This window comes from Halorubrum rutilum, from assembly GCF_024494565.1.
In genome coordinates this window covers 1-111,963 of sequence record NZ_JANHDN010000004.1, presented here as the reverse complement: position 1 = coordinate 111,963, position 111,963 = coordinate 1, and the positions used below count along the sequence as shown (strand labels likewise).

Genomic DNA, 111,963 nt, shown 5'->3' with positions numbered 1-111,963 from the left:
CTCGGCGACCCGACCGCCGCCGTCGACGACGCCTACCGCGAGGCGATCGGGCTCGCGCTCCGGTCCGGCGTGAACCACGTCGACACCGCGGTCAACTACCGCTGCGGGCGGGCCGAGCGCGTCGTCGGCGAGGCGGTCCGCGACTCGCCGGTCGACCGCGACGCCGTCGTGGTGGCGACGAAGGGGGGGTTCCTCCCGTTCGACGGCGAGCGCCCCGGCGACCCCGCGGCGTACGTCCGCGACCGCTTCCTCGCGACCGGGATCGTCGACGCCGAGGAGCTCGCGAACGGCGCCCACGCGATCGCGCCCGGCTACCTGGAGTGGTCGCTCGACCGTTCGCTCGACCGGCTCGGGCTCGACGCGGTCGACTGCTTCTACGTGCACAACCCGGAGACCCAGCTCGCGGCCCGCTCCCGCGAGGCGGTGTACGACCGGTTGGAAGCCGCCTTCGAGGCGCTGGAGCGCCGACGCGTCGCCGGCGACCTCGGGGCCTACGGCGTCGCCACGTGGGACGCCTTCCGCGTCCCCGAGGGCGGCGACCGGTACCTCTCGCTCGCCGAGGTCCTCGCGCGGGCCGAGGCCGCGGGCGAGGCGGTCGCCCCCGACGACGGCCACGGGTTCGAGGCGATACAGCTCCCGTTCAACGTCGCGATGGCGGACGCGTTCACGCGGCGGAACCACCGCCCGCCGGACGCCGACCCGGGGGCCGACGCCGACCCGATCTCGGCCCTCGAATTCGCCCACGAGGCCGGGCTCTCCGCGGTGACGAGCGCGAGCATCGGTCAGGGCGAACTCGCGCGAGAGGGCGCGATCCCCGCCGATATCGACGCGACCCTCGCGGGCGAGACGCCGGCCCAGCGCGCGCTCAACTTCGCGCGGAGCGCGCCGGGCGTCACCGCCTCGCTCGTCGGGGCGAGCGACCCGGACCACGTCCGCGAGAACGTCGCCGCCGGCACCTTCGACCCGCTCGGCGCGTCGGCGTTCGACGCCGTCTTCGAGTGAGCGCGCCGCTCCGCGGACGCGAACGAGGAGGGGGAAAACGAGTCGGAGGAGGACGGGCGGGGACGCGTCGGGACCGAGACGGTGCTCGTCGGGCGCCGGCGACGGCGGCGCGTCGGCCTAGCGAAGCTCCTTGTAGGTCGCCTCGCACTCGGGACACACCCGGACCGAGAACACCTCGTCGGGGTCGTTCTGCTTTTTCAACACCTGCTCGCACTCGGCGCAGTTCAGGCGCTCGTACGTGTCTTTAAACAGGTCGCCGTCGCGGAGCCCCTTGCGCGTCGATTTCATGTGTTCGGCTTGATCGCGTGTGGGTATAAAAACCTCGTACGACGCGAGTCGGACGAGAGGGGGATCCCCGCCTCGCGGTGAAGCGCGCCGGGCGTCGGCGGTGTGATGCGCCGGATGTCGGCGGTGCGACGGGCCGGACGTCGGCGGTGCGACGAGCCGGGCGCCCCGGGGCGCCTCGCTTTCGCAACGCTTGTCTCCGGGCGCCGTGAAGCCCGCCCGTGTCACGGACCCGGCTGTTCGGCTCGCTGTGTGCCCTCGTCTTCCTCGTCAACTTCGCGCGCGTCGTGTTCGCGCCGCTCGTGGGCGAGTTCATCGCCGAGTTCGCGATCGGCGAGGGGACCGCGGGGCTCATCGTCACGCTCGCCTGGCTCGGCTCAGCCGCCCCGCGGCTCCCGGCCGGGTGGGCGCTCACCCGGTTCCCCCGGCGGCTCGTGATCGCGGTCTCCGGGGGAATGTTGACGCTCGGCGCGCTCGGCGTCGCGCTCGCGCCGGGCGTGCCGACGCTGACGGCGGCCGCGTTCGCGATCGGCCTGGCCTCCGGCGTCTACTTCGTCGCCGCCAACCCGTTCGTCTCCGAGCTGTTCCCGGAGCGGGTCGGGCGCGCGATGGGGATCCACGGGACCGCGAGTCAGCTGGCCGCGGTCGCCGCCGCGCCGGTCGTCACGGTCGCGCTGTGGTACGACTGGCGGCTCGCCTTCCACGGGCTCGCGGTCGTCGCGGCCGCGACCACGGTCGCCTTCGTCGCGCTCGCCTCGCGGACCGACCTCCCCGACGCCGGGGCGGGCGACACCGACTTCCTCGGCGGCGCGCGCTCCGAGTGGAAGCTCATCCTGACGGCCGTCGTCCTGATGGGGCTCACCGGGTTCGTCTGGCAGGGCCTGTTCAATTTCTACGAGCTGTACATGGTCGACAAGGCGCTCGCGCCGGCGACCGCGCGGAACCTCCTGACGGTGATCTTCGCCGCGGGCGTCCCCGCCTTCCTCGTCTCCGGCTACCTCGCCGACCGGCTCCCGCACGTCCCGTACCTGCTCGGGATCGTCTCCGCGTTCGTCGGGGGCGTCGTCCTCGTCGTCGTCTCGGGGGGGCTCGCGACCGTCGTCGCCGCCAGCGTCGCCGTCGGCTTCGCGATCCACATGCTGTTTCCCGCGATGGACACCTACCTGCTCGCGTCGCTGCCGGACGAGTCCCGCGCGTCGGCGTACGCCGTCTACTCCGCCGGGATGATGTCGACGCAGGCGGCCGGCTCGTGGGCCGTCGGCGAGGCGGTCGAGGCCGGGGTCGCCTACGACGCCGTCTTCCTCGCGCTCGCCGGGGGGCTCGGGGCCGTCGTCGTCGCCTACGCCGTCCTGGAGCGCGCGGGTCGCGTCCCGGGCGGCGCGGCGGGCGCGGAGCCGACGGCGTGAGCGCCGCGGTCGGCGACGAGGGCGCGTCCGCGGCCGACGGGTCCCCGCGGTCGACGGCCTCGCGCCCGCCGTCCCCCGTCGGCACGGACCGCGGGTATCGCACCTATTTAGGTCGTCCCGCCCGTGTACGGTGATAATGGAGTACGTCCAAGAGCGCGTGACGACGCTGCACGCGTTGACCGACCACCGGCCGGCCGCCCCCACCGGCCGGGCGGCGGTCGTGGTGCCGATGACCGAGCGGGAGTACGGCACGCTCGCGGCCGAGCGCGTCCTCTCGGCGCTGGAAACGGTTGACCCCGCCCGCGTGATCGTCCCCCTGCGAGCCTCGGCGGAGCGGGCCGGTCCCTTCGCCCGGTGGCTGGCCGGCTTCGACGTCGACGTGGAGACGCTCTGGTGCGGCGGCCCGCGGCTCGCCGAGCTGCTCGCCGACCGCGGCCTCGACGGCGACCGGGGCAAGGGACGGGACGTGTGGCTCGGCCTCGGCCGCGCCCTGGACGAGGAGTACGTCGTCGTCCACGACGCCGACACGAAGACGTACTCGCCCGCGTTCGTCGAGCGCCTGCTGTTCCCGGTCGCGAACGGGCACGCGTTCTCGAAGGGGTACTACGCCCGCGTCGAGGACGGCGCGCTGTACGGCCGGCTGTTCCGGCTGTTCTTCCGGCCGCTCGTCCGCGCGCTCGCCGACGCGACCGAGCGCCGCGAGGCGGGCGTGATCGAGTACCTCGACGCGTTCCGGTACGCGCTCGCCGGCGAGTTCGCGGCGACGACCGAGCTCGTCTCGAAGCTTCGCGTCCAGCGCGGCTGGGGGCTTGAGGTCGGCACGCTCGGCGAGGCGTTCGCGCACGCCGGCTTCGAGGGGAGCGCGCAGGTCGACCTCGGCCGCTACGAGCACGACCACCGCTCCGTCGACGGCCCGACCGGCCTCGCGGACATGAGCCGGGCGGTCGGCGAGGCGACCCTCCGCGCGGTCGAGGACGGCGGCGTCGCCGTCGACTACGACGGGCTCGCCGACCGCTACCGCGAGGCGGCCGAGCGGCTGATCGACGGCTACGAGACCGACGCCGCGTTCAACGGGCTCGACTACGACCGCGAGGACGAGCGCTCGCAGGTCGCGACGTACGCCGGCGCCCTGGGCGAGCCGGGCCCGGACGCCCGCCTCCCGGCGTGGCGCGACGCGCCGGTCACGCCCGCCGAGGTCGCGGCCGCGGCCCGGGCGGACCTCGCGGACGCGGCCGGCGAAGCGACGGACGCGGGGGGCGACGAAACGACCCGGACCGGCGCCGCGCTCGGCGACGCCGACGTCCGCGGGAACGGCCACCGGGCGCCGGCCGATCCGCCCTCCGACCCCGCGCCGGGGGAGGAGTGACCGATGGCGGAGGGCGACGGACCGGACGGTTCCGCGGGGGACATCGCCGACGCGCCCGGCGTCGCCGCGCGCGACGACCTCGCGGGCGTCGTCGACCTGTTCGGCTGGCTCACCCGCGCGGAGCTCGCGCGGGCGCTCTCGGAGCTCGCGTTCAAGCGGCGGACCGAGGTCGACGACGCCGCCGTCGCCGCCGCGATCGACGTCGCCGTCGCGGAGTACGCGCTGGTGCCCGCCCCGCCGGAGGCGATCGACGAGGCCGGCGACGGGTCGACCGACGTCGCCGACCCGGAGGACGGGCCCGACGCCGACGAGGTCGCGCTCGCGGTCGGGCCCGCCGCGTTCCCGTCGCTGCCCGAGGGGGCGTCGGACCTCCCGCACATCCTTGACGTGCCCGAGCGCGGCGTGGACCGCGAGGCGCTCTCGGCGGCGGTCCTCGCGCGGCTCTCCGAGGACGCGGTCGCGGCGATCCGCGACGGCGACGCCGACCGGCTGGAGGTCCTCGCCGACGTGACGTACGACGTCGAGGCGTGGGCGCCCGTCGACGCCGGGGACGTCCGGGAGCGGATCGTCGCCGAGCTGGAGTCGTAGAGGGGGACCGCCCGGGCCGGGCTCAGGCGCTCGCCTCGGCCTCGCTGAGCTCCCGCGCGAGGAACTCGGCGATCGAGACGTCCGCCTCCTCGACGAAGCGGGCGAGCTCCTCGCCGTCGGCGTCCTCGACGACGACGGTCGGGATCAGCTCGATCCCGTACGCCTCGACCCCCTCGCCCTCCTTGCCGTCCGGCCCCTTCGTGACCGGGAAGTCCTCGATCCGATCCCCGGGGACCCCGGCCGCGTCGAGGGCGGCCGCGAACGCCGGGAGCTGGCGCTGACAGTCCCCGCACCAGTCGCCGCCCCACACCTTGAAGCGGTAGTCGCCGGCCCCGAGCGCCGCCAGGACCTCGTCGTCGAGCGCGTCGCCGTCGGTCGCGCCGGCCGCGTCGGGCGCGAGCGTTTCGAGCGTCATACCCCCGAATACGTCGGGCGGGCTTGTAAACCGCGCGTCGGTGGCAACGGGCGGCGGGAGGGGACGGAGCGAGAAACGGCGCGGGGCTCGGCGCGCCGCGGGGGGGTCCCGCCGCTCCGCGGACGCGTCTTGCCGCGGTCCGTCGGGCATTTGAGTCCCGGCCCCGTTCGTTCGCGTAATGGACGACGACGTGCTGGAGGGGCTCGGCTCGCCGCTGGTGCGGGTCGACTCCCCGCCGGCGACGACGGTGGCCGCGAAGGTCGAGTCGCGCAACCCCGGCGGCTCCGCCAAGGACCGCCCGGCGCGGTACATGGTCGAGGCCGCCGAGGAGTCCGGCGAGCTGGAGCCCGGCGATGGGATCGTCGAGCCCACGTCGGGCAACACCGGCATCGGGCTGGCGATGGTGGGCGCCGTGAAGGGGTACGACGTGACGCTCGTGATGCCGGACGGGAAGTCGATGGAGCGCCGCCGGGTCATGCGCGCGTACGGCGCCGACCTCGAAGTCGTCGACGGCGACATCTCCGCGGCCAAGGAGCGCGCCGACGAGCTGGAGGCCGAGGCGGGGATGGTCCAGCTCCGCCAGTTCGAGAACCCCGCGAACCCGCGGGCGCACTACGAGACGACCGGCCCCGAGGTCGTCGAGCAGGTCGGCGACCGGACGGTCGACGCGCTCGTCGCCGGCGTCGGGACCGGCGGCACCCTCTCCGGGATCGGTCGGCGCCTCCGCGAGTCCTTCCCCGACGTGCGGATCGACGCGGTCGAGCCCAGCGACAACGCCGTCCTCTCCGGCGGCGAGCCCGGGAACGACGCGTTCCAGGGGATGGGACCGGGGTTCGTCGCCCCGAACCTCGACGTCGACCTGATCGACGAGGTCCACGCCGTCGGCATCGACGAGGCCGAGGCCGAGTGCCGCCGGCTCGCCCGCGAGGAGGGGATCCTCGCCGGGCAGTCCTCCGGCGCCTCGAACCTCGCGGCGAAGGCGGTCGCCGCGGAGCTCCGCGAGTCGGGCGCGTACGCGGGCGACGAGCCCCTCGTCGTCACCGTGTTCTGGGACAGCGGCGAGCGGTACCTCTCGGCCGGCACCTTCGACGAGTAGGCGTCGGGCGGTGGGGCGGGTCGCGCTCGACCCGAACGTTGAGTAGCGTCGGGGCCTCAGCGAAGCCATGAGCACGCACGCCGCGGCCCCCGCCGACGACCCGGACGGACCGGCCGCCGAGCCGGCGGACCGCCGGTTCGACGGCCCGTGGCTCCTCGTCCTCGCCGTCGCCGCCGGCGGGTGGACCGTCCTCTACGCGCTCGACTGGGCGCTCCTCTCGGCCGGCACCCCGGTCGGCGCCGCCGTCGCGTTCGCCCACGGCTACCTCCTCGCGCCGCTCGCGACCGCCGCGGTGCTCCTCGACGCGCTGTCGCTGGACGAGCGCGGCGTCGCGGACCTCGGACTCTTCAAGTGGCTCTACGCGCTGGCCTCGCTGGTCGCGCCCCCGATCGGCGCCGTCTACTACGCCCACCGCGAGTGGCTGAAACCGGGCGACCCGGACCTCCTCGGGGGCGCCCCGTGACGGGCGAGGAGGGAGTGAGCGGCGTCGTCCGGGGCCTCGTCACGGCGCCCGAGGCCGGCGCGCCGCCCGAGCGCCGGGAGGCGGTCGCGATCCGGTCCGGGGGCGTCGAGGGAGACCGGTATCGCCGCGGCGACGGGCACTTCGAGCTCGACGGCTGCGCCGTCACTCTCGTCGCCGCCGAGGCGCTCGACGCGGTCCGCGCGGCGACCGGGACCGACGTCTCCGACGGCCGCCACCGCCGGAACGTCGTCGTCGAGGGGTTCGGGGCCGGAATGGACGACCTGCTGGAGGCGACCGTCGCGGTCGGCGACGCGCGCCTGCGACCGACCCGGCGACGGCCGCCCTGCGCGCGCCTCGAATCGCTGGCCGGCGAGGCGGGGCTCGCGTCGGCGCTCCGGAACCGCGGCGGGCTCTGCTGTGACGTCGTCGAGCCGGGTCGCGTCGCCGTCGGCGACGCGGTGACCGTCGCGGAGCCGGACCCGCGGACGGCGGGCGACGCCATCGCGGCGCGGCTGCGGGAGCGCTCGGAGAGCGAGTCCGACCCCTCCGGCGACGCGAGCGGCGCGACCGACTGACTCGTTCGGGTGTGTGTGGAAATCACACCCGCGCTTCGATCTTTAGACGGTCGAACCCGGAGCGTGGCGCATGAAACGCTCTCGTCGGTCCGCGCTGGCCGGTCTCGCGGCGGTCGGCGGCGCCGGGGTCGCCGGCTGTCTCGGCGGGGTCGTCCGCGACTCGTTCGGCGACGGCGCCGGTTCGCGCGGCGAGGAGGAGGCGGGCGACGGCTCGAACGGGGACGGAAGCGACGGCGACGGCCGAAGCGACGGCGACGGCGGACGCGACGACTCGAACGCCGGCGGCCGCCCGCCGACCGTCGAGGCCGACTACCACCTCGCGTACGAGGCCGACGAGCTGCGCTCGGAGGCGCTCAGCGGCGGGGTCGGGAAGGACGGGATCCCCTCGATCGACGAGCCCTCGTTCCGGCCGATCGAGGAGGCGAACTACGCCGAGGGGATCCCGGTGTTCGGCGTCGCGCGCGGCGGGGAGGCGAAGGCGTACCCGCGACACGTGCTCTCGCGTCACGAGATCGTCAACGACGCGATCGGCGGCGAGCCGATCGCGGTCACCTACTGCCCGCTCACCGGCACGGCGCAGGGGTTCCGCCGCGGCGACACGACGTTCGGCGTGTCCGGTCGGCTCGTCAACTCGAACCTGATCATGTACGACCGGGCCACCGACAGCCGGTGGCCGCAGATGCTGGCCACGGGGATCGACGGGCCGATGGCCGGGGAGACGCTCGACGAGTTCCGGGTGGTCTGGACGACGGCGAACGCGTGGGCCGAGCGCCACCCTGAGTCGCTCGTCATGACCGACGAGACCGGGTATATCCGGCGCTACGAGACCGACCCGTACGGGAGCTACGCCCCGCTCGGCGGCTACTACGCGAAGGAACCGACCCTGTTCCCGCCGCTCTCGTCGCCCGACGAGGGCCACCCGAAGTCGGTCGTCATCGGCGCGCGGACCGAGGCGGGCGCGGTCGCGTTCGACAAGGAGACGCTGCTCGCGGAGCGGGTCCTGACCGGCGGCGTCCCCGACGGCGACGGCGGCGAGGAGCCCGTCGTCGCCGTCGCGGACCCGGGGCTCTTCACGGGGTACGTCTACCGCAACCCCGACGGTCTGACGGTCGAGCCGGACGGCGACGCGTACCGCGTCGGCTCCGAGGGCGGCGGGTTCGCGGCGGCCGACCTCCCGCTGGAGCCGGTGCTCGCGCTCGACGCGATGTGGTTCGCGTGGGCCGGCTTCTACCCCGACACCGCCTTCGTCGGCGAGCACACGGGGGCGGGGTATGGCCGCTGAGACCGGCGGGTCGCCGGGGTCGACGACGGCGCGGGCGATCGGGGTCGTCCGCCGGACCGCGTTCGTCGTCCGCGCGGCGCTCGGTCGGCGCGAGGGTCGGGTCACGGCGGGGGTCGTCGCGGTCGCGTACGCCCTCGCGTACGGCGTCGGCGTCGGGCACCTCGGGCTCCGGGGCGCCGCGAGGGGCGGCGCGACCGGTCCGGGGCCCGTCGTCGACGTCGCCGTCGCGAGCGACCCGCTCGCGCTCCTGACGCGGCGGGTCGGGCCCTTCCAGTACGAGCCCGTCGCGCTGGTGACGGTCGGGCCCGTCGAGTACCTGTTCGCGCCGGTCAACGCCGCCATCGGGCTCGGTCTCGCCGCGCTCGTCGGCGCGACACTCGCGGTGTCCGTGGTCGCGCGGCGCGGGCCAGCGGCCTGCCGGCTCGAGGCCGGGGCGGGCGCCGCCGCCGGGGTCCCCGGGATCCTCTCCGGGTTCGCCTGCTGCGGCCCGACGCTGCTGCTCGCGATCGGAGTCCAGGCCTCCGCGGGACTGCTCGCGGTGATGGGGTGGTTCCTCCCGCTGTCGGCGGCCGGCCTCGTCGCCACCCTGCTGTGGGTCGGGAGCCGCGTCGATCCGGCCGCGGTCGGGTGAGTCGCGGGGCGTCCCGAGGACGCCGGAGGCGGGCGAGAGCGCGCGAGACCGAAGCCGGAGCCGGCGGCCGCGTCCGGAACCGAAAGCGTTGACCGCCGACCGGACCGACGACGTGCCAATGAGCGTCGGATGAGCTGGGGGTACCGCCACACGGTGCTGTCGCTGTGCATGCTCGCGTTCCTCGTGACGTACTTCGCCAGGCTGGCGATCAGCCCCGTCGTCCCCCTGATCGTCGACGACTTCGGGGCGTCGAACACCGCCATCGGGGTCGCGCTCTCCGGCATGTGGCTGGCGTACGGCGCCGCCCAGTTCCCGAGCGGCGTGCTCGCGGACCGGTACGGCGAGCGGCTCGTGATCCTCGTCGCCGTCGGCGGCACCGCGGCGATGAGCGTCGTGTTGGGGCTCGCGCCCGTCTTCCCCGCGTTCGTGCTGGCGGCGGTGCTCTTGGGGCTCGTCGCCGGGCTCCACTACGCGGTGGCGACGACGCTGCTCTCGCGGACCTTCGACGACCTCGGGACCGCGATCGGGCTCCACTCGGTCGGCGGTCCCCTGGCCGGGCTCGTCGCGCCCGTCGCCGCGGCGTGGGTGGGGGTCCGGTACGGCTGGCGCCCCGCGGTCGCGCTGGCCGCGCTCGTCGGCGCGCCGGTGTTCCTGCTGTTCGCGTGGCGCGTCCGACCGACCGAGCCGCGGCGCCCCGACCAGCCGATGCGGGAGCGGTTCGCGCTCACGCCGCTCGTCGAGGTCCTCTCGCGGCCGAGCGTCCTCCTCCCTCTGTTCGTCGCGATGACCGGCACCTACGTCGTGCAGGGAGTGATGTCGTTCCTCCCGACGTTCCTCGTCGAGTTCCGGGAGTACTCGCCGTCGGCCGCCGCCGGGGTGTTCTCGGCGTTCTTCGTCGTCCGCGCCGTCGCGCAGGTGGGGCTCGGCCGGCTCTCCGACCTGGCGGGCCGCGACACGGCCATCGGCGGGGCGATGCTCGCGGGCGCGGTCGGCACCGCCGCGTTCGTCTTCGGTCCCGGGCTCGCCGGTGTCGCGGTCGGCGTGTTGTTGGCCGGCTCCGGCGCGAGCTTCTTCTCGGCGATCGACCCGCGGTTCATGGACGCGCTGAGCGACGCGGAGCGCGGCGCCGGCTTCGGGCTCGTCCGGACGGTGTACACCGTGGTCGGCTCCGCGGGCTCCGTCGGCGTCGGGCTCGCGGCCGACCTGTTCGGGTGGGGCGTCTCCTTCGCGATCCTGGCGGCCCTGTTCGGCGTCACGTTCGCCGTGCTCGCGGCGAACTGGGCGCTCGGGACTGGGTACTGAGCCTCGCCGAGGGACGGGGAGTCCCCTCGCCGAGCGGCCCCGCGGACCCGAAGCTACGAGTCGACGCGCGACGTACGGACCCGCGTGTACGACCTCCACGCTCACACGAACTACTCGGACGGGGCGTTCCTGCGGTGGATGGTCGAGGCCGCGGCCGACGCGGGCCTCGACGGGATCGGGTTCGCCGACCACTGCAACGTCTCGCCCGAGGCCGGCGCGAGGCGGTACCGGCGCGCGCTCGGGTTCAACCTCGACCTGACGTACGAGCGGCGCCGGACGGCGATCGAGGAGGTCCGCGCGGACGCCGATATCGACGTGTTCGACGCCGTGGAGATGGACTACGACCCCGCGCACGAGGCGGCGATCGCCGACTTCCTCGACGAGGCCGGCTTCGACTACGCGGTCGGCAGCGTCCACGAGCTCGACGGCGCGAACGTCCACGCGCGGTCGCACTTCGCCGACAAGCCGGCGGCGGAGCGGCGCACGCTCGTCGACCGGTACTTCGAGGAGCTCGTCTCGCTGATCGACTCGGAGCTGTTCGCGGTCGCCGCGCACCCGGACCTGATCGAGCGCAACCCGCACCTCCGCGGGTTCGCGACCGAGGACCACTACGCCGCCGTCGCCGACGCCTTCCGCGACTCGCGGACGGTCCCGGAGATCAACGCCGGGCGCCTGCTCGACGACTACGGCGAGTTCCACCCGGCGCCGGCGTTCCTCAACCGCCTCGTCGACGCCGGCGTCCCGGTGACCGTGGGTACCGACAGCCACGAGCCCGACGAGATCGCGCCGCGGGCCCGCGAGATCGAGGCGGAGCTGGACCGACGGGGGCTCGACCCGGTCGGGATCGACGGGCTGGCCGACGGCGACTGACCTCAGCCGTACACCCGTCGCGTGCTCGGCTCGCCGTCGGGCGCGAGGAGCGTCACGACGTCGCCCTCGTCGTTGAGCGCGGCGGCCCCCCGGTCGAGGTAGACGTCGCCCGCGCCGTCGCTCCCGCTCCCGACGTGGACCGTGAGGGTCGCGCCGGGCGCGACCGTCGTCGCCGGGAGGGGGTCGCGCTGGCCGCCCAGGTCGAGGACGTAGCCGTCGAGGTCGGCCGGCTCGGCCGCGTCGTTCCGGAGGGTCACCGACTCGTCGGTCGGGGCGTCGGCGGGGGCGGCGCCGGGGTCGACGGACTCGATCACCAGCCCGTCAGGGTTCGGCTCGTCGGCGAACGCGGTCAGGTCCGCGAGCGTGTACCCGTCGGTCGGGGTGAGCCGCGGCAGCGACGGTTCCCAGCCGTCGGGCGCGGCGTTCGGGTAGGCGGTCTCGTCGAGCTCCATGAGGCCGATCAGCGTCTCGGCGACGATCCGGCTGCCGACCGCGCCGAGCCGCTCGCCGTCCTCCTGATAGCGCGCCTCGTCGAGGACGTAGTACCACAGCGGGGCGTCAGGGTCGGCGCCGCGCTCGTGTCGCCGGAGCGCCTCGACGATGGGCGAGTTGTCGCCGAACTCCCGGTTACCGATCGGGTCGATCCCCATCCGACGCGCCACGTCCTGCCCGGAGGCCAGCCCGAGCGCCTCCCCGCGGAGCAGGTTCCGCAGCGCGAGCGAGTCCTCGCCCGGCATCGGGAGGTCGAACAGCGCCGGCGCGAGCAGCGGGTCGATCTTGCGCGCGTGCTGGTAGTCGCCGTCCCCGGTGTCGAGCAGGCGCGTCCAGTCGACGACGAGGTCGCTCTCCACGGGGCCGAAACCGCGGAGCGTCGGCGCGTCGCTCGCGTCGGACGGGAACAGCGGGACGTTCCCGGACGCCTCGTTCACGTCGTACTCGTGGCGGATCATGCTGTGGCCGAACCGGTAGGCGGCCCCCGCGAACTCGACCGCGATGGCGGGGTCGGACCCCTCTGGGAGGAAGAACTCCCGACCGTTCCGCTCGACGTCGTCGAGCACGTACCGGTCGCAGATCCGCGGGAGCAGATCCCGGCGCACGAGCCACTGGTAGTGCCACCTGACGAGCCGCTGTGCGGCCTCCAGCACGCCCTCGCCCTCCTCGATCAGCGACGCGCCCGGGCCGCGGAGGTGGTCGACGACCCGGTTGTGGAAGTTCACGAACGCGAGCTAGAGCTGGGAGACGACGACGTTCTCGTCGTTCCGGGGGTCGCCGATCAGCGCCCGCCCCTGCCCGTTCCGCTGGAGGTCGGTACCGGGCAGCCCGTCGGGGCGGTCGCCGATCCCCTCGGCCTCCCCGGTGATCAGGTGGGCCTCGTCGCCCTCGTGATCGTAGAGGTACGGCGCCGTCTCGCTCCCGTGGCGGTAGACGGAGTCGAGGTCGAGCGCGGGGGTCCGGAAGTTCCGGAGCGCCGCGGGGTCGTTCCGCCGGTCGATGTCGGAGGTCGGGTCGAAGGTGATGTCGTGGTCGACGAACTGGGCGAATATCCCGTACGCCGCCGGCGTCTCGGCGTCCCCGACCGGGTCGTCCGCGGGCTCTATCATCGGCGCGTCGGTCCCGTCGTCTCCCGCGCCGCCGAGCGTCCGCAACAGCGCCTCGTCGCGCTCGTACACGTCGAGCCGGGGGAACTGGGTGTAGAAGCGGTGGCTCCTGATCGGACCCATCTCGGTGCACGCCGCGTCGTTCATCCCGCGGTGTTCGCTCGCGCCGTGCATCGCGACGGACGGGGCGGCGACGACGAGCCGGAGGCCGAGGCCGTCCCCGCGGTCGACCCGCTCCCGCCGCCGGACGCGCTCCTTGGCGCCGCCCCGCATCGGGTTCCGCACCGTGAACGTCACCTCGTCGGGGTCGAGCGCTCCCCCGTCGACGCCCCCGTCGGACTCGATCACGAACGCGCCGTCGCCGTCGGTGGTCCAGTGGCCGACCGGCGCGTCGGTCCCCCGTCGCTCTCCCACGACGATACGACCCGACAGCGGCTCCTCGTCCCCGTCGACGACCCGTCCCCTGAGCTGTGTTCCCGCTGACATACCGGCACCCGTCAACGGGAAAATATAACAATTTTTCTGAATAAATTGTGAACGCGTTGTGTACCGGAATATATTGCTGGTTGCGCTCGGATCGTCGCGTTCGGCGCCGGGAACGGTGAAGTAGCGACGCGTTTCGGACGCCGGTTCCCGCGACGGGTGCGGGTCGCCGGGACGAATATCAGTCGTAGAAAATGTCGGCGCCGACGGACGGGTCCGCCGCGAGGTCGGTTCGCGTCACGCGGGCGACTCGTCCATCCGGCTCGACTTCGCTCCGCTCAGTCGAACACCGATAAACTCGCTGCGCTCGTCAATCCGGCTCGACTTCGCTCCGCTCAGTCGAACACCGATAAACTCGCTGCGCTCGTCAATCCGGCTCGACTTCGCTCCGCTCAGTCGAACAACGTCTCACCTTCGACCATGTGCGCCTCGACGGTGTCCATGTCGAGCGTGACGCCGAGGCCCGGCTCCTCCGGCACCTCGATGTAGCCGTCCTCGATGACGTCCTCCTCGACGAGGTCCTCCCACCAGCCGAGCTCGTAGGAGTGGTACTCGATCGCGAGCGAGTTCGGGATCGCGGCGCCGACGTGCGTCGCCGCCATCGTCGCGATCGGGGACGCGACGTTGTGCATCGCGACCGGGACGTAGTACTGGTTCGCCACGTCGGCGATCTTGCGGGTCTCGCGCATCCCGCCGACCTTCGGCAGGTCGGGCGCGACGATGTCGACCGCCTGGTTCTCGATGAGCCGGCGCAGCTCCGTGACGCGGTAGCGGTTCTCGCCGACCGCGATCGGCGTGGTCGTGCCCTTGGTGACCTCCTCCTGCACCTCCAGGTTCTCCGGCGGGACGGGGTCTTCGAGCCACCACACGTCGTGGTCGTTGATGGCCTCCGCGAGGCGCTTCGCGGAGCCGCCCGAGAACGTCCAGTGGCAGTCGAAGGCGACGTCCGCCTCGTCCTTCACGCGCTCGGTGACCTTCTCGACGATCTCCGCCTTGTGGCGGATCTCGCCCGGGCGGAGGTGGCGGTTCGCGCGGTCCTTCTCCAGGCCCGAGGGGACGTCGAGGTCGAACTTCAGCGCGTCGTAGCCGAGCTCGTCGACGACGCGCTCGGCCTCGTCGGCGCAGGCGTCCGGGTCGGCCTCCGCCTCGGTGTGGCAGTCGCAGTAGACGCGCAGCCGGTCGCGGTACTTCCCGCCGAGCAGCTGGTAGGCCGGCACGTCGAGGATCTTCCCGGCGAGGTCGTGGAGCGCGACCTCGATGCCGGAGATCGCGGTGACGGTGACGCCCTCGACCGAGCCCTCACCGGACATCTTCTGGATGAGGTGCTCGTAGAGGCGGTCGATGTCGAGCGGGTTCTCGCCGACGACGAACGGCTTCATGCGCTCGATGAGTTCCGGAACGCCCGCGCCCCAGTACGCCTCGCCGGTGCCGACGACGCCCGCGTCGGTGTAGACGCGGACGAGCGTCCACGGGAAGTTCCCGTCGACCATCGTCGTCTGGACGTCCGTGATCTCGACGTCGCGGCCCCCGCCCCGCGAGCCCGTGACCTCCATCGTCTCCGCGGAGAGCTCCCGCATCGTGTACTCCGCGTTCGGGTCGTGGAGCGACTCGTAGTTTCGGCTCACGGCCCGCGATTCATTCGGAACGGGGTAAACGTTTGCGTTCGGGCGCGTTCGGCCCGCTCGCGCCCCGGGGATCCGCGCGGGGGAAGCCCGTGCGCCGGAGCGCGAATAGGGAGCTTTTCATTACCGTGTTCGCAACGTGGCCCATGGTCGAGATCACCGATTCGCTCGCGTGTCTGTTCACCGGAGAGGTCGAGGAGCGGGACGGCGACCACGTCGTCGCCGTCCCCGCTTCGGAAATCGAGCACGGGACGGTCGAGCCCGGCGGGACCTACCGCGTCGCGCTGATAGCCCGAGGCGGGGGCGACGAGGCCGCCGCCTCGACCGGCTCCGCGGCCGACGCATCGTCGACGGACCGCGGCGTCACCGGTAACGGGACGGGGAGTTCCGCGGCGCGCTCCCCCGGCGACGCGGCCGCCGGACCGCCGGTCTCCGAGGGCGACGTCCGCGAGGTCACGATCGAGACGCTCGGCGACAAGGGCGACGGGATCGCGAAGATCGAGCGCGGCTACGTCGTCATCGTCCCCGACTCCGAGCCGGGCGACGAGCCGACCGTCGAGATCACGAGCGTCCGCGAGAACGTCTCCTTCGCCGAGGTCGTCGGGGAGTAACGGTCGCGTCCGGGCGCCGTCTTAAACGCCGTTTCGGTTAATTGGAAGACCGTCCCGGTCACTCCGGCGGGTCGCTCCGCGAGAACAGCCGCCGGAGGTGCGTCGCCGAGAAAAAGGAACTCGGGCGGTCCATGTGGACGCCGATCTCGCCCGACAGCGCCCGCAGGCCGAGCCGCTGTACGGGTTCCGGCAGCGAGTAGCACCGACGGATCCCCTTTCCGAGGAGGATCTCGCGGCCGATCTCGTCCCGCCAGCCGGACTCGTAGTCGGCGAGGGTGGCGGGGTCCCCGGGATCGATCGCGTCCGCGGCCACGTCGGCCGCGGTCATCCCGTACAGTATCCCGCCGCCGGTGAACGGCTTCGTCTGCGCGGCCGCGTCGCCGATCAGGAACGCGCGGTCGGTCGTGACCCGGTCCGGGGGGCCGACCGGGATCGCTCCGGAGCAGAAGCGCTCGGTCGTCGCGCCGTACGCGTCGGTGAGCCGGTCGAACATCGCCGTGACGTCGTCGCTGGGGGGCGCCGCGAGCCCGTACTCGACGCCCGCGTCGCCCCGCGGGATCCGCCACGCGAAGAACGTCGGCGCGGTGAGGTGGACGTCGACGAGGTCGCCGTCGTCCGGGGCGTCGTCGAAGGCGAGCACGCCGTGGAGCAGCTCGTCCGGTTCGGGGAGGTCGAGCGACCGGCGCACGCGGGAGGTGGGGCCGTCGCAGCCGGCGACCATCCGCGCCTCGACTGTCTCCACGTCGCCGTCGGGGGTCCGGACCTCGACGGCGACGCGGTCCGGCCGCTCGTCCACGTCGAGGACGGTGTGGCCCTCGCGCACGTCGGCGCCCGCCTCGCGCGCGCAGTCGGCGAGCGTCCGGTCGAGCCCGACGCGGTCGATCACGTTCGAGACGGGTCGATCCTTGTAGAACGGGTACGCCGTCGAGCCGGGACCGCCGACGTGGAACCGCGCGCCGTACACCCGGTTCTGCCGGAGCCGGTCGCGGGCCGCGTCGGGGACGTATCCCCAGACGTCGTCGGAGACGTGCCCCGAGCACGCCAGCGGCTCGCCGACCGTCCCCTTCTCGAAGACGACGACGTCGCGGCCGGCCTCGGCCGCGCGCCTGGCGAACCGGGAGCCCGGCGGGCCGGCGCCGACGACGACGAAATCGCGCATGTCAGTGGCGTCGAGTCGGACGCATATAACTGCGACGCGACTCACTCCGGCTCGCGCCGCTCCGCCAGCCACGTCAGCGCCGCGTCGAGGTCGGTCTCCGGCGGCGAGCAGGTCCGCCCCTCGCAGACGTAGGCCGTCGGCTCGCCGTCGACGGCGTCGCGGCCGGCCCAGATCGGCGGCGCCTCGCCCATGCCGAGCCGGTCGAGCCACGCGTCCAGCCCCGCCTCGGTCGGCGGTCGGGGCGCGACGAGCGCGCCCGGGAGGTACCGCTCGCCGAGCGTCTCGCGCCACGCGTCCGGCACCGCGTCGGCGGCGATCGTCGCCTCGATCCCGCCCGTCTCGAAGCGCTCGGCCGCCCGCACCAGCGAGACGTGCTCCAGCGGGCTCGCGCGGACCCGGTCCGCGTGGGTCGTCACGACCGCCTCCGCGACCGCCGCGAACTCGCGGTCGGTCCGGAAGCCGTCGAGCAGCGCCAGCGTCTCGGCCGCCACGCCGAGGCTCGACGGCGTCGAGCGGTCGGTGAACTCCTGCGGGCGGGCGAACAGGGCGCCGTCGCCCGCGGGGGCCTCCCCGTCGTCCGCCGCTTCCGGGTCCCGCGTGAAGTAGATCGTCCCGTCGTCGGCGTCGTGGAACTCGTCGACGATCGTCTCGGCCAGCTCCAGCGCGAACCCGAGCGGCTCCGGGTCGCCGGTGGCGGCGTACACGTCGAGCGCGCCGCGCGCGAGGAACGCGTGGTCGTCGAGGTACCCCGGCCCGCGGACGTCGCCATCGAGCCAGCGGCGGGCGAGTTCCCCCGTGTCGGCTTCGTAGAGCCGATCGCGGCAGAAGTCGAGCGCCTCGCGGGCGATCGCGGCGTACCCCTCGCCGAGGACGCCCCCCGCCCTCGCGAACGCGGAGATCGCCCGGCCGTTCCACGCGGCGAGCACCTTCTCGTCGCGGGCGGGCCGCGGGCGCGACTCCCGCGCCTCGAACAGCGCGACGCGGGCCTCGGTCAGGCGCTCGCGGACCTCGTCGACCGCGAGGTCGTGCTCCTCGGCCAGCTCCGCGACCGACGCCGCGATCGTCGGCACGGTCGTGCCGCGCTCGAAGTTCCCGCCCGGCTCGATCCCGTACCGCGCCTTCGCCAGCGACGCGGCCGGCTCGTCGAGGACCGCGTCGACCTCGGCGGGCGTCCAGACGTAGAAGGCGCCCTCGACGTCGGCGTGCCCGCTTCCGTCACCGTCGCTCGCATCTCCCCGCCGGCCCTCCGGCGGTGCGCTCCGAGCGTCGAGCGTGCTGAAGAAGCCGCCGCCCTCGTGGCGGAGCTCTCGATCGAGGAAGCCGAGCGTCTCGCTCGCGATCCGGGCGTAGGCGGGGTCGCCGGTCAGGCGGTAGCCGTCGAGGTACACCATGGGGAGTTCCGCGTTGTCGTACAGCATCTTCTCGAAGTGCGGCACCGTCCACCGCCGGTCGGTCGCGTACCGGTGGAAGCCGCCGCCGATCTGATCGTACATCCCGCCGCGGGCCATCCCGTCGAGAGTGCCGGTCGCGGCCGTCAGCGCGGCGTCACGGCCGCTTCGAGCGTACGCGCGCATGAGGAGATCGATCCGGCCCGGCATCGGGAACTTCGCGCCGCCGCTGCCGAACCCGCCGTACTCGTCGTCGTACCCGCGGATCGCGGCCGCGGCGGCCTCGTCGAGGAGGTCGGCGCCGGAAGGGTGGGCGTCGTCCTCGTCGGGCCCGGTTCCCGCGTCGGGGACGGACTCCAGCTCGTCGCGGGCGCTCGTCGTCCACTGCTCGGCCCGGCGCTTCATCTCCTCGCGCTGTTCCGGGTCGGCCCACGAGTCGGCGATGCGCTCGCAGAGGTCGCGGAACCCGGGCTGATTGCGGCGCGGCTCGGGTGGGAAGTAGGTCCCGACGTAGAACGGCTTCCCGTCGGGCGTGCACCACGCGGACAGCGGCCAGCCGCCGCCGCCCGTGACGAGCTGGGAGACGGTCATGAACGTGCTGTCCACGTCGGGACGCTCCTCGCGGTCGACCTTGATCGGCACGAACCCGTCGTTGAGCACCTCTGCGACTCCCTCGTCCTCGAAGCTCTCCTCGGCCATCACATGACACCAGTGACAGGAAGAGTAGCCGATCGAGACAAACACCGGGACGTCGTGCTCACGGGCGCGCTCGAAGGCCCCGTCGCCCCACGGCTGCCAGTTGACCGGGTTGTCCGCGTGCTGCCGGAGGTACGGGCTCGCCTCCTCGTCGAGGCGGTTCCGCGACGTCGGCTGTGTCATACGCCCGGTTCGCCCCGCCGAGGCAAAAAGCCGTCACACGAGCCGCGTCTTCGGGATCCGTTCCCGCGGTTGATCCACGTCCCTGCGTATCTCGCCGCCCTGAGAGAGTAACGCTTACACTACCGTGCACTCACCCGTCCCGTATGACCGACACCGTACTGCTGGTGGGGGGCGGCGGCCGCGAGCACGCGATCGCCCGCGCGGTCGCCGACGACTGCGCGCTGTACGCCTGCGCGAGCAATCGCAATCCGGGTATCCGCCGGCTGGCGGAGGGGTTCGAGGCGATCGACGAGACCGACGCCGAGGCCGTCGCGGAGTACGCGACCGACGTGGGTGCCGACCTCGCGGTGATCGGCCCCGAGTCGTCGCTGGCGGCGGGCGTCGCCGACGCGCTCGACGACGCCGGCGTCTACGCGTTCGGCCCGCGGGCCGAGGAGGCGCGGCTGGAGACGGACAAGGCGTACCAGCGCGAGTTCATGGAGGAGGCGTCGATCCCCGGCTGTCCGGACTACGCGGTGTTCGACGACACCGAGGCGGCCTGCGACTACATCGACGACTACGACGGCGACCTCGCGGTGAAGCCGGCCGGCCTCACGGGCGGCAAGGGCGTGAAGGTGATCGGCGATCAGGTGACGAGCGAGGAGGCCAAGGCGTACCTCCGCGACGCCGGCTACGACCGCGTCGTGCTGGAGGAGCGCCTCGTCGGCGAGGAGTTCACGGTGCAGGCGTTCGTCGCGAACGGCGACCTGCGGACGACGCCGGCGGTCCAGGACCACAAGCGCGCCTACGAGGGCGACGAGGGACCGAACACCGGCGGGATGGGGTCGTACTCGGACACGGGCCCGTCGCTGCCGTTCATGGCCGAGGGCGACTACGCGGCCGCCGTCGACGTGCTGGAAGCGGTCGTCGACGCGCTTCCCGACTACAAGGGCGTCCTCTACGGCCAGTTCATGCTCACCGACGCGGGGCCGAAGGTCGTCGAGTTCAACGCGCGCTTCGGCGACCCGGAGGCGATGAACACGCTGCCGGTCCTGGAGACGCCGTTCATCGACGTGCTGACGGCCGCTCGCGACGGCGACAGCGAGGCGCAACGCGCCTCTGGCAGCCGGACGCAGTCCGGCGACGCGCTCCCCGAACTGACCTTCTCCGGCGAGGCGACCGTCTGCAAGTACGCCGTGCCGGACGGGTACCCGGTCGACCCCGACGCGGGCGCGGAAATCGCCGTCGACGAGGAGAGCGTGGGTGACGCGCTGCTCTACTACGCCAGCGTCGACGAGCGCGACGACGGGCTGTACACGACCACCTCGCGGTCGTTCGCTGTCGTGGGGCGGGGCGACTCGATCGCCGCCGCGGAGCGACAGGCCGAGGCGGGGCTCTCGGCCGCCGGCGACGGGCTCCGGATCCGCCACGACGTCGGGAAGGCCGACCTCGTCGAGCGGCGGATCGAACACATGGACGAGCTGCGGGAGTAGGCGGGCGACCGAGCGGGCCGCCGGACGAGCGGGACCCTGTGCGGCGTGGCGAACAGGCGGTCGTCGGTCGCGTCCGCACGGCGGTCGACCGCGCACCCGTCTCGGCCGGCCGTGGGCCCTCGTCAGGTCGTACGGGTGCTGGTCGCGGCATCCGACTTGAACCGTCGCGTCGGCGATCCTTTTAACCACGCCGTCCGAACGGTCCCTCGTGACTCACGAGGACGGCGGCGCGGCGGTGGAGGACGGCTCTCGGACCGACCAGCTAGACCGCCACCCGACGCCCGGACCGCGCAACTCGCTGTGGTCGTGGCCGGACGCGAAGTCGCCCCTCGTCGTCGTCCGCAACTACGTCGCGATCGTGCTCGCCCGGATCTGCCCGAGCCTGCGGCTGAAGAACTGGCTGCTGCGGCGGATCGGCGTCGCGGTCGGAACCGGCGTCGCGTGGGGGTTGGAGTCGACGCCGGACGTGTTCTGGCCGGAGCGGATCGCCGTCGGTGACGACGCGATAATCGGCTACGACGCGACGCTGCTGTGCCACGAGTTCCTCCGCGACGAGTACCGCCTCGGCGACGTCGTCGTCGAGGAGGGCGCGATGATCGGGGCCGGCGCGGTCGTCCTGCCGGGCGTCACGGTCGGCGAGGGTGCGCGCGTCGCCGCCAACTCGCTCGTCGCCGACGACGTGCCGCCCGAGACGACGGTCGCGGGGGTGCCGGCCGAGGTCGTCTCGCGGGCCGGTGAGGAGGCCGGCGAGGAGGCGGCCGGGGTCGACTGAGGCGTCGGTTACGCCGCGTCGTCGTCGTCGGTCGGTTCCCCGCCGTCGCTCTCGGCGGAGGCGGCGTCGTCGGTCGCGTCCTCGGGCGCACCCTCCGCGGCAGCGCGCTCGGCCTCGGCGATGTGCGCCTCGGTGCTGACGCTCTCCAAGTCGACGCCGACCTCGCGCGCGACCGCGTCGAGGACGGCCCGCTGCTCGGCCATCTCGTTTTCCAGCCGCTGGACGCGCTCGGAGGTGTCGAGCACGGTCGTCTGCGTCTCCTCGACCTCGCTGCGGAGCTCGTTGATCTTCTGGTACGTGCGCTCGGCCTTGTCGGCGAGCGTCTGGATCTTCTTCGCCGTGTCCCCGAATCCCATATCGGGTTGTGGGGGCCCGGGACACGTGGGCTTTTCCGTTCGCGGTGGTCGGGACGGAGCGGCCCCGCTCGAACCGACCCCCGCCGACGGTGGGCTTTTGTCCGAACCGCCCGACGTGGCGGTATGAGCGTCGAGCGGATCCTGTTGACGAACGACGACGGCGTCGACGCCGCCGGGCTCCGCGCCCTGTACGACGCGCTCGCGCCCGACTACGACGTGGTTGCGGTCGCGCCGACGGGCGACCGCTCCTCGATCGGCCGCGCCATCTCCGCCGACGTCGACGTCGCGGAGCACGAGCTGGGGTACGCCGTCGACGGGACGCCCGTCGACTGCGTCGTCGCCGGCCTCGACGAGCTCGTCCCCGACGCCGACCTCGTGGTCGCCGGCTGCAACGAGGGCGCCAACCTCGGCGCGTACACGCTCGGGCGGTCCGGGACCGTCTCGGCGGTCGTCGAGGGGGCGTTCTTCGGCGTCCCCGGGATCGCGGCGTCGATGTACGTGCCCGGCGGCGACGACTGGTGGAAGCGGGAGCTGCCCCCCGAGTCGTTCGCGCACGCCGTCCGCGCCACGCGGTTCCTCGTCGACGAGGCCCCGGAGGCCGGCGCCTTCGAGCGCGCCGACTACCTGAACGTGAACGCGCCGATGGCGGAGCCGGCCGCGGGCGACGGGGGGGAGGCGTCGGCCGCGGACGAATCCGCCCCGAGCGACGCCGCGGTCGACCCCGCGCCGATGCGCGTCACCGCCCCCTCGGAGTGGTACGGCATGGAGGCGACCGCCGACGGCGACGGCGGCGTCGCCATCTCCGACCCGATCTGGGGGCGGATGACGCCGGCGGACGTGCCGGACCCGGTCGGCACCGACCGCCGCGCGGTCGTCGACGGCGAGGTGTCGGTCTCGCCGCTGTCGGTGCCCCACGCCGCCGAGCGGGACGCGGGGCTCGACGAGCTCGCGGACCGGTACGGGGCGGACGACGCCGACGGGGAGTGAGTCGGACGCGGACTACGACTCGTCGGCGCTGACGGTGACCTTCGCCTCGCTGACGACGCGGTCGCCCATCTCGTAGCCGGGCTCGTACACCTCGTGGACGGTGTCCTCGGGCTGATCGCTCTCGACGCGAAGCATCACCTGGTGGCGGGACGGGTCGACCTCGTCGCCCGGGTCGGGGTCGATCGGCTCGACGCCCTCCTCGGCGAGCACCTCGTCGAACTTCTCCAGCGTCGACTCGACGCCGGGGCGGAGGTCGCTCCCCTCCTCCTGGTCGAGCGCGCGCAGGAGGTCGTTCCGGACCGGGGCGATGCGCTCGACGAGCTTCTCGGAGGCGCGCTCGCGGATCTCCTCCTGCTTGCGCTTGGCGCGCTGCTTGTAGTTGCTGAAGTCCGCCTTCACGCGGGCGAGCTTGCTCGTCAGCTCCTCGACCTCCGCCTCGGCGTCCAGCAGCTCCTCGCGCGTCTCGGCGAGCTCCGCCTCCAGCGCCGCGACCTCCCGCGCGAGCGCCTCGTCGTGCTCGGCGACTTCGGCGGCCAGCGCCTCGCGGCCCTCGCCGCTCCGGGCGTCGCCGCCCGCGTCGGCGTCGCCCGCCGACTCGCCGTTCGCCTCCTCGGCGGTCGCCTCCGCCGTGCCGTTCGCGCTCGCCGCGTCGCCCGCGGCGTCGTCGGGGGACTCGACCTCGACGTCGACGGCGTCGTCGTCGCTCATACCCGATCGAAGTCGGTCGGCGGGCATAAGCGTTGCAGAACGCGGCCGGGGCGGCGGACCGGCCGGCGGGACCCGTCGCCACCGGCCCCCCTCGGCGGCCGCGACCGGATTTATGAGGGCGGCCGCCCATCCGCCATCCACATGCCACCTCGTCCCTCGACGTTCTCGATCGCCGCCCGCGACCCGGGGACCGGCGCCGTCGGCGTCGCCGTTCAGTCGAAGTTCATCGGTGTCGGCGCGCTCGTCCCGTTCGTGAGCGCGGACGCCGGCGCGGTCGCCACGCAGAGCTTCGCGAACGTCGCCTACGGCCCCGACGGGCTCGACCGCCTCCGCGAGGGTCGCGACGCCGCCGACGCGATCGACGAGCTCACCGCCCCCGACGACGAGGCGCCCTCCCGGCAGGTCGGGATCGTCGGCCTCGACGGCGAGCCGGCCGCGTTCACCGGCGACGAGTGCCACGACTACGCGGGCGATCTGCAGGGCGACGACTACACCGTACAGGGGAACATCTTGGAGAACGAAGAGACCCTCACGGCGATGGCTGACGCGTTCGAGGAGACCGACGGCGGGTTCCCGGAGCGGCTGATCGCCGCGCTCCACGCCGGCAACGAGGCGGGCGGCGACAGGCGGGGCGAGCAGTCGGCCGCGCTGTACGTCGCCAAGCCAGAGGGCGGGTACGACGGCCGCAACGACCGGTGGATCGACGTGCGCGTCGACGACCACGACAGCCCGATCGACGAGTTGGAGCGCGTCTTCAAGCTGTACGACGTCACCCTCTTGGAGCGCGAGGCGCCCGACGAGACCCGGGAGCTGACGGGCGACCCCGCCGCGGCGGTCGCGGCGACGCTCGCCGACCTCGGCTTCCTCGACGAGGGCGACGCGACCGGCGTCGACGCCTTCGGCGCGCCCCAGCGCGAGGCGCTGGAGACGTTCCGCGGGATGAACAACTTCGAGAACCACCCCCTCCCGGTGCTGGAGGACGCGATCGCCCGCGGCTGGGCCGACGCCGAGGGCGAGGGCGAGGACCGCCTCGTCGACGCCGTCTGGCACGGGATCTCGCGGCTCGACCGAGTTTGAAACGGAGCGGCGGCCGGTGTCGCCGCCGACCCGCGGGAGTATTTAAATATCGACCCCCAAGCGGTGGCAATGACCGCGCCGAACCGGAACGCGTTGTGGGGGCGAGCGCTCGTCGACGAGCTCGTCGCCGCGGGCGTCGACAGCGTCGTCGTCTCGCCGGGCAGCCGCTCCACGCCCCTGACGATGGCCGCCGTCCGCCACGACGACCTCCGCGTCTTCTCCCAGCTGGACGAGCGCTCCGCCGCCTACTTCGCGCTGGGCCGCGCCCGGCGGACGGGGAGCGTCGCGCCGCTGATCTGCACCTCCGGCACCGCCGCCGCCAACTACCACCCGGCCGTGATGGAGGCGAGCGAGGGCCGCGTCCCCCTGCTCGCGCTCACGGCCGACCGCCCGCCGGAGCTCCGCGACTCGGGGGCCAACCAGACCGCCGACCAGGAGAAGCTGTACGGCGACGCCGTCCGCTTCTACAAGGACCTCCCCGAGCCGGCGCCGAACGACCGCGCGCTCCGGTCGCTGCGGACCACCGTGGGTCGGGCCGTGGCGACCGCCGAGGGCGCCGACCCCGGCCCGGTCCACCTCAACGTCCCGTTCGAGAAGCCGCTGGAGCCGACGCGGGTGCCGGGCGACGTGCCCGCGGACCTCGATCCGGTCGCCGAGGCCGGTCGCGACGGCCCCTACGTCGACGTGACGCCCGGGTCGCCCGAGCCGGGCGACGACGGGCTCCGGACGCTCGCGAACGAGCTCGGGGCGACCGACCGCGGGCTGATCGTCGCCGGCCCCGCGGACCCGCCCGGGATCGACGCCGAGTCGGTGACGGCGCTGTCGCACGCGACCGGCTTCCCGATCGTCGCCGACCCGCTCTCGAACGTCCGGTACGGCGGCCACACCCGCGTCGCCCCCGTGATCGGCGCGTACGACGCGTACCTCTCGGCGGACGTCGCGGGCGAGGGCGACGCCGGCGACGGCGAGAGCGACGGCGGCGGGGGCGTGGGCGACGGCCCCGCGACCGGGTGGACCGACCCCGAGGTCGTCCTCCGGCTCGGCGCGTCGCCCACCTCGAAGAACCTCCGGAAGTACCTCGCCGGGACCGGCGCCGACCAGTACCAAGTCGACCCCGCGGGCCGGTGGCGCGAGGCCGAGTTCGCCGCGACCGACCTCGTCGTCGCCGAGCCGAGCCGCCTCTGCGCCCGCCTCTCCCGGCTCGTCGGCGGAGGCGGCGGCGACCCGGACTGGCGCGCGCAGTGGGAGGAGGCCGACCGCGTCGCCCGGGAGATACACGGCCGGGAGCGGGAGGCGACCGGGAGCGAGGGCGGAGACGCGCTCCCCGACTCGTCCGGTCCGGTCGGCTTCCACGAGGGCGACGCGCTCCGCGCGGTCGCCGACGCGCTCCCGGACCCGGCGACGCTGTTCGTCTCGAACTCGATGCCCGTCCGCGACCTCGACCGGTTCGTCGGCCCGACCACGGCGAGCGTCACCGCCCTCGGCAACCGCGGCGTCTCGGGCATCGACGGGATCGTCTCCAGCGCGCTCGGGGCGGGCTCGGCGACGACGGACCACCTCACCCTCGTCGTCGGCGACCTCGCGCTGTACCACGACGCGAACGGTCTGCTCGCGATCGACCGGTGCGACGTCGACGCGACGGTCGTGCTGATCAACAACGACGGCGGCGGGATCTTCCACGCGCTCCCGGTCGAGTCGTTCGAGCCCGAGTTCACGGAGTCGTTCAAGACGCCTCACGGCGTCGAGTTCGAGCCGCTGGCCGACCTCCACGGGCTGGCGTACGCCCGGATCGACGCGCGGCCGGAAGCGGTCGGGGACCCGGTCGACGCCGCCGCGGAGCTCGAAGCGGCGTGCGCGAGAGCGCGGGACGCCGACGGCTCCCACCTGATCGAGGTCCGGACCGACGCCGAGTCGAGCCACCGGACGCGCGAGCGCCTCGCGGCGGCGGTCGAGGCGGCGGTCCACGGCGACGGCCCGGACTGAACTCGGTCGCGGCCGCCCGCCCACGGCCCGGGCGGGCCTCGCGGCGTCGGACCGGTCAGCCGGTCTCCTCCGGGTGGAACTCGTGGACCGGGACGTACCGCGCCACGTCGGTCGTGGTCACGATCCCGACGAGCCCGGCGGTCTCCGGCTCGACCACCGGGAGCTTCTTCACGTTGCGGTCGGCCATCGTCCGGGCCGCCGCCCCGATCGAGTCGGACGGGCTCACCGTGATCACGGGGGAGCTCATCCACTCCTCGACCGTCGTCGTCGTGGGGTCCCGCCCCTCGGCGGCGAGAGCGACGAAGTCGGACTCGGTGAGGATGCCGTCGGGCGGTAGCGACTCGGCGCCCGCTAAGATCGAGCCGATGTCCGACTCGACCAGTCGCCGCGCCGCCGTCGCCGCCGAGGCCCCGGGGTCGATCGTCTCGACCGGTTCGGTCATGACGTTCGCGACGAAGACGTCCGCGAGCGGGTCGTCGGAGTCCATCATCAAAGATCACCTAGGAGGCTCGAACGGTGTTGACTCTTGCGCCGGTGTCCCCCGAGTCGCGGCGATAGCCTCGGGTCGCGTCCGTCGCGGGTCGCGTTCGCCCCGGGCTCTCCGACGACGCTCATAAGTCGCGGCTCCCCGTACGGGAGCGCGTGCAGGTCGTGGGCTACGAGTCGGGCGAAGGGCTCTACGTCGCCAGCGGCGGCGCGGTGGAGTTCGTCGAGGCCGACGCCGGAACGGAACTCGCGTACGGCCTCGACGACCGCCGCTGCGCGGGCACCGTCCACGACGGCGAGCACGTCGCCTGCGACGCCCCGGAGGCCCCCTACTGCGACGCCCACGGGAGCGTCTGGGTGTGCGCGCGGTGCACGGGGACGTGCCTGAAAGACGAGATGGACTGCCACGAGGAGCACGCGCTCTACCTCGCCGCGTTCGCCCCCGACGTGCTGAAGGTCGGCGTGACGCGGCTGTGGCGGCTGGAGACGCGGCTCCGCGAGCAGGGCGCGGACCGGGCCGCCCACGTCCGGACGTTTCCCGACGGGCGCGTCGCTCGACGGGTGGAGGCCGAGCTGGCGGAGGGCGACGACCTCGTCGACCGGGTCCGGGTGCCGACGAAGCTCGCCGGGTTCGGGCGCGCGGTCGACGAGTCGGCGTGGGAGGCGCTCCTCGATCGGTTCGACCCGATCGAGCGCTTCGACTTCGACTACGGGCTCGACCTCGACGAGCGCCCCGTGGCGGAGACGATGGCGGCCGGCACGGTGCGCGGCTGGAAGGGCCGGGTACTCGTGCTCGACCGCGGCGGCTCGACGTACGCGGTCGACGCCCGCGAGCTGGTCGGCCGCGAGCTGGCCGACGAGGTGCCGGACCGCGAACTGCAGTCGAGCCTGGGGGCGTTCGGGGAGTGACGGGCGGGCTCGCGGCGACCCTGTTCGGCGACCCGTTCGCCGCGATGAACACGATCGGCCTGGTCGCGTTCGCGCTTGTCGGCTCGACGAAGGCGATCCGGGAGGAGTTCGACCTGTTCGGCGTCGCGGTCGTCGGGCTGGCGATGGCGTTCGCCGGGGGCGTGACCCGCGATCTCCTCGTGAACCGGGTCCCGCTCGCCCTCCGGTCGCCCGCGGAGATCGCCCTCGGCCTCGTCGGCGTCGGCCTGGCCGTCGCCCTCAGCGTCGCGCTCGCCGACCCCGACACGCACCCGGTCACCCTCGTCGCGGACGCCGTCGGGCTCGCCGCCTTCGCGACGACCGGCGCGATCGTGGCGACCGACGCGGGCGTCTCCGCGTTCGGCGTCGTCGCCATCGCGACGATCAACGCGGTCGGCGGCGGCGCGTTCGCGGACATCCTCCTCGACCGCGCGCCGTTCATCCTCTTCGACGACTTCTACGCGAGCCCCGCGGTGCTCGGCGGGACCGCGTACTGGGCCGTCGGCGCGCTGGGCGCGCTGGGCGGGCTCGCGCCTGGTCGCGGTCGCGTACGGCTGGCGGCTCCCGACCGCCGGGTGGGTCGAACGGTTCGTGGAGCGCGTCACCGGCGAGTGGTGAGCCCCGCCCTCGGAGCGTTCAGCCCTCGAACCCGTTCTCCGCGACGAGGCCCCGCACGCCGACGTACGCGACCGCCGCGATGCCGACGTAGGCGACGACGAGGGCGGTCGTCGCCGCGTCAGCGCTGTCGATCGCGAGCCGCGCGACCGCGTTGGCCGGGCCGCCCGCCATCGCCGTGGCGCCGCCGAACAGGACCAAGACGCCGATCGAGTAGAGGAACTGCGCGGCCCGCCGGTCGGGCGCGAGCGCCGAGACGGCGACGGCGAGCGCGACGACGAGCGTCGTCAGCGCGGTCATCAACGCGAGGATCCGCGGGACGTTGGCGACGGACGTCCCGTTCGCGCGGAGCAGGAGCAGCCACAGCAGCGCCTGTCCGGGGGCGATCGCGACCGCCGCGAGCGCCTTCCCGTCGACGATCTCCCCCAGCGTGACCGGGGCGACCCGGAGCAGCTCCAGCGTCCCCTCGTCGATCTCCTCGGTGATCGAATCGACGGCGAGCGACCCGGAGATGAAGACGGGGAGGAAGACGAGGACGGGGATCAACACCGTGTACGTGAACGTGAAGTACGGGCTGGAGCCGGTCCGGTCCGGCAGGGGGAGCGGCGACTGGCTCAGGGAGGCGGCCCGGTCGGCGCGCTCCTGTCGCTCGTAGGTCCGCAGCAGCGCCCGGAGCTGGACGACGATCACGGTCGTCTCGACCGTCGCGTCCGGCGCCGTGACGCTCGCGACGACCCGCCCGTCGTCGCTCCGGTCCGCGACCACCACCGCGTCGGCGGCGTTGCGCTCGAAGGCGACGCGCGCGGCGGCGGCGTCCTCGTAGCGCGTCACCGAGGCCCCGTCGACCTCGCTCGCGGCGCGTTCGAGGTCGCTCACGGCGTCGCCCGCGCCGGCCACCTCGACCTCCGCGCCGCCGAGCGCGCCGGGGTCGTACATCGAGACGAGCCCGACGACGAGGAACGAGGAGAACGCGGCGATGAACAGCTGGATCGCGATCGCCAGCAGGATCGTCTTCTCGGCGCGCAGGCCCGCGAGCTCCCGGCCCGCGATCGTGAGGCGGCCGCTCCGCCCGGCGGTCGCGTCGCCTCGTTCCGCCCCGTCGCGTTCCGCCCGGTCGGCGTCACCCATGGAGGCTCACCACCCCGAAGTTGTACGCGGCGTGGATAAGCGTCGCCAGCGCCAGCGTCAGCGCGTAGCGCGTCCGGTCCCGGCTCGCCCCGACCGCGGCGACGGTCGTGGCGAGGCCGTGGAGGACGAGGGGCGCGAACAGCAGCGCTGCGAGGACGACCGGCGGGAGCCCCTCCACGCCGGCGACGCTCCCGAACGCGGCCCGGCCGACGTACAGCTCGGTGAGCCCGACCGCCTGCACGACCGCCGTGGCCTTCTCGGCGAGGAAGAAGCCGACCGCGGAGGCGAGCCCGACCGCGACGGCGACCCGGTCGGTCCGGGCGAAGACGCCGCGCTCGAAGCCGGCGTAGAGGTGGACGCTCTTGGCGACCTCCTCGACGAAGGCGATCGTCACGAGGAGCACCGGGATCGAGACCGTCACGGGGAGCGCGAACAGCGTCGCGACCGCCAGCAGCTCCGCGACGAAGACGAAGGGGATCGCGCAGGCGGTGAGGAACGCCACCGAGCCGAGCGCGCGGAGCCGCCGGCGGTCGGCGAGGTCACCGAGTCCGGCGTCCTCGACCGCCGAGAGCCGCACCGCGAGCGCGTCGAGGAGCTTCCGCGCCACCGGCTTCTGGGTGAACATGTCCTCTTCCCGGTAGACGCCGAGCCCGAGCCCGAACAGGAGCGCGGCGCCCAGCGACATCGGCGCGGTCGAAAAGAGCGCCTCGCCGGCCGAGACGGCCTCGCCCTGCAGGTCGAAGACGACGAGCGTCAGCGGCGACACCAGCGCGACGGGCGTCACGTTGGTGAAGACGGCGGGGACGAACGCGTACGTCGTGAGGAGCACGCTGACGCCGACCGTGACGAAGGTGAGCTCCTTGAACGACCGCGCGAACATCGCGCCGACGAACGTGGCCCCGAGGAACGCTAGGGCGACGGGGAGCACGGCGACCACCGAGAGGGCGCCGCCGCCCACGGCGACCGCGATGAGGGTCGTGACGAGGAGCGCGGCCGCGACGTACGGGAGGGTCTTCCCCGCGACGATGTCGACCGGGGAGAGCGGCGTGACGAGCAGGGGCTCCCCCCGCCGGTTCGTGCGCTCGTCGAGCACCGAGGAGCCGTACGCCTGGATGATGAAGTTCATCGGGACGAGGAAGACGAACGCCAGGAGCAGCGAGACGAAGGGGAACGGCGGCGAGATCGACCCCGGCGAGCCGACCGTGTCGGCGCCGAACGTCCCGCCGCCGACCGAGGGGACGGCGAGGCCGCCGCCCCCGCTTCCGGCGTTGCTCGCGGCGTCGTCGGTCGCGGTGTCGCCGGTCGCGGCGTCGGTCCCGTCGCCGTCGCCGCTTCCCGAACCGCCCCCGCTCCCGTCGCCCGAACCGCCATCGTCGCTGTCACCCCCCTCCCCGAGCGTCGGGCCGTCGTCGAGCGCGCTCGTCCGCCCGACGTACCGGAGGGTGACGGTGACCGGGAAGGCGGCGGTCGCGTTCTCCTCGGCCGCCATCAGCCGCTCGTTGTGCGCCTCGACGGCCTCGCGGAACTCGGCGGCCGCGGCCTCGCCCTTCCGCGTGTCGCCGGCGCGGACGGCGACGGTCTCGACGCCGCCGGACCCGCTCCGCCGGTCGAGGACGACGAGGTCCGCCGTGTCGCCGAGCGCGGCGCCGTCGACGGGCACGTGCGTCAGCGCGGGCGCCGCCTCGACCGCGTCCGCGTACGGGGAGTCGCCGTCGACGGCGACGCGGTACACGTCGCGGTCGACGTCGAGCCCGACCGCGCCGACCGCGAGCCCCCCGCCGAGGACGGCGCCGGCGACGAGTACGAGCGCGAGCGCCGCGGCCAGCGTGCGGCGGTCGACCCCGCCGCCGGCGCGGGCGACCTCCCAGCGCGCGACCCGGAGGACCCTCCGGAGCCGGTCGATCACTCGGCCCCCTCCTCGACCCCCTCGATCGCCCCGCTCCCGGCGGCGTACCGCCCGGGCATCGGCCGCCCGACGATGTCGAGGAACACGTCCTCCAGGCTCGGCTCGCGGGTCCGGATGTCGACGACCTCCCCGCCCGCCTCCGCGGCGGCCGCCCGGACGGCCTCGACCGCGTCCATGTCGGGCACGGCGGTTCGGAACCGGTCGCCGACCGCCTCGGTCGCGCCCTCGGGGTCGTCGAGGGTCTCGCCCAGCCGGTCGGTGGCGGCGGGCGCGACGTCGGTGAACACGTGGTACGTCGTCTCGCCGTGTCGCTCGCGGATCCCGTCGACACTCCCGCGGGCGACGATCCGGCCCTCGTTCATCACCACGACGCGGTCGCAGACGGACTCGACGTGGTAGAGGTTGTGCGCGGAGAAGACGACGGTCTTGCCGGCCGCGCGCAGCTCCCGAGTGAACTCCAGCACGGAGTTCGTCGTCACCGGGTCGAGCCCGGAGGCCGGCTCGTCGTACACGAGCACGTCCGGGTCGTTGACGAGCGACCTTGCGATCGCGACCTTGCGTTTCATCCCCTTCGACATGTCGCCGAGCCGGCGCTCGCGGTGGTCCAGTTCGAGCCGGTCGAGCGCGGCCGCGATGCGCTCGTCGGCGACGTCGCTCGGCACGTCGTACAGGTCGGCGAAGAACTCCAGGTACGACAGCGGGGTCATCTCCTCGTATAAGGGCGACTCCTCGGGGAGGAAGCCGAGCCGCCGTCGCATCTCCGGGTCGTCGGAGGGGAAGCCGGCGACCTCGACCTCGCCCTCGGTTGGCTCGACGAGCCCGGCGAGCACCTTCAGCGTCGTCGTCTTCCCGGCGCCGTTCGGGCCGACGATGCCGAACACCTCGCCCTCCGCGACGGAGAAGTCGCTGTCGACGACCGCCGCGAAGTCGCCGTACGCCTTCCGCAGCCCCGCCACCTCGATCATGGATCGCGGTCGGCCGCGGCCCGGGTTAAACCCACCTCCGCGGCTATCAGCCGCGAGAACGGCGGTCGGGGACGCGGGTGTCGCGCCGCTGGCCGGGACGTCGCGCCTCGTGACACACGTGGAGACGGGCCAGCGTCCCGCGGGGGTCGGTCGGGTCGCGTCACCGGGACACGGCCCCACGGCCGCCGGTAGCCTTACGGCGCCCCTGCGAGAACCCCGTCGCATGACCGACCGAGGGGACGCGACCGACCGTCAGCGCCGCCCCGCCGACGGCGACGCCCCCGACGCGGGCGACGCGGCCGACGGGGGGTCGGCCGTCGCTCCCCCCGACGCGGGGGCCCCGGAGCCCGCCGTCGACCCCGCGGTCGCGGGGACGACTCGCGAGGAGCTCCAGCGGACGTTCGACTACCAGGTCGAGCGGCTCCGCGAGATCGACAACAAGGCGATCGAGATCCTGAAGGCGAACCTGCTGCTCATCGGGATCGTCGTCACCGGCGGCTCCATCGTCGTCCAGACGACGGTCGACCTGGCCGTCTTCCTGAACCCCTTCACCGTCGTCGGCGGGCTCCTCCTGCTCGCGTCGACCGGACTGGCCGCCGTCACCTACACCGCCTCCGACCTCCGCGGCGGGCTGTCGATAGACGCCGTCGACGCCGTGGTCGCCCGCGAGCGCTCCGGCGTGGAACCGGGGCCGGACGGTCCCGGAGGGGACGCCGGGTTCGACGAGCGGCTCCTCCGGAGCTACGCCGAGTGGATCGACTACAACGCCCGCGTCACCGCGGTCAACGACCTGTTGGCGACGGTGACGGTCCTCCTGATCTTCGTCGCCTTCGTCTACGTCATCGCCGGCGTCGCGGTCGGGGCGGCGGGCCTCTCCCCGGTCGAATCCTGGGTCTCGTTCGCCGTGCTCACGGCGTTGTCCGTCGTGTTCACGTGGGTCTCCGCGCACATGGACCACCTCGGGCCGGAGACGACGCACCCGGCGGCGTCGTTCGTCGGAATCCCGCTCTCGAAGGGCGGCGACAGGCGACAGGCGTGGTCGTCGCTGCGGGCCATGCTCGGCCGAGCGCCGACGGAAGCGGAGGAGCTCGGCGTCCCGGAGACGGACTCGGAGGTCGGGGAGAGGGGCTCGGAGGTCGGGGAGCGTCGCGAGACGGACCGCCCGGAGCGGTGAGGAGCGAGACGGCGGAGAACGGGACGACGGGAGACAGGGCGGGACGAGGAGTGCGGACGGCGAACCGACCGGTACCCGCGTCGGGGAAATCGGGAAACCGCGGGGTGCGACGGGGTTACTCCTCCTCTTCTTCCTCTTCCTCGACGGGACCTCGGCCCCGTCGCCAGACTCCCTTCGCCGAGGTGTCGTGCGGTGCCGTGTGCGAGACGTCTTTCATGGTGTCGCGGTCGTCGGCCATCTTGACGCTCGATAGCGCGGATCCCCGTATTAACCCTTCGTGGAAAGAGATAATGAGACCTGATACCATTTAAGGAATTAATATGCGTCGGCTTAACTGCGACGGGAGCGTTTAACGAACCGTGAATTACCGGTCTCGTTCGGGCGAGGAATCGGACGAACGTTTCGATTCCGACGGGGCCGTCGACGTCGGCGGGCGTTCCGGTTCGGACCGGTGCGGCGGCGGCTCGGCGTCGACGGTCGTCCGCGAGGGGGCGACGCTCGCCGTGGGTCGCGACGTCGGGGTCGGGCCGGCGGTCGCCGCCGAGGCGCTCCGCGACACCCGCGCCTGGCCCGACTGGGGGCCGGCGATCGAGGCGGTCGAGAGCGACGACCGGTACGTGACTCGGGGGACGACCGGGCGGGTCCGGGTCGGCGGCACGTGGCTCCCGTTTCGCGTGACCGCGTGCAACGGCCGACGCTGGGACTGGCGGGTCGCGGGGGTGCCGGCGACGGGTCACCGCGTCGACGGCTACGCCGGGGAGTCGGGCCGGAGTCGCGTCGTCATCGAGGTGCCGGTTGTCGCGGCGTGGTACGTCCCCCTCTGCCGGCGCGCGCTCGATCGGTTCGCGACGCTCGTGGAGTCCTGACTGGGCCGTTCGGTCTCGTGTCCCCGCTCAGTTCTCGTACCCCTCCGCGAACGGGTCGATCTCCGCGCTGCCGGGGTCCTCCTCGTCGCGGGCGAACCCCGGCCCCTCGGTCGCCAGCTCGAAGACGAGCCCGTCGGGGTCGCTGAAGTAGATGCTCTTGAAGTAGGTGCGGTCCTTCACCTCGGAGACCCGAACCCCCTGCTCGCGGAGGTGCGCCTGCCACTCGCGGAGCGTCTCCTCGTCTTCGACGCCGAACGCGAAGTGGTGGCTCGCGCCCGGGCCGGGCGCGCCCTGCGAGTTCGGGTACTCGAAGTAGGTGACGTTCGTCCCCGGCTCCCCCTCCGGCGTGGAGGAGAAGTAGTAGTGGGGCGTCCCCGGGTCGTCGTAGTTCTGGGTCCGCTTGACCGTGTACCAGCCGAGCGCGTCCTCGTAGAACGCGACCGTCTCGTCCATGTCGGTGCAGATGTTCGTCACGTGGTGCAGTCCGGTGGTGGGCGGGGCGTCGGTCATGGTCGTGTGTCGGGTGGTCGCGGAGTCAGTTAGTGGTACTGGCGGGTCGAAAGAACGGTCAGAAGGCGTCGCGTCCGGTTAGAACGGTCGCGTTCGATCAGAACGGTCGCGTTCGGTTCGGAACGGTCGCATCCGGTCAGAACAGGCCGAGGCCGAGCGCGTAGGGCCACGCGGTGCCGCCGACGGCGAGCAGCGCGACCGCGGCGCCGGCGCCGTAGACGTTCTTCAGGAAGCTCGTCATCTCGCTCTGCTTCTCCTCGGGGTCGTCGATCGACCAGAAGTCGTGCATCGTCACGGCGGAGACGAGCAGGAAGGCGGCGAGCGCGCCGGCCGCGACCACGGGGAACGCGCCGACCACGATCCCGAGCCCGCCGAGCACCAGGACGAGCCCGGAGGCGACCACGGAGAAGCGCGGCGCCGGCAGCCCCTTGAACTCGGCGTAGCCGGCCATCGTGTCGAGGTCCATGAAGTGGTTCAGGCCCATGAACGCGAGCGTGGCGCCGAACAGGATCCGACCGATCAGGAACAGTTCGCCCGCGAGGGGGGCGTCGAGCTGCAGCGGTAGCGTCGTGAATTCAGCTAACATCGTGTAACTACGTATACGGACGTAACCTATTTATCGCTTCCCGGACAAAAGGGTAAGTAGGTAACACCGATGTCATCGCAGGAACTCGCCGGCTCCGACCCGGCGGAAACGACCGATACGGAGGCTGAGACGGACACGTCCTCGGCCCCGGCCTCCGCGTGTCCCGTCGTCGACTCGCTCGAACAGATCGGCTCGCGCTGGCGGCTCGTCGTCCTCCACGAGCTGTTGAACGGCGAGTCGCGCTTCAACGAGCTCAAGCGCGAGACGGACGCGAACGCCCGCACGCTCTCGCGCGTGCTCGACGACCTCCAGGAGACGGGGTTCGTCGACCGGCGGCTGGAGGAGGAGTCGCCGGTGGCGACGTACTACAGCCTCACTCCAAAGGGGGAGTCGCTCGCGCCCGTCTTCGAGGAGATCGACGAGTGGGCGCACGAGTGGCTCGCCGAATGTAGCGGATAGTAGGAGCTCAGTTGCGGGAACGTCGGTTGTTTGTAACTGAGAGTCGATTCTGTGACCCTCTGTTCATGAACGGTCGGAATCGCGGTGAACACCTCTAAAATCACAGCCGCTCGGCTATACGTGACTGGTGCTGGATCGACGCTGACCACTTCCAAAGCCCCAGCCGTGAGGCGGGCACACGCTCGCTGCGCTCCTCAGTCGCTCGTTTTACTCGCTCCCTGCGGTGCTTACGTTCCCTGCGCCCGCCTCACGGCTGCCCCTTTGAGTCCCGTCCCGGACAGCACCGCAGCCTCACGCCTCCCCAGCCTCGTCGGTGGTCCTCCGCTTCGCTCCGGACCACCGACTCCCTCGCGCGTGCGGTTCACGGCCTGTCGGCCGCTCACCGGCACGCGCCGCCGCACCGCCTCCCATGCATCAGAGCCGACGCGGCCGTTCGTTCCTGTACAGTGGCTCTGTTGAAATCCTCAGTAGGTGATATGTTTTCGGAGCCGTGCTGAATAGAGGGCGCGTGTCGGGCACCCGAAAAATGAGGTGCCGGCTATTGCTCCGTATCAATAAAGTATGTGCGGTGTAGCCTCAATACTCGCCAAAGTATACAAAAACCGATTGTAATAACCCTGAGCGTACATACCCGACACGAGTCCTACTACAAGTGATACACTACTCCGACGAGAGGGCCTGTTTACTCTCGAAGGAGATGGGTAGTTCCAATTCGACCGTCGTTCCACCGTGTGTGTTTTCGGCTACGGACACTGCTCCTCCGATACGTCGGGTGAGCCACTGCATCGTCCACAGTCCGATGCCTGTGCTGTGAGCCGTTGGTGTCTCTTGAGCATTTTCTAACGAGCGCTTCTCTAACTCGGGGATTCCAGGTCCGTCGTCTTTGATGCTGACAACAACCCGGTCCGATCTTGACGACGGCGCGGTCACTGAGATGCTCAGCTCCGGTGCCTCACAGTGTTGGAGTGCGTTCTCAATAGGCATCTGAAGGATCACGCGAAGCACCTCTCGGTCACCGGTCACCGTCACGTCGTCGCCGGTAACGTTGATTTCGGCCTCGGGAAACTCTTCGCCGTACTCGGTGACCAAGGCACCGATGACCGAGCTGAGTTCGACATTATCCACAGTGCCGATACGGTCAATTGCGTCGTCAAAAGCACGCACCTTCTCGGATAGCTCCGTGAGGTCTACCGAGGTAGTCCTGATCATGTCAACACCCGTCTCAGCCCGTTCTACAGACGACTGTTGTAGGTCAGCCAATAAATTCTCCAACAGGCGAACCTCGGACTGGAGATCCCGACCTTCTTTTGATGTCTTCTCGATCGAGTCCAGTAGTTCCTGTCGTTCTGTTTTTATTTCTTCCGGGACATTGAGTTTCTCCAGCTCGTCCTTCACCAGATCAGCATGCCCGAGTATGACATTCGCACGGTTCCTGATATTATGCCGTAATACCCGATTCATCACGCTGAGTCGCTGCTCACGTTCCTTATCAACCGTGATGTCTCGGAGGATACCGCGGACTTTCTCTGTTCCCTCTTCTTCGACACGCTCTCCAGCCACACGGACCCAGCGTTCGTACCCGTCAGCTGTCCGCCGTCGGGCCTCAATCTCGAACGGAGAGCCTTCCTCCCGACAAGCGGTGATCGCGTCACGTATGTCTTGACGGTCATCAGGGTGATACAGTGTGATGACCTCCTCTAGTGGGAGGGGATAGTCGTCATCTCCGTGTAGTTGGCTCATGCCGGCCGTTCCCCTGAGGATGTCTGTGTTGAGATCAAGCTCCCAACCGCCGATGTCCGCCAGTTCCTCGCTTCTAACCAGCCATTCCAGTCGCTCTTCGCGAGACTTCACGTGAGTGATGTCGTCGAGTCCGACCACGACACACTCAACGTCACCCTCCTCGTCCAACACCGGAGCAGAGTGGCTTGAGAGCCACTTTTTTGTCCCATCCGGCAATTCGATCCAATGTTCTAAGCCGAGAACTGGCTCTCCAGTCTGTAGGACTTTCGTCACTGGGTGCTCGTCGGAAGCAATCGGTGTGCCGTCGTCATAGGTTATATTCCACTCTTGATCTTTGTACGTCCGATCGGTGATTTCTTCTCGTTCTAGATTAAGAATATTTTCGGCACGCCTATTCGCCCGTGATATGTTCCCAGACGGTTCTACGACAACGATACCAATGGGAGCGACCTCGAAGACCCGGCTGAGTAGATCACGAGCACGCTGTCTGTTCATTTGCTGGGTAGTGTCCTCGATCGTCAACAACGCAAAGCGAGGCTCTCCGTCACCGACTGGACTCACCGTCCCCTCTACTTGTCTCGTTTTTCCCTCGACGCCGATCTGAATGTCGGCCGGCCGTGTCTCTCCACAGTCGAATACCTCTTCGATGGTGGTACGGAGATGCTCAAGCTGAGAGGACCGAAGCGCGTTCCACAGCGTCTTGCTTGTCAGCTCTTCGCCGCCATCGTCGAGTAACTCGTGATCGCTGTCGTTCCGGAGTTCCTCAACGACAAGACCGTCCGAGTCGATCAAAAGCGCAACCTCGGCTGTGGCGTCAAGAAGGCTCTGGAGAACCAGTCTGGTTGGCGGGGTCTCACTCATGATTTGTCTCGCATCTCAGGTCTCAAAACAACGACTTGCCCAAGCAGACTAAAGTTTTGGCTCTGTTGAAATCCCACTCTTCAGATGTATTCTCGACTGAAACAGCTGACCGGTGAAGAGTGCGTATTGATCGTCGAGGATTCTGCCAACTCAGAGGAGTGTCTGGATAGTCGTGCGAGGTACAGGGCGCTTATCTCCTACACGCTGCGCTCAGTAGTTGAGGTCGCACTTCTCAATCATGGGTCGGGAATTATACATAACCTTACACGAACTCTCCTTGTTCAGACATCTCGAACTCAAACCGTGCTCCACCATCGGTTCCATTAGCTACAGACAGCTCCCAGCCGTGGGCTTCCACGATTCGTTTTACGATAGTTAACCCGAAACCAGTACCACCCTGTGCCGACGAGTGTCCCGGTTCGAGCACCTCGTCACGCTTTTCGACTGGAATTCCTGGTCCATTGTCTTCGACGTAGATCCCAAGTTCGTTGTGACAGCCGACACGAACGGTCACGTCGGATCCACCGTGTTCAACAGCGTTTCGGAACAGGTTCTCGAACACGTGGCGTAACCGGTCAGGGTCTGCTTGAAAGGTCATTTCGTCGACAATCTCAATAGTTGCCTCGCCTGTGTCTACTGTCGCCCAGCATTTCCCGACAAGGTTAGTCAAACTGACCGACTCCGTTTCGCTTATTATATCGCCTTGGCGAGCAAGCGTCAACGTATCCTCGACGATCGCCTCCATCCGGTCAAGCGCCTGTAGTAGTGGATCAAGATGCTCGCTTTCTCCCTGCTCAGCAAGGAGTGCAGCGCGACCCTGTGCGACGTTGAGCGGACTGCGCAAATCGTGGGAGATAACACTCGCAAACTCTCCGAGCCGCTCGTTCTGCTGACGTAGTTGTCGCTCACGTTCGACGCGTTCAGTCACGTTCCGAGTGACCCCAACGAGGCGAGTTATCTCACCATCGGAGACTACCGGCGCAAGTTTTGTCTGCCAGAATCGTGCTCCTTCGCTGACCCGGAGTTCCTCCTGATACGAGATTGGTTCGCCGGCCTTGACACAGCGGTGATAGTTCGCCGCTAACTCAGCGCCCTGTTCTTCACCGAACACGGCCTGTGGTGTCTGGCCCTGTACTTCCTCGGTAGTAATCCCAGTCTGGCGCTCATAGGAGGGGCTGAGGCGCTCAAACTCGAATCGGACACCATCCCCATCTTCCTCAACATTCATCAGAAAGATGGCGTCCTCCACGCTGTTCAAAACGGCTTCGTACTCTTCGGCAAGCTCTCGCGCTTCGCGTTCGTGCTCTTTTCGCTCAGTAATGTCTCGACTGCTAAGCAGAATCCCATCGATGATATCGTCGTCAACTCGATTCCGCATTGTGGCCTCAATCCAGCGCCACGAGCCGTCGGCGTGGCGGAATCGGACTTCAACAGTCTCGGATTCGGAAGGGTTTGAGAGAACAGCCTCCAGCGCGTCGGCGTTTCGCTCCCGATCCTCGGGATGGACGAATTCGAATCCCTCGTGGCCAACCAATTCGCCGGGATCGTAGCCGAGAATCCGTGTGATGGCCGGACTAACGTAGGTTATTGTCCCGTCAGTATCGACGACTGTCACGAGATCATTTACCTCCTCAACGAGCGTCCGATACCACTCTGGCTTGTGATTATTATTCTCTCGGTGGGTTGTATCGTTATCCATCGATTATAATGAGTCCAGTACACGTGTAAGCATATTAAAATCGTGCACCATCTCCGGTTGAAGCACCACTTTTTGTTCTATATATGGGGGTGGTGGCCAAGATCTTGCTGAGTATACCCTCTGTATTCAGCAGCTGGTTCCTATCAGCATCTGAGGATTTCAACAGAGCCTGTACAGTGTATTCGAGGAGAGGGCCCTCGACGGCGAAACGCACAGTACCCTCCGACCCGTACGAGCAGGCGTGTACGCCGGACTGAAGAACACCCCCTGTTGCCTCTGCGGTCGCGACGAGACCCACACCCGGATCGCGGTGCCGCCGCGGGCGCTCGGGCTGATGGAGAACGGCGACCCCATCTCGTGGCGCGACGTCGTCGGGACGGTGACCCTTCGCTTCTGCGCCGACGACTGGGACCTCGTGAGCGACCTCGCCATCGAGATGGACACCCATCCGCTCTCGCGGTGTAACGCGGCGCACGTCTCGCTCGACCTCCGCGAGGACCACGAGGCGCTGCTGTCGGCGGTGAAGGGCGAGACCGACCAGACGGAGCTGGAGTCCAGGCTCGCCGCGGAGGCCGAGGCGACGCTCGACGCCGTCGACGACCCCTACACCGAGGAGCGCGACGTGGTCGAGGCGATCGTCGTGCTGCGCGCCCTGGAGGAGCTCGGCGTCCGCGACCCGCCGAACGACCCGGTCGCGCCGTAGCCGCGCGGAGCGGTCGCCTGGGGTCGAGCTACCACCGCACCTCGAACCCGTCCAGTCCCTCGGGCGGCTCGTACGTCGCGTCGACCTCGTCGACGTCGGCCGCTTTGCTCCCCGTCTCGCACCACGCGACCATCTCGCGGACCGCGTCCTCCGGCCCCTCGAAGACGGCCTCGACGCGCCCGTCGTCGAGGTTGCGCACCCAGCCGTCGACCCCCTTCTCGCGGGCGGTGTCGCGGGTCGTCGCCCGGTAGTAGACGCCCTGCACGCGCCCCGAGACGTACACGTGTGCTCGCGTGCGGTCGGTCATCGCGAGAGCGTGCGCCCGCCGCCGGCTTAAACGCGGCGCCGAGGGATCGCCCGTTTCAACCGAAGGCCGGCGGCCGCCGATCGGGAAGAGACCGACGACGGTCCGCAACCGACGACTTCTAACGAACGGCCGCCGACACGCCGGGTATGGACCTGTTCGGAACCGCGGGGATCCGCGGGAGCGCGACGGAGCGGGTCACCCCCGAGCTCGCGCTCGCGGTGGGACGCGCCGTCGCGGCGGAGATACGAGCGGACGCCGAGAGCGACGGAGACGGGTCGGACGCGGACGACGCGCATCCCGCCGAGATCGTGCTCGCCCGCGACGGCCGCGTCACCGGCCCCGCGCTCGCGGCTGCGACCGAGTCCGGGCTCGCGTCGGGCGGGGTGCGAGTGCTGCGCGCCGGGCAGTTGCCGACGCCGGCGCTCGCGCACGCCTCGCGGGGGCGCTACGGCGTCATGCTCACCGCCTCGCACAACCCCCCGACCGACAACGGGGTCAAGCTGTTCCGGGACGGCAGCGAGTTCGACCGCGAGGCCGAGCGCGCCGTCGAGGAGCGCGTGGCGGGCGAGGCGCCGCCGGCGGCGTGGGACGCGTGGACCGAGTCCGAGCGCGTCGAGCCGCTCGGCGGCTACCTCGCCGACGTCGTCGCGTACGCCGAGCGGTTCGGCGCCCCGCTCGACGGGCTCCGGGTCGCGGTCGACTGCGGGAACGGGATGGCCGCCCCCGCGACGCCGACCGTGCTCCGCGAGCTCGGCGCCGACGTCGTCACGCTCAACGGGAACGTCGACGGCCACTTCCCCGGCCGCGGGAGCAAGCCGACCCCGGAGACGCTCCGCGACCTCCGGGCGTTCGTCGCCGACGCGAACGAGGGCGTCGCGGAGCCGGGGCGTCCGGACGCGGGCGGCGAGGGCGACGCCGGAGGCGACGGCGACGCCGAGGCCGAGGGGTTCGCCTTCGGGATCGGTCACGACGGCGACGCCGACCGGATCGTGGTCGTCGACGCCGACGGCGAGGTGGTCCACGAGGACACCGTCCTCGCGCTGCTCGCGGAGCGGTACACGCGCGCGAGCGACGCCGCCGACCCCGTGGTCGTCACGACGCCGAACGCCTCGGGCCGGATCGACGAGCGCGTCCGCGAGGCGGGCGGGCGCGTCGAGCGCGTGCGGCTCGGCGCGCTCCACGAGGGCATCGCCGCGGTCCGGGCGGACGCCGACGACGCCGGCGCCCTCGGCGAGGCGGGCGCGGTCGGGGAGGCGGGCGCCGCCGGCGAGGTGGGAACCGACACCCGCGTCGTCTTCGCCGCCGAGCCGTGGAAGCACGTCCACGTCGCTCACGGCGAGTGGATCGACGGGGTCGCGTCGGCGGCCGTGATCGCCCGGCTCGTCGCCGACGAGGGGCTCGACGGGCTCCGCGAGCCGATCACCGAGCGGCCGTACCGCAAGGTCAGCGTCGACTGCCCCGACGACGCGAAGGCCGGGGCGATGGAGCGGCTGGAGACCGCGCTCCCGGCGGCCTTCCCCGACGCGACCGCGAGCACCGAGCACGGGGTCCGGCTGGAGTTCCCGGACGCGTCGTGGGCGCTCGTCCGCCCCTCGGGCACGGAGCCGTACGTCAGGGTGTACGCCGAGAGCGACGCGGTCGACGAGCTGATCGCGGACGTCGAGGCGGCCGTCGAGGAGGCGGTGGCCGCGGCCGGCGACGCGTAGCCGACCGATCATTCCCGACATACCGCTCCCGTCGGCCATCCGACATACCGCTCCCGTCGGCCCCCGGAGACCACGGACGTGAACACGTTCGGGTCAAACCCGGGCGAGCGGGCGGCGTTCCCGCCGAAGCGCTCCGGGAACGTCCGATACCGCGTCGTCGAGAGCGACGAATTTATGACGTGTTCGCGCGCCAATACAGGTGACATGGTATCCGATCTCGATCGGCGGCGGTTCGTCAAGGCGGCAAGCGCAGCAGGCCTCGTCGGGCTCGCCGGCTGTAGCGGCGGCCCGAGCGGCGACGGGTCGGACGGCTCGGACGGCTCCGACGGCTCAGACGGCTCGGACGGCTCCGACGGCGACGACTCGGGCGACGGGTCCGACGGAGGCGACGAGCCGGCGGCGAACGTCGGGATGGTGTACGCGACCGGCGGCCTCGGCGACGGGTCGTTCAACGACCAGGCCCAGCAGGGGGCCCTCGCGGCGGAGGAAGAGCTCGACATCTCGTTCCAGGAGGCACAGCCCGACGAGGTGGCCCAGTTCAGTAACTTCCAGCAGCAGTTCGCGGAGTCGAGCGACCCGGACTACGACCTGGTGTGCTGTATCGGCTTCCTGCAGGCCGACTCGCTGTCGGAGACCGCGGAGTCGTACCCCGACCAGAACTTCATGATCGTCGACTCGGTGGTCCAGGCCGACAACGTCGCGAGCTACACGTTCCGGGAGCACGAGGGGTCGTACCTCGCGGGCCTGATGGCGAGCCTGCTCACCACCCGCGACTTCTCGGCGGGCGCGGGCTCGACCGCGGGCGACTCCACGAACGTCGGCTTCGTCGGCGGCGTCGAGTCCGACCTGATCCAGAAGTTCCAGGCCGGCTTCGAGGCCGGCGTCGCCGCCGGCAGCGACGACGTCGACGTCAGCGTCAACTACACCGGCAGCTTCAACGACCCCGCGGCGGGCCGCGAGGCGGCGACCGCGATGTACAACAGCGGTTCCGACATCGTCTACCACGCGGCGGGGAACACGGGCACCGGCGTCTTCCAGGCGGCACAGGAGCAGGACGGATTCGCGATCGGCGTCGACCGCGACCAGTCGATCACGCGCCCCGACTACGCCGACGTGATCCTCGGGAGCATGGTCAAGCGGGTCGACACGGCCGTCTACAACGCGATCGAGGCGACCGTCGAGAGCGAGTTCCCCGGCGGCTCGAACGTCGCGCTCGGGCTCGACAACGAGGGCGTCGCGCTCGTCTACGGCGACCAGCTCGGCTCCGAGATCCCGCAGGACGTCAGGGACGAGGTCTCGACCGCGCGCGAAGACATCGTCGCCGGGGACGTTTCCGTTCCTTCGTCGCCCTCGAACGTCTGACGGAGCGGGCGCTCGCTCCGGTCGGATCGCCGGCCGCTCGCCGGTCCGTGCGGACCGAACCATATCCAAACATATTCACCCGACCTCGAACCAGGGGGTAGTAGACCAATGGCCTCAGCCGTCCACCTCGACGGGATCACGAAGCGGTTCCCCGGCGTCGTGGCGAACGACGACGTCGACCTGCGGGTCGAGCGCGGCACCGTCCACGCCCTCCTCGGCGAGAACGGGGCCGGGAAGACGACGCTGATGAACGTGCTCTACGGCCTCTACGAACCCACGTCGGGGACGGTCCGGCTCGACGGGGACCCCCACGCGTTCGACTCCCCGCGGGACGCGATCGACGCCGGGATCGGGATGATCCACCAGCACTTCATGCTCGTGGACCCGATGACCGTCACCGAGAACATCACGCTCGGCAACGAGCCGCGGAAGTGGGGCGGACTCGCCGTCGACCGGGCCGGCGCGCGCGAGGCCGTCGTCGAGCTCGCCGACCGCTACGGCTTCGACGTCGATCCGGACGCGCGGATCGAGGACGTCTCCGTGGGCGAACAGCAGCGCGTCGAGATCCTGAAGGCGCTGTACCGCGGCGCCGACACGCTGATCCTGGACGAGCCGACCGCGGTGCTGACTCCCCAGGAGGTCGACGAGCTGTTCGACGTGCTCGACGAGCTCACTTCGCAGGGGAAGACGATCATCTTCATCACCCACAAGCTGGGCGAGGCGATGCGCGCGGCCGACGAGATCTCCGTCCTCCGGGACGGCCGGAAGGTCGGGACGGTCGACGCGGACACCACCACCCAGGAGGAGCTCGCGGAGCTGATGGTCGGCCGCGAGGTCCTCCTCGACGTCGACCACGGGACCGCGGAGACGGGCGAGGTCGTCGCCTCGGTCTCCGAGGTCGTCGTCGAGGACGACCGCGGGGTCCGGGCCGTCGACGGCGTCTCGTTCGACGTCCGCGGCGGCGAGGTGTTCGGGATCGCCGGCGTGGACGGAAACGGGCAGTCGGAGCTCGTCGAGGCGGTGACCGGGCTCCGGACCCCCGACGCGGGCGAGGTCCGGTTCCGGGGCGAGGACGTCACGACCGCCTCGCGGCGGGACCGGATCGAGGCCGGCATGGCGTACGTCCCCGAGGACCGCCAGGAGCGCGGCCTGGTGATGGAGTTCGACCTCGTCGAGAACGGGCTGCTCGGGAGCCAACACGGCCGCGAGCTCGCCGCCAACGGCCGGATCGACTGGGAGAAGACGCGCGGGCACGCCGAGGCGATCATCGACGAGTACGACGTGCGGCCGCCGGACGCGGACGCCGACGCGGAGTCGCTCTCCGGCGGCAACCAGCAGAAGTTCATCGTCGGTCGGGAGTTCGAGCGCGACCCCGAGCTGGTCGTCGCCTCGCACCCGACGCGGGGCGTCGACGTGGGCTCGATCGAGTTCATCCACGAGCGGCTCCTGGAGCTCCGGGAGCGGGGCGTGGCGGTCCTCCTCGTCTCCTCGAAGCTGGAGGAGGTACAGGGGCTCTCGGACCGCCTCGCGGTCGCGTACGAGGGCGAGTTCGTCGACGTGGTCGACCCGGACGAGACGACGGAGGAGGAGCTCGGCCTGCTGATGGCCGGGGAGCGACCGGGCGGCGGTGGCGGGGACGGCCCGGCGGCGGCGGGGAACGAGGACGCGGACGAGCCGGAACGGAACGCGGAGGCGGACCTCGCGGACGCCGCGGACGGTGAGCGGGCGTGAGCGCCGCCGACCGCGCGCGCGACGCGCTCTCTCGGCTCGTCGACGCCTCCGCGGCCGAGCGGGTCCTGATCAGCACGGCGGCGCTCGTCCTCTCGGTCCTCATCGGCGCGGCGCTGGTGCTCGTGGCCGGTCGGATGACGACGTGTACCGCCGGCGAGGCGGTGTACTACCTTGGGGTCGGGTTCTGTTACGACCCGGTCGTCGTCTTCGACCGCCTCTTCCTCGGGGCGCTCGGCGACCCGCTCAGCGGCGGCTGGTCGCCGAACGGGCAGTTCGCGGTCACGCTCCGCGAGACGACGCTGCTGATCTTCACCGGGCTCTCGGTCGCGCTGGCGTTCCGCGCCGGGATCTTCAACATCGGGACGCAGGGCCAGATGGTCGTCGGCGCGCTGGCGACCGCGCTCGGCGTCCTCTGGGCGTCGTCGCTCGTGTCGGGCGCGCTCGGCACCGTCCTCCTGATCCCGTTCGGGCTCCTCGTCGGCGCGGTGTTCGGCGGGCTCTACGGCGCGGTCCCGGGCCTGCTGAAGGCGTACGCCGACGCCAACGAGGTGATCACGACGATCATGCTCAACTTCATCGCGACCGGCGTCGCGCTGTACCTGGTCAGCGGGATCTTCAAGGACCCGAACAGCGCCGCGAACCAGACCGTCCCGCTCCCCGAGTTCGCGCAGTTTCCGGCGCTGCTGTTCGGCGCCCGACAGGACTTCTCCGTCGTCGCGCTCGGCTTCGGCCTCCTCGCCGTCGCCGGGCTGTACTACGTCCTCGAACACACCGCCTTCGGGTACGACGTCCGGACGAGCGGCGTCCAGCCCGAGGCGGCCGAGTACGGCGGCGTCGACGCCAAGCGCACCGTCGTCGCGAGCCTGTCGCTGTCGGGCGCGCTCGGCGGGATCGCCGGCGCGATGTACGTGATGATGGTGCTCGGGACGTTCCAGACGGGGATCCCGGCCTACGGGTTCGACGGGATCACCGTCTCGATCCTCGCCGGCAACAACCCGCTCGGGGTCGGCGTCGCCGCGCTGCTGTTCGGCGTGTTGAAGAGCGGGACGACGGTCGTCCAGTTCGCGACCGACGTTCCGCCCCAGCTCGTCGGCGTCCTCCGCGGGCTCATCATCCTGTTCGTTGCGATGCCGGAGTTCTTCCGCCTGCTGGCCCGCGGGCTGCCGGGAACGGGCTCGAAGCCGGAGGCGGTCGCGACCGACGGCGGGACCGCCGCCGACCGGGGAGGTGAGACCGATGAGTGACGCGCCCGCGGGCGGCGCCGCCGACGGCGACGAGGCCGACGACGCCGAGGACGCCGACGCCGCGATCTCGGCCGAGGGCGCCGACGAGGAGGGCCTCCTCGACCGGTACTCGACCCGGGCGCTCGTCGCCGGCGCGACCGTCGCCGCCGTCGCCGCGCTGCTGCTCGCCGGGCTGCTGTTCCCGGACTCGCTCGCCGGGACGCTCGCGGACGTGCTCACGAGCGAGAACACGCTCGCGGCGGCGCTGCGGCTCTCCGTGCCGATCGCGTTCGCCGCCCTCGGCGGGATCTTCGCGGAGAAGTCGGGCGTCATCAACATCGGGCTGGAGGGGCTCCTGATCATCTCGGCGTTCAGCGCCATCTACGTCGCCGACCTCACCGGCGGAGTGTGGGTCGGCTTCGCCGGCGGCGTCGTCGCGAGCACGCTGCTCGCGGCGCTGTTCGCCGTCGTGACGATCGGGTTCCGCGCGGACCAGATCATCGCCGGGCTCGCGGTGTGGCTCATCGCGCTCGGGCTCGCGCCGTTCGCCTCGCAGGTGATCTACGGCAGCCCGAACACGCCGACCGTCGCGACGTCGCCGTCGATCAACGTGCCGGTGCTCGCCGACCTCCCGTTCTTCGGCGCGCTCTTCTCCGCGTCGCCGTCGGTGTACATGCTGTTCGCCGCCGTCGCCGGCTCGTGGTACGTCTTCGAGCGGACGGCGTTCGGCCGGTGGATCCGCGCCAGCGGCGAGAACCCGAAGGCGCTCGACACCGCCGGCGTGAGCGTCACCCGGGTCCGCTACGCGGCGGTGCTGATCTCGGGCGTGCTCGCGGGGATGGGCGGCGCCGCGCTGTCGCTCGACCTCGGCCAGTTCACCGGCAACGGCCCGACGATGGTGAACGGGAAGGGGTTCATCGCCATCGTGGCGTACCTGTTCGGCAACTACAACCCGGTCGGGGCGTTCCTCTCGACGATGCTGTTCGCGGGGCTGGACGCGGTCCAGACCGTGCTCCAGCTCCAGGGGATCGGGATCCCCCGGCAGCTCATCCGGATCACGCCGTTCGTGGTCGTCATCCTGGTCCTCGCGCTGGTCGGTCGGACGCGGCTCCCGGAGGCGGCCGGGGAGCACTACGAGACCGAGGAGTGAGCGGGCGACGACGCCCCCGAGGAGTGAGCGGGGCGGCTCAGTCCGACGCCGGCCTCGCTCCGTCCCCGTCCTCGGCCGGGGACGGCAGCCGCAGGTCGGCGAACTCCGCCAGGTCGCCGACGCCGGTGACGAGCCGGACCTCGTCCGTGACCGGGACGCCGACGCAGGAGAGCCGGGCGTTCGTCTCGCGGATCTGCGCGTCGGAGAGCACGGACTGCCCCGGCATCGCCACGTCGCCGTCGACGACGACGACGGCGCAGTTCGTGCACGCGCCGCCCCGGCAGGCGTACGGCCAGGACCGGCCGCCGCGCTCGGCCGCCTCCAGGATCGACTCGTCCGGCTCGACGAGGAACCGCCCGTACTCGGGCAGCCCGAGGTCCGACTCGGCCGCCTTCTCGAACAGGTCCGGGTCGTCGAGCGACCAGCCGCGCTCGGTCATCGCGTCGTAGTCGAGGTGGAACACGGTCGAGGGTTCGCCCGTGAGGAGGGGCTCGACCGCGCCCTCCGCGTACCCCCGGATCACGCTCGCGGCCTCGGGGACGGGGCGGTCCGACAGCCCGGCGAACCAGGCCTCGACCGACTCGACCGTGAGGTTCGACTCCGCGGCGACCGCCTCGACGTCGACCCCTTCGAGGCGGGCGATCTCGGCGACGTAGTCGGGCGAGTCGAGCGCCGCGATCGCCTCCTCGACCGACTCGGTCGACCGGTCGTACCACGAGGCCAGTTCGCCCGCGCCGATCCCCTTGTCGTACGCGACGGCGAGCATCAGGGCGGCGGTCGTCTCTCCCTCGCGGACCTCCGAGAGCCACTCCCGGAGCCGGTCCGTGTCGACGTGATCGAGTCCGGACATGTCCGGAGTCACGGCCGCACCGCCGTTAAAAACGAGGGCTGAACAGTTAGGGACGCGACGGCGTCGTCGGCGACCGCGGACGACCGCGACGACGCCCGCGGTCCCGGACCGGGCGGCGATCCGCGTCGGTCGCGTCGCCGTCCGGGGCTCGTGTCGCTCCCGAGGGGACCGAAACGGGAACAAAGAGTTTTGCCACCGGGGGAACGACCCACGTGTCATGAGCATCGACGAGTACGACGTCGTCGTGGCCGGCGCCGGGACCGCCGGCTGTTACGCCGCCGCGACGATTGCGAACGAGGGGCTCGACGTCGTCATCGTCGAGCGGAAGGACGAGGCGGAGGCCGGCCACATCGCCTGCGGCGACGCGCTGAAGGGCGCCGACGCCTTCCCGGAGGCCATCCCGAAAGAGCGGCTCGAACCGGCGTTCACCAACACCGGCGTCGACCATGGGCGGTTCGAGATCCCGCAAGAGGACACGGTCCTGGAGATCCCCGTGCCGGGCGAGCTCGCGGTCATCGACCGGTGGGAGTACGGCCGGCAGATCATCGCGGGCGCCGAGGACGCCGGGGTCGACTTCCACTACGACACCGTCATCAACGACGTAATTCAGACCGAGGCCGGTCGGGTCACCGGGCTGCGCGCGAAGCGGAAGGGCGACGCGGTCACATACGAGGCCGACCTCGTGATCGACGGGGCCGGGTCGCTGTCGCTGCTCCAGGACAAGGCGGACTTCGAGGGGACGACGTTCGACACCAACGTGCGCTACTCGCAGTTCTGCTCGGCGTACCGCGAGATCGTCGAGGTGCCGGAGCCGGTCGAGTGGGACGACGCCCTCGTCTTCAAGGCGACCGACCGCGCCGCCGGCTACCTCTGGTACTTCCCGCGGACGAGCACCGAGATCAACGCCGGGCTCGGCTTCCAGATGAACGAGGAGCCGATGCAGCTCGTCGAGGCGCTGAGACGCGACCTCCGGAACCGCGACGAGTTCGAGGGCGCCACCGTCACGGACAAGCTCGGCGCCGCGCTCCCCACCCGTCGCCCCTACGACTCGGCGGTCGCGCCGGGGTACATGGCGGTCGGCGACGCCGCCGGGCACGTCAACCCGACCACGGGCGGCGGTATCGCCGGCGCGGCGTACGCGGGCAAGTACGCGGGCGAGCAGGCCGTGAAGGCGGTCTCCGACGGCGACGTGAGCGAGGAGAACCTCTGGCGGTACAACACCCGCGTGATGGACCACTTCGGCGGGCGCTACGCCGGACTCGACGTGTACAACGTGCTCTCGACCGCGGTCGACGTCGACGACCTGATGGGGCTGCTCGCCGCGCTCCCGGGCGAGAAGCTCGCGGAGGCGTTATACGAGGGCTCCACGTCGATGTCGTTCGGGCTGAAGCTGAAGGCCGCGGTGAAGAGCTTCGGCTACTGGGGGACGATCCGGAACTTCTACCAGACGAAGACGCTCGCCGACGAGCTGCTCGACCACTACGAGTCGTACCCGACCAGCCCGGCCGCGATGGCGAACTGGACCGGCGAGCGCGACGCGATCATGGACCGGATCTACGAGACGACGGGCGCCGACGCGAAGTACTGATCGGGGCGGTCGAGTGGGTGAGGTCGCCGTCGTTGCGACGTTCCTTTCGTTGCGTTCCATCCTCTCAGCGTGGTCTCGTCCGGGCAGTTGGCTGTTACCGGGCGCTGCGTCGTTGGAAGCGCACACCGATCGATGACGGAAGTGGGTATCGCAGATCGGTGGTACCGATTCAGTATTTAAATAGCCGCGCGGCGGCAGCGGTTGTTTATAAATAAAGGTCGCGGTGGCGCGTGCCTGCGAGCGGCCGACAGGCCGCGAGCCAGCACGCGCGAGGGAGCGGTGAGCGCTCGGAGAGCGCGAACCGCGAGGCTGGGGAGGCGTGAGGCGCGGTCGCGGTGCTGTACGGGTGGGACTCAAAGGGGCAGTCGCTGCGGACCGCGCAGGCGATGTAAGCACCGCAGCGAGCGACGCGAGCGAGGAGTGCAACGAGCGTGCGCGGTCCGCAGCGACTGGGGCTTTGGAGGTCTTCACCGCGGAGTCATCGATCACTCGTAAACGGCCGACACCGACGCCGTTCGATCAGTTATAAACAACCGACCAAGCGAATCGATACGCGTACTCCCGTTGTCAAGCGCTCCCGCGTTCGCACTGATCAGCTGGTGAGATGAAATTAACTGAGACGAACACTCCGCCGACGCCGTCGTCTCAGTCCCACGTCACCCACAGCAGGAATCCGAGCGCGACCGTCTGGAGGACGTGGACGGCGACGTTCGCCTGCCACGCCAGCGACGGCATGTCTGTCGCGAACCACCCGGCGAGCACGGGGTGGTAGAGGTAGAAGTACAGCGAGAGCGCGTTCTGCGCCAAGAGCACGGCGCCGAACGCCGCGAGGCCGACCGAGTGTTTCGACCGGAAGGAGAGGTAGTTCCGCGCCCACACCCACGTGAGCGCGGACAGCATCGCGACGTTCACGGCGACGCTGACGCGCGCGACGTCTACCCACTGCATCGGTCACACCTCGCGGGCGCCGCCGCGGTCGCGCCGCGGTCGGTCGGGATCGCGTCGGGAGCCGTCGCGGTCATACCGGGAGCCCGTCGGCGATCTCCTCGACGAGGTCCCAGTGCCGCTGCGTCCCCTCGGTCGGGTAGTACACCGTGCCGTAGCCGTCTCCGGTGCGCTCGACGACGTCGTGGTCGCGGAGCACGTCCAGGTGGTGGCGGACCGTCGTGTAGTCGAGGTCGAGGTGCTCCGCCAGCTGGTTCGCGTTGCGCGGGCGGTCGTCGATCGCCCTGAGGATCCGGACCCTGTTCGGGCCGCCGCGGGTGCCGGTGAGCACGTACCAGAGGACGGCCTCCATGGTCGAAGACAGGGGCTCGCGGCGCCTAAACCTACCGCCGGGGGAAGCGCTCGCGCCCGATTCACCGGTCTCGCGCGTCGGCTCGCGGACGCCGCTCGGCGACCCGCAGGATCGCCCCGCTCAGCACGTCGATCCCGACCTGAATGTCGCCCTCGACCACGTCGAAGGTGCTCGTGTGGTGGCCGCCGGGGTGGTCGGTGCCGACGCCGACGTAGCAGGCGAGCCCGCCGTTCTCCTGGACGCGGTTCATCAGGTACGTCGCGTCCTCGGAGCCGCCGAGGTCGTCGCTGTCGACGATCTCGGTAACGCCCGCGGTCGCGCCCGCGACGTCGCCCACGATCCGGGCGAGCGCGTCGTCGCTGGTCGCGCTCGGCGCCTCCCCCTTCGTCGCCACGTCGACCTCGCAGTCGTGCATCGCCGCCGCCGACTCTAAGATTCGGTCGGCGTGGTCGGACATGTACGCGGCCAGCTCCGTCGTTCCGCCCCGGAGCTCGCCCTCGATGTACGACTCCTCCGGAACGATGTTCGTCGCGGTGCCGCCGCCGACGAGCCCGGCGTTCACCCGAGTCGGACCGTCGGCGTGCCGGGGGATCGCGTAGAGGTTCTGGACCGCGGCTGCCATCGCCTGGACCGCGTTGCGCCCCTGCTCGGGCCGCGCGCCGGCGTGGGCGGGTTCCCCGGTGAACTCCGCGAGGAAGTGCCGGACCGCGAGGAAGCCGTCGATCCCGCAGACGACCTCGCCGGAGGGGTGATCGAGGCCGACGTGGACCGCGTAGAGGTACTCCACGTCGTCGAGGTGGCCGGACTCGGCCATCGGCTTGCCGCCCGCCACCTGCTCCTCGCCGGGCTGGAAGAACACCTTCAGCGTGCCCGCGAAGTCGGAGTCGAGCACCGCGTCGAGCGTCCCGAGCCCCATCGTCGCGTGGGCGTCGTGGCCGCACGCGTGCATGAACCCCTCGTTCTCCGAGCGGAACCCCTTGGCCGCGGGGGCGTGGTCGCCCTCGTCGGACTCGCGGATCGGCAGCGCGTCGATGTCGACGCGAAGCGCGACCACGGGGCCGTCGCCGCGCTCGGCGACGGCGACGCAGCCGGTGTAGCCGCCGGAGAGCCCGTCGACGATGTCGGGATCGGCGCCGGCGTCGCGGGCCCGCTGCTCCCACTCGGCGAGCTCGTCGTCGTCGGGGACGTTCATGCGGTCGTCGGTCGCGAGGGCGTCGCGGCCGACGTGGAGCTCGGTGAGGTCGCGCTTCCGGAGCTCCTCGACGATCCGGGCGGTGGTGTAGAACTCGCGCCACGCGGGCTCCGGGTGGCGGTGGAGGTCGCGGCGGAACTCGCGGTACGCGTCGGATTCGAGCGCGCTCATGGGCGTGGGTGGCGGCGGGCGAGCTTAAAACGTCGCGTGGCGGAGCCGTCGGCCGGGGCCGCTCCGCGCGCCCCTGACCGCGCGCTCCGGGGCCTCGTCAGTCCTCGCCCTCGATCCGGTCGGCCTCCCGGACCAGGTCGCTCGCGACGGCGCGGGCCTGTTCCGGCGTGAGGTCCACGCGCTCGGCGTGGAGCGGGAGCCGGTCGCGGTCGACGTCGTCGAGTTCGAGCTGGAGTTCGACGCGCTCGGGGTCGTCGTCGGGCGAGGAGACGTTCAGGACGCCCGCGCCGGCCTCGGTCCAGTCCGGACCGACGGCGGCGCCCTCGACGAAGTCGAGCGTGGTGTACGCGGTGACGGACGTGATCCGCTCGTTCATGCCCCACCGGTCGGCGGGCACGGGCATGGGCCTTCCGGCGGCGGGACCGCCGCGAGGGAACGCGACCTCGTCGGACGCGGCTACCACCCGAACAGCTCGGGCGCGACGTCGGCGGAGGCGTGCTGTCCGGCGCGGTCGGAGGCGCCGTCGAGGCCGTCGGGACCGGCGCCGTCGGCCGGCGGCTCCGGACCGCCGAGCCGTTCCGACCCGTCGTCGTCCGCGATCGAGGTCGGACCGTCAGTCATCGGACGAGGCCACCTCCGGCTCCGCGGGCGCCGTCCCCTCGTCGGCGAACGGGTACCACGACTGCTTCGCGTCGGTGAGCGAGGCGTCGACGTAGTCCGTCTCCTCGGGCTCGCACAGGTCGGCGACCGTCTCGGTGTCGGTCGCGTCGACCCACTCGCGGAACGTCTGTCCCGGCTCGCGGCGCGCGGCGAACCCCTCGACGAGGTTCCGGATCGCGCCCGGCGCCTCGTCCGCGGGCACTCGCTGTCGGACGTACTCGACGAAGGAGGGCTCCTCGCCCATCCCGCCGCCGACGCCGATGTCGACCGCCTCGACCATCTCGCCGTCCTTGCGCGCCCGCATCCCGAGCAGCCCGATGTCGGCGGTGTTGGCGTGGCCGCAGTCGGCCGTGCAGCCGGAGAAGTGGAGCTTGAACTGCTCGACGTCGTCCGGCAGGTCGACGTTGTCGCGCAGCCAGCGGAGCAGCCGCGCGGTCCGCGCCTTCGTCTCGACGAGCGCCAGCGAGCAGAACTCGGTGCCGGTACACGCCATCGCCCCGCGGACGAACGGGTTCGGCTCGGGGCGGTGCGTCGCGAGCAGCGGCTCCGCGAGCAGCTCGTCGACGCGCTCGGGGTCGACGTCGACGATGATCGGGTTCTGCCGGCGCGTGAGCCGTATCTCCCCGGAGCCGTACTCGTCGGCGAGGTCCGCGAGCTCGATCGCCTCCTCGGCCGGGAGCCGTCCGACGGCGACGCTGAGGCCGACGTACCGCCGCCCGTCGCCCTGGTCGTGGACGCCGGTGTAGTCCTTCTTCCCCTCCTCGGGGACCTCCCCGGCGTTGTACGTGTACTCGTCGCGGATGTTCTCGCCGGCGGTCCGGAGGTCGCCGTCGACGTACTCCTCGGCAAGGAGGTCGCGGATCCAGTCGGTCCCGTGCTCGTCGACGAAGAAGCGCGAGCGGTTCTTCGCGCGCACTTGGCGGTCGCCGTGGTCGTGGTACAGCTCGACGAAGCCGCGGACGACCTCGTACGCCTCGTCCGGCGTCACGAAGACGTCGAGGGGGCGGGCGACGCGCGGCTCTCGGCCGCCGAGCCCGCCGCCGACGCGGACGTTGAAACCGAGCGTCTCCTCGCCGCGTATCTCCTTGCGGGCGGGCTCCAGCCCGATGTCGTTGATCGCGTCCTGCGCGCCGCCCTCGGGGGTCCCGGAGATGCTGATGTTGAACTTCCGGGGCATGTTCCGGAGGTCGTTATCGCCGCGGATCTCCTCTTGGAACCGCTCCAGGAGCGGGAGCGTGTCGATCACCTCGTTCGCGTCCTTGCCGGCGACGGGGCTGCCGGAGATGTTCCGCATCGTGTCGCCGCCTGACGACCGGGTGGTGGCGCCGACGGACTCCAGCTTCTCCCAGATCTCCGGGACGTCCTCCAGCTTGATCCAGTGGAGCTGGACCGACTGCCGGGTCGTCAGGTCGATCCAGCCGTCGCCGAACTCCGGGTTCGAGACCGGACCGTCCGCGTAGTCGCGGGCGACCTCGCCGATGGCGCGGAGCTGGTCGGGCTCCAAGATCCCGTTGGCGTTGGTCAGCCGCATCATGAAGTAGCTCTCCTGGCCCGAGCGCTGGTGGAACACGCCCCAGAACTTGAAGCGCGTGAACCACGCCTCCCGCTCGTCTTCCGGGATCGACTCGAACCCCTCCTCGGCGAACTCCAGCAGCTTCTCCCGGACCTCGTCGCCGTACAGTTCCGACTTCCAGGTTTCCTTTTCGTTCCCCATTACCGATCACCCTCGCCGCAAGAACGGAATCTTTCTGAGCTTTCGTTGGTCGAATGGTTGGCCATCTCGGTTTGTAGTTTACAGGATAGCATAAAATACTTCGCTTTTAATAAAATCACAAAATACGTTCAGGAGCGGGGCGATCGGGAAGTCGGTCCGTTGAGGGACTTATATTACATATTTACAGTAGAGAACTTTTAGTTGCGGTACCGAGAGTTCACAGAATGTTACAACCGGAACCGGAGCCCGTCGTTCGGCGGGAGTGATGGCCACAGATCGGCGGACTGCGGCCGAATTGACGTTTGATCCGGTGGGTCGAACCGTCGACTTCCATCGGCGAGCCGGATCCGTCGAATATCCCCGCCGGTAGATCGAGCGGTGTGCGAGTGGGACGAGGTGGTGTGAGCGGAAGTGTGGCAGACCGCTCGCGCGACCGATCTCGGCCGTCACGCACGGGTAGCGGACGAGCGGACACGTGGGTGTGGGGGTGCAGCGGACACGTGGGTGTGTGCGTGCGGCGGATCCGTGGGCGTAGGCGTGTGCGTGTTTATTTTATTATTCGGCTAATAACTGGACAAACACGGTCTATCTAAGCAGTATTCGTCGTATCGTAACAATTATACCGCGAATGGATTATGTACCACCCAGAGCCAGACTGATGCGAGACAACGTGTGCGGGCCACCCATTTCGGACCGATCGCGGACAGACGCGGCCGGCGAGGCGGTCGCCGCGCCCCGGCGACGCGCCGCCTCCGAGGGGCGGAGACTCCCATGAGCGAGTGGACGCCCACGACGTGTATGCGGTGTGCGGTCGGCTGCGGCCACTCGCAACAGGGATACGCGAACCACTACGGGCTCGACACCGTCCGCGGCGACGCGACCCACCCGGTCAATCGCGGGCTCGCCTGCCAGCGCGGGATCGACGAGACCGCGGACCCCGACGGGGAGTGGCTGACGCGCCCCCTCGTCAGGGAGGACGGGACGCTCGTTCCGACCAGCTGGGAGACGGCGATCGGGACCGTCGTCTCGCGCTTCGAGGACGCGCTCGCCGAGAGCCCGGACGGCGTCGCGGTGTTGGGGAGCGGCCAGCAGACGAACGAGGCGGCGTACGCGCTCGGCAAGCTCGCCCGCGGCGGCTTCGGCACCCGCTACTACGACGCCAACACCACCCTCTGTATGGCGTCGGCCGTCACCGCCTACTACCGGGCGTTCGGGAGCGACGCGCCGCCCCCGACGTACGAGGACATTCCCGAGGCCGAGACCCACGTGATCTGGGGCGCGAATCCCGCCGTGGCGCATCCGGTGATGTACCGGTGGATCGCCGACAGCGCGGGCGACGACGGCGAACTGATCGTCGTCGACCCCGTCGAGAGCGAGACCGTCGACGACGCGGACTTCCACGTACAGGTCGAGCCCGGCACCGACCTCGCGTTCGCCCGGGCGGTGCTGGCGCGGGTGGTCGACGAGGGGCTCGTCGACCGCGAGTTCGTCGCCGAGGCGACGACGGGCTTCGAGGCGACGGTCGAGTCCCTGCCCGCGGTCGAGGAGGCGGCCGAGACCGCCGGCGTGCCGGTCGAGACGGTCGAGCGCGTCGCCGACGCCCTGACGGAGCCGACGCTCGTCTACTGGGGGATGGGCGTCAACCAGAGCGTCCAGGGGACCGCGACCTCGCGGGCGCTGATCGACCTCTGTCTCGCGACGGGGAACCTCCGGCCCGGCAGCGGGCCGTTCTCGCTGACCGGGCAGGCGAACTCGATGGGGACTCGCGTCTGCTCGTCGAAGGGGACCTGGCCCGGCCAGCGCGCGTTCACCGACCCGGCGGAGCGCCGGACCGTCGCCGACGCGTGGGGCATTCCCCGGAGCCGGCTCCCGGACGACCCGGGACCGGGGCCGGTCGGCATCGTCGACGCCGTGGCGGACGGCCCGCCCGAGGCGTGCTGGACGGTGGCGACGAACCCCGTCGCGGGGATGCCCGACGGCGACCGCGTCCGCGAGGCGCTCGACGACGTCTTCCTCGTCGCGCAGGACGCGTTCCGGACCGAGACCGTCGAGCTGGCGGACGTGGTGCTGCCGGCGGCGACGTGGGGCGAGTCCGAGGGCACCGTCACGAACATGGAGCGGCGGGTCTCGCGGGTCCGCGCCGCGACCGAGACCTCGCCGAAGATCAAGGGGGACCTCGACATCGTCGTCGCGATCGGCGCGGCGATCGCTCCGGAACTGTTCCCGCAGTCCGCGGTCTCGCCGGAGTCCGTGTTCGACGAGCTACGCGGGCTGACGGCGGGGACGCCGGCCGACCTCTCCGGGATCTCGTACGACCGGCTCGACGCTGAGCTCGCGGTCCGGTGGCCCGCGCCGTCGCCCGACGCGGAGGGCGGCTACCGCTACGTCGACGGGGACGGCTGGGCGTTCCCGACGCCGTCGGGCCGCGCTCGGTTCTCGACGGGGACCCACGGCGGACTGGCCGAACCGACCGACGACGAGTACCCGCTGACGCTGACGACCGGGAGACGCGCCGACGCGTACAACACCGGCGTCCGGAGCCGCGGCGACGGGGGCGACGCGCCGCCGACGGCGCGGATCCACCCGGAGACGACGCTGGAGCGCATCGAGGCGTTCGACCGCGGGAAGACCGTCGTCGCGTCGCGCCGCGGGTCGACGACGGTCGCGGTCAACCCGGACGACGGCGTCCCGAAGGGGACGGTGTGGCTCCCGATCCATCACCCGGCCGTGAACGCCCTCACGCTCCCGGTCGTCGACCCCGAGTCCGACGAGCCGAACTTCAAGCAGTGCGCGGTCGACGTGCGGGCGCCGTCGCCGTCGAACCCCCTCGTCCACGAGGGGCACCCGGCCGCCGACGGGAGCTCCGCGGCGGACGGCGGTCCGGCCGCAAGCGACGGCGACCCGGCCCCGACCGACGACTGATACGGACCTCGGCTGACACCGGCCGTCGCCCGGGCGACCCCCGCGAGCGACCTCCCTCGGCGGCGGTATACTACACGGTCGTTCATGCGAAAAAAGAGTTATACCGGGAGCGACGAAACGGAGAGCCAGACTGACCCGGTAATGCGGAACGATCGGATACAATTATGAGTTCGATCGAAATGATCGCGAATTATATCGGCCAAAGACTGATCGCAGCATCACTCGATGACCGACCGAGACACCGCTCAATGACTGACCGAGACACCGCTCGATGACCGACCGCGACACCACACAACGACTGACCGCGATACCGCCCGATGACTGACCGCGAATCGACCACGTGTATGCGGTGTGCGGTCGGCTGCGGGTACCGACAGCGCGACGCGGACGAGGGCCGGGGCGTCGTCGACGTCCGCGGCGACGAGGCCCACCCGACGAACGGCGGGTCGACGTGCAGTCGGGGCGTGCGCGAGACGGTCGACCCGGGCGGCGAGCGCGTGACCGAGCCGCTGATCCGGCGCGGCGGAGAGCTCCGACCGGCCGACTGGGACACCGCCCTCGGCACGGTCGCCGTGCGGATCATCGAGGCGCTCAGAGAGGGGAACGACAACGTCGCGGTGTTGGGGAGCGGCCAGCAGACGAACGAGGCGGCGTACGCGCTCGGCAAGCTCGCCCGCGGCGGCTTCGGCACCCGCTACTACGACGCCAACACCACCCTCTGCATGGCCTCGGCGGTCCGGGCGTACGTGCAGGCGTTCGGGAGCGATGCCCCGCCGCCGACCTACGAGGACGTCCCCGAGGCCGAGACCCACGTGATCTGGGGCGCGAACCCGAAGATCGCCCACCCCGTGTTGTACCGATGGATCGCCGACAGCGCGGGCGACGGCGGCGAGCTGATCGTCGTCGACCCCGTCGAGAGCGAGACGGCGGCGGACGCCGACCTCCACGTGCGGCCGGAGCCGGGGACCGACCTGGCGCTGGCGCGGGCGGCCCTCGCGGCGGCCGTCGACGAGGGGCTCGTCGACCGCGAGTTCGTCGAGCGTCACACCGAGGGGTTCGAGGCGATGGTCGGCTCGCTGCCCGACGTCGACGTCGCGGCCGAGACCGCCGGCGTGCCCGCCGACCGCGTGTCCGAACTGGCGGCGGCGTTCGACTCGCGGACCCTCGTCTACTGGGGGATGGGCGTCAACCAGAGCGTCCAGGGGACCGGGACCGCCCGCTCGCTGATCGACCTCTGTCTGGCGACCGGCAACCTGGGACCGGGCAGCGGGCCGTTCTCGCTGACCGGGCAGGCAAACTCGATGGGGAACCGCGTCTGCGCCTCGAAGTCGTCGTGGCCGGGGTACCGGGCGTTCGACGACGTCGCCGACCGCAAGGCGATCGCGAGGGAGTGGGGCGTCCCCATGACCCGGCTCCCCGACTCGTCCGGCCCGGGGTTCGTCCGGATCGTCGACGAGCTGGCGCGGGGCAACGTCGACGTCTGCTGGACGGTGGCGACGAACCCCGTCGCGGGGGTGCCCGACTCGGGCCACGTGCGGGCCGCGCTCGAAGACGGCTTCCTGATCGTGCAGGACGCGTTCCGCTCGGACACCGCGGAGCTGGCGGACGTGGTGCTGCCGGCGGCGACGTGGGGCGAGTCGGAGGGGACGGTAATGAACATGGAGCGGCGGGTCTCTCGGGTCACGGCGGCCCGGGAGCCGCCGGAGGGCGTCCGGCGGGACGTGGACATCATCGGCGCGGTGGCCGACCGGGTCGTCCCGGAGCTGTTCGAGTCGACCCGGCTCGACCCCGAGGCGCTGTTCGACGAGGTGGCGGCCCTGACGCGCGGCACGACGGCCGACTTCTCCGGGATCTCCTACGAGCGGCTGGCGGAGGAGCTTGCGGTCCGGTGGCCCGCTCCGGACGCCGACGGCGAGGGGGGATACAGGTACTACAACGAGGACGACGCCGACCCGTGGTCGTTCCGCACCGACTCCGGCCGGGCGCGGTTCTCGAACGCGTCCCACGAGGGCGTCCCGGAGCCGATCGACGCCGAGTACCCCCTCACGCTCACGACGGGCCGGCGGCCCGACGCCTACAACACGGGCGTCAGGACGCGGATGGACGCCGACGGTGACGGGGGCGAGACGACCGCCCGGCTGCATCCCGAGACGATCGCCGACAACCTGACCGCGTTCGACCGCGGGAGGACGGTGGTCGAGTCCCGCCGCTCGGCCGTCGCGGTCGAGGCGACTCCCGACGCCGACGTGCCGCCCGGGCTCGTCTGGCTCCCGGTCCACAACCCGGCGGCCAACGAGCTCACGCTGTCGGCCGCCGACCCCGAGTCCGCCGAGCCGAACCTCAAGCAGTGCGCCGTCGGGCTGAGCGCGCCCGACCGCGGCGTCGCCGACCCCGTCGACGAGCGACGGGCGAGCGGGGCCGACTCGCTCCCCTGAGCGGGTCCCCGTCGCCGGCTTCCGACCGTTCCCCGAGCGGTTCACCGACCCGCGTACGGGAGGGACCCGAGCCCGATCCCGGCGACGGCGACCGAGCCGCGAGAGCCGTTTTTCGGGGAATCAGTCGCGGCGGTGACCGAGCGGCTTCTTCTGGTCGACCTCAACCTCGACGTGGATCGAGTCCGGGAAGTCGCGGCCGACGACCTCGCGGGCGACGTCGTCGGCGCCGTGGATCTCCATCGAGCGCTTATATACCGAGTAGCTCCACGGCGAGAACTCGTCGCCGGCGCGGAGCCGCTTGTACAGCGGGACGCGGACGGTCTCGGCGGGCGTGGCGTGCGGGCCCTTGCACTCCGCGCCCTTGCGTTCGAGCGTCGACTTGAGCTCCTGGACCGTCTCGGCGAGCACCTCGCGGTCGCCGGAGGCGAAGGAGAGTTTGGTGACGAAGGTCATGGCTGGGGGTCGTCCGTGCATGGTCGTCCGAGGGATAAAAACGCGTCTACCGAGCCGACCGCACACGCGGACCGTCGCCGACATATAAGCGCGCGATCGAGGGCCGAGGGCGCGGTGCAGATCGGTTCTCGGGTGCTGAAACGCCCGGTGCGTCCGAGAGTCCGACACCCTCTTTAGGGGTGGTTGCTTACCTGACGCTAATGACGGTCGAAGCGACCAGCGCCGGAGCCATCCTCTTCCGCGACACCCGCGGCGAACGGGAGTACTTGCTCCTGAAGAGCCGGCCGGGGGACTGGGAGTTCCCCAAGGGCGGGGTCGAAGGGGACGAGGAGCTCCAGCAGACGGCGATCAGGGAGGTGTCGGAGGAGGCCGGGATCGAGGATTTCCGGCTGATCGACGGCTTCCGCAGGGAGTACGACTACGTGTTCGAGGCGAACGGAAAGACCATCCACAAGACGGTTCACCTGTTCATCGCGCGCTCGTTCGAGGCGAGCGCCGAGATCTCGAACGAGCACCGCGACCTGCAGTGGCGCGACTACGACCAAGCGCTCAACACGATCACGCAGGACGGGCCCCGCGACATCCTCGAAGAGGCCCACGACTACCTCGACGAGCGGAAGGACCAGGAGAGCGGCGACTACGTCTGAGGCGCCGCCCGGCGGTTCGTTTTTAACCGGTCCCGCGCTATCGCAGCCGTGACTCCGGACGCCGAGTTCGGCTACGAACTCCTCGTCTGCCGGTACGCCGAGCTGGCGTGGCACCCGAGCGACGGCCCGCGTCCCGCCGTCGTCTCCCGCCAGCTGGGGACCGAGGAGCGCCGGTGGGACACGGTCGTGATCGAGGTCGATCCCGCGGCGTTCGCCGCCCGGCGCGCCTTCGGCGAGCGGACCGTCGACTCCGACCTCCTCCACGTCGTCCGCAACGCGCCGGCCGAGTGGGCGTGGTACCGCGACGCGCTCCCGCATCCCGGCTACCCGTGGCGCTACGTTCGGCGGGCGGTCCACCGCGCCGCGGGCCGGGACCTGATCGAGGAGCGCCGCGACGGCAACCGCATCGAGCTCCGCCGGCTGCGACCGTACCCGGACTGGGTCGAGCGGATCGTCGCGGTCGAGAACAAGCCGGACCTGGATCGCTCCGCGGCCGACCGGCTCGCCGGGCAGCTGGCGCACGACGTCGGGACCGGCCTCGCCGACGAGGCGTGGCTCGCGACCGAGACGACGGGCGAGCGCGTCGAGCCCGCGCTGCTCCGCGAGCTGCCGGTCGAGGCCGGCATCCTCGCGACCGACTTCTCCGAGGGGGTTCGCGCCGACGCGGCCGAGGTCGCGTGGCACCCGAGCGACCTCGCGCCAGCCGGCGACGGGGAGCGCGACCCCGAGACCGAGACGCTCCGCCTGGAGATCGCCGAGCGCGCCTACGGGAAGGGGTGGCGCTCCTTCCGCGAGGCGATGCGGCCCGACTGCCGGCACTTCGAGCTCCGGCGCGAGGGACGGGCGCTCGTTCCCTACTGCGCGGCGAAGGAGAAGGTCCCCACCGGGCGGGAGTGCTCGGGCGCCTGCGCGGAGTTCTCTCCCGAACCGCCGAAGTGGCGCACGAAGGGGTGGCCGATCGAAGGGGGTCCGGGGAAGGGGGTGGCGGCGCTGCTCGAACGCCGCCGCGAGCGCGAACGCGACCGGGTCGAAAGGGTCGAGTGAGCGGCGGCCTCACCCGGTCGTATGCGGCTCCCGAACCGGTCGCTGTCCGAGTACGCCGCGCGAACGGCGATCGTGGTCCTCACGCTGGCCGGCCTCCAGTACACCGGGCTCGTCGTCGACGGCCCCGCGGGGATCGATCCCGGACACCTCGCCGCGGTCGCCGCGCTGTTCCCGGCGTTCTCGTACCTGATCGACGTCGTCGTCGCGAACACCCGGGCGACCTCGGAGTGAGGGTCGGCCGAGCCGCGGGATGAACGGCGGCCGGCGGTCCGTCTGACCGCGGCCGTCGACTACGCCAGCGCGGCGGCCAGCTTCTCGACCGGGTGCGGCGGCTCCGGCGCGGCGGCGTCGCGCTCCTTCAGCTGCGTCCGACAGGAGGCGCCGGGCGCGACCACCTCGTCGCCGTCGCTCTCGGCGACCTGGTCGAAGAGGGTCCGCCCGATGGCCTTGCTCATCGAGTAGTGCTCGGCCTCGTAGCCGAACGAGCCGGCCATCCCGCAACAGGAGGAGTCGAGCGGGTCGACGCCGTAACCGGCCCGGCGGAGCACGCCGACCGCGTGGTGGTCCTTCTTCGTCGCCTTCTGGTGGCAGTGGCCGTGGTAGGTGAGCGACTCCGTGGGGGCGTCGAGGGCGAGCGCCTCGTCGAGCCGGTGGGCGTCGACGTACTCCATGACCCCGTAGGTGTTCTCGGAGACGGCCGCCACGTCGGCGTCGGGCACGTCGCTGGCGTCGCCGTCGAGCAGGTCGTGGTAGTCGCTCTGGAGCATCACGGCGTCGGTCGGCTCCACGATGACTACGTCACGGTCCTCGCGGACCCGGGGCGCGAGCGTCTCCACGGCGTCTCGCGCCGCCGCGCGCGACTCGTCGAGCATCCCCTTCGAGTGCGGCGGGCGGCCGCTCCCGTCGACGTCGGGGATCTCGACGTGGCAGTTCGCGGCCTCCAACACCCGGACGGCGGCCTTCCCCGCGCCGGGGTTCGTGTAGGTGGTGTAGACGTCGGGGAACAGCAGGACCTCGCGGTCGGCCTCGTCTCGGGGGACGCCGGCGCCGCCGCGGGCCTCGAACCAGTCGGTCAGGCTCTCCGAGCGGAACGTGGGCAGGTCGCGCTCCCTCGCGATCCCGAGGGCCTTCTCCATGACGAGGCCGGCGCCCGGGAGCTTGCCGGGGAGATTCGAGAGGGGCGCGAGCTTCGAGCCGAGCGGCGCCAGCTTCTCGAAGTTCCCGAGCAGACGCGTGCGCAAGTCGACCCCGTGCTCCTCGTGGTGCGCGTGCTCGACCTCGGCCTTCAGCTTCGCCATGTCGACGCCGCTCGGGCAGTCCACCTTACACCCCTTACAGCCGACGCACAGGTCCATCACCTCGGTGACGAACTCGTCGTCGGTGGGGTCGTCGGGGAGCTCGCCGGAGATGGCCCCGCGGAGCATGTTCGCCCGACCGCGGGTCGCCTGGATCTCCTCCTCCGAGGCGCGGTAGGTCGGGCACATCACGCCGCCGGTCGTCTCCTGGGGACCCCGACAGCCCCCGCAGCCGTGACAGAGCTCGACCATCCCCTGCATCCCGTTGTCGACGGCCCACTCCATCGCGGGGTCGAAGCCGGCGTCGTACTCGTAGTCGGCGTCAAACCGGAGGTGCTCGCTCATGTCGTGGTCGCCGCAGACGTTCCCGGGGTTGAGGAGCCAGTCGGGGTCGAAGGCGGTCTTCAGCTCGCGGAAGGAGTCGTAAAGGGCGTCGCCGTACAGCTTCCGGTTCCACTGGGTCCGGGCGCGGCCGTCGCCGTGCTCGCCGGAGACGGACCCCCCGAGCCGGACGACGGCGTCGGTGACGCGGTCGGCGATGTCGACCATCGCCTCGACGTCGTCGACGTCCTTCGTGTTGATCAGCGGCCGGATGTGGAGCACGCCGGGGCCGGCGTGCGCGTAGAACGTCGCGAACGTGTCGTTGTCTTCCAGGATCTCCTGGAACTCGCGGGTGTACTCCGGGAGGTGCTCCGGGGGGATGGCGCAGTCCTCGATGAAGGAGATGTGCTTCTCGTCGGTGGTCCGCGACAGGAGGATCGGGAGCCCGGCCTTCCGCATCTTCCAGAACCGGTCGCGCTTCTCGGGGTCGTGCGCCTCCATCGCGTGGACCGCGCGCCGCGGCTGGCTCGTCACGTCGGCGGCGCCCTCGCTCGGTTCCGCCTCCGTCTCGGGGCGGGGCCGGTCGTCGGTCGCGCCCACCCGGTCCGCGACCAGATCCGCGACCTTCTGCTTCCCCTCGGCGTCGCTGTCGGCGTAGAACTCGACGAGGAGGACGGAGTTCGTGCCGTCGGGCAACATGCCGACGACGTCCTCGAACTCGGGCGTGTCGGCGGCGAGCCCGAGGAGGACGTCGTCCATCACCTCGACGGCGGCGGGGTCGTGGTCGAGGATCGGCGCCACGTCCTCCATCGCGTCGAGCAGGTCGTCGTAGGTCAGCAGCGCGACCGCCTTCGTGTCGGGGATCTCGACGAGCGAGACGGTCGCCTCCGTGACCGTCGCGAGCGTCCCCTCGCTGCCGGCCATGAGCCGGGCGAGGTTCACCACGCCCTCCTCGCCGTACTCGCCGCGGTGCTCGGCGAGCAGCCGGTCGAGGTTGTAGCCGGAGACGTTCCGCTTCAGCTCCGGGTAGCGCTCGTCGATCGCGTCGGCCTCCTCGTCCAGGATTCGGACGACCTCGGCGTGGATCCGCGGGAGGAGGGCGTCGGCGTCGGGATCGGCCGACTCCCGGAGATCGTCGACGGCGACCTCGCCGAACGTCGTCACCGTCCCGTCCGCGAGGACGACCTCCGCCTCCTCGACGTAGTGGTCGGTCTTGCCGTACTTCAGCGAGTGCGAGCCGGTGGAGTTGTTGCCGATCGCGCCGCCGACCGCGGACTTGTCGCGCCACGCCGGGTCGGGGGCGAACTTCAGCCCGTGGGGCTCGACCGCCGCGTTGAGGTCGCCGACGTACGCCCCGGCCTCGACCCGGGCGGTCTCCGCGTCCGGGTCGGTCGAGAGGACCGAATCCATCGAGTCTGTCAGGTCGAGGACGACCGCCTCGTTCACCGTCTGGCCGGCGAGCGACGTGCCGCCGCCCCGCGGGAGCACGGGGATCCCCTCGGCGAAGCAGTACTCCTGGACCGCGGCCACGTCCGCGGTCGACTCGGGCATCACGACGCCGATGGGCGTGACCTCGTACGCCGAGGCGTCGGTCGCGTAGAGCCGCTTGGAGTAGTCGTCGAACCGGACCTCCCCGTCGACCCGGTCGTCGAGCGCGGCCACGAGCTCCGGGCGCTCGACGTCTCCCCCGGTGTAGTCGAAGTCCCCCCCGTCCCGCGGGTCCGGGTCCGGCGTGTGAGTTGCCATGCGACTCTATCACGGTCGAACTACCAAAAATCCCCTGACCCCGCCGAGGGAACGGGGGATCCGGAGCGGTCGGCGGCGGTGGGGTTCGGCGGAACGGGGCGCCGGCGCAACACCCATATATATCCCGAAGAATGGTGAGACATGTCAGTCGCCGACCGCTCGACGTTCAAGCGCCGCCTGGACTCCCTCGGCGTGACCGTCACGGAGGGGCCCGCGAGCGAGTGCGCGGACCTGATCGACGAGGCCGCCGGCGACCCGGCGGTCGGGGTCGCGCTCGCCGGCGAGGTGGAGGAGAGCGACGGCCCGGACGACCCGCCGGTCGCGCTCCCGGACCGCGTCGCGACCGACCCGACCACGGCCGAGCTCCGCGCGGCCCACACCGGCGTCACGGACGCGGAGCTCGGCGTCGCGGCGTACGGGAGCGTCGCGATCGAGGCCGACACCGCCGGCACGGAGCCGGTGAGCCTCTTCGTCGACCGCCACGTCGTCGTCCTCCGCGAGGCCGACCTCGTCCCCGACATGCCCGACGCGTTCGAGTGGCTCGGTCCGCGGGCGCGCGACGAGTCGGTCGACGTGGTGTTCGCGACCGGCCCGAGCGCGACCGCGGACATGGGCGGGCTCGTCCACGGCGCGCACGGCCCGAAGGAGGTGCACGTGGTGCTGCTGCGCGAGGACGGCGGGGACGGCGACGGCGGCGGGGACGACCCCGCGACCCCCGAGGTGACCGCCGATGAGTAGCGACGCGGCGAAGGGGGACCGGATCCGCGAGCTGATGGCGACCGAGGGCGACGCGGTCGCCGAGAACACGCGCGGCTTCAATCAGGGGCGGATCGAGTCGACCGGCCGGCTCGACGACTACGAGGCGCTGAAGGCCGACGCCCGCGAGATCAAGGAGGACGCGATCGCCCGGCTCCCGGAGCTGATCGACGAGGTGAGAGAGACGGTCGAGTCGAACGGCGGCACCGTCTACGTCGCCGACGACGCCGCGGACGCCAACCGGTACATCACCGAGCTGACCGCCGAGGAGCGCGACGCCGACCGGCTCGTGAAGTCGAAGTCGATGACCTCGGAGGAGATCGAGGTGAACGAGGCGCTGGAGTCCGAGGGCGTCGAGGTGATCGAGACGGACCTCGGCGAGTGGGTCCTGCAACTGGCCGACGAGGCCCCCTCGCACATCGTCGCGCCGGCGATCCACAAGTCCCGCGAGGGGATCTCGGAGCTGTTCGCGGAGCGGTTCGACCTCGACGACCCGCCGGAGACCGCCGAGGAGCTCACGATGTTCGCCCGCGAGCGGCTCGGCGAGCTGGTCGAGGGCGCCGACGTGGGGATGACCGGCGCGAACTTCATCGCCGCCGACTCCGGGACCATGCTCCTCGTCACCAGCGAGGGCAACGCCCGGAAGACGGTGACCGCGACCGACACCCACGTCGCGGTCGCGGGCGTCGAGAAGATCGTCCCGACCGTCGAGGAGTTCGCCCCGTTCGTCGAGCTGATCGGGCGGTCCGGGACGGGCCAGGACGTGACCTCGTACATCTCCACGCTGACCCCGCCCGTCGACTCGCCGGTGCCGGACTTCGAGCGCGACGACGAACCCCTCGCCGACGGCTCGGGCGACGACCGCGACTTCCACCTCGTCCTCATCGACAACGGGCGGCTGGAGATGCGCGAGGACGAGCAACTGAAGGAGACGCTGTACTGCATCCGGTGTTCCGCCTGCTCGAACGCCTGCGGCAACTTCCAGAGCGTCGGCGGCCACGCGTTCGGCGGCGAGACGTACTCCGGCGGCATCGCCACCGGCTGGGAGGCGGGCATCGAGGGGCTCGACACCGCGGCCGAGTTCAACGACCTCTGTACCGGCTGCTCGCGGTGCGTCCCGGCGTGTCCGGTCGGGATCGACATCCCGTGGATCAACACCGTCGTCCGCGACCGGATCAACCGCGGCGAGGCCGACCCCGGCCAGACGGACTGGATGTTCGAGGAGCTGGTCCCGGACGAGGAGCCGGCCGGCCTCGACCTGAGCACCCGGCTCGTCGGCAACTACGAGACGCTCGCGAAGTGGGGGAGCCGGACCGCGCCGATAGCGAACCGCCTCGCCGACGCCGGCCCGGTCCGCGCGGTCGCGGAGCGCGTCGCCGGGATCGACCGCCGGCGCGACCTCCCCGAGTTCGCGAGCGAGCCGCTCGTCGACTGGTTCGACGCACGCGGCGGCGCTCGGGTGCCGGCCGACGAGGCCGACCGCGAGGCCGTGCTCTACCCCGACACGGCGACGAACTACGTCGACGTCGACCGCGGGAAGGCCGCCGTGCGCGCGCTGGAGGCGCTCGGCGTCCACGTCCGGGTCCCGGACCTGCCGGGGAGCGGCCGCCCGCCGCTCTCGCAGGGGATGATCGCGACCGCGGAGTCGGCGGCCGAGGACGTCTACGCCGGGCTCGCGACCCACGTCGACGCCGGCCGCGACGTGGTCGTGATCGAGCCGAGCGACCTCGCGATGTTCCGGAGCGAGTACGAGAAGTTCCTCCCCGAGGGGTCCCACGAGCGGCTCGCCGAGGCCAGCTACGACGTGATGGAGTACGTCTTCGGCCTGCTGGAGAACGGCGGCGACCCGAGCGAGCTGCGCGCGCCGTCGGAGGGCACCGGTCCGGTGGCGTCCGGGAAGCGGGTCGCCTACCACCCGCACTGTCAGGCGCGGACGATCGGGGTCGGCGAGCACGCGACCGCGGTGATGGAGGCGCTCGGCTACGACGTGCGCGTCTCCGACACCGAGTGCTGCGGGATGGCCGGCTCGTTCGGCTACAAGGAGGACTACTACGAGCTGAGCATGGACGTCGGGGAGCCCATCCGGGAGCAGTTCGGCGACACCGACCGCACCGTCGTCGCCGCCGGCACCTCCTGTACCGAGCAGATCGATGCGCTCCTCGGCGACGCGCCGATGCACCCCGTGGAGCTGGTGGCGCCGCGGGAGTGACGGGGCGGCGCGACGCGAGCGGTCGAGCGAGGCGCGCTCCGACTGCGACCGTCCCCGTCTGACGGGCGTCGTTCGACAACGAACGCTTAATAGGCGCGCTCGTGACCGTATCCCCATGAACGCGGCTCCACAGGAGATCACGTCGCTCGTCGGTCGTGAGGTGTACTCGAACAACGGCGTCTTCGTCGGCGAGATCGAGGACGTCCGCCTCGATCTCGACGCGCGGTCGGTGACCGGGCTCGCGCTCGCGGAGCTCAACCACGAGCTGTTCGCCGGGCGCGTCGACGGGAACACCGGCGTCATCGTCCCGTACCGCTGGGTCCGCGCCGTCGGCGACGTCGTGCTGATCAACGACGTCATCGAGCGGCTCGACACCGGGAGCGACGAGGAGGAGGCGGAGGTCGGCCAGTCCGCGTAGCCGGCTAGAACGGGAGCGCGTCGCGCAGGCTGTTCAGGAGCCCGCCGCCCTCCCGACGCTTGCGGTCGAACACGGGGTACATCGCGTCGAGGAACTCCGTCTCGTTCTCGAACCGGGTCTGTGGCACCTCCTCTAACGCCTCGGAGAGGCGGACCGTCCGGCCCTTGGCGTCGTAGGGGATCGCCCCGTCGTCGAGCGCGTTCACGATCTCCTCGCCGGTCGCCGGGAAGGAGACGCCGGCCTCCTCGATCCGCTCGTCCAGCACGGCGATGCCGAACTCGATCGCGTCGGGCTCCGAGGAACCGCCGCCGCCGGGTGGGCGTGCTGCCATCGCACCGACGTACTCGCTCGGTCCTTTTTAAACCCATGCCCGCGCGGCGGGGCGCGGGCGGACCGCGTCGGAGGCGTCCCCCGAGACGCTCACTCCGGGATCGACTCCTCGGGCGGGGCCGCGTCGACCACCGCGAGCTCCCGCCCGTCGCCGGAGCGGTCGAAGGCCGCGACGCTCTGGTCGTCGTACGGGGGGACGGCGACCAGCACGACCGCGGCGAGGTCGTCGGTCTTCGACACGCCGAGGAAGCCGTCCGGGTGGGAGAGGAACCGCGCCCCGCCGTGGCCCGCGGGCGTGCCGAGGTCGACGCCGAACACCGCGTTCACCGACCCGCCGACGTCCGGCGTGAAATGCGTCAACACGGGTGTCTCCGGGTCGAGCCCGGTGTCCGTCTCGAAGTCGCCGGCGCGAGTGGCCGAGAGGCGGAGGTTCGTCTCGCCGGGGTCGGTCTCGGCGGCGCGTTCGAGCAGGACCGTCAGCAGGTCGCGGGTGACGTGGATCACGGTCAGATCCCGATGGCGGACCGCAGCGTCTTCGCGTAGAGCCCCGGCGCCTTCGACCGGGAGTTCGAGAGCGCGTCCTCGACCGCGACCGCCGCGCCGTCGAGCACGCCGACGCCGTGCCCGACCAGCACGCGGTCGGGGTCGTGGCCCGACAGCGCCGTCGTCGGCGGGGTGAGACGCAGCATCGGGTGGACCCCGATCCGCTCGCGGTCACCGCGGAAGTACGAGGCGGAGCCGAGCGACTCGGGGACGATCAGGGTCTCGCCGTCGAAGAACCCGGCCTCCTGCCACGGCGGCACCGAGGAGTCGCGGATCCGGAACGCCTCGAAGCCGGTGTCGGCCAGCCGGTCGCCGAACCGCTCCACCGGCGCGTCGAGGTCGTCCGCGACGCCCGTCATCCACTCGGGGACCCACACCGAGACGTCGTGGCGGGCCGCGACCGCGGCGCTGTCGCGCTTGTGCCGGTCGAGGCCGACGACAACGCCGGCGACCGTCCCGAGCTCGGCGAGCAGGTCGTCGAGCCCGGGGGCGTCGACCGGGTCGAACACCCAGACGTCGTCCGTCTCGCGCTCCTCGTTCGGCACCGCGACCGCGTGGCTCGCGCGCTCCATCGCCTCGTCGGGGTAGGCGATCCAGCCGACCCCCCCGTCGAACCGATCGATCTCGTGGAGGTCCGCCTCGCCGTCGCCTTTCATTCCCATGCGAACGCCTTCGGCCCGGATCCCTTTCAACCCGTCTCCGGCGGCACGGCGCTCGCGCGTCCGGGGACGGCGCCGTCGCGGGCCCCGACGCCCCCTACGCCTCCGGCCACTTGATCGAGCAGCCGCGGGAGGGCCGGTCGGGGATCCCGACGTCCTCGCCCGCGAGCACCGACTCCACGGCCTCCCGGACGTAGAGCTCGGTCGGCTCGTCGTCGGGGTTCAGGGCGTCGTCGAGCCGGCCGTGGTACCGGAGCCGCCACGCGTCGCCCTCGCGTCCGAACAGGAACGGGTCGGGCGTGCAGACCGCGCCGTACGCCTCGGCGACCGCACCCGTCCCGTCGCGGAGGTACGCGTCGTAGGCGACCGTCCCGTCGGCGACGCGCTCGCGCATCGCCTCGAAGGAGTCCGCCGGGTACTCGTCGGCGTCGTTGGGGTTGATCCCGACGACGGCCAGGTCGTCGTAGTCGGCCGCCAGCTCGTTGAGGAGGTCGAACTTGGCCTGCGCGTACGGGCAGTGGTTACAGGTGAAGACGACGAGCAGCGCGTCCGCGTCGAACGAGTCGAGCGCGTGCGTCTCGCCGTCGACGCCGGGCAGTTCGAAGTCGGGGGCCGCGTCCCCCCGATCGAGCGTCGAGTCTGACTCTTTCATCACCATGCGTCGCGCTACCGTCGGCGTGAGTAAAACGGTTCCGCGGCCGCCGGCGCGCGACCCCTCGACGCGGTCGCCGACGGGCCGGGCTACCGACGCGCCAGCGCCCGGGCGACGACGTGGGCCGCGCCGACCGCGCCCAGCCAGCACGCCGCGAACGCGAGCGCGAGGACGGCGGCGACGAGCGCGGCCGTGAGGACCGAGAGCCCGGTGACGGCGGCGAGCAGCCCGAGGACCGTCGGGAGCCCGATCCCGACCGCGACGAGGGCGACGCGGACGACCCGGCGTCGGCGAGCGTCGTCCGCGTCGTCCCGCCGGTGCGCGCCCCGCGTTCGCTCCCGCCGTCTCTCGCTCCGTGGCACGGCGGCGCTGGGCTCGGTATCGCTCCTAAACCCCCGGACGGTCGAGGGTCGGCCCCGCCGACTCGGGGGTTTTTGCGTCGGCCCCGCCTAGCGGGGATATGTCGTCCCGCGAGCCCTCCTACCGGACGCTCCGACTGCTGTGCGCGAACGGCGCCGGCATGGTCGGGTTCCTCCTCGCGTACGCGGTGGGTCGCGGACTCGCGACCGCGCTCGTCGCCGGGCTCCTCGTCGCGGCCATCGGCTACGTCGCGTCGAGCGCGGTCGCCGAGTACGCGGGGGCGTGAGGGGCCGGGGCGAGACTGCCGACGCGTCGAACGAGGCGGACGAGACGGACGATCGTCGGCGTCGCTCGGCGGGGCGGCGTCGGAGATGAAAGGAGAAAGTCGGTCGGCGCGCCGGGGTCGCCCGCGGAACGCGCCGGGAACGACCTCAGAACGCGCCGGGGTAGACGCTGATCTCGGCGTGGAGCCCCTCGCGGAGCGCGCTGTGGACGTGACAGATCCCCTCGGCGCGCTCGGCGATCTCGGACGCGGTCTCGTCGTCGAGGTCGGCCTCGACGTGGACGTCGAAGGCGATCGACGCGAGGTCGTCGTCCTCGTCGAGGTCGGCGCTCGCGTCGATCTGGACCTTCCCGAGGTCCTCCTCGCCGCGCTGGCTCCCGCCGACGCGGAAGGCGGGGAGGTAACAGGAGGCGTACGTCGCGACGAGCGCGGCGTTCGGGTTCGGCCCCGTCTCGTCGGTCGCGTCGATCTGCAGGTCGAACTCGCCGACCTGACTCGTGCAGGCGTACCCTTCCTCGGAGACCGTGGACGTCTCGATGTCGGACATACGGGTCGACGGACGGCTCGCCGGGGCCTAAAGGTTGCCATCGCCGGAACCGCGCCGGGGGCGCGAAAAAACCGGATCGACCGACCGGCCGACTGACCGACTACTCCAGCGAGTACGTCTCGTCGCCCGCTAGGACGACGGGCTCGGCCGCGGCGCCCGCGGCCTTCACCTCGCTGACGAACTCCCGCGTGTCGATCTCGATCGGTCCGAACGAGTCGTAATGCATCGGGAACACGACGTCGGCGCCGACCCAGTCGGCGGCGATGCCGGCGCCCGCGGGCCCCATCGTGAAGTGGTCGCCGGCGGGGAGCGCGGCGGCGTCCGGTTCGAGGTACGGCGCGATCACGTCGACCATCTCGGACATCAGCCCGGTGTCGCCCGCGTGGTAGAACGTCGTGCAGTCGGGGTCCGACTCCTGGGTGGGCTTCTTGTCGCCGATCACGAAGCCGGCGGGCATCCCGGCCGAGTAGTCGGGGTCGTTCTCGATCCCGTTCGAGTGGTCGGCGCGGACCATCGTCACCCACGCGTCGCCGCACTCGACGGTGCCGCCGATGTTCATGCCGCCGGCCGCGACGGAGTCGTCGAGGCCGAACTCCTCCTGGACGTACGCGGTCAGCTCGGGCGTGGCGACCACGGTCGCGTCGGGGTACGCCGCGGCGTCGCCGACGTGGTCGGCGTGGCCGTGCGTCAGGAGGAGGTAGTCAGGGTCGAGCTCCTCCGGGTCGACGTCGGTCTTCGGGTTATCGAAGAACGGATCGATCAGCAGTTCCGTGTCGTCGACGACGACGTGCCACGTCGCGTGGCCGTGCCAGGTGAGTTCCATGGTACGACCGTTTCTTCTCGGCGAGCCGTAATAAAAGTCGACGCCGCGGATCCGCGCGGCTCGCTCCGCGATCGACGGAGTCGAACGCCGGGCGTCGGGACGTTTTCGAACGAACGATCCGTTTCCGCGCCGCCGGTCGCAATATCTTCCCGCGGACACACGCTTACCCCGGGGATGCGCGTACAGGCCCTCGTGAGAATGGAACCCCGATATGTCGCGTGAGGGACCCGACGACGGCGACGGCGATGGAGACGAGGGGCGGGGCGACCGCTACCGCCACCTGATCGAACACGTCCAGGACGCGGTGGTCGAGTTCGACCTCGTCGACGGGGAGCCGATCGTCTCGTCGGTGAACCGCTCGTTCGTCGACGTGTTCGGGTACGACGCCGACGAGATCCGCGGGGAGCCGCTCAACGAGTGGGTCGTCCCGGAGTGGAAGCTGGAGGAGGCGCGCGCCTTGGACGCGAACACGTCGTCCGGCGAGGTCAACTACCGGGAGGTGACCCGCGAGACCGCCGCCGGGCTCCGCGAGTTCCTCTACCGCGGGATCCCCTACGAGGACGGCGCCGGGTCCGGCGGCTTCGCGGTGTACACCGACCTGACGGAGATATCGCGCAACGAGCGACGGCTGAAGGTGCTCAACCGGATCCTCCGCCACAACCTCCGGAACAACGCGAACGTCGTCGCCGGCCACACGACGCGGCTGCTCGCGGAGCTGGACGGGCCGGACGCCGAGACGACCGAGTCGGCGGCGACCGTCGAGCGCGCGGCCCACGAGCTCGAACGGCTCGCGGAGGAGGCCGGACACATCCACCGGATCCTGCGGCGGCCGACAGACGAGGACGCCGACGTCGATATCGCCTCGCTGGCCCGCGCGGTCGCCGACGACTACCGGACACGCTCGCCCGGCGCCGCGATCGAGGTCGCCGTCGCGGAGGGGGAGACGGTGCGGGCCGACGACCGGCTCCGGTACGCGATCGACAGCCTCGTCGACAACGCCATCGAGCACAACCCGAGCGCGTCGCCCCGGGTCCGGATCCGGCTGAACGAGCCCGACGACGGGGCGGACGCGACCGCGGCCGAGTGGGCGGTCCTCCACGTTGAGGACGACGGACCCCGGATCCCGCCGAACGAGCGCGACGTGATCCGCGACGGCGAGGCGATCACGCCGACGCACCACGGGAGCGGGCTGGGGCTCTGGCTCACGGAGCTGACCGTCGAGGCGTTCGGCGGCGAGCTCGCCTTCGACGCGAGCGACGACCTCGGCGGAAACGACGTCTCGATCCGCCTCCGCCGCCGGTGAAGCGAAGAGCCGAGGTCCGCGGCGCCGGCGCGGCTCGGGAGAGGAGTTAACAACGCCCCGACCCAACCGCGAGGCGATGCCCTCCGAGCGGACCGAGAGCCCCTCCCCGACCGACCCGTGTCGCGAGTGCGGACGGACCCCGCCGCCCGACGCGAACTTCTGTCCCGGCTGCGGCGCCGACCTGCGCGCCGGAGCCGACGCCGACGCCGCCTACTGCCCCGAGTGCGGTTCCGCCCTTCTCCCCGAAGACGAGTTCTGCCCCGACTGCGGGACGGCGCGCCCCGAGAGGGACCGGTCCGAGGCGACCGGCCGCGAGGGCGGGCGGGACGGCGAGACCCCGGACTCCGAGGCGCGCCGCGCGTTCCGGCGGCGGGTGCGGGACCACCTCGACGACGGCTGGGAGCTCACCGAGGACCGCGGCGATCGCGTCGTCCTCGTCGACAGGGACGTCGGCTCGATCCCGGTCCACGTTCTCCTCCTGTTGACCACCGGCGGCGTGGGGAACCTCCTGTACGGCTGGTACCACTACTCCGAGCTGGCCGAGACGCGCCGGCTCAGCGTCGGCGACGGCCCGCTCCCCGAGGGGGAACTCGCGGCGCCCGGCGGCGACGACGACCCGCTCGTCGACCTCTCAGGCTACCTGTTAGGCGGGATCCTGCTCCTGATCGGCGTCGGCGTCGCCGCCGTCTCCGCGGGACAGGGGTCGGTCCCCGGCGCGGCGTTCGGCGCCGCGTTCGCGGTCGTCGGGCTCGCGCTGACGCCGCCCGCGGAGCGCCGGCTCCAGCGCCGACACGGCCTGTCGCGGTTCGGTCGGAAGCGGACCGTCGACCACCGGGTCACGCCCGCGACGGAGCGCACCGAGTCGCCCTGCGTCGTCTGCGGCGAGCCGTTCGAGCGCGGGGTCGTCCGCCGGCGCCGCGACGAGACGGTCCTCGCCGGCGTGCCGGTCCGGACGCACGCGATGGAGCGGAACCGCTACTGCGCCGACTGCGCCCGCGCGGAGCTGTTCGGCGGCTCCGAGGGAGCGGCGGACGGCCGCGCGGAGGGCGTCGAGTCGACGGATCGCGCCGAGCCGACGGACCGGGTCGAACCGACTGATCGCGTCGAGGTCGGCGGCCCGACGGACGACTCCGAGACCGACGGGTCGGAGACCGCGACCGACCGCGCCGGCGACGCCTGACGCGGGCGGCGTGCTAGGCCGGAGGAAACGGACCAGACCGCTTATCACGGTCTGCTCGACAACAACGCCCATGCAGGCGCTAACAGCCGAGCAGCGCGAGTTCGCCGAGCGGGCCGAAGCGGTCGCGGCGGAGTTCGCCGACGACGCCTACACCTGGGAGGGGGACGTGCCGTGGGAGAACCTCCGGCGGCTCGCCGAGGCGGACCTCTACTGCCCGTCGATCTCCGAGGAGTACGGCGGGCAGGGCCGCTCCGACGTGGCGGCGATGCTCCTCACCCAGGCGGTCGGGCGGGAGTGTCCGGACACGGGCTGGTTCACCTACATGCAGGGGATGGTCGGGCCGCGGGCGATCGACCTCTTCGGGTCCGAGGCGGTCAAGGAGGAGTACCTCCCCGCCGTCACCGCCGGCGAGAGCTTCGTCTCCATCGCCATCTCGGAGCCCGACGCCGGCTCGGACGTCGGGTCGATGTCGACCGAGGTGACCGAGGAGGGCGGTGAGCTGGTGTGTAACGGCGAGAAGACCTGGGTCGGCGGCGTCCCCTTCGGCGACGCGGCGGTCACCTGGGTCAGGTTCCCCGAGGGGCTCGGGTCGGTCGTGATCCCCTACGACGACCCCGGCGTCGAGATCGAGGAGGTGTACACGAACATGGCCGGCTACGCGCAGACGCACTTCACGATCGACGACGTGGTGATCCCCGAGTCGCACGTCCTGACACGGGGGAAGGAGGCGTTCAAGGAGCAGCTGGTCTCGCTCAACTGGGAGCGGCTCGGCAGCTCGGTGCTCACGGTCGCGTGGGCGGAGGCCGCGCTGGAGCAGGCGCTGGCGTACGCGAGCGATCGCGAGCAGTTCGACCGGTCGCTCGACGAGTTCCAGGGGATCGAGTGGCGGCTCGCGGAGATGTACCGGAACGTCGAGACCGCGGCGTCGCTCGTGTACATGTCGGCGGCGGGCGCGCAGGGACACGACCCCGCCCCGCCGCGGCTCCAGACGTCGACCGCGAAGCTCCACTGCTCGCAGATGGTCGAGGAGGTCGCGAGCGAGGCGGTCCAGATCGTCGGCGCCCGCGCCTACCAGCGGGGCCACCCGCTGGAGTACCTCTACCGCTTCGCGCGGAGCCGCCGGATCGCGGCCGGCACCGACGAGATGCAGCTGAACACCATTGCTCGGGCGCTGAAGGAGGACGGCGTGCCCCCGGTCTCGGCGCGGTAGCGCGGGCGTCTCGTCGGCTCGGCGCGGTAACGCGGGCGTCTCCGGCGCCGAGGTCCGACCCCGACGCTCGATCCCGGCCTCGCTACTCGTCGTACGACCGGCCGTAGTCGGGATCGCGCTTCTCGTTGAACGCGGCGACCGCCTCCTCGTGCTCGGGGTCGACGACGCAGTCCCACTGGTACTCCGCCGCCTTCCGGCAGTACTCGTCGAAGCTCTGCTGCGGGTCGATCAGGCGGTTCGTGTGCTGCACGGCGGTCCGCGGCTTGTCGCGGATCTCCTCGGCGAGCGCGGTCGCGGCCGCGAGCGCGTCCTCGGCGCGTTCGACCGCGAGCCCGACGTCGACCGCGTCCTCGGGCGTGATGTCCCGACCGGTGAGCAGGTACTCGCGCGCCTTCGACTCGCCGATCAGTCGGGGGAGGAGCCACCCGCCGCCGTCGCCGGGAACGAGCCCGACGTTGACGAACCCCTCGCGCATGACCGCGCCGTCGGCGATCGTGCGCAGGTCGCAGGCGAGCGCGAAGTCGCAGCCGGCGCCGATCGCCGGGCCGTTCACGGCGGCGACCGAGGGCGTCGCGGCCGTCCGGAGCCGCCAGACGAGCTGCTGGATGAGCCAGAGGAACGCCCCGTACTCCTCGGGGTACTGGTCGTCCCAGTCGGGCATCTCCGTCGTGTCCGCCCCGGCGCAGAAGCCGTCGCCCGCGCCCGTGAGGACCGTCGCGTACACGCCGTCGTCGCGCTCGGCGCGGCGCACCGCGTCGTTGAGTTCGAGGACCGTGGTCCGGGTGAAGGCGTTGTAGACGTCCGGCCGGTCGATGGTGACCGTCGCGACCCCCTCGCTCACCGCGTACCGGACGTCGTCGTAGTCGCGCGCTCCCCCGTCGCTCCCGTCGCCGGTTTCGTCGTCGGCTTCTCGGTCGGTTGCGTCGTCTGCCATACCGGAGGGCGGGCCGGCCCCCACAAATAGGTGTGCGGTCGGTCCTTGCGCCGACCGGGAACGCTTTTTGTCCGCGTCGCCCCACGCCGGGTATGCACCGCGTACGGTTCCGCGACCCGGCCGGATCGATCCGCGAAGGCACATACGACCCCGAGGGCGACACCGTCGCCTTCGGCGGCGACGAGCACGCGCTCGACGACCCCGCGATCGACGTGCTCCCGCCGACGGACCCCACGAAGATCGTCTGTATCGGGCGCAACTACGCGGACCACGCGGCCGAGCTCGGCAACGACGTGCCGGACCGCCCCCTGCTCTTCCTGAAGCCGCCGAACGCGCTGGCGGGCCACGGCGACGCGGTCACCGTCCCCGCGGGGAAAGACCGGATCGACTGGGAGGCGGAGCTGGCGGTCGTGATCGGCGAGCAGTGCAAGGCGGTCGACGCCGACGACGCGATGGACGTGGTCGCCGGCTTCACCTGCATGAACGACGTGTCGAACCGCGACGACCAGAACCGCGAGCAGAACTGGGTGCGCGGGAAGGCGTTCGACAACGCCGCGCCGCTCGGCCCGGTGATGGCGACCCCCGACGAGGTCCCCGCGGACGCGAGCGTCGAGCTCCGGGTGAACGGCGAGACGAAGCAGTCGAGCGACCGCGAGCACCTCATCTTCGACGTGCCGACCCTGATCGAGGAGATCACGACGTACCTCACGCTGGAGGCCGGCGACGTGATCGCGACGGGGACGCCGGAGGGCGTCGGCGCGCTCGCCGACGGCGACACCGTCGAGGTCGAGGTCGAGGGCGTCGGGACGCTCGAACACGACGTGCGCATCCCCTGACCGGCGGCCGGGGTCCCGTCGTCCGGCGCTCCCTGCCCCCGGATCGCACACCGGGTTTCCGGTGAACGCTTATGCCCGGGCCGCCGGTATCGATCGGCACGGAGACCGGTCCGTTCCGCCGCGGACACCGACGCCGGAGGGCCGGTCGCGAGCCCGAACGAATGTCACGAGACGACGCCACGACGGACGATCCCGATCCGGACCGCCGCGGCGGCACGGAGGCGGACGACCCCGACGCCGCGCCGGCGGTCGTTGCCGCCCGATCGAGCGACGCCGAGCCGGACACGGCCGAGATCCGCGAGCTGGCGGCCGCGGCCGGCTACGCGGTCGTCGGCGAAGTCACCCAGCGGCGCCGCGAGGACCCCACGTACGGGCTCGGTCGCGGGGGGGCGGAGGACCTGATGCGGCTCGCCGCCGAGACGGACGCGGCGGCGGTGATCTACGACGGTTCCCTCTCGCCGGGACAGACGTTCTCGGTCGGCGACCTGCTGCCGACCGACACCGCGGTCGTCGACCGCCCGCGGCTCGCGCTGGAGCTGTTCGGCGACGCGGCCGACTCCCGGGCGGCGGACCTGCAGCTCGAACTGGCTCGGCTCCGATACGAGCTCCCGCGGCTCCGGGAGACCGTCGCGCGGGATTCGAGCGAGGACGTCCGGCTTCGGCCGGAGGGCGACGGCCGCGTCCGCGACGTCGAGCGGCGGATCGAGTCCGCCGAGCACGCGCTCGACCGGCTCGCCGACGACCGCGAGAAACGGCGGGCCGAGCGCCGGGAGGCCGGGTTCGACCTCGTCGCCCTCGCGGGCTACGCCAACGCCGGGAAGTCGACGCTCGCGCGTCGCCTCGCCGACGACGTGGACGACCCGGAAGGCGCGGACGGTCCGGACGACACAGACGATCCGGACGGGGCGTCGATCGCGGGCGGTCCGGGGAGGTCGCCGTCGGCCGGCGACCGTCCCTTCGAGACGCTCTCGACGGCGACGCGGCGGGCGACCCTCGGGGGACGCCGGGCGGTCGTCACCGACACGGTCGGGTTCCTCGACGGTCTCCCCCACGAGGCGATCCGGTCGTTCCGCGCGACGCTCGACGCGGTTCGCCGCGCCGACTGCGCGCTGCTCGTCGTCGACGCGAGCGAGGAGCCGGCGACGGTCCGGCGGAAGCTCCGGACGTCGCTGTCGGCGATCGAGGCGACGGACGGGCCGGTGATCCCGGTCCTGACCAAGGTCGACCGGGTCGGCTCGAACGACCTCGCCGCCGCGGCCGACGCCTGCGAATCGGTGGCCGACGCGCTCGACGCCGACGAGGTCCCGGTCGCGGGCTCGCTCCGGTCGCCGGTTCCGGTCAGCGCGCGAAACGGCGCCGGACTCGGGGAACTCGTCGACGCGGTGGCGGACGCGCTCCCGACCGCGACCGCGGCGATGACCGTCCCGAACGGCGGCGACGCGCAGGCGGCGCTCTCCTGGGCGTACGACCGCGGCGTCGTCTCCGGCGTCGAGTACGCGGGGGAGACGGTCGCGGTCGAACTCGCCGGCCGACCCGACGTCGTCGCGGCGGCGGAGCGACGGCTCGCCGGGGGCGACGACGGCGAGTCGTGAGCGACGGTCAAGACCACGCTTAAGCCCGAGCCTCCCCGACGCGGTACCATGCAACCACGCGATCTCTCGGACCACTCGCCGTACGTCCCGGGCCGGGGAGTCGAGGAGGTCGCCCGCGAGCGCGGGATCGACCCCGACGACCTGATCAAGCTCTCCTCGAACGAGAACCCGCACGGCCCGAGCCCGGCGGCGGTCGAGGCGATCCGGGAGCACGCCGACCGAGTCCACCAGTACCCGAAGTCCTCCCACACGGACCTCACCGCGAAGATCGCGGAGAAGTGGGGCGTGGCGACCGAGCAGGTGTGGGTCTCGCCCGGCGCCGACGGCTCGATCGACTACCTCGCGCGGGCCGCGTTGGCGCCCGGCGACGAGGTGCTCGTGCCGAGCCCCGGCTTCGCCTACTACGCGATGTCGGCCCGGTACCACCACGGCGACGTGACCGAGTACGACCTCTCCCCGGCCGACGGCTTCGCGCAGGACGCGGAGACGGTCCTGAGCGCGTACGAGGGCGAGCGGATCGTCTACGTCACCTCCCCGCACAACCCCTCGGGGTCGACGATGCCGCTCGACGGGATCGAGGCGATCGCGGACGCGACCGCCGAGGAGACGCTCGTCGTCGTCGACGAGGCGTACGGCGAGTTCGCCGCGGTCGACAGCGCGATCCCGCTCGTCGACGAGCGCGACGACGTGGCGGTGCTCCGCACGTTCTCGAAGGCGTACGGCCTCGCCGGGCTCCGGATCGGCTACAGCGTCGTCCCCGAGGCGTGGGGCGAGTCGTACGCCCGGGTGAACACCCCGTTCGCGGCGAACGAGCTCGCCTGTCGGGCCGCCCTCGCCGCCCTCGACGACGAGGCGCACGTCGAGGAGTCGGTCGCGTCGGCGCGGTGGGCCCGCGAGCACATCGCGGACGAGCTCGACGCGCCCACGGTCGAGTCGGCGGGGAACTTCGTGCTCGCCGAGGTCGGCGACGCGGAGCGGGTCGCCGACGCGGCCCAGGAGCGCGGTGTGATCGTCCGGGACTGCACCTCGTTCGGCCTGCCGGACCACGTCCGGATCTCCACCGGGACCCGCGAGGAGACGCGCGAGGCGGTCGAGCGCCTCAACGAGACGCTCGCCGACCTCGGGCTCGGTGTTCGGGCGTGAGCGGGGAGTCGTCCGCAGGGGACGGGGACGGTTCCGCCGACGCCGCCGGGACCGACCCCGACGCCCGCCCGACCCGCGTCGCCGTCACCGGCACCCCGGGGACCGGCAAGTCGACCGCGACGGCGCTGCTCGAAGGTGAGTACGACGTGATCCACCTCAACGATCTCATAAAGGGCGACGACGACCTCTGGACCGAGCGCGACGCCGACCGCGACACGCTCGTCGCCGACCTCGACGCGGTCCGCGAGCGCCTCGGCGAGTGGACGGGCGTGCTCGATTCCCACCTCGCGCACCGGTTCGACGTCGACCGCGTCGTAGTCCTGCGCTGTCGTCCCGAGACGGTCGAGGCGCGACTCCGCGAGCGCGGGGAGTCGGACGCGACGGCCGGGGAGAATGCGGAGAGCGAGGCGCTCGACGTGATCCTCTCGGAGGCCGTCGCGGAGCACGGCGCCGAGAGCGTCTACGAGATCGATACGACGGACCGCGACCCCGAGGCCGTCGCCGACGCGATCCGCGCCGCGATCGAGGGCGAGCGCGAGCCGAGCGCCGGCACCGTCGACTTCATCGATTATATATGACCCGCGACGGTCTTGACGGTAGATGACACTCGACCGGTACCGGTCGGTCGCGGACCGCCTGCTCGGGCCGTGGGTGCGCGCCGCGGCCAGGCTCGGGCTCTCGCCGGACCAGGTGAGCGTCCTCGCGTTCGGCGTCGCGGTCGCGGCCGCCGGCGCGTTCGCAGTCGGCGACCCGACCTTCTACGTCGCCGGCGCGGTCGCGGTCCTCCTCAACGGCTGGCTCGACCTCGTCGACGGGGCCTTGGCGCGCCACCTGGAGGTCTCCTCGGAGGGCGGCGACCTCCTCGACCACGTGCTCGACCGCTACGCCGACATCGCGGTCATCGCGGGGTTCACCGTCGGAATCGAGGCGTACGCGCTCGGCTTCCTCGCCGTCACCGGCGTCCTGATGACCTCGTACATGGGCACCCAGATCCAAGCCGTCGGCATCGGCCGCGAGTACGGCGGACTGCTGGGCCGGGCCGACCGGCTCGCGCTGATGGGGATCGTCGGGTTCGTCGCCGCCGTTCACTCGGCGCCGGTCGCGGCCGGCCTGAACGTCGTCGGCCTCCTGCTCGCCCTGTTCGCCGCGGTCGGACATCTGACCGCCGTCCAGCGGTTTCTCGGCGCGTGGTCCGATTTATAAGTCGGATCGCGGTGGTGCGGTGATTTATAACTCGCCGGCGACGCTGCGGTGAACACGTCCAAAGCCCCAGTTGACGAGGATGGCGCACGCTCGCTGCGCGCCTCACTCGGTCGCTCACGTTGTTCGCTCCCTCGTTGCGGTGTCGCCGGCGGCAAAGCCGCCGGCTGCCCGTGGCGCGTAGCGCCACACTGCTTACGTCGCCTGCGCCATCCTCGTCAACTGCCCCTTTGAGTCCCACCCCGACCGCACAGCACCGCACCTCACACCTCCCCAGCCTCGTCGGTCGCGGTCGCCGAGGGCGACCGCTCACGGGCACGCGCCACCACAGTATTATTTATAAGCGACCGCCCCCGTGCCCGTGGCGATCGAGACCGGAAGAGAACGTCTCACCCGCGAATGCGTCCGACGGAGCGATTACGGCCGCGTCGCCCGCGCGAACCACGTCTCCGGGTTCTGTCGCTTGACGCGGAAGCTCGGGAGCGCGTCGGCGTCGATCAGGTCGAGCAGGAACCCCCGGACGGGCGCCGGGTCGCGGTCGCTCACGATGAGACACTCCCCGCCGGCGTCGAGTTCGCGGAACCGCTCCTCGACGCGCTCCTTGCGCGTCTCCGGGTCGAGCCCGCGCAGATCGACGGCGTCCTCGGGCGGGTCGACGGTCCATATCTCCTCGTAGCGCTCGTCGACCGCGCCGGCGAGCGCGTCGGCGCCCTCGGGGAGCGCGTCGGCCGACGGGGCCGGCGTCGACTGCAGCTCCGGATCGAACGGGAGCTCCGCGAGCACCGGCAGCCCGAGCGCCTCGATCGGGTCGTCGCCCCCGAACAGGTCGTGGGGGGTGCCGCACTCGTCGCAGACGAACTCCCCCATGTTCGAGACGACGCCGAGCACGGGCACGTCGTTCTCCTCGAACAGCTCCAGCGCGCGGGCGGTGTCGGAGACCGCCGCGTGGAACGGCGTCGTGACGAGGACGACGCCGTCGACGGGAACCTCCTGAAGGGTGGTCAGCGTCACGTCGCCGGTCCCGGGAGGCATGTCGACGACGACGGTGTCGGGGTCGCTCCAGGCGACCGTCTCGAACAGGTCCGAGAGCGCGTCGTGGGCCATCGCCCCCCGCCACGCGAGCGGGCCGTCGTCGGAGAGCAGCCCCACGCTCATCACCTCGAGCCCGCCGACGTCGATCGGGACGGGGTTCCCGTCCTCGTCGCTGTAGACGGGGCCGCCCGCGTCGACCACTTCGGGGACGTTGGGGCCGTAGATGTCGGCGTCGAACAGCCCGACGGCGGGGTCGGCGCCTCCCTCGGCGTCCCCGGCCGCCAGCGCGCACGCCAGCGCCGTCGCGACCGTCGTCTTGCCGACGCCGCCCTTCGTGCTCGCGACCGCGATCACCCGGTCGGCGGCCCCGATCCCCAGCCGCCGGTCGTCGAGGTCCGGGCTCGGATCGACCTGCTCGACCCGGGCGGTGGAGACGCCGGGGACGTCGGAGGCGGCCCGGACCATGGCCGCCGACACTCGCTCGGCCGCGTCGGGGGGAAACTCGCGCAGGTCGGCCTCGATCGCGACCGTCCCGTCGTCGATCGAGAGGCCCTCGACGACGCCGGCCTCGAACGCGCTCACCTCCGCGTCGGGGTCGCGGACCCGTCGGAGCGCGGCCTCCACGTCGTCGGTCGAGAGGCTCGACCCGTCGGGGTTCGCACCCTCCCGGTCTTCGGGTCGGTTCTCGGGGGTCGATTCGTCCGCGGTCGGTCGGTCGGTGGTGAAGTCAGTCATCTGAGGCTTGCTCGGGTATCGACGCGGAGATTGGGGGCGCTCACAGGTCGGGCCGCCGGTTGAGCGTGCTCTCGCCCGGGAGGGCGGCGCTGTCGTTCTCGGTGCCGCCGCTGAACTGCCGCCGGAACTTCCCCGGGTCGGCGTCGAGCGCCCGCGCGGCGGTGCTGCGAACGACTCGCGGCTCCGACTCGTCGCCGGCGACCGCCTCGAGCCGGTCGGTCGCGCGCTCGTCGTCGACGCCGGCGAGCAGGTGGACGGCCCACTCCCGCAGCCGCTCGCTCTCCGCCCGCGAGCGGTCGAGCAACGCGGGGAGCAGGGCCTCCCCCCGGAGCTTGAACAGCGACACCAGTGCGTTCCTGACGACCGCGTGGTGGCCGTCGTCGAGGGCGGCCTCGATCGCCTCGACGTTGGCGGCCCGGTCGATCCGGTCGAGCGCGACGACGGCCTCGGCGCGGACCCACGGGTCGTCGTCCGCGAGCGCCTCGGTCGCGGCCGCGCTCGCTCGGTCCCCGCCGAGCCGGCCGAGCGACTCGACCGCGAACTGGCGCACGTCGGCGTCCTCGTCCGCGAGTCCGTGCTCGACGAGCGCCTCGACGGCGGCGTCGCTCCGGCGCCCCTCGCCGAGCGCCAGCGCCGCCCGGCGCCGCTCGACCGGGTCGCCGTCCGCGAGCAGCGAGACCTTCTCCGCGGCCTCTGTACCGCGGAGCGGCGCGGTGTCCGTCGCCTGGAGCTCGCGCTGTGAGGCCTCGCCGACGGTGACGTCGCGGTCCACCTCGATGTCCTCGAGCCCGTCCGGGTCGTCGCCGAACCCCGGGCTCTCCTCGGGGTGCACGCGGGGATCGGTGGGGCCGTCGGTCGCCTCGTCGGGGTCCCTCATCGGGCGCTCACCTCCGCGGTCGCGAGCAGGTCGTCCGGGTCGGCCGCGACGAGCGCGGCGCCGAGAGACGCCGCGAGCGCGGCGGTCGGCGTCGCCGGGACGCCGGCGACGAGCAGCACTCCCGCCCCCAGAGCGAGCGACCGGTCGCCGTCGCGGAGGCCGACGACCAGGGCGGCGACGCCGCCGAACGCCGCCGTCGCGACGAGGAGGTGCGGGCTCCCCACGACGCCGAACCCGGAGAGCAGCGCGCTTCCGGTCACGTACGGCGCGGCGGCGCTCGCGGCGACGACGCCGAGGAAGCCGCCCGCTCCCGCGAGCAGCGCGAGGCGGTCCGTCTCCGCGGGGACAGCGAGAAGCGTCACCGCGAGGAGGAACGCGACGGAGCCGGCCCCGCGGACGCTCGCGCCGAGCCCCCACGCCGTCCCGACGAGCGAGAGCCCGATCGCGGCCGGGAACGCCGCGGCGACGACGCGTCGCCGGAGCCCCACGTAGGTCGTCGGCCGCCCCAGGGCGTGCGCGAGGGCGACGGCGGCGCCGGCGGGGACCGCGACCGCCGCCGCGATGGCCGCGGCGTCGGAGACGGTCGCGAGAACCCCGAACACCGCCGCGAAGAGGAGTCCGACGCGGACGCCCGAGCGGTCCGACGCGAGCGCGAGCGTCGCGAGCGCCGCCCCGACACCGAGCGCGGCGGCAGCGCTCGCGGCCGGGATCGCCCGGCTCGGGATCCCGACCGGAGCGAACGGGACGTTGTACGCGATCCGGATCGCGGTCGCCGCGGCGACGGCGGCCGCCGCGGTCCCGAGGACGGCGAGGAGCCGTCCGTCGAGCGAGGCCTCGCGCTGTCGGCGCTCGGTCGTCGCGTCCTCGGTCGCGTTCGAGGGCGGACCGCTCACGGCCTCGGCGTCGTCGCGGTCGGACTCGACGGCCGGGGTCGACGCGGTCACGCGTCCTCACCCCCGTCGCTGTCGGACTCCGCGCCGCTTCCCGCGCCGACGTCGAGCCGGGCCGCGAGGTCCGAGACGTCGGCCGCGACGAACTCCGCGAGGAACGCGGCGAGCCGACCGTAGACGCCGGTTCCCGGCTCGGAATCGAGCGCGTCGTCGAGCCCGGCGGCGAGCATCGAGAGGTGGCGGTCGTGGAAGTCGAGCCGCGCGCGGTCGTAGCCGTCCCCGTCGCCCTCGGTCGCCGCGGCGAGCCGACAGAGGTAGCCGGCGAACTCCACCTCCAGCCGGAGGTTGTCGTGGTGGCGGCGCTCGTCGCCGCCGACCTCGCAGCCGAAGTGCTCGTACGCCCGCGCCAGGTCGAGGTTCACGTCGTTCCACGAGGCGTCGGACCGGTAGGTCGACTCGTACAGGGACGCCGGCGGGCCCTGGTTCTCGATCGTCCCGTCCGTCCCGTCGATCACCTCGGAGTAGCCGACGACGAACAGGTCGTTGTACCGGGCCGCGAGGGTCTCGCGGTCGTCGTCGACCGTCAGGTCCGGGGGGTCGACGTCGAGCCCCGACCGGGCGACGAGCGTCGACATCGCGCGGTCGATGGAACCGTCCGCGAACCCCTCGTACGGCTCCGGAGTCGGCTCGTCGAACGCGCTCGCGAGGAGCCCGTAGACCGCCCCGCGGGCCCCCGTCTCGGTGTCGACGGCCTCGTCCGGAGGGCGACCGTCGGGGTGCTCCGAGTCCTCGAAGTCGCCGTTCCGGTCGGCGGTCGATTCGGACACGGTCACGCACCCCTCGTGCGGCGGATCCCCTCGACGGTCACGAGCGTGGTGAACACGACCGCGATCCCGGCGATGGTCCAGAGGACGATCTCGTAGGGGGCTCCGGTGTCGTCGGTGAACGAGAGGTAGAACCACTCGCTCGCGGCCTTCCGCCCGGAGCGCTCGTCGTTCGAACCCTCCCAGACCGCGAACGCGACGTTCGTGTCCGCCTCGGTGGTGAGGTCGGTGACGTTCGCGCGATCGCCCGGGAGCGGGCGGGAGAACACCACCGTCCACCGGCCGTCCCCGTGGGTCGCCGCCGTTCGGACCGCCGATCCGGTCATCTCGGTCGTGCTCCCCGGGCCGCCGGCGAGCAGCGACTCCGACGCGCCGGCGCCGTTCCAGTACCAGACGTTCACCGGGTTCTCCGTCGACCCCATCGCGAGCGGCGGACGCTCAGTCGGCGAGGCCGGGAACTGGACCGCGGCGGCGTCGGCGAACTCCCGGATCCCGTCGGTCGAGGTGTTGGCCGTCGGGTCCGACCACGACACGCGGAGGAACAGCCGTCCGTCGGTCCGAACGGCCTTCACGCGGGCGGCGTCGACCGCCGTCTCCGACCCCTGCGGGACCGCCGCGCCCGCGCTGGTCATCGGCAGTTCCACGGTCTCCGCCGACCCCCACGCGGACCCGTTCGGTTCGGCCAGGTCGGCCGCGTCGCCCCGCCGGTCGACCGGTATCTCGTAGGCCCCCTGCGCGTCGGCGAGCGCCGGGAACGCCGCGGTCGCGGCCACGAGGGCGACCGCGACCGCGGCCGCGAGCGCGAGGTCACGGGACGCGACGCCCCGGAACGCGAGGCGCCGGTCTCCGGTCCCGTCGGCGTCGTCCTCACGCCGCATCGTCGAACACCTCCAGCCGGTACTGGTCGTCGTTGTTCACGGTCGAGAGGATCTCCATGAGCTCGCTCTCCTCGCCGCGCTCCGCCCGCTCCCGCTCGCGGGTGATCGTGTTGAGCGCCTCCTCCACCCGCGGGCCGAACAGCTCCTCGAGGTAGTTCAGCGGGATGCGATCGGCGTCGACCGTCTCGCCGTCCTCGCCGGTCTGCGGCGGCGCGTACGGCGGGATGTAGTAGACGTTCGGCTCGGTCCGGTACTCGGGATGGAGGCGGAGCGCGACCTCGTACTCGTTCACCAGCGCGTGGATCGGCCCGTCCTCGTCGTCGAGGAACCCGACGTGCCGGAGCTGCGGCGGACAGTCCTCGGCACAGGACGGGGGACGCACCTCTCCCTCGGGGCCTTCGCCCTCGATTCGCGGGTAGCAGAAGATGCACTTCTCGCTCGTCTTCGTCTGCGCGTTGTAGAACACCTTCTTGTACGGACACCCCTCGACGCAGTAGCGGTAGCCGCGACAGCGGTCCTGGTCGACCAGGACGATCCCGTCCTCCTCGCGCTTGTAGATCGCGGAGCGCGGGCAGGCCTCGACGCAGGAGGGGTGCGTGCAGTGGTTGCAGATCCGGGGGAGGTAGAAGTAGTAGGAGTTCGGGTACTCGCCGGCCCCCTCGTCCTCGTCCCAGTTCGGCCCCCAGTCGGCGTTCTCCAGCGGGCGGAGGGGCTCGTCGCTGCCCTCGTACATGATCGCCTCGTGGTTGAACTCCCACGGGCGGCCGTACGCCTCCTCGTCGGGGAGCTCGCCCGGCGTCCGCTCTTGGCCTTCCTCGTCCCAGCCGCCGCCGAGCTCCTCCCAGTCGCGCGGGTAGCCCGCGCCGGGCTTCGTCTCGACGTTGTTCCAGTACATGTACTCGCGGCCGCCCGACTCGGTCCAATTGGTCTTGCAGGCGATCGTGCACGTCTGACAGCCGATGCACTTGTTCAGGTCCATCACCATCGCGACCTGGTGGTCGACGCCCTCGGCGATCGGGACGTTCCCGTCGTCGGCCTGGCGCGCTCGCCCCTCGTCGCCGACTCGCCCCGTCCCGTCGTCGTCGGTCTTGCTCATCGGTCACCACCCCCGAGCAGGTCGGTCACGCGGTCGAGCGGCCCGGACGCGCTTCCGTCCGCGCCGTTCGCGGTCTCGTCGGCGTCGCCGTCGGAACCCTCGCCGCCGCCGACTCCGCCCGCGAGCGATTCGGCCCCGTCCTCGACGGCCTCCACCTCGACGCGCACGTCGCTGTTCACGCCGGTCGGGCCCCAGTAGTTCGGGAAGAAGTGGAGGTGTTCGCCCGAGTCCTCCGGGTATCGGACGAGCTGCGTCGGCTTCATGTACATCGGGACGAGCGAGTTGAAGTTGTTCCGGTCCGGGTACTGGAACCGCTCCCAGCTGAAGAAGTGCCTGGCGGTGCCCGGCTCGCCGCTCGGGTAGATCTTCGCCTGCACCTCGACCGAGTCCAGGTCGTTGTACACCCGCACGGTGTCGCCGTCCTCGATGCCGCGCTCCTCGGCGTCGTCGGGGTTGAGGTAGACGGTCGGCTCGCCGCGCTGGAGCCGGAGCATCTTCGTGTCGTCGCGCCACGTCGAGTGGATCGACCACCGGCTGTGCGGCGTGTTGTAGCTGAGCGGGTACTCCGACTTCTCCTGGAGGACCGGCGACTCCTTGTGCGTCGGGAGCTCCTCGCCGAGCTCCAGGAACCAGTCGTGGTCGATGTAGTACTGCTGACGACCGGTGAACGTCGGCCACGGCTCCTTGTCCTGGACGTAGTCCTTCCACGGCGTGTACGCCTCCCCGTCCTCGATGTCGGAGGTCCAGTGGTCGCCGGTCGCGAGGAGCCGTCGGGGCTGCTCGTCGATGTCGTCGAACTCGATCCGCTCGGTCGTGTCGGACGGATTCGTCTCCTCGGAGTTCTCCAGGATGAACTCCGCGGCCGCCCGGTCCTCGGCGAGCGCGTCCGCCTCGCCGGTCTCCCAGTCGCGGACGTAGTCGTCGTGGACCGACTGGAGGTCGATCTGCCGGTCGAACTTCCGATCGTCGACCGGGCCGGCGTCGCGCTCCTCGGCCACCTCCTGGATCTTCTCGGCGAGCGCTCGGAATATCTCCCAGTCCGTCTTGGCCTCGCCGAGGGGTTCGACGGCCGGCGTGAACGGGTGCACGTAGGTGTGCATGTCGGTCTCCGAGAGATCGTGCTTCTCGTAGTGGCTCGCCGTCGGGAGGACGATGTCGCTGTTGAGCGCGGTCGAGTCCATCCGGAAGTTGACGTCGACGACCAGGTCGAGCTTGGGCCACAGCTCCTCCTCGACCGCGACGTTGCCCTTGGCCTGGTTGAAGTAGTTCCCGCGCCAGACGAACATCACCCGCGGGTCCGGCCGCGAGCCGTCGTCGCGTTCGCTCGGGTACAGCGGCATCCACCCCTTCTCGACCGACTCGCGGATTCTGTCGGCGGTCTCGGGGTCCGTGTTCTCCATGATGCCGGCGTGGTAGTACGTCCACAGCGTCGTCGGGACCCCGCGCACGCTCCCGGTCGGGAACGAGAGGGTCTGCCACCCCTCGTACGTCCAGATCTTCTCCTGGCCGACGTAGTGGTCGAGCCCGGTCCCCTGGCGGCCGAGGTTCCCGGTGAGCGTGACGAGGAGCTGGATCGCGCGGTTCCCGAGGTCGTTGTGGTACCAGTCGTTGACCCCCTTCCCGTGGATGATCTTCGCGCGGTCGGCGTCGGCGAACTCGCGGGCGATCTTCCGATGTGTGAACTCCCCCACACCGGTCAGCTCGTGCACCCGTTCGGGGGTGTACGCCGACAGCTCGTCGCGGAGGTTCAGCCAGACCGACCGCGTCTCGACGCTCCCGTCGTCGGTGTCGACCGTCCGTTCGGCGGCCAGGTCGGGATCGAAGTCGAGCGCGATGCTCGCGGACGCGTCGTGCTGACCGTCGCGCTCGCCCAGCGAGCCGGGCGCCGCCCTGAGCCCGCCGTCCGCGTCCTGCATGACGAACACCTTCTCTGGGCGGTCGGCGTCGACGGAGAGCCCGGCGACCTCGCTCGCGCGGAGGAACTTCCCGGTGTCCTCGCGGACGAGCAGCGGCATGTCGGTCTGTTCTTTTAAATGATCCTCGTCGTACAACCCCTCGTCGACGATGGTTCGAGCCATCCCGAGCGCGAGCGCGGTGTCGGTGCCGGGTTCGGGACCGATCCACTCGTCGCAGTGGATCGCCGTCTGGCTGTAGTCGGTGAAGATCCCGACCCGCTTCGCGCCGTCGTAGCCAGCCTCGAGGAAGTACTTCGCGTCGGGGATCCGCGTGACGTTGATGTTCGAGCCCCACGCGATGATGTAGTCGGCGTTGTACCAGTCCGCGCTCTCGGCGTTCTCGGTCTGGGTCCCCCACGTGATCGGCTGACCCGGCGGGAGGTCGGAGTACCAGTCGTAAAACGAGTGGCTGACGCCGCCGAGCAGGTTGATCAGACGGCTCCCGGAGGCGAACGATACCGGGCTCATCGCGGGGATCGGCGTGAAGCCGCTTATCGCGTCGTACTCCTCGTCTTCGACCGCGTCGACGACCTCGTCGGCGATCTCGGTGAGCGCCTCGTCCCACGAGATCCGCTCCCACTTCCCCTCGCCGCGTTCCCCGGTCCGCCGGAGGGGGTGGGTGACGCGGTGGTCGGCGTTCACGTAGTCGGTGAAACACGCACCCTTCTGACACCCGCGGGGGTTCGGGTCGGGCAGCGACTCGTCGAACCGGGGGTAGTCGCCGGCCTGCTCCTCGCGCCACACCTGCCCGTTGCGGGTGTACACCTGCCAGGAGCAGCTCCCCGTGCAGTTCACGCTGTGGGTAGAGCGGGCCGTGTCGTCCCAGTCCCACTCCTCGCGGTAGAGGTCCTCCCAGTCGCGGTACGGGTAGTCGCCGATCGGGTCGTCGACGACCTCCAGCGCGTTCATCTCCGTGAGGTCCTGTGCGCTCCCCAGTCCGGTCGCGCCGACGGCGGCGGCCGCCCCGACCCCCTTCAGGAAGTCGCGACGGGCGGCGGCGACGTCGTCTCGCGTCTGTTCGTCCGTGGCGTCTGTCGTGTCAGTCATTGTTTGTCGATGAGTACGGTCGAGAGACCGAGCGCGGCGCCCAGGGCCGCGAGCGCCAGGCCCGTCGGGGTGCCGCCGCCCGCGTCGAGGCCGGCGGCGATCAGCCCGACGCCGCCCAGTTTCGTCAGTCGGTCCGCCCACCGGTACCGGCGCGGCGACAGCCTCGCGATGGGGGTCGAGTCAGTCATCGGCGACCTCCTCCGTGTCACCGGGCGCGTCGCCGGATCCCGTCCCGCCGGAGCCGTCGTCGAACCCGCCGAGGACCCAGTACGTGACGGTCCCCGCAGCGGCGGGCACGAGGATCAGGGCCGCGGTCAGGTAGGGCCGCAACACGGCGGTCGACGTCCCGAGGATGTCCGCGAGGATGACGTCCATCCCCGCGACGGAGGCGACCATCACGAGCGTGACGCCGACGATCCCGACCGCGGTCGGGAACGGCCGGTCGAGGTAGTTCCGCGTGAAGTGCTCCGGCTCCTCGGCGCGGTCGACGAACGGCCAGACCACGACGGCGAGGAACACCAGCCCGGGCAGCAGCACGCCGCCCACGAACTCGGAGCTGACGTGGACGCCCAGGACGTCGAAGCTCAGCCACGAGGGGGTGAGCTTCAGGAAGCCGTACCCCCACATCAGGAACCAGTCCGGCATGATGAGCGAGGGGGTCGAAGCCGGGTCGTTCGGTCCGTACGCGGCGATGTTGTGGACGGGGAGGAACCCCGCGAGCAGCGAGAGCACGGCCATGGTGAGGAAGAAGACCATCGCGCTCACCGCGGTCTGGTTCGGGAACGCCGGGAGCCCGATCACGACGCTGTCGTCGTCGCGGTCGAGCACCGGTCGCTCCCCGTCTGCCGCGCCGGTCGCGTCGCCCGCCGGTCGCCCCCCGTCGGCCGCGCCGGTCGCGTCCCCTGCCGGCTCGTCGCCCGTCGATCCGTCGTCCCGCGGCGGGCGGGCGCTCCCGGCGACTTCCCGACTCACCGGCGCCGGATCGACGTCACCGTCGCGCCGGCCCTCCGTGTGTTTCTGCCGGAGCAGGATCGCCATGTGGACGGCGATGAGCCCGGCGATCGCGGCCGGGATGAGGAACACGTGGAGGAAGAACAGCCTGGGGATCGTCGCGCTCGTCGGGAACTGCCCCCCGAACACGATGCTCGCGATCGGGTCGCCGACGACGGGGATCGAGCTGGCGACGTTGTAGCCGATCCCGACCGCCGTGCTCGCGAACTCGTCGTACGGGAGCGAGTACCCCGTGTAGGCGGCGAACATCGCCAGACCGGCGAGCCCCGTCCCGACGACCCAGTTCGGCTCGCGGGGGTTGCGGTACGCGCCGGTGAAGAACACGCGGAGCATGTGGAGCGCGATGGCGGCGACGAACAGGTGCGCCGCCCAGTGGTGCATGCGTCGCAGGAACATCCCGAACGGGACGTCGTAGGTGATGTTGAGCACGCTCTTGAACGCGGCCGGGACCTCCTCGCCCCGATAGCGGACGACGCTGCCGGCGTACTCGACGGACGCCGTGCTCGGCTCGTAGAAGAACGCGAGGAAGGTGCCCGTCGACACGAGGATGACGAAACAGAACAGCGCCACCTCGCCGAGGAGGAACGAGTCCTCCGCCGGGAACGCCTTCCCGAGGAAGTCGCTCGCGTCGTCCAGGTCGAGCCGGGAGTCGACCCAGTCGTAGGCGTCTCGGACGCGGTCGGCCGCGGCGTCGGTCCGGGACATCACTCGCCCCCCGCGCCGACCGGTCCCTGGAAGTCGCCGGTCGCGATCAGGTAGCCCTCACTCGACACCGTGATCGGGAGCTGCGGGAGCGACCGCGGCGGCGGTCCCCCGACGACCTGCGCCCCGGTCGTCGGATCGAAGCGGCCGGAGTGGCACGGACAGACGAGCACGGTTCCGTCGCGGCCGTCGACCATGCAACCGGCGTGGGTGCAGACCTTCGAGAAGGCGGCGTAGCCGCTGACGACGTACTCGTCGCGCACCTCGCTCGCGTACGCGGACTCCTCGAGCCTGACCAGGAGGGTCGGCGCGTCCTCGATTCCCGGCCGCGGCTCCGGGAACACGGTGAGCAGCTCGCCCGGGCCGAGGCGGTCCTCGCCGACCCGCTCGCCCGCGCCGTCGACGAGCGGGACGCCGTCGGTGTACACCGGGCCCTGGTACTTGCGGTCGAAGACGCGCGTCAGGCCGGCGACCGGCGCAGCGAGACTGCCGACCGCGGTGATCCCGCCGACGGTCGCGAGCAGCTTCGCGTAGTCGCGCCGCTCGAGCTCGGCCCGCGCGTCCCGCCAGAACGGCCCGTAGATGCTGGGGTCGACCGCGAGCCCGTCGTCTCCCTCGGGACAGGCGTCACATCGGTCGCCGCTCTCTGGGACGCCGCGTCCGTCGGGACCGTCGGACTCGCCCCCCTCGTGCCCGTCTCGCCCGTCGCGGTCGGGTGCGGTCGCGTCACCGGTCATCCGTGATCCCTCCGTTCGGCGACCTCGACGTGGGGCATGAACCAGGCGTAGTAGGAGACGGTCGAACCGAGGAGCGACATGAACAGCCCGAACGCGTAGAGGCCGAAGTACTGGGTGCGCGCCAGCGTCAGGTACTCGGCGGTGAACAGCGCGGCGAAGACGATCGAGAGGACGGTGAGTCCCCCCATCGCCACGAGCCCCTCGACGGCGTCGCTGGCGTCCCTGTACTCGACGACCCACCGGTCGTCCGTCTCCAGCCACGGGAAGGTGAGCCCGTCCGGGCGCTCGGACGGTCGGGCGCGGGCCGCGCCCCCGTCGGTGGCGGCCGAGTCGGGCGCGCCGGCTCCCTGCTCGTCGGGACGCGCCGCGCGGTTCATGAAGCGGTGGAAGAAGGCCACGGCGCCGAGCAGCGCCAGCAGCGCGATCCAGACGATGACGCCGACCTGGCTCGGCGAGAGCTTCGTCGGCGCGTCGACGATTCCCTCCAGCGGTTGCATCTCGCTGACGCTCTGATCGATCCTGATCTCCTCCGACGACGGCTCCCCGTGCATCCCGACGTACCAGGTCGGGAGCAGCACGGCGAGCACGACGAGGAGAATGACGGCCGTGCGTCGGTCCATTATGTGAAGTGTGGGTGAGTCCGTCTCTTGGCGGTCCGGGGAGGCCACGGCGACAGCGACGCCGGTCCTCCCGCGACGGTACCTCGCTGCCGGTCGGGGCCGAGACCCGCGTCCGCTGTCCCGCGCCAGCCGCTCCGCGCCCGGCGGGATCCGGGCGGCGCCGCTTCGACGCGGGTCGAACGAGTCGACCTCGGCCCGTGAACGAGTCCCGCTCCGGTCGTGATGTGCGTGTCAGTAGTGCGTACGTACGTCTGCGCCGGAAACGGACAAACAGCTACTCCCGAACTATTCGGTGGTTTAAGGGCGGTCTTCGGCGAACACCTGCGTGAGCACCGTCTCGGTCACGATCCGGAGGTGCTCGGAGACGGTCGACTTCGCGAGGCCGAGTTCGTCGGCGACCGCCTCAGTAGCGGCGCCGTCGCCGTCGAAGTACCCCCGCTGCACCGCCACGGCGGCGACGGACCGCTGTCGCTCCGTCACCTCGCTGAGGTCGACGATGACCGCGTCCTCCCTTCCGGCGGTCTCGTCCCTGTCGACGAGAACGTGTCTGAGATCGGCCTCGTCGAAGGCCGCCCGGATCGCTCGCAGCTCGCCGTAGCCGGCCAGCACGAACGAGGCCACCAGCTCGCCGTTCTTCACCTTCGCCTCGTACGGGGAAACCGGCAGGTCCGCGAACGCCGGCGGGAAGCCGCGGCACTCGCAACCGTGGTCGGACCGGTCGGCCGAGACGGCGGCGGAGTCCCCGCACCCGCCGGCGTCCGCGTCGCCCGCGTCGCCCGCGTCGTCTGCGTCACCCGCGTCGTCTGCGTCACCCGCGTCGGCCGACGTCTCACGTGTCACACGCGCGTCCTCATCGCCCACGTCGTCCTCATCGCCTGCACTCGGTCCGCGGGCGAGGTCGTACCGGCCGTGCGCCTCGCCGGCGAACTCCAAGATGTCCAGTCCGGCCGGCGGGTCCTCGGGCGCGTCCTCCGCGACGAAGTCGATCCGCCCGCGGACGACGTCGACGCGGACCTCTCGCACCGACGTCCGCTCGGAGAGGGCCGCCACCGGACACTGCGGACACGTCGGGACCGCCACTCGCACCTGGATCGTGTCTGTCACATCGGCGGCCCGTACGACGGGTGGCGGCAAAAAGCTTGGAGACGGTCACCGGACCGAGCCGCCGGCCCCGACCGAGGGATCAACTTAAAAGCGTCCGGCCGGAACGAGGGGGTATGCCGACCTTCGAACTGAACCTCTCGGACGACGTCTACGCGGAGTTCCAGCAGCTCGCCGAACAGGAGTTCGTCTCCGAGGAACAGGCCGCGGAGGACCTGATCGCCTCCGGCATCGAGGCGTACAACGTGAGCGTCGTCGACGACGAGCCGCGCGACGAGATGCTCGACGGCGCGGAGAACAACATGTTCGACACCGCCGAGGACCCCGGGAGCCTCGAAGACGACCGGCTGTAGCGGCCCCGCTTCTCGCGTCGACGTCCGACGCCCGCCTCAGTACCCCAGCCCGAGCAGCCGGTTCGCGAGCAGCGTCACCAGCCCCAGCGCCATCACGCCGGCCAGCAGCCCGAACGCGACCCCCCAGCCCGCGACCTCGGAGAGGGTCCCGACGACGACGCTGCCGGACGCGCCGAGCACCATGTACGCCGTCCGGACGAGCCCGAACCCGGCGCCGCGCTCGGCGTCCGACAGGAGGTCCATGAACCGCGACTGGACGGGCGCGCCCCACGACATCGCGACGCCGACGAGACAGACCGCCCCGACGGTCGGGGCGAGGCCGAGGTCGAAGCGCGCCGTCGCGACGAGGAGCCCGTAGCCGAGGACGCCGGCGCTCATCGTCCCCATCGCGGTCGCGTCGCGGCCGAACCGGTCGGAGAGCGACCCCGTCACCGGCTGGGTCCCGCCGTGGACGAGGAAGTACAGCGAGAACAGCAGCGCCGAGAGCGCGGTCGAGAGCTCCCCTCCGACGTCGAGGAACGTCGGGAGGAAGGAGGCGGTCGCCTGCCACGTGAACGCGCCCATCGTCGCCAGCGCGGTCGTGTAGAGGATCGGCGGCCGCGAGAGCAGCTCGACGAGCGAGCCGAGCGCGAACCGCTCGCGCATCGCCTGGTCGGGGCGGCCCGGCTCCGTGGGCCGCACCCGCCACGCGAACAGGGCGAAGACGGGCACCGCGACCGCGACGCCGAGGAGGATCCCGGCGCGCCAGCCGTACCGCGAGCCGACGAGCGCGGCGAGCGGCGGCGCGGCGAGCCCGGCGATCGGCCCGCCGGCGACGTGGACGCCGATGGCCCGGCCGATGTCGTCGAACTGCTTGGCGAGGAACGTCGTCGCCACCGAGTAGTGGAGGCCGGCGCCCGCGCCGAGGACCACGGTGAACAGCATGAAGACGGCGATAGAGGGCGAGGCAGCGATGAGCAGCGAGGCGACCGCGGTGGCGCCGACCGCGGTCAGGACGACGGCGCGCTCCCCGTAGCGGTCGCCGAGGACGCCGGAGGGGAACTGCGCCAGCGCGTACGCCAGCCACATCCCGGAGAGCGCGAGGCCGACCGTCGCGTTCGTGACGCCGAACCGCGCCGTGATCCGCGGGACCAAGGGACTGATGACCAGCCGCGCGACCATCGTCGCGGTGAACGCGAGGGTACAGAGGGCGAGCGCCGTGTGCCGGTACCGCCAGTTCACGGGCGCCGTTCTCGACCCGGGACAAAGCGGGTTCCGGTCGCGGCCAGCCGGGCCGGGTGTGGCGTGCGGTCGCCCCGCACGCGACGCGGGACCGACGCGGGATCCCCGCGAGCGCGACTCGGGATCCGGCCGGACCAGAGCGGGCCCCTTCAGACCTCGAAGGCGATCGGATACTCCGTGAGGTTCTCGTACCCGTCCTCCGTGACGACCACGAGGTCCTCGATCCGGACGCCGCCGACGTCGGGGTCGTACAGCCCCGGTTCGACGGTGATCACGTGGCCGGGCTCCAGCTCGCCGCCGCCGCTCGCGAGCCGCGGCGACTCGTGGACGTCGAGGCCGATCCCGTGGCCGGTGGAGTGGATGAACCCCGTCTCGGTCTCGGGGTCGGTGCGGAACGTCGGGTGGCCGGCCGCCTCGTACACCTCGCAGGCGGCGGCGTGGACGTCCTCGCCGGTCGCGCCCGGCTCGACCGCGTCGAGCGCGGCGGAGAGCGCGCGCTCGGTGAGGTCGTACCGCTCCCGGAGCGCCGCCGGCGGCTCGCCGACGCAGAACGTCCGGGTCATGTCGGCGTTGTACTTCGTCGCCTTCGACCTGGGAAAGATGTCGACGATGATCGCCTCGTTCGCCCGGAGCGGGCCGGAGCCGCGGTCGTGGGGGTCGGCCGCCCGCGCGCCGCCGGCGACGATCGTCTCGTCGAGCGCGCAGCCGTGCCGGAGCAGCGTCACCTCGATCTCCTCGGCGACGCGCTCGCTGGTGAGCGGCTCGCCTTCCGCGAGCAGGACCCCCGGCTCCGCGTCGGCGTCGCCGTCGGCGGACGCCTCCTCGCCGGCCACGTCCGCGCTCGCGAGCAGCTCCTCGGCGGCGCGCATCGCGGCCTCGTTCGCCCGCTGCGCCTCGCGGATCGCCTCGACCTCCTCGTCGGTCTTCACGGCCCGGACCTCCCCGAGGCGGTCGTCGCCGTCGACCGCGACGTCGACCCCGCGCTCGCGCAACGCGTCGGCGGTGCCGACCGGGCCGCGCGGCGGCATCGACACCGACTCGACGCCCTTGTCGCGCACGAAGTCGGCGTACATGTCGTACCGCTCCTCGCGGCCGCCGTACTCGTAGCCGTAATCGGCGTGACGCTCGACCGCGTCTGCCGTCGACTCGGTCCTCGCCCGCCCGTACTCCAGCCCGGAGACGAGCAGGTGGACCTCGCCGTCGACGTACAGCGTCAGGAACGGGTCCGGGCCGGTGAACCCGGAGAGGTACAGCTGGTTCGCGTCCTCCTGTGACGCGTCGAGCAGGTAGCCGTCGGCGTCGAGGTCGGCGAGCGTCTCGTCGAGGCGTGCGCGGTTCATACGCGAGTTGCTCGGGCGACGCCCAAATCGGTTGCCCTCGCGGGACCGTCGGACCGGAGGCGACGACCGGCCGCGAACCGAGCCGCGCCGCGAGCCGGAACAAGGCATATGCCGCTCGCTCGGGAACGACCGGCCCGCGATGTCGGCGGACGGGCGAACCACCCTCTGGTCGTTCGTGGCCCTCCCCTCCGGCTGGCTCCCGGTCGTCGTCGCCTGCGGGAGCGCCGCCGCCCTCGTCGGGCTGGCGGCGACGTGGGCCGGGCTCGCGGTCGCGGGCGTGTCTCCGGGGGACTCCGAAGTGGCCCGATGGATGGTCGGGGGACCGATATCGGCGGTCGAGGGGACGGTCTGGTTCCTCTTCGACGCCCACTGGGTGCAGACGCGAACGGGGGCGGCCCTGTCGAACCTCGTCATCTACGGTCACCCGCTGATACAGGCCGACGCCGCGCTGTGGCCGCTCCGCGCGGTCGTTGCGGTCGCCGCGCTCGGCGGCGCGGCGGCCGTTCGCTACCTCGGCGTCGACGAGGAGCTGAACGGACTCGTCGCCGGGGCGGCCACCGCGCTGGGATACCTCCCGGCGATGCTCGCGCTGCGCGCCGTCTCCCGCGTGCCGCTCACGCGCCACGCGGCGGGCGGTGTCGCCCCGATATCGGACGCCGACGGCGTCCCCGCGTCGGCGGTGAGCGGCGTCGCCGCCGGGCCGGACCTCGCCGCGGCGCTCGCGCTCGTGACCGCGGTGAGCCTGACCCTCGGGGGCGTGGCCGGCGCCCTCGCCGCGGGGACCGCGTCCGGCGAGTGACCGGAGCGAGCCGCGTCGAGGAAGCGACCGGCGAGAGCCGCGTCCGGTCTCGGCCCCGAGCACGAACCGTTTTGACGCGGCGGCGCCCCGATCCGCGCATGAACCCGTCAGTCGACGCCGACCGCCTCCGGGCGGACCTGGAGGCGAACGCGGCGTTCGGTCGCGTCGAGCACGACGACCCGGAGAAGCGCGGGCGAACGAACCGGACCGGGAGCGAGGCGAACGCGGCCGCCCGGGACCGGCTGGTGGAGCGGCTGGCGGCGGCCGGCCTCGACGTCGCCGTCGACGAGGTCGGGAACGTCCTCGGGACGTGGACCCCCGACTCCGCGGACCCGGCGGCCGCGCCCGTCGTGAGCGGGAGCCACCTCGACAGCGTCCCCGACGGCGGGATCTTCGACGGCCCGCTCGGGGTGTACGCCGCGCTGGAAGCGGTGCGGGCGATGCAGGACGGGGGCGTCCAGCCGGCGCGCCCGATCGGCGTCGTCAGCTTCACCGAGGAGGAGGGGGCCACGTTCGGCGACGGGCTGCTCGGCTCGTCGGCGGCGACCGGCGAGACGGACGCCGAGGCGGCGCTCGCGCGCGAGAGCGACGACGGCGAGACGCTGGGCGAGGCGCTCGACCGGATCGGCTACCGCGGCGACGACGCCATCGACCCCGGGACGTGGGCGGCCTTCTACGAGCTCCACGTCGAGCAGGACACCGTCCTAGAGGAGGCCGGTGCGGACGTCGGCGTGGTGACGACGATCACGGGGATCACTCACTGCGAGGCGACGATCGAGGGGGAGGCGAACCACGCCGGCGCGACCGCGATGGGGGACCGGACCGACGCGCTCGCGGCCGCGAGCGAGTTCGTCCTCGACGTGGAGGCGGCCGCGAACGCGGTCGTCGACGGGTCGAGCGCCTCCGCGGTCGGCACCGTCGGGTCGCTCTCCGTCTCGCCGAACGCGACGAACGTCGTTCCGGGGCGCGTCGACGCCGGCGTCGACGTCCGGGACGTCGAGGCCGAGTCGACGGAGGCCATCGTCTCGGCCGCGCGCGAGTCGCTCGCCCGACTGGAGCGCGAGCGGGGCGTCGAGACCTCGTTCGAGCGCCCCTTCGACGTGCCGCCGACGCACATGAGCGAGCGACTCCGAGAGACGGCTCACGCGGCCGCGAGCGGCGCCGGCCGGACCGCGATCGACCTCCACTCCGGGGCGGCGCACGACGCGATGCGCGTCGCCCGCGTCACCGACGCCGCCCTCCTGTTCGCCCCCTCGCGCGACGGGGTCTCACACAGCCCCCGCGAGTGGACCGACTGGGCGGACTGCGCCGCGGCGACCGAGGTGCTCGCGGGGGCGCTGGCGCGGGTCGCGGTCGACGGGGAGTAGGGACGGTCGAGGTCGGCGGCGCGCAGAGCGGGTCGGAATCGGAGCGCATCGCCCCGCCGTCACAACCGTTTTGCCGGTCGGCCGCGACCGGCCACCGTGAGACGACCTCTCGGGCTCGGCGCCGTCGCCTTCGGCGTCGCCGCCGGCGCGGCGGGCGGACTCGTGACGACGACGGGGGCGCTCGGCGACTGGCCCGACCTGCTCGGCTACCCGGCGACGCTCGTCGTCGGGCGGCTGCTCCTCGTGGTCGCCGTGTTCGGCGTGCTGTACGGGTCGTACGCCCTCGCGGTCCGGCTGCTGATGCGGTCGGCGAACAAGCGCCGGGCGTACAACACGCGCAACCTCCTGCGGCTCGCGTTCGGCTTCGTGGGGACGGTCGCGACGCTCGCGGTGCTGACCGAGAACTGGCTCGGACTCCTCTTCTCGCTCGGCGTCATCGGCTTCGCGGTCACGTTCGCGCTCCAGCAGCCGCTCCTGTCGCTCATCGCGTGGGTGTACATCACGGTGAAACAGCCGTACGGCGTCGGCGACCGCGTGCGGATCGACGACGCGAAGGGAGACGTGATCGGCGTCGACTTCCTCGTGACGACGCTGTGGGAGATCAACGGCGAGCTGGTGACGACGAACCAGCCGTCGGGACGGGTGGTGACGGTGCCGAACAGCGTCGTGCTCTCCTCGAACGTCGTCAACTTCGGCGGGGGCGGCTCCCCGTACGTCTGGAACGAGGTGGCCGTACAGGTCGCCTACGAGACGGACCTCGACTTCGCCCGCGAGGTCATGACCGAGGAGGCGACCGACCTGATCGGCGACGAGATGGCCGCCGGCATCGCGGCGTACCGCGAGGCGCTCGCGGAGACGCCGGTGGAGCTGGAGGTCCGCGACGGCCCGACGGTGAACGTGGCGCAGAAGGAGTCGTGGGTGGAGCTCCGCGTTCGATACCTCACCCATTCGCGTCGGGGGCAGCGCGTGAAGAACCGACTGTACGAGCGGATCCTCGACCGGTTCAACGACGCGCCCGACCGAGTGGCGTTCCCGGTGAGCCGGAACCGGTAGCGCGCGGCGATCTCACCGACCGCGAGCGGGGTCGTGGAGGGTATCAACCGGTGACGCGGTCGGGAGGGTTCCAGTCGGTGACGCGATCGGAACGAGACCGATCGGAAGCGAGCCGCGGAGCCGACACTATTTATATATCGGGGAGAGCTGGCTGCCGTCGCGTCGCTCGTCCGGACGAGGAACCGGAACGCCGTAACCGCCCGGTATCGCGACTGTCGGGGGTATTCACCGAGTCGTATGCTATCTGAACTCACGCTGGATTTATATATGCTGACGACTTACTATTTGTTAACGAATCGGCGCACCCGGCACCAGTATTTCCGTCGGGAGTTCGATCGGAGAGAACCCTATGACAGAAACACGTACGCGCGACTACGGCGGGGAAACGGAGCGAGAGCGAGCGAGCCGAGCGACGGAGACGGAGACGGACGAGTCGGAGTCGACGGCGACGGAGCGGACCACGACCTGCCCCGAGTGCGGCGGGAGCCTCGTCACCGACACCGAGCACGGCGAGACCGTGTGCGACGACTGCGGGCTCGTCGTCGAGCAGGACTCGGTGGACCGCGGGCCGGAGTGGCGCGCGTTCAACTCCGGCGAGCGGGACAGCAAGTCCCGCGTCGGGGCCCCGACGACGAATATGATGCACGACAAGGGGCTCTCGACCAACATCGGCTGGCAGGACAAGGACGCCTACGGGAAGTCGCTGTCGAGCCGCCAGCGGCAAAAGATGCAGCGGCTGCGCACCTGGAACGAGCGGTTCCGCACCCGCGACTCGAAGGAGCGCAACCTCAAGCAGGCGCTCGGCGAGATCGACCGCATGGCGTCGGCGCTCGGCCTCCCGGACAACGTCCGCGAGACCGCCTCGGTCATCTACCGCCGCGCGCTGAGCGAGAACCTCCTGCCCGGCCGCTCGATCGAGGGCGTCGCGACCGCGTCGCTGTACGCGGCCGCCCGGCAGGTGGGGAACCCGCGGAGCCTCGACGAGTTCACCGCGGTCTCCCGCGTCGACAAGATGGAGCTCACGCGGACGTACCGCTACGTCATCCGCGAACTGGGGCTGCGCGTCCAGCCGGCCGACCCGGGGAGCTACGTCCCCCGGTTCGTCTCGCGGCTGGAGCTCTCCGAGGAGACGCAGCGGCTGGCCCGCGAGCTCCTCGACGGCGCGAAGGAGTCGGGTATCACGAGCGGGAAGTCCCCGGTCGGGCTCGCCGCGTCCGCGGTGTACGCGGCCGCGCTCCTCTCGAACGAGAAGGTGACGCAGAGCCAGGTCTCGGAGGTGGCCGACATCAGCGAGGTCACCATCCGGAACCGGTACAAGGAGCTCCTCGAAGCGAGCGAGGGGCTCGCGGCCTGAGGTCCGGCGCTCGCAGCGTCCGCTTTCACCCGCCGCGTCCGTTTTCTTCGCCACGTACGTTTTTACGTCGGCCGCGTGTACGTCCCGCCATGGTCGACGCGTTCGTCAGACTCGTCTGTCCGGAATGTACCAAGGAGTGGCAGGACAACCCCGCGGACCTCCAGGACCTCCGCTCGAACTTCAGCTGTCCCGGATGCCACGCGACCCGCCGGCTGACGGAGTTCATGCGGACCGAGCGCGACCTCGAAGCCGTCAAGCAGTTCCAGTGAACCGCGGCGGCGGCCGTCCCGCCGTGCTCGACCTCGCCGCGCTCTCGAACCTTCCCGATCGATAACCCGAAAAGGCCGATCTACGACCCGAAAACGCCGAATACGCGGGGAACCCATGGTAACGTGACTCAAGATAATAATATAAACCTCCGGTAGCAAAGGGCTGTTACTCATGAAGAAGCAGGAGCTCATTCATCTTCACGGCCTTCTCGCGGAGGTACGAAAACAGTGCGAGTTCTGGGACGAGGACATCGATCTGGACGCGTACGAGGAACTGGGCGTCAAACCGACATCGATTCACAAATCGAAGACAGACCACAAGGCGGCCGTTTTCAAGCTGACTGAAGGCATCACCGAGCCGATGGACGAGTCCGAGTCGGAGCCGCTGGCCCCGACCGCGGACTGAGAGTTCGCCTCCGTTCTCGACCGTTCGTCGCCTCCGTAGTGACGACGCCGTGTCCGGCACCGACGTTCCGATTCCGGCGTCGCTCCGTCCCGGTCGGACGGTCCCGGCGGAGGCGGCCGGTCAGCGTTCGTCGGTCGACACCGAGTCGGAGTCGGTCACGCCCTCGGACTCGTCGTCGGCCTCGATCTCCTCGACGTCGAGCACCTTCAGCGGGATGTTCCGGAGGCGCTGTCCGATCTCCTTCCGCGCGACGCGGCTGGCGTGTTCGGCGCGCTCGACGTTGAACACGTCCATGCGGAGTTCGAGGGCGACGAGCGCCTCGTCGGCGGCCACGAACGCCGGGGGCAGCTCCTCGCCCGCGGGCGACGCGCGGCTTCCGGTGTCGATCTCGACGTAACTGAGGTCCGGATTCAGCATCTCGCCGGTCTTCGAGATCGCGATCCGCACGGCTTCGTCGGCGGTCCCGACGTCGTACACGGGGACGGCGGCCTCCACGACGACTCGGCAGTCCATCTCGGTGGCGTGTACCGCACGAACGAGTATGAAGGTTCGGCCGACAGGTCGCCTCGTCGAAACGACGGCGCGACGGTCGCGGACACGGACGCGGGCCCTGACTCACTCGCCGCCGGCTCGGAGGTAGTAGAACACGTACGTCTGGGCGTAGCCGGCGAACTCGCCGCCGAAGCGCTCGCGGATCGCGCGCGACGTCTCGGCGTAGTTCCCGCGCTCGCAGTCGGGGTAGTACTCCTCGATCGTCGTCCGGATCCAGGTGTCGAGCGGGACCGCCTGTAAGAAGCCGAGCGAGAACAGCAGCACGCAGTCCGCGACCTTGTCGCCGACGCCGACGAACCGGGTCAGCGACTCGCGCGCCTCCTCGTACGGCAGGTCCGCGGCCGCGAGCGGGTCGGCCTCGCCCGACGCGACCATCTCGGCCGTCCGCTGGACGTACGGCGCGCGGTAGCCCAGCGAGAGGTCCCGGAGTTCGTCCTCGGTCCGGGCGGCGAGCTGCTCCGGCGTCGGGAACGCGTGGTACGCCTCGCCGTCCAGCTCGACGACGTCGCCGTACGTCTCCCGGAGGCGACGCTGCATGCCGTGGATCCGCGCGACGCGCATCTGCGCCGAGCAGATGAAGGAGATCAGACACGGGAACGTCGGGTCGCGGGTGAGCCGCATCCCCTCGTACGCGTCGTACGCCCGTTCGAGGAGGGGGAGGTCCGGCGTCGCGCCCAGGATCGCGTCGAGGTCGTCGTCGAGCCGGAACAGGTGTTCGAGGATCGGGACGGCGTCGACCGTCGACTCCCAGTGGAGGGTCCCGTCGCGGACGCCGCCCTCCTGCCTGACGCGCAGGGGAATGCGTTCCTCGACGAGGTCGGGGATCGGCGCGACGACGGTCTCGTACCACTCGTCGCCGCCGTGGGCGTGGAGGTCCGCGTAGGTCTCCCCGTCGGCGCGGTTCCAGAGGTAGCTCTGGCCGCTCTCGGCGGTCGCCTGCAGGTCGAACGGGCCGGCCAGGTCCGCGACGTCGATCGCGCCTCGTTCCATTACGGATTCGGTGGGGTCACAGCCGTATTCCGATTTCGGTATCGGCGGGTCGAGACGGGGTCGACGGGTCGCGCGCTTCCGCTTCGGTCCGCCCCGCGAGCCGAGCCGAGACCGAACCGCCGGCAACGTCCGCGGGCGAAGGGGGGTTTTTGCCCGGTCGTCACCTAAGGGCAGTATGCCGACGTACCGCCGGACGACCCGCGTGCCCGCCCCCATCGACGACGTGTGGGCGTTTCACTCCACGATCGACGGCCTCCGGGCGCTCACGCCGGACTGGATGAACCTCCGCGTCGCCGGCGTCGAGGGACCGGACGGGGAGCCGGACCCGGCGGTGCTCGCCGAGGGGTCGCGGATCCGGATGTCGATGCGACCGTTCGGCGTCGGCCCGCGCCAGCGGTGGGTCTCGCGGATCACGGAGCGGACGCCCGACGGCGACGCGCCGGTCGAAGAGAGCGCGCGCTTCGTCGACGACATGGTCGGCGGGCCCTTCCGGCGGTGGGAACACACGCACGCCTTCTACGCCGACGGCGAGGAGACGCTCCTCGTCGACACCGTCTCGTACCGGCTGCCGCTCGGGCCGCTCGGTGACCTCGCCGGGCCGTTCGCGAAGGTCGGGTTCGAGGGGATGTTCCGCGACCGACACCGGCGGACGGTCGACCGGTTCGAGTCGTAGCGGGTCCGAGGCGGGACGCGGCGGGGTCGGTCGGACCGGCGCGGTCGAGCCGGTCAGGCCGGCGCGGTCACCGGCTCCGTCTCGACCGAGAGCTCGAACACCGCGCCGCCGTCGTTGCGGACGTCGAGTCCCCAGCCGTGAGCGTCGGCGATCCGGTCGACGATCGCGAGCCCGAGGCCGGAGCTCCCCGCGGTCGAGAACCCCGACTCGAACAGGGAGTCGCGCGCGTCCGGCGGGATCCCCGGCCCGTCGTCCGCGACGTACAGCTCCCGGACGCCCGAGCGATCGTCCTCGACCCCGACCTCGATACTGACTCCCCGCCCGCCGTGGTCGACCGCGTTTCGGAAGAGGTTCTCGAACAGCTGTCGGAGGCGGCTCGGGTCGGCCTCCACGCGGGCGGCGTCGTCCGCGACCGTCAGCGTCGCGTCCGGCGCTCGGACGGAGCTCCAGGCGTCCTCGGCGACCGCTGCGACCGGGACGGGCTCCGTCTCGTCGATCGCGTCGCCGCGCCTCGCCAGCATGAGGAGGTCGTCGATGAGCGTCTCCATCCGGAGCACCGCGCGCTCCATCGCCTCGTACTTCGGGCGCTCCACGTCGTCCGCGACGAGGTCGAGGTAGCCGGAGAAGACGTTGAGCGGGTTCCGGAGGTCGTGCGAGACCACCGCGCTGAACTGTTCGAGGCGCTCCGTCTGGCGGCGGAGTTCGAGCCGGCGCTCGTTCCGCGCGACGGTGTGGGCGATCAGGTCGCCGAAGGTGCGGTACGCCGCGACCTCCTCCGCGGTCCACGCGCGCGGGTCGTCGGTCTCGAACGCGAGGACGCCGATCAGCTCCCAGTCGGAGACGAGGGGCACGTGGACCGTCGCCGACGTGGACCCGGCGTCCGCGTCGCCGTCGCCGGCTCCCTGGGCGGGCGCACTTCCCCCTCCGTCTGCTCCGACGGATGCACTTCCCCCTCCGTCTGCTCCGACGGGGGCGCTTCTCTCGTCGGCCTCCCCGTCCCGGACCGGGGGACGGACGACGTTCTCGAACGTGGAGAGCGCCTCCGGGTCGGGGAACGTCTCGAACGGCTTCGGATCGGGGTCACACCCGTCCGAGGACCAGTGGTACGCCGGCTCGAACGCGCCGTCTTCCTCCAGGTAACAGACGATCCGGTCGACCGCGACCTGTCGTCCGACGTTCTCCATCGTCCAGACGACCTTCGTCTCGACCTCGTCCGACCGCGTGCTCATCAGGGTGGTCCCCGCGTCCAGCAGCACCTCGCGAAGCCGCGCGACGTCGTCGCCGCCGAGCCGCGTCAGCGCGGGATCGATCGCGTCCCGCAGGCGCTCGACGAGGGGACCTGCCGCGTCGTCGTCACGGTCCGGCGCCGCGTCGCCGTCGCTGTCCGGCGCCGCGTCGTCGGATTCGACGGCGACGACGTCGTCCGCGTCGGCGGTGAGCAGGGCGCGGATCGTCTCGGTCTCCGCCTCCTCGACGGCGACGAGGACGGGGACGGTCTCGGGCGTCGCGGCGACGTGGCGCCGCGTCGGCTCCGACGCGAGGGCGTCGGCGGCGACGACGACCCCGCAGGCGTCGCTCAGCGGGGACGGGACCTCCGTCGTCGCCTCCGAGAACGCCGCCGGCGAGACCGCCTCGTACCCCGGCGAAGGGGAATCGCTCCACGCGGCCGCCACCGCGTCGCGGACGCGGTCGCGCAGGTCCGTGTCGCCGCCCACGTAGGCGACGACGGAACGGCGGTGCATACGGGGAGGTCACGGTGACCACATTTCAACGTTAACGCCCGAATATCGGCCGTGAGAACGTCAGCTCGCCGTACCCGTCGACGTCAGCGCGATTCCGGCGAGGACGACGCCGCCGCCGACGAGCGTGACGGGCGTCGGCACCTCGGCGAGGAAGACGAACGCGAGCAGCGTCGCGCCGACCGGTTCGCCGAGCAGCGACACGGACGCGACGCTCGATTCGACGTGTGCGAGCGTCCAGTTGAGGACGGTGTGGCCGAGCAGTCCCGGACCGAGCGCGAGCCCCGCGAAGAGCGCCCACTCCCGGGACGGATACCCGGCGAGCGGGTGGCCCTGGAGCAGGACGACGGCGAGGAGCGAGACGGTACAGACCCCGTAGACGACGACCACGTACGGGACGAGCGAGACCCGCTGCCGGAGCGAGCGACCGGCGAGGACGTAGCCGGCCGCCGTCACGGCGCCGACCAGCGCGAGCCCGTTCCCGTAGAGCGGCCGGGGGCCGACGAGCACTCCGCCGAGGAAGTCGCCGAGGGACATCCCGACCATCCCCGCGACGGCGACCGCGATGCCGACGGCCATCCGGCGCGTCACGCGCTCTCGGAGGAGCAGCCACGCGCCGAGCGCGACGAACACCGGCTGGGCCTGAACGAGGGTGACGCTCGCCGCGACGCTCGTCCACTCCAGGCTCTCGAACCAGGCGGCGAAGTGGAGCGCGAGCGCGACGCCCGACAGCGCCGCGAACGCGAGGTCGCGGTGCCGGACGCGGGCGAACTCGGCGCGATACCGCCAGAGCGCGACCGGGAGGAGCGGCAGCGTCGTGAACAGGACGCGGTAGAACGCGGCCACCGAGCTCGGGGCCTCGCTGAGCCTGACGAGGATCGCCCCGGCGCTCACGGCGACGACCGCGAGCGCGAGGGCGGCGGCCGGCGGGACCCGCGGATCGGTCGACATCGACACGGCGGGGGTTCCGGCCGGCACCGCTTACCGGTTTCGGGACGGCGCGGCGCGCCCGACCGCCTCCCGACGGTGATTTGCGACTCCGGACCGAACGTCGGCGCATGTGCGCAGACACGTTCGGCGTGGGGATCCGCCTCACCGAGGAGGAGCTCCGGGTCGTCGTCCGCGTCCCGTCGGACGTCGACTCCGGGTGGACCGACCCCGAGGCGTTCCAGTCCCTCGTCGCCGAGACCGTCTGGGACCGCCTGGACCAGCGAGCCGTCCTCGGGGCCGTCGCCGACCGGTTCGAGGCGGGGGCGACGGTCACGCTCGGGACGGTCACGCTCGAACCGGACGGCACCGTCGTCTCACACGACCTCGACGCGCCGGGGACGGAGTAGGGCGGACGGAGTGGCGGTCAACCGGTCAGTCGTCGTCGGCCGTCATCGACTCGCCGTCCGCGTCGGGCTCCTCCGACGACGTCGCGAGGGCGGCGCCGACTACCCACATCCGGTCGGGATCGTAGGCGGTGAGGTCGTACCGCGTCGATCCGACGGTCTCGCCCCACGTGTCGAGCACGTCGAGCCGGACCAGCCCCGACAGCGTCGCGCCGAGCGTTCTCGGCGTCGTCTCCGGGTCGGAGAGTGCGGCGTGCACCTGTTTTGACTGCGGGTAGTTCCGCGTGCAGCGCTCGATTCCGTCGCGCGCCTCCGCCCAGTGGCGACGCACGTATCCGAACGTCGTCGGATCGTCGCGTCGCAGTCGATCGACGGTCCCGGTGACCGGGTGATCGACGGGCTCCGAGACGTCGGTCGGATCAAACAGCGATCGGACGTCCGCGGCCGTCTCGGGACCGTACGAGCAGCCGACGACGACCTCGGCGACGTCGGTGAGGCTCCCCAGCGCCGCGACGAGCGACCGTGTCGCGTCGAGGCCCCGGTCGACGAGCACCGGAGCGACGTCGTCGACGACGACGGACGGCGCCTCCCCATCGACGTCGACGACGTGCGCCGAAACGGCGTCCGCCACGCGGTCGAGGGGCGCGGACTCGTCGAGCGTCGTGTACGCGAGCCGCCGACTCGGGACGACCTGCGTCGTTCCGACCGCTCCGCGGGTGGTGTCGCTCGCGGCGACGATCGCCTCTCGCGCCGGACCGGGCCCGGGCGAACCGCGCCGGCCGCGTCGCCACTCCTCGATTCCGGTGTCGAACAGCACGGAGACCACCCGCTCCGGCGACGGCCCCTCGCGAACCGGCGGTCGTCCCGCCGCGGACAGTCGCACCGTGACCTCGCGGTCGGAATCCGTCGGAGCGGCCATCGATACCGTTAGCTTCAGCGACAAAATTGATAAACTTACGGGTGGACCTCTCAATATTGAAATTCGCTCGCGTTTCGACCGCGCGGTCGAAACGCGGTGCGGCCGCTCGGTGTCGTCGCGGGACCCCGCAGAGCGGTGTCTACGAGCGGATGAGAGTGTGGAAAAAGTGGGTGGGGCGATCGCCCCGGTATGAATGGGCAGGCGGCGACCCGCGGTTCCCAGAGGATCGCTCACTCCAGTACTTCCCGGTACGCTGGCGGGCTTAACTTCCGTGTTCGGAATGGGTACGGGTGTTC

General features: G+C 71.7%; 109 protein-coding genes, 1 rRNA gene and 1 pseudogene (1 of these 111 only partly in view). 55 read left to right on the top strand and 56 right to left on the bottom strand.

What is annotated here, in order from left to right; translation table 11 throughout:
• Positions 1-1,002: the 3' portion of an aldo/keto reductase gene (locus NO900_RS09665; protein WP_256409018.1), read on the top strand. It extends 117 nt beyond the left edge of the window; only the last 1,002 of its 1,119 coding nucleotides appear in the window; its start codon lies beyond the left edge, outside the window; its stop codon occupies positions 1,000-1,002.
• 117 nt (positions 1,003-1,119) lie between these two features.
• Here NO900_RS09665 and NO900_RS09660 read toward each other — a convergent pair whose 3' ends face one another.
• Positions 1,120-1,290 carry an HVO_0758 family zinc finger protein gene (locus NO900_RS09660; protein ID WP_256409017.1) on the bottom strand — a complete coding sequence of 57 codons (171 nt, stop codon included), beginning with the start codon at positions 1,288-1,290 and terminating at the stop codon, positions 1,120-1,122.
• Positions 1,291-1,508: 218 nt separating this feature from the next.
• On the opposite strand from NO900_RS09660, the gene NO900_RS09655 reads away from it, so the two are divergent.
• The 3 genes from NO900_RS09655 to NO900_RS09645 all read left to right on the top strand — a co-directional run bounded on the left by NO900_RS09655 (position 1,509) and on the right by NO900_RS09645 (position 4,647).
• On the top strand, positions 1,509-2,693 hold the full coding sequence (locus NO900_RS09655; RefSeq protein ID WP_256409016.1) for an MFS transporter: 1,185 nt from the start codon (positions 1,509-1,511) through the stop codon (positions 2,691-2,693).
• Positions 2,694-2,829: 136 nt separating this feature from the next.
• Positions 2,830-4,059: a glycosyltransferase family protein gene (locus NO900_RS09650; protein ID WP_256409015.1), complete on the top strand. Its 1,230-nt coding sequence runs from the start codon at positions 2,830-2,832 to the stop codon at positions 4,057-4,059.
• A 42-nt stretch (positions 4,060-4,101) separates the two neighbouring features.
• Positions 4,102-4,647: a DUF7109 family protein gene (locus tag NO900_RS09645; protein WP_379791861.1), complete on the top strand. Its 546-nt coding sequence runs from the start codon at positions 4,102-4,104 to the stop codon at positions 4,645-4,647.
• A gap of 22 nt (positions 4,648-4,669) precedes the next feature.
• Here NO900_RS09645 and NO900_RS09640 read toward each other — a convergent pair whose 3' ends face one another.
• Complete coding sequence (locus NO900_RS09640) at positions 4,670-5,062, bottom strand: TlpA family protein disulfide reductase (protein WP_256409013.1); 393 nt, start codon at positions 5,060-5,062, stop codon at positions 4,670-4,672.
• 178 nt (positions 5,063-5,240) lie between these two features.
• Between NO900_RS09640 and NO900_RS09635 the strand changes: the two genes are divergently transcribed.
• From NO900_RS09635 to NO900_RS09605, 7 genes are all read left to right on the top strand, one after another.
• Positions 5,241-6,158: a PLP-dependent cysteine synthase family protein gene (locus NO900_RS09635; protein ID WP_256409012.1), complete on the top strand. Its 918-nt coding sequence runs from the start codon at positions 5,241-5,243 to the stop codon at positions 6,156-6,158.
• 67 nt (positions 6,159-6,225) lie between these two features.
• Positions 6,226-6,621, top strand: a complete 396-nt coding sequence (locus NO900_RS09630; RefSeq protein WP_256409011.1) for a hypothetical protein — start codon at positions 6,226-6,228, stop codon at positions 6,619-6,621.
• On the top strand, positions 6,618-7,196 hold the full coding sequence (locus NO900_RS09625; RefSeq protein ID WP_256409010.1) for an MOSC domain-containing protein: 579 nt from the start codon (positions 6,618-6,620) through the stop codon (positions 7,194-7,196). Before NO900_RS09630 ends, NO900_RS09625 begins: the two co-directional genes overlap by 4 nt.
• Positions 7,197-7,266: 70 nt before the next feature.
• The gene (locus NO900_RS09620; protein WP_256409009.1) at positions 7,267-8,478 is read left to right on the top strand and encodes a DUF3179 domain-containing protein; all 1,212 of its coding nucleotides are present in this window, start codon (positions 7,267-7,269) and stop codon (positions 8,476-8,478) included.
• Positions 8,468-9,109, top strand: a complete 642-nt coding sequence (locus tag NO900_RS09615; protein WP_256409008.1) for a hypothetical protein — start codon at positions 8,468-8,470, stop codon at positions 9,107-9,109. Before NO900_RS09620 ends, NO900_RS09615 begins: the two co-directional genes overlap by 11 nt.
• A gap of 129 nt (positions 9,110-9,238) precedes the next feature.
• A complete protein-coding gene (locus NO900_RS09610; protein ID WP_256409007.1) occupies positions 9,239-10,411 on the top strand; it encodes an MFS transporter in 1,173 nt (390 codons plus the stop codon).
• 84 nt (positions 10,412-10,495) lie between these two features.
• On the top strand, positions 10,496-11,281 hold the full coding sequence (locus tag NO900_RS09605) for a PHP domain-containing protein (protein WP_256409006.1): 786 nt from the start codon (positions 10,496-10,498) through the stop codon (positions 11,279-11,281).
• Positions 11,282-11,283: 2 nt separating this feature from the next.
• On the opposite strand, the gene NO900_RS17550 is transcribed toward NO900_RS09605, so the two are convergent.
• The 3 genes from NO900_RS17550 to NO900_RS09590 form a co-directional block, all read right to left on the bottom strand.
• On the bottom strand, positions 11,284-12,498 hold the full coding sequence (locus tag NO900_RS17550; RefSeq protein WP_256409005.1) for a lamin tail domain-containing protein: 1,215 nt from the start codon (positions 12,496-12,498) through the stop codon (positions 11,284-11,286).
• 9 nt (positions 12,499-12,507) lie between these two features.
• Positions 12,508-13,365 (bottom strand): peroxidase family protein, encoded by an 858-nt coding sequence (locus tag NO900_RS09595; RefSeq protein WP_256409004.1) that lies wholly within the window; start codon positions 13,363-13,365, stop codon positions 12,508-12,510.
• 389 nt (positions 13,366-13,754) lie between these two features.
• Positions 13,755-14,939, bottom strand: coding sequence for a mandelate racemase/muconate lactonizing enzyme family protein (locus NO900_RS09590; protein ID WP_303654754.1), 1,185 nt, complete (start codon positions 14,937-14,939; stop codon positions 13,755-13,757).
• A 191-nt stretch (positions 14,940-15,130) separates the two neighbouring features.
• Between NO900_RS09590 and NO900_RS09585 the strand changes: the two genes are divergently transcribed.
• Entirely contained in the window at positions 15,131-15,595 is a 465-nt protein-coding gene (locus tag NO900_RS09585) for a TRAM domain-containing protein (RefSeq protein WP_256409002.1), read from the top strand.
• Positions 15,596-15,653: 58 nt separating this feature from the next.
• On the opposite strand, the gene NO900_RS09580 is transcribed toward NO900_RS09585, so the two are convergent.
• On the bottom strand, positions 15,654-16,754 hold the full coding sequence (locus tag NO900_RS09580) for a geranylgeranyl reductase family protein (RefSeq protein WP_256409001.1): 1,101 nt from the start codon (positions 16,752-16,754) through the stop codon (positions 15,654-15,656).
• A 41-nt stretch (positions 16,755-16,795) separates the two neighbouring features.
• Positions 16,796-19,021: a thioredoxin domain-containing protein gene (locus NO900_RS09575; RefSeq protein ID WP_256409000.1), complete on the bottom strand. Its 2,226-nt coding sequence runs from the start codon at positions 19,019-19,021 to the stop codon at positions 16,796-16,798.
• A 143-nt stretch (positions 19,022-19,164) separates the two neighbouring features.
• Here NO900_RS09575 and purD point away from each other — a divergent pair, with 143 nt between their 5' ends.
• Positions 19,165-20,493: a phosphoribosylamine--glycine ligase gene (gene purD / locus NO900_RS09570; RefSeq protein ID WP_256408999.1), complete on the top strand. Its 1,329-nt coding sequence runs from the start codon at positions 19,165-19,167 to the stop codon at positions 20,491-20,493.
• Between the two features lie 208 nt (positions 20,494-20,701).
• Positions 20,702-21,265: an acyltransferase gene (locus NO900_RS09565; RefSeq protein WP_256408998.1), complete on the top strand. Its 564-nt coding sequence runs from the start codon at positions 20,702-20,704 to the stop codon at positions 21,263-21,265.
• 8 nt (positions 21,266-21,273) lie between these two features.
• Here the strand turns inward: NO900_RS09565 and NO900_RS09560 are convergent, their stop codons facing one another.
• Positions 21,274-21,621, bottom strand: a complete 348-nt coding sequence (locus NO900_RS09560; RefSeq protein WP_256408997.1) for a DUF5798 family protein — start codon at positions 21,619-21,621, stop codon at positions 21,274-21,276.
• Positions 21,622-21,744: 123 nt separating this feature from the next.
• Here NO900_RS09560 and surE point away from each other — a divergent pair, with 123 nt between their 5' ends.
• Positions 21,745-22,608: a 5'/3'-nucleotidase SurE gene (gene surE, locus NO900_RS09555; RefSeq protein WP_256408996.1), complete on the top strand. Its 864-nt coding sequence runs from the start codon at positions 21,745-21,747 to the stop codon at positions 22,606-22,608.
• A gap of 12 nt (positions 22,609-22,620) precedes the next feature.
• Here surE and NO900_RS09550 read toward each other — a convergent pair whose 3' ends face one another.
• A complete protein-coding gene (locus NO900_RS09550; protein ID WP_256408995.1) occupies positions 22,621-23,316 on the bottom strand; it encodes a nucleotide exchange factor GrpE in 696 nt (231 codons plus the stop codon).
• Positions 23,317-23,457: 141 nt separating this feature from the next.
• Here NO900_RS09550 and NO900_RS09545 point away from each other — a divergent pair, with 141 nt between their 5' ends.
• Together NO900_RS09545 and menD are read left to right on the top strand one after the other, a co-directional pair.
• Positions 23,458-24,393 (top strand): DUF1028 domain-containing protein, encoded by a 936-nt coding sequence (locus tag NO900_RS09545; RefSeq protein WP_256408994.1) that lies wholly within the window; start codon positions 23,458-23,460, stop codon positions 24,391-24,393.
• A 69-nt stretch (positions 24,394-24,462) separates the two neighbouring features.
• Positions 24,463-26,376, top strand: a complete 1,914-nt coding sequence (gene menD / locus NO900_RS09540; RefSeq protein ID WP_256408993.1) for a 2-succinyl-5-enolpyruvyl-6-hydroxy-3-cyclohexene-1-carboxylic-acid synthase — start codon at positions 24,463-24,465, stop codon at positions 26,374-26,376.
• A 55-nt stretch (positions 26,377-26,431) separates the two neighbouring features.
• On the opposite strand, the gene NO900_RS09535 is transcribed toward menD, so the two are convergent.
• Complete coding sequence (locus NO900_RS09535) at positions 26,432-26,866, bottom strand: CBS domain-containing protein (RefSeq protein WP_256408992.1); 435 nt, start codon at positions 26,864-26,866, stop codon at positions 26,432-26,434.
• Positions 26,867-27,018: 152 nt separating this feature from the next.
• On the opposite strand from NO900_RS09535, the gene NO900_RS09530 reads away from it, so the two are divergent.
• Positions 27,019-27,771 (top strand): DUF2797 domain-containing protein, encoded by a 753-nt coding sequence (locus tag NO900_RS09530; RefSeq protein ID WP_256408991.1) that lies wholly within the window; start codon positions 27,019-27,021, stop codon positions 27,769-27,771.
• Positions 27,768-28,407: pseudogene (locus NO900_RS09525) on the top strand (trimeric intracellular cation channel family protein). Before NO900_RS09530 ends, NO900_RS09525 begins: the two are co-directional and overlap by 4 nt.
• Before the next feature lie 18 nt (positions 28,408-28,425).
• On the opposite strand, the gene NO900_RS09520 reads toward NO900_RS09525, so the two are convergent.
• From NO900_RS09520 to NO900_RS09510, 3 genes are read right to left on the bottom strand one after another with little or no spacing between them, the layout of a single operon-like run.
• Positions 28,426-29,532 carry an ABC transporter permease gene (locus NO900_RS09520; RefSeq protein WP_256408990.1) on the bottom strand — a complete coding sequence of 369 codons (1,107 nt, stop codon included), beginning with the start codon at positions 29,530-29,532 and terminating at the stop codon, positions 28,426-28,428.
• Positions 29,525-31,438 carry an ABC transporter permease family protein gene (locus tag NO900_RS09515; RefSeq protein ID WP_256408989.1) on the bottom strand — a complete coding sequence of 638 codons (1,914 nt, stop codon included), beginning with the start codon at positions 31,436-31,438 and terminating at the stop codon, positions 29,525-29,527. Before NO900_RS09515 ends, NO900_RS09520 begins: the two co-directional genes overlap by 8 nt.
• On the bottom strand, positions 31,435-32,403 hold the full coding sequence (locus NO900_RS09510) for an ABC transporter ATP-binding protein (RefSeq protein WP_256408988.1): 969 nt from the start codon (positions 32,401-32,403) through the stop codon (positions 31,435-31,437). Before NO900_RS09510 ends, NO900_RS09515 begins: the two co-directional genes overlap by 4 nt.
• Before the next feature lie 223 nt (positions 32,404-32,626).
• Here NO900_RS09510 and NO900_RS09505 point away from each other — a divergent pair, with 223 nt between their 5' ends.
• A complete protein-coding gene (locus NO900_RS09505) occupies positions 32,627-33,577 on the top strand; it encodes a hypothetical protein (RefSeq protein WP_256408987.1) in 951 nt (316 codons plus the stop codon).
• 115 nt (positions 33,578-33,692) lie between these two features.
• Here NO900_RS09505 and NO900_RS09500 read toward each other — a convergent pair whose 3' ends face one another.
• A complete protein-coding gene (locus NO900_RS09500) occupies positions 33,693-33,815 on the bottom strand; it encodes a DUF7989 family protein (protein ID WP_256408986.1) in 123 nt (40 codons plus the stop codon).
• 121 nt (positions 33,816-33,936) lie between these two features.
• On the opposite strand from NO900_RS09500, the gene NO900_RS09495 reads away from it, so the two are divergent.
• Complete coding sequence (locus NO900_RS09495) at positions 33,937-34,443, top strand: hypothetical protein (RefSeq protein ID WP_256408985.1); 507 nt, start codon at positions 33,937-33,939, stop codon at positions 34,441-34,443.
• Positions 34,444-34,470: 27 nt separating this feature from the next.
• On the opposite strand, the gene NO900_RS09490 is transcribed toward NO900_RS09495, so the two are convergent.
• On the bottom strand, positions 34,471-34,953 hold the full coding sequence (locus tag NO900_RS09490; RefSeq protein WP_256408984.1) for a VOC family protein: 483 nt from the start codon (positions 34,951-34,953) through the stop codon (positions 34,471-34,473).
• A 136-nt stretch (positions 34,954-35,089) separates the two neighbouring features.
• Entirely contained in the window at positions 35,090-35,539 is a 450-nt protein-coding gene (locus NO900_RS09485; protein ID WP_256408983.1) for a DoxX family membrane protein, read from the bottom strand.
• Between the two features lie 69 nt (positions 35,540-35,608).
• On the opposite strand from NO900_RS09485, the gene NO900_RS09480 reads away from it, so the two are divergent.
• Positions 35,609-35,998: a winged helix-turn-helix transcriptional regulator gene (locus NO900_RS09480; RefSeq protein WP_256408982.1), complete on the top strand. Its 390-nt coding sequence runs from the start codon at positions 35,609-35,611 to the stop codon at positions 35,996-35,998.
• Between the two features lie 660 nt (positions 35,999-36,658).
• Here the strand turns inward: NO900_RS09480 and NO900_RS09475 are convergent.
• Both NO900_RS09475 and NO900_RS09470 read right to left on the bottom strand, forming a co-directional pair.
• Positions 36,659-38,599 (bottom strand): sensor histidine kinase, encoded by a 1,941-nt coding sequence (locus tag NO900_RS09475; RefSeq protein ID WP_256408981.1) that lies wholly within the window; start codon positions 38,597-38,599, stop codon positions 36,659-36,661.
• A 262-nt stretch (positions 38,600-38,861) separates the two neighbouring features.
• Positions 38,862-40,298 carry a PAS domain S-box protein gene (locus NO900_RS09470; protein ID WP_256408980.1) on the bottom strand — a complete coding sequence of 479 codons (1,437 nt, stop codon included), beginning with the start codon at positions 40,296-40,298 and terminating at the stop codon, positions 38,862-38,864.
• Positions 40,299-40,539: 241 nt separating this feature from the next.
• Here NO900_RS09470 and NO900_RS09465 point away from each other — a divergent pair, with 241 nt between their 5' ends.
• Positions 40,540-41,001, top strand: coding sequence for a DUF7960 family protein (locus tag NO900_RS09465; protein ID WP_256408979.1), 462 nt, complete (start codon positions 40,540-40,542; stop codon positions 40,999-41,001).
• A gap of 28 nt (positions 41,002-41,029) precedes the next feature.
• Here NO900_RS09465 and NO900_RS09460 read toward each other — a convergent pair whose 3' ends face one another.
• The gene (locus NO900_RS09460; RefSeq protein WP_256408978.1) at positions 41,030-41,308 is read right to left on the bottom strand and encodes an acylphosphatase; all 279 of its coding nucleotides are present in this window, start codon (positions 41,306-41,308) and stop codon (positions 41,030-41,032) included.
• Between the two features lie 146 nt (positions 41,309-41,454).
• Between NO900_RS09460 and NO900_RS09455 the strand changes: the two genes are divergently transcribed.
• The 5 genes from NO900_RS09455 to NO900_RS09435 all read left to right on the top strand — a co-directional run bounded on the left by NO900_RS09455 (position 41,455) and on the right by NO900_RS09435 (position 48,480).
• Entirely contained in the window at positions 41,455-43,014 is a 1,560-nt protein-coding gene (locus NO900_RS09455; RefSeq protein ID WP_256408977.1) for a phosphohexomutase domain-containing protein, read from the top strand.
• A 204-nt stretch (positions 43,015-43,218) separates the two neighbouring features.
• Entirely contained in the window at positions 43,219-44,376 is a 1,158-nt protein-coding gene (locus tag NO900_RS09450; protein WP_256408976.1) for a BMP family lipoprotein, read from the top strand.
• Between the two features lie 108 nt (positions 44,377-44,484).
• Complete coding sequence (locus NO900_RS09445) at positions 44,485-46,107, top strand: ABC transporter ATP-binding protein (RefSeq protein WP_256408975.1); 1,623 nt, start codon at positions 44,485-44,487, stop codon at positions 46,105-46,107.
• On the top strand, positions 46,104-47,351 hold the full coding sequence (locus tag NO900_RS09440; protein WP_256408974.1) for an ABC transporter permease: 1,248 nt from the start codon (positions 46,104-46,106) through the stop codon (positions 47,349-47,351). The genes NO900_RS09445 and NO900_RS09440 overlap by 4 nt, the downstream gene beginning before the upstream one ends.
• A complete protein-coding gene (locus tag NO900_RS09435; protein ID WP_256408973.1) occupies positions 47,344-48,480 on the top strand; it encodes an ABC transporter permease in 1,137 nt (378 codons plus the stop codon). Before NO900_RS09440 ends, NO900_RS09435 begins: the two co-directional genes overlap by 8 nt.
• Positions 48,481-48,517: 37 nt before the next feature.
• Here NO900_RS09435 and fer read toward each other — a convergent pair whose 3' ends face one another.
• Positions 48,518-49,330, bottom strand: a complete 813-nt coding sequence (gene fer, locus NO900_RS09430) for a ferredoxin Fer (protein ID WP_256408972.1) — start codon at positions 49,328-49,330, stop codon at positions 48,518-48,520.
• A gap of 217 nt (positions 49,331-49,547) precedes the next feature.
• Here fer and NO900_RS09425 point away from each other — a divergent pair, with 217 nt between their 5' ends.
• Entirely contained in the window at positions 49,548-50,918 is a 1,371-nt protein-coding gene (locus tag NO900_RS09425) for a geranylgeranyl reductase family protein (protein ID WP_256408971.1), read from the top strand.
• A 645-nt stretch (positions 50,919-51,563) separates the two neighbouring features.
• On the opposite strand, the gene NO900_RS09420 is transcribed toward NO900_RS09425, so the two are convergent.
• The 6 genes from NO900_RS09420 to NO900_RS09395 form a co-directional block, all read right to left on the bottom strand.
• Entirely contained in the window at positions 51,564-51,866 is a 303-nt protein-coding gene (locus NO900_RS09420) for a DUF8036 family membrane protein (protein ID WP_256408970.1), read from the bottom strand.
• Positions 51,867-51,936: 70 nt separating this feature from the next.
• Positions 51,937-52,215, bottom strand: a complete 279-nt coding sequence (locus NO900_RS09415; RefSeq protein ID WP_256408969.1) for a winged helix-turn-helix domain-containing protein — start codon at positions 52,213-52,215, stop codon at positions 51,937-51,939.
• A gap of 61 nt (positions 52,216-52,276) precedes the next feature.
• Positions 52,277-53,578: an amidohydrolase gene (locus tag NO900_RS09410; RefSeq protein ID WP_256408968.1), complete on the bottom strand. Its 1,302-nt coding sequence runs from the start codon at positions 53,576-53,578 to the stop codon at positions 52,277-52,279.
• Positions 53,579-53,675: 97 nt separating this feature from the next.
• The gene (locus tag NO900_RS09405; RefSeq protein ID WP_256408967.1) at positions 53,676-53,954 is read right to left on the bottom strand and encodes a DUF6360 family protein; all 279 of its coding nucleotides are present in this window, start codon (positions 53,952-53,954) and stop codon (positions 53,676-53,678) included.
• Positions 53,955-54,034: 80 nt separating this feature from the next.
• The gene (locus NO900_RS09400; RefSeq protein ID WP_256408966.1) at positions 54,035-54,199 is read right to left on the bottom strand and encodes a hypothetical protein; all 165 of its coding nucleotides are present in this window, start codon (positions 54,197-54,199) and stop codon (positions 54,035-54,037) included.
• Positions 54,192-55,952 (bottom strand): nitrite/sulfite reductase, encoded by a 1,761-nt coding sequence (locus NO900_RS09395; protein ID WP_256408965.1) that lies wholly within the window; start codon positions 55,950-55,952, stop codon positions 54,192-54,194. Before NO900_RS09395 ends, NO900_RS09400 begins: the two co-directional genes overlap by 8 nt.
• 771 nt (positions 55,953-56,723) lie before the next feature.
• Here NO900_RS09395 and nasA (NO900_RS09390) point away from each other — a divergent pair.
• Positions 56,724-58,874, top strand: coding sequence for an assimilatory nitrate reductase NasA (gene nasA / locus NO900_RS09390; RefSeq protein ID WP_256408964.1), 2,151 nt, complete (start codon positions 56,724-56,726; stop codon positions 58,872-58,874).
• 317 nt (positions 58,875-59,191) lie between these two features.
• Complete coding sequence (gene nasA, locus NO900_RS09385) at positions 59,192-61,309, top strand: assimilatory nitrate reductase NasA (RefSeq protein ID WP_256408963.1); 2,118 nt, start codon at positions 59,192-59,194, stop codon at positions 61,307-61,309.
• 120 nt (positions 61,310-61,429) lie between these two features.
• Here the strand turns inward: nasA (NO900_RS09385) and NO900_RS09380 are convergent, their stop codons facing one another.
• Positions 61,430-61,762, bottom strand: coding sequence for an uS10/mL48 family ribosomal protein (locus tag NO900_RS09380; RefSeq protein WP_256408962.1), 333 nt, complete (start codon positions 61,760-61,762; stop codon positions 61,430-61,432).
• A gap of 200 nt (positions 61,763-61,962) precedes the next feature.
• Between NO900_RS09380 and NO900_RS09375 the strand changes: the two genes are divergently transcribed.
• From NO900_RS09375 to NO900_RS09365, 3 genes are read left to right on the top strand one after another with little or no spacing between them, the layout of a single operon-like run.
• Positions 61,963-62,409, top strand: coding sequence for a bis(5'-nucleosyl)-tetraphosphatase (locus NO900_RS09375; protein WP_256408961.1), 447 nt, complete (start codon positions 61,963-61,965; stop codon positions 62,407-62,409).
• Positions 62,410-62,457: 48 nt separating this feature from the next.
• The gene (locus tag NO900_RS09370; RefSeq protein WP_256408960.1) at positions 62,458-63,453 is read left to right on the top strand and encodes a DUF5787 family protein; all 996 of its coding nucleotides are present in this window, start codon (positions 62,458-62,460) and stop codon (positions 63,451-63,453) included.
• A 21-nt stretch (positions 63,454-63,474) separates the two neighbouring features.
• Entirely contained in the window at positions 63,475-63,684 is a 210-nt protein-coding gene (locus NO900_RS09365) for a hypothetical protein (RefSeq protein WP_256408959.1), read from the top strand.
• Between the two features lie 59 nt (positions 63,685-63,743).
• Here NO900_RS09365 and NO900_RS09360 read toward each other — a convergent pair whose 3' ends face one another.
• Positions 63,744-66,815, bottom strand: a complete 3,072-nt coding sequence (locus NO900_RS09360) for an FAD-binding and (Fe-S)-binding domain-containing protein (RefSeq protein ID WP_256408958.1) — start codon at positions 66,813-66,815, stop codon at positions 63,744-63,746.
• A 141-nt stretch (positions 66,816-66,956) separates the two neighbouring features.
• On the opposite strand from NO900_RS09360, the gene NO900_RS09355 reads away from it, so the two are divergent.
• The 3 genes from NO900_RS09355 (at position 66,957) to NO900_RS09345 (ending at position 70,198) form a co-directional block, all read left to right on the top strand.
• Entirely contained in the window at positions 66,957-67,553 is a 597-nt protein-coding gene (locus tag NO900_RS09355; protein WP_256408957.1) for an LUD domain-containing protein, read from the top strand.
• Positions 67,546-69,780 (top strand): LUD domain-containing protein, encoded by a 2,235-nt coding sequence (locus NO900_RS09350; protein ID WP_256408956.1) that lies wholly within the window; start codon positions 67,546-67,548, stop codon positions 69,778-69,780. The genes NO900_RS09355 and NO900_RS09350 overlap by 8 nt, the downstream gene beginning before the upstream one ends.
• Positions 69,781-69,895: 115 nt before the next feature.
• The gene (locus NO900_RS09345) at positions 69,896-70,198 is read left to right on the top strand and encodes a PRC-barrel domain-containing protein (RefSeq protein WP_092566112.1); all 303 of its coding nucleotides are present in this window, start codon (positions 69,896-69,898) and stop codon (positions 70,196-70,198) included.
• A gap of 4 nt (positions 70,199-70,202) precedes the next feature.
• Here the strand turns inward: NO900_RS09345 and NO900_RS09340 are convergent, their stop codons facing one another.
• From NO900_RS09340 to NO900_RS09320, 5 genes are all read right to left on the bottom strand, one after another.
• On the bottom strand, positions 70,203-70,529 hold the full coding sequence (locus tag NO900_RS09340; RefSeq protein WP_256408955.1) for a DUF5789 family protein: 327 nt from the start codon (positions 70,527-70,529) through the stop codon (positions 70,203-70,205).
• 89 nt (positions 70,530-70,618) lie between these two features.
• Positions 70,619-71,032 carry a JAB/MPN domain protein-containing protein gene (locus NO900_RS09335; protein ID WP_256408954.1) on the bottom strand — a complete coding sequence of 138 codons (414 nt, stop codon included), beginning with the start codon at positions 71,030-71,032 and terminating at the stop codon, positions 70,619-70,621.
• Between the two features lie 2 nt (positions 71,033-71,034).
• Positions 71,035-71,727, bottom strand: a complete 693-nt coding sequence (locus tag NO900_RS09330; RefSeq protein WP_256409265.1) for a hypothetical protein — start codon at positions 71,725-71,727, stop codon at positions 71,035-71,037.
• A gap of 100 nt (positions 71,728-71,827) precedes the next feature.
• Positions 71,828-72,388, bottom strand: a complete 561-nt coding sequence (locus NO900_RS09325; RefSeq protein ID WP_256408953.1) for a thioredoxin family protein — start codon at positions 72,386-72,388, stop codon at positions 71,828-71,830.
• Between the two features lie 83 nt (positions 72,389-72,471).
• Positions 72,472-72,744, bottom strand: a complete 273-nt coding sequence (locus tag NO900_RS09320) for a hypothetical protein (RefSeq protein ID WP_256408952.1) — start codon at positions 72,742-72,744, stop codon at positions 72,472-72,474.
• A 98-nt stretch (positions 72,745-72,842) separates the two neighbouring features.
• Here NO900_RS09320 and NO900_RS09315 point away from each other — a divergent pair, with 98 nt between their 5' ends.
• Positions 72,843-73,028 carry a hypothetical protein gene (locus NO900_RS09315; RefSeq protein WP_256408951.1) on the top strand — a complete coding sequence of 62 codons (186 nt, stop codon included), beginning with the start codon at positions 72,843-72,845 and terminating at the stop codon, positions 73,026-73,028.
• 145 nt (positions 73,029-73,173) lie between these two features.
• Here NO900_RS09315 and NO900_RS09310 read toward each other — a convergent pair whose 3' ends face one another.
• Together NO900_RS09310 and NO900_RS09305 are read right to left on the bottom strand one after the other, a co-directional pair.
• Entirely contained in the window at positions 73,174-73,572 is a 399-nt protein-coding gene (locus NO900_RS09310; RefSeq protein ID WP_256408950.1) for an OsmC family protein, read from the bottom strand.
• A 100-nt stretch (positions 73,573-73,672) separates the two neighbouring features.
• Positions 73,673-74,395, bottom strand: a complete 723-nt coding sequence (locus tag NO900_RS09305) for a metal-dependent hydrolase (protein WP_256408949.1) — start codon at positions 74,393-74,395, stop codon at positions 73,673-73,675.
• Positions 74,396-74,606: 211 nt separating this feature from the next.
• Between NO900_RS09305 and NO900_RS09300 the strand changes: the two genes are divergently transcribed.
• The 3 genes from NO900_RS09300 (at position 74,607) to NO900_RS09290 (ending at position 78,088) form a co-directional block, all read left to right on the top strand.
• On the top strand, positions 74,607-75,698 hold the full coding sequence (locus tag NO900_RS09300; protein WP_256408948.1) for a PAS domain-containing sensor histidine kinase: 1,092 nt from the start codon (positions 74,607-74,609) through the stop codon (positions 75,696-75,698).
• A 76-nt stretch (positions 75,699-75,774) separates the two neighbouring features.
• On the top strand, positions 75,775-76,878 hold the full coding sequence (locus NO900_RS09295; RefSeq protein WP_256408947.1) for a zinc ribbon domain-containing protein: 1,104 nt from the start codon (positions 75,775-75,777) through the stop codon (positions 76,876-76,878).
• A 70-nt stretch (positions 76,879-76,948) separates the two neighbouring features.
• A complete protein-coding gene (locus tag NO900_RS09290; RefSeq protein ID WP_256408946.1) occupies positions 76,949-78,088 on the top strand; it encodes an acyl-CoA dehydrogenase family protein in 1,140 nt (379 codons plus the stop codon).
• 82 nt (positions 78,089-78,170) lie between these two features.
• On the opposite strand, the gene NO900_RS09285 is transcribed toward NO900_RS09290, so the two are convergent.
• A complete protein-coding gene (locus NO900_RS09285; protein WP_256408945.1) occupies positions 78,171-79,022 on the bottom strand; it encodes an enoyl-CoA hydratase/isomerase family protein in 852 nt (283 codons plus the stop codon).
• A gap of 92 nt (positions 79,023-79,114) precedes the next feature.
• Here NO900_RS09285 and NO900_RS09280 point away from each other — a divergent pair, with 92 nt between their 5' ends.
• The 5 genes from NO900_RS09280 to NO900_RS09260 all read left to right on the top strand — a co-directional run bounded on the left by NO900_RS09280 (position 79,115) and on the right by NO900_RS09260 (position 83,796).
• The gene (locus NO900_RS09280) at positions 79,115-79,858 is read left to right on the top strand and encodes a fumarylacetoacetate hydrolase family protein (RefSeq protein WP_256408944.1); all 744 of its coding nucleotides are present in this window, start codon (positions 79,115-79,117) and stop codon (positions 79,856-79,858) included.
• A 161-nt stretch (positions 79,859-80,019) separates the two neighbouring features.
• On the top strand, positions 80,020-81,450 hold the full coding sequence (locus NO900_RS09275) for an HflX-like GTP-binding protein (protein ID WP_256408943.1): 1,431 nt from the start codon (positions 80,020-80,022) through the stop codon (positions 81,448-81,450).
• 48 nt (positions 81,451-81,498) lie between these two features.
• Positions 81,499-82,593 carry a histidinol-phosphate transaminase gene (hisC, locus tag NO900_RS09270; protein ID WP_256408942.1) on the top strand — a complete coding sequence of 365 codons (1,095 nt, stop codon included), beginning with the start codon at positions 81,499-81,501 and terminating at the stop codon, positions 82,591-82,593.
• Positions 82,590-83,171: an adenylate kinase family protein gene (locus NO900_RS09265; protein WP_256408941.1), complete on the top strand. Its 582-nt coding sequence runs from the start codon at positions 82,590-82,592 to the stop codon at positions 83,169-83,171. Before hisC ends, NO900_RS09265 begins: the two co-directional genes overlap by 4 nt.
• Before the next feature lie 22 nt (positions 83,172-83,193).
• Positions 83,194-83,796, top strand: a complete 603-nt coding sequence (locus tag NO900_RS09260) for a CDP-alcohol phosphatidyltransferase family protein (protein ID WP_256408940.1) — start codon at positions 83,194-83,196, stop codon at positions 83,794-83,796.
• Positions 83,797-84,210: 414 nt separating this feature from the next.
• On the opposite strand, the gene NO900_RS09255 is transcribed toward NO900_RS09260, so the two are convergent.
• From NO900_RS09255 to NO900_RS09200, 12 genes are all read right to left on the bottom strand, one after another.
• Positions 84,211-85,560 (bottom strand): P-loop NTPase, encoded by a 1,350-nt coding sequence (locus tag NO900_RS09255; RefSeq protein WP_256408939.1) that lies wholly within the window; start codon positions 85,558-85,560, stop codon positions 84,211-84,213.
• A 40-nt stretch (positions 85,561-85,600) separates the two neighbouring features.
• Positions 85,601-86,437, bottom strand: a complete 837-nt coding sequence (locus NO900_RS09250; protein ID WP_256408938.1) for a HEAT repeat domain-containing protein — start codon at positions 86,435-86,437, stop codon at positions 85,601-85,603.
• The gene (locus tag NO900_RS09245) at positions 86,434-87,381 is read right to left on the bottom strand and encodes a DUF8068 family protein (RefSeq protein ID WP_256408937.1); all 948 of its coding nucleotides are present in this window, start codon (positions 87,379-87,381) and stop codon (positions 86,434-86,436) included. Before NO900_RS09245 ends, NO900_RS09250 begins: the two co-directional genes overlap by 4 nt.
• Positions 87,378-88,160, bottom strand: coding sequence for a molecular chaperone TorD family protein (locus NO900_RS09240; protein ID WP_256408936.1), 783 nt, complete (start codon positions 88,158-88,160; stop codon positions 87,378-87,380). The genes NO900_RS09245 and NO900_RS09240 overlap by 4 nt, the downstream gene beginning before the upstream one ends.
• Entirely contained in the window at positions 88,157-89,029 is an 873-nt protein-coding gene (locus NO900_RS09235) for an ethylbenzene dehydrogenase-related protein (protein ID WP_256408935.1), read from the bottom strand. Before NO900_RS09235 ends, NO900_RS09240 begins: the two co-directional genes overlap by 4 nt.
• Complete coding sequence (gene narH, locus NO900_RS09230) at positions 89,019-90,125, bottom strand: nitrate reductase subunit beta (protein WP_256408934.1); 1,107 nt, start codon at positions 90,123-90,125, stop codon at positions 89,019-89,021. The genes NO900_RS09235 and narH overlap by 11 nt, the downstream gene beginning before the upstream one ends.
• The gene (narG, locus tag NO900_RS09225; protein WP_256408933.1) at positions 90,122-93,127 is read right to left on the bottom strand and encodes a nitrate reductase subunit alpha; all 3,006 of its coding nucleotides are present in this window, start codon (positions 93,125-93,127) and stop codon (positions 90,122-90,124) included. Before narG ends, narH begins: the two co-directional genes overlap by 4 nt.
• Positions 93,124-93,315, bottom strand: a complete 192-nt coding sequence (locus NO900_RS09220; protein ID WP_256408932.1) for a DUF8120 family protein — start codon at positions 93,313-93,315, stop codon at positions 93,124-93,126. Before NO900_RS09220 ends, narG begins: the two co-directional genes overlap by 4 nt.
• Positions 93,308-94,843 carry a cytochrome b gene (locus tag NO900_RS09215; RefSeq protein WP_256408931.1) on the bottom strand — a complete coding sequence of 512 codons (1,536 nt, stop codon included), beginning with the start codon at positions 94,841-94,843 and terminating at the stop codon, positions 93,308-93,310. Before NO900_RS09215 ends, NO900_RS09220 begins: the two co-directional genes overlap by 8 nt.
• Entirely contained in the window at positions 94,843-95,577 is a 735-nt protein-coding gene (locus NO900_RS09210; RefSeq protein ID WP_256408930.1) for a QcrA and Rieske domain-containing protein, read from the bottom strand. Before NO900_RS09210 ends, NO900_RS09215 begins: the two co-directional genes overlap by 1 nt.
• Positions 95,574-96,197, bottom strand: coding sequence for a hypothetical protein (locus tag NO900_RS09205; RefSeq protein ID WP_256408929.1), 624 nt, complete (start codon positions 96,195-96,197; stop codon positions 95,574-95,576). The genes NO900_RS09210 and NO900_RS09205 overlap by 4 nt, the downstream gene beginning before the upstream one ends.
• A 297-nt stretch (positions 96,198-96,494) precedes the next feature.
• Positions 96,495-97,301 carry a helix-turn-helix domain-containing protein gene (locus tag NO900_RS09200; RefSeq protein ID WP_256408928.1) on the bottom strand — a complete coding sequence of 269 codons (807 nt, stop codon included), beginning with the start codon at positions 97,299-97,301 and terminating at the stop codon, positions 96,495-96,497.
• 113 nt (positions 97,302-97,414) lie between these two features.
• On the opposite strand from NO900_RS09200, the gene NO900_RS09195 reads away from it, so the two are divergent.
• Positions 97,415-97,651: a DUF7120 family protein gene (locus tag NO900_RS09195; protein ID WP_004045847.1), complete on the top strand. Its 237-nt coding sequence runs from the start codon at positions 97,415-97,417 to the stop codon at positions 97,649-97,651.
• Between the two features lie 36 nt (positions 97,652-97,687).
• Here NO900_RS09195 and NO900_RS09190 read toward each other — a convergent pair whose 3' ends face one another.
• Complete coding sequence (locus tag NO900_RS09190) at positions 97,688-98,872, bottom strand: MFS transporter (RefSeq protein WP_256408927.1); 1,185 nt, start codon at positions 98,870-98,872, stop codon at positions 97,688-97,690.
• A 149-nt stretch (positions 98,873-99,021) separates the two neighbouring features.
• Positions 99,022-100,212 carry a M24 family metallopeptidase gene (locus NO900_RS09185; protein WP_256408926.1) on the bottom strand — a complete coding sequence of 397 codons (1,191 nt, stop codon included), beginning with the start codon at positions 100,210-100,212 and terminating at the stop codon, positions 99,022-99,024.
• Positions 100,213-100,351: 139 nt separating this feature from the next.
• Here NO900_RS09185 and NO900_RS09180 point away from each other — a divergent pair, with 139 nt between their 5' ends.
• The 6 genes from NO900_RS09180 to NO900_RS09155 all read left to right on the top strand — a co-directional run bounded on the left by NO900_RS09180 (position 100,352) and on the right by NO900_RS09155 (position 105,460).
• Positions 100,352-101,011, top strand: a complete 660-nt coding sequence (locus NO900_RS09180; protein WP_256408925.1) for a DUF7978 family protein — start codon at positions 100,352-100,354, stop codon at positions 101,009-101,011.
• Between the two features lie 98 nt (positions 101,012-101,109).
• Positions 101,110-102,378, top strand: a complete 1,269-nt coding sequence (locus tag NO900_RS09175; protein WP_256408924.1) for a Zn-dependent hydrolase — start codon at positions 101,110-101,112, stop codon at positions 102,376-102,378.
• Between the two features lie 96 nt (positions 102,379-102,474).
• Positions 102,475-103,431: a mechanosensitive ion channel family protein gene (locus NO900_RS09170; RefSeq protein ID WP_256408923.1), complete on the top strand. Its 957-nt coding sequence runs from the start codon at positions 102,475-102,477 to the stop codon at positions 103,429-103,431.
• A 349-nt stretch (positions 103,432-103,780) separates the two neighbouring features.
• The gene (locus NO900_RS09165; protein WP_256408922.1) at positions 103,781-104,785 is read left to right on the top strand and encodes a transcription initiation factor IIB; all 1,005 of its coding nucleotides are present in this window, start codon (positions 103,781-103,783) and stop codon (positions 104,783-104,785) included.
• 89 nt (positions 104,786-104,874) lie between these two features.
• Positions 104,875-105,054, top strand: coding sequence for a DUF7836 family putative zinc-binding protein (locus NO900_RS09160; RefSeq protein ID WP_092566064.1), 180 nt, complete (start codon positions 104,875-104,877; stop codon positions 105,052-105,054).
• A 172-nt stretch (positions 105,055-105,226) separates the two neighbouring features.
• Complete coding sequence (locus NO900_RS09155; RefSeq protein WP_008849848.1) at positions 105,227-105,460, top strand: UPF0058 family protein; 234 nt, start codon at positions 105,227-105,229, stop codon at positions 105,458-105,460.
• A gap of 120 nt (positions 105,461-105,580) precedes the next feature.
• Here NO900_RS09155 and NO900_RS09150 read toward each other — a convergent pair whose 3' ends face one another.
• Complete coding sequence (locus NO900_RS09150; RefSeq protein ID WP_256408921.1) at positions 105,581-105,973, bottom strand: DUF555 domain-containing protein; 393 nt, start codon at positions 105,971-105,973, stop codon at positions 105,581-105,583.
• A 102-nt stretch (positions 105,974-106,075) separates the two neighbouring features.
• Positions 106,076-107,002 (bottom strand): DNA-3-methyladenine glycosylase family protein, encoded by a 927-nt coding sequence (locus NO900_RS09145; protein WP_256408920.1) that lies wholly within the window; start codon positions 107,000-107,002, stop codon positions 106,076-106,078.
• A gap of 175 nt (positions 107,003-107,177) precedes the next feature.
• Between NO900_RS09145 and NO900_RS09140 the strand changes: the two genes are divergently transcribed.
• On the top strand, positions 107,178-107,675 hold the full coding sequence (locus NO900_RS09140) for an SRPBCC family protein (RefSeq protein WP_256408919.1): 498 nt from the start codon (positions 107,178-107,180) through the stop codon (positions 107,673-107,675).
• Between the two features lie 53 nt (positions 107,676-107,728).
• Here NO900_RS09140 and NO900_RS09135 read toward each other — a convergent pair whose 3' ends face one another.
• Together NO900_RS09135 and NO900_RS09130 are read right to left on the bottom strand one after the other, a co-directional pair.
• A complete protein-coding gene (locus NO900_RS09135; protein WP_256408918.1) occupies positions 107,729-109,417 on the bottom strand; it encodes a sensor histidine kinase in 1,689 nt (562 codons plus the stop codon).
• 60 nt (positions 109,418-109,477) lie between these two features.
• Complete coding sequence (locus NO900_RS09130; RefSeq protein WP_256408917.1) at positions 109,478-110,365, bottom strand: DMT family transporter; 888 nt, start codon at positions 110,363-110,365, stop codon at positions 109,478-109,480.
• A 107-nt stretch (positions 110,366-110,472) separates the two neighbouring features.
• On the opposite strand from NO900_RS09130, the gene NO900_RS09125 reads away from it, so the two are divergent.
• Positions 110,473-110,751 (top strand): DUF8124 family protein, encoded by a 279-nt coding sequence (locus tag NO900_RS09125; RefSeq protein ID WP_256408916.1) that lies wholly within the window; start codon positions 110,473-110,475, stop codon positions 110,749-110,751.
• A 25-nt stretch (positions 110,752-110,776) separates the two neighbouring features.
• On the opposite strand, the gene NO900_RS09120 is transcribed toward NO900_RS09125, so the two are convergent.
• Complete coding sequence (locus NO900_RS09120) at positions 110,777-111,667, bottom strand: hypothetical protein (protein WP_256408915.1); 891 nt, start codon at positions 111,665-111,667, stop codon at positions 110,777-110,779.
• Between the two features lie 196 nt (positions 111,668-111,863).
• Positions 111,864-111,963, bottom strand: a 5S ribosomal RNA gene (gene rrf / locus NO900_RS09115); the annotation flags it as partial.

Bases quoted from the DNA above. Each gene is read 5' to 3' on its own strand.
- NO900_RS09660 (WP_256409017.1), bottom strand. From the start codon at position 1,290: ATGAAATCGACGCGCAAGGGGCTCCGCGACGGCGACCTGTTTAAAGAC.
- NO900_RS09650 (WP_256409015.1), top strand. From the start codon at position 2,830: ATGGAGTACGTCCAAGAGCGCGTGACGACGCTGCACGCGTTGACCGAC.
- NO900_RS09640 (WP_256409013.1), bottom strand. From the start codon at position 5,062: ATGACGCTCGAAACGCTCGCGCCCGACGCGGCCGGCGCGACCGACGGC.
- NO900_RS09635 (WP_256409012.1), top strand. From the start codon at position 5,241: ATGGACGACGACGTGCTGGAGGGGCTCGGCTCGCCGCTGGTGCGGGTC.
- NO900_RS09630 (WP_256409011.1), top strand. From the start codon at position 6,226: ATGAGCACGCACGCCGCGGCCCCCGCCGACGACCCGGACGGACCGGCC.
- NO900_RS09620 (WP_256409009.1), top strand. From the start codon at position 7,267: ATGAAACGCTCTCGTCGGTCCGCGCTGGCCGGTCTCGCGGCGGTCGGC.
- NO900_RS09615 (WP_256409008.1), top strand. From the start codon at position 8,468: ATGGCCGCTGAGACCGGCGGGTCGCCGGGGTCGACGACGGCGCGGGCG.
- NO900_RS09610 (WP_256409007.1), top strand. From the start codon at position 9,239: ATGAGCTGGGGGTACCGCCACACGGTGCTGTCGCTGTGCATGCTCGCG.
- NO900_RS09595 (WP_256409004.1), bottom strand. From the start codon at position 13,365: ATGTCAGCGGGAACACAGCTCAGGGGACGGGTCGTCGACGGGGACGAG.
- NO900_RS09590 (WP_303654754.1), bottom strand. From the start codon at position 14,939: ATGCGGGAGCTCTCCGCGGAGACGATGGAGGTCACGGGCTCGCGGGGC.
- NO900_RS09585 (WP_256409002.1), top strand. From the start codon at position 15,131: ATGGTCGAGATCACCGATTCGCTCGCGTGTCTGTTCACCGGAGAGGTC.
- NO900_RS09580 (WP_256409001.1), bottom strand. From the start codon at position 16,754: ATGCGCGATTTCGTCGTCGTCGGCGCCGGCCCGCCGGGCTCCCGGTTC.
- NO900_RS09575 (WP_256409000.1), bottom strand. From the start codon at position 19,021: ATGACACAGCCGACGTCGCGGAACCGCCTCGACGAGGAGGCGAGCCCG.
- purD (WP_256408999.1), top strand. From the start codon at position 19,165: ATGACCGACACCGTACTGCTGGTGGGGGGCGGCGGCCGCGAGCACGCG.
- NO900_RS09560 (WP_256408997.1), bottom strand. From the start codon at position 21,621: ATGGGATTCGGGGACACGGCGAAGAAGATCCAGACGCTCGCCGACAAG.
- surE (WP_256408996.1), top strand. From the start codon at position 21,745: ATGAGCGTCGAGCGGATCCTGTTGACGAACGACGACGGCGTCGACGCC.
- NO900_RS09550 (WP_256408995.1), bottom strand. From the start codon at position 23,316: ATGAGCGACGACGACGCCGTCGACGTCGAGGTCGAGTCCCCCGACGAC.
- NO900_RS09545 (WP_256408994.1), top strand. From the start codon at position 23,458: ATGCCACCTCGTCCCTCGACGTTCTCGATCGCCGCCCGCGACCCGGGG.
- menD (WP_256408993.1), top strand. From the start codon at position 24,463: ATGACCGCGCCGAACCGGAACGCGTTGTGGGGGCGAGCGCTCGTCGAC.
- NO900_RS09535 (WP_256408992.1), bottom strand. From the start codon at position 26,866: ATGATGGACTCCGACGACCCGCTCGCGGACGTCTTCGTCGCGAACGTC.
- NO900_RS09520 (WP_256408990.1), bottom strand. From the start codon at position 29,532: ATGGGTGACGCCGACCGGGCGGAACGCGACGGGGCGGAACGAGGCGAC.
- NO900_RS09510 (WP_256408988.1), bottom strand. From the start codon at position 32,403: ATGATCGAGGTGGCGGGGCTGCGGAAGGCGTACGGCGACTTCGCGGCG.
- NO900_RS09505 (WP_256408987.1), top strand. From the start codon at position 32,627: ATGACCGACCGAGGGGACGCGACCGACCGTCAGCGCCGCCCCGCCGAC.
- NO900_RS09500 (WP_256408986.1), bottom strand. From the start codon at position 33,815: ATGGCCGACGACCGCGACACCATGAAAGACGTCTCGCACACGGCACCG.
- NO900_RS09490 (WP_256408984.1), bottom strand. From the start codon at position 34,953: ATGACCGACGCCCCGCCCACCACCGGACTGCACCACGTGACGAACATC.
- NO900_RS09485 (WP_256408983.1), bottom strand. From the start codon at position 35,539: ATGTTAGCTGAATTCACGACGCTACCGCTGCAGCTCGACGCCCCCCTC.
- NO900_RS09480 (WP_256408982.1), top strand. From the start codon at position 35,609: ATGTCATCGCAGGAACTCGCCGGCTCCGACCCGGCGGAAACGACCGAT.
- NO900_RS09475 (WP_256408981.1), bottom strand. From the start codon at position 38,599: ATGAGTGAGACCCCGCCAACCAGACTGGTTCTCCAGAGCCTTCTTGAC.
- NO900_RS09470 (WP_256408980.1), bottom strand. From the start codon at position 40,298: ATGGATAACGATACAACCCACCGAGAGAATAATAATCACAAGCCAGAG.
- NO900_RS09460 (WP_256408978.1), bottom strand. From the start codon at position 41,308: ATGACCGACCGCACGCGAGCACACGTGTACGTCTCGGGGCGCGTGCAG.
- NO900_RS09455 (WP_256408977.1), top strand. From the start codon at position 41,455: ATGGACCTGTTCGGAACCGCGGGGATCCGCGGGAGCGCGACGGAGCGG.
- NO900_RS09450 (WP_256408976.1), top strand. From the start codon at position 43,219: ATGGTATCCGATCTCGATCGGCGGCGGTTCGTCAAGGCGGCAAGCGCA.
- NO900_RS09445 (WP_256408975.1), top strand. From the start codon at position 44,485: ATGGCCTCAGCCGTCCACCTCGACGGGATCACGAAGCGGTTCCCCGGC.
- NO900_RS09435 (WP_256408973.1), top strand. From the start codon at position 47,344: ATGAGTGACGCGCCCGCGGGCGGCGCCGCCGACGGCGACGAGGCCGAC.
- fer (WP_256408972.1), bottom strand. From the start codon at position 49,330: ATGTCCGGACTCGATCACGTCGACACGGACCGGCTCCGGGAGTGGCTC.
- NO900_RS09425 (WP_256408971.1), top strand. From the start codon at position 49,548: ATGAGCATCGACGAGTACGACGTCGTCGTGGCCGGCGCCGGGACCGCC.
- NO900_RS09420 (WP_256408970.1), bottom strand. From the start codon at position 51,866: ATGCAGTGGGTAGACGTCGCGCGCGTCAGCGTCGCCGTGAACGTCGCG.
- NO900_RS09415 (WP_256408969.1), bottom strand. From the start codon at position 52,215: ATGGAGGCCGTCCTCTGGTACGTGCTCACCGGCACCCGCGGCGGCCCG.
- NO900_RS09410 (WP_256408968.1), bottom strand. From the start codon at position 53,578: ATGAGCGCGCTCGAATCCGACGCGTACCGCGAGTTCCGCCGCGACCTC.
- NO900_RS09405 (WP_256408967.1), bottom strand. From the start codon at position 53,954: ATGAACGAGCGGATCACGTCCGTCACCGCGTACACCACGCTCGACTTC.
- NO900_RS09400 (WP_256408966.1), bottom strand. From the start codon at position 54,199: ATGACTGACGGTCCGACCTCGATCGCGGACGACGACGGGTCGGAACGG.
- NO900_RS09395 (WP_256408965.1), bottom strand. From the start codon at position 55,952: ATGGGGAACGAAAAGGAAACCTGGAAGTCGGAACTGTACGGCGACGAG.
- nasA (WP_256408964.1), top strand. From the start codon at position 56,724: ATGAGCGAGTGGACGCCCACGACGTGTATGCGGTGTGCGGTCGGCTGC.
- nasA (WP_256408963.1), top strand. From the start codon at position 59,192: ATGACTGACCGCGAATCGACCACGTGTATGCGGTGTGCGGTCGGCTGC.
- NO900_RS09380 (WP_256408962.1), bottom strand. From the start codon at position 61,762: ATGACCTTCGTCACCAAACTCTCCTTCGCCTCCGGCGACCGCGAGGTG.
- NO900_RS09375 (WP_256408961.1), top strand. From the start codon at position 61,963: ATGACGGTCGAAGCGACCAGCGCCGGAGCCATCCTCTTCCGCGACACC.
- NO900_RS09365 (WP_256408959.1), top strand. From the start codon at position 63,475: ATGCGGCTCCCGAACCGGTCGCTGTCCGAGTACGCCGCGCGAACGGCG.
- NO900_RS09360 (WP_256408958.1), bottom strand. From the start codon at position 66,815: ATGGCAACTCACACGCCGGACCCGGACCCGCGGGACGGGGGGGACTTC.
- NO900_RS09355 (WP_256408957.1), top strand. From the start codon at position 66,957: ATGTCAGTCGCCGACCGCTCGACGTTCAAGCGCCGCCTGGACTCCCTC.
- NO900_RS09350 (WP_256408956.1), top strand. From the start codon at position 67,546: ATGAGTAGCGACGCGGCGAAGGGGGACCGGATCCGCGAGCTGATGGCG.
- NO900_RS09345 (WP_092566112.1), top strand. From the start codon at position 69,896: ATGAACGCGGCTCCACAGGAGATCACGTCGCTCGTCGGTCGTGAGGTG.
- NO900_RS09340 (WP_256408955.1), bottom strand. From the start codon at position 70,529: ATGGCAGCACGCCCACCCGGCGGCGGCGGTTCCTCGGAGCCCGACGCG.
- NO900_RS09330 (WP_256409265.1), bottom strand. From the start codon at position 71,727: ATGAAAGGCGACGGCGAGGCGGACCTCCACGAGATCGATCGGTTCGAC.
- NO900_RS09325 (WP_256408953.1), bottom strand. From the start codon at position 72,388: ATGGTGATGAAAGAGTCAGACTCGACGCTCGATCGGGGGGACGCGGCC.
- NO900_RS09315 (WP_256408951.1), top strand. From the start codon at position 72,843: ATGTCGTCCCGCGAGCCCTCCTACCGGACGCTCCGACTGCTGTGCGCG.
- NO900_RS09310 (WP_256408950.1), bottom strand. From the start codon at position 73,572: ATGTCCGACATCGAGACGTCCACGGTCTCCGAGGAAGGGTACGCCTGC.
- NO900_RS09305 (WP_256408949.1), bottom strand. From the start codon at position 74,395: ATGGAACTCACCTGGCACGGCCACGCGACGTGGCACGTCGTCGTCGAC.
- NO900_RS09300 (WP_256408948.1), top strand. From the start codon at position 74,607: ATGTCGCGTGAGGGACCCGACGACGGCGACGGCGATGGAGACGAGGGG.
- NO900_RS09295 (WP_256408947.1), top strand. From the start codon at position 75,775: ATGCCCTCCGAGCGGACCGAGAGCCCCTCCCCGACCGACCCGTGTCGC.
- NO900_RS09290 (WP_256408946.1), top strand. From the start codon at position 76,949: ATGCAGGCGCTAACAGCCGAGCAGCGCGAGTTCGCCGAGCGGGCCGAA.
- NO900_RS09285 (WP_256408945.1), bottom strand. From the start codon at position 79,022: ATGGCAGACGACGCAACCGACCGAGAAGCCGACGACGAAACCGGCGAC.
- NO900_RS09280 (WP_256408944.1), top strand. From the start codon at position 79,115: ATGCACCGCGTACGGTTCCGCGACCCGGCCGGATCGATCCGCGAAGGC.
- NO900_RS09275 (WP_256408943.1), top strand. From the start codon at position 80,020: ATGTCACGAGACGACGCCACGACGGACGATCCCGATCCGGACCGCCGC.
- hisC (WP_256408942.1), top strand. From the start codon at position 81,499: ATGCAACCACGCGATCTCTCGGACCACTCGCCGTACGTCCCGGGCCGG.
- NO900_RS09260 (WP_256408940.1), top strand. From the start codon at position 83,194: ATGACACTCGACCGGTACCGGTCGGTCGCGGACCGCCTGCTCGGGCCG.
- NO900_RS09255 (WP_256408939.1), bottom strand. From the start codon at position 85,560: ATGACTGACTTCACCACCGACCGACCGACCGCGGACGAATCGACCCCC.
- NO900_RS09250 (WP_256408938.1), bottom strand. From the start codon at position 86,437: ATGAGGGACCCCGACGAGGCGACCGACGGCCCCACCGATCCCCGCGTG.
- NO900_RS09235 (WP_256408935.1), bottom strand. From the start codon at position 89,029: ATGCGGCGTGAGGACGACGCCGACGGGACCGGAGACCGGCGCCTCGCG.
- narH (WP_256408934.1), bottom strand. From the start codon at position 90,125: ATGAGCAAGACCGACGACGACGGGACGGGGCGAGTCGGCGACGAGGGG.
- narG (WP_256408933.1), bottom strand. From the start codon at position 93,127: ATGACTGACACGACAGACGCCACGGACGAACAGACGCGAGACGACGTC.
- NO900_RS09220 (WP_256408932.1), bottom strand. From the start codon at position 93,315: ATGACTGACTCGACCCCCATCGCGAGGCTGTCGCCGCGCCGGTACCGG.
- NO900_RS09215 (WP_256408931.1), bottom strand. From the start codon at position 94,843: ATGTCCCGGACCGACGCCGCGGCCGACCGCGTCCGAGACGCCTACGAC.
- NO900_RS09210 (WP_256408930.1), bottom strand. From the start codon at position 95,577: ATGACCGGTGACGCGACCGCACCCGACCGCGACGGGCGAGACGGGCAC.
- NO900_RS09205 (WP_256408929.1), bottom strand. From the start codon at position 96,197: ATGGACCGACGCACGGCCGTCATTCTCCTCGTCGTGCTCGCCGTGCTG.
- NO900_RS09195 (WP_004045847.1), top strand. From the start codon at position 97,415: ATGCCGACCTTCGAACTGAACCTCTCGGACGACGTCTACGCGGAGTTC.
- NO900_RS09185 (WP_256408926.1), bottom strand. From the start codon at position 100,212: ATGAACCGCGCACGCCTCGACGAGACGCTCGCCGACCTCGACGCCGAC.
- NO900_RS09180 (WP_256408925.1), top strand. From the start codon at position 100,352: ATGTCGGCGGACGGGCGAACCACCCTCTGGTCGTTCGTGGCCCTCCCC.
- NO900_RS09175 (WP_256408924.1), top strand. From the start codon at position 101,110: ATGAACCCGTCAGTCGACGCCGACCGCCTCCGGGCGGACCTGGAGGCG.
- NO900_RS09165 (WP_256408922.1), top strand. From the start codon at position 103,781: ATGACAGAAACACGTACGCGCGACTACGGCGGGGAAACGGAGCGAGAG.
- NO900_RS09160 (WP_092566064.1), top strand. From the start codon at position 104,875: ATGGTCGACGCGTTCGTCAGACTCGTCTGTCCGGAATGTACCAAGGAG.
- NO900_RS09155 (WP_008849848.1), top strand. From the start codon at position 105,227: ATGAAGAAGCAGGAGCTCATTCATCTTCACGGCCTTCTCGCGGAGGTA.
- NO900_RS09150 (WP_256408921.1), bottom strand. From the start codon at position 105,973: ATGGACTGCCGAGTCGTCGTGGAGGCCGCCGTCCCCGTGTACGACGTC.
- NO900_RS09145 (WP_256408920.1), bottom strand. From the start codon at position 107,002: ATGGAACGAGGCGCGATCGACGTCGCGGACCTGGCCGGCCCGTTCGAC.
- NO900_RS09140 (WP_256408919.1), top strand. From the start codon at position 107,178: ATGCCGACGTACCGCCGGACGACCCGCGTGCCCGCCCCCATCGACGAC.
- NO900_RS09135 (WP_256408918.1), bottom strand. From the start codon at position 109,417: ATGCACCGCCGTTCCGTCGTCGCCTACGTGGGCGGCGACACGGACCTG.
- NO900_RS09130 (WP_256408917.1), bottom strand. From the start codon at position 110,365: ATGTCGACCGATCCGCGGGTCCCGCCGGCCGCCGCCCTCGCGCTCGCG.
- NO900_RS09125 (WP_256408916.1), top strand. From the start codon at position 110,473: ATGTGCGCAGACACGTTCGGCGTGGGGATCCGCCTCACCGAGGAGGAG.
- NO900_RS09120 (WP_256408915.1), bottom strand. From the start codon at position 111,667: ATGGCCGCTCCGACGGATTCCGACCGCGAGGTCACGGTGCGACTGTCC.